The 115,343-nt window shown below is 33.1% G+C and carries 78 protein-coding genes and 2 pseudogenes (2 of these 80 running past the window's edge); 32 read left to right on the top strand and 48 right to left on the bottom strand.

From position 1 onward, the window contains the following. From ACXAHM_RS00890 to ACXAHM_RS00860, 7 genes are all read right to left on the bottom strand, one after another. On the bottom strand, positions 1–1,560 hold the 5' portion of the coding sequence (locus tag ACXAHM_RS00890) for a type IV pili methyl-accepting chemotaxis transducer N-terminal domain-containing protein (RefSeq protein WP_474958500.1). Its footprint begins 102 nt before the window's first position; only the first 1,560 of its 1,662 coding nucleotides appear in the window; its start codon is at positions 1,558–1,560; its stop codon lies beyond the left edge, outside the window. Between the two features lie 125 nt (positions 1,561–1,685). Beyond that, a complete protein-coding gene (locus ACXAHM_RS00885) occupies positions 1,686–2,504 on the bottom strand; it encodes an ABC transporter ATP-binding protein (protein WP_474958499.1) in 819 nt (272 codons plus the stop codon). Positions 2,505–2,549: 45 nt separating this feature from the next. Beyond that, complete coding sequence (locus ACXAHM_RS00880) at positions 2,550–3,434, bottom strand: ABC transporter ATP-binding protein (protein ID WP_474958498.1); 885 nt, start codon at positions 3,432–3,434, stop codon at positions 2,550–2,552. Positions 3,435–3,442: 8 nt separating this feature from the next. Continuing rightward, positions 3,443–4,525: an ABC transporter permease gene (locus ACXAHM_RS00875; protein ID WP_474958497.1), complete on the bottom strand. Its 1,083-nt coding sequence runs from the start codon at positions 4,523–4,525 to the stop codon at positions 3,443–3,445. Positions 4,526–4,663: 138 nt separating this feature from the next. Beyond that, positions 4,664–6,064, bottom strand: coding sequence for a CmpA/NrtA family ABC transporter substrate-binding protein (locus ACXAHM_RS00870; protein ID WP_474958496.1), 1,401 nt, complete (start codon positions 6,062–6,064; stop codon positions 4,664–4,666). A gap of 20 nt (positions 6,065–6,084) precedes the next feature. Further along, positions 6,085–7,380: an alginate export family protein gene (locus tag ACXAHM_RS00865; RefSeq protein ID WP_474958495.1), complete on the bottom strand. Its 1,296-nt coding sequence runs from the start codon at positions 7,378–7,380 to the stop codon at positions 6,085–6,087. 324 nt (positions 7,381–7,704) lie between these two features. Further along, a complete protein-coding gene (locus tag ACXAHM_RS00860) occupies positions 7,705–8,067 on the bottom strand; it encodes a hypothetical protein (protein ID WP_474958494.1) in 363 nt (120 codons plus the stop codon). 542 nt (positions 8,068–8,609) lie between these two features. On the opposite strand from ACXAHM_RS00860, the gene ACXAHM_RS00855 reads away from it, so the two are divergent. From ACXAHM_RS00855 to ACXAHM_RS00845, 3 genes are all read left to right on the top strand, one after another. Then, positions 8,610–10,205, top strand: coding sequence for a BCCT family transporter (locus tag ACXAHM_RS00855; RefSeq protein WP_474958493.1), 1,596 nt, complete (start codon positions 8,610–8,612; stop codon positions 10,203–10,205). A gap of 9 nt (positions 10,206–10,214) precedes the next feature. Beyond that, the gene (locus ACXAHM_RS00850; protein WP_474958492.1) at positions 10,215–11,408 is read left to right on the top strand and encodes a hypothetical protein; all 1,194 of its coding nucleotides are present in this window, start codon (positions 10,215–10,217) and stop codon (positions 11,406–11,408) included. Positions 11,409–11,604: 196 nt separating this feature from the next. After that, positions 11,605–12,891 (top strand): hypothetical protein, encoded by a 1,287-nt coding sequence (locus tag ACXAHM_RS00845; protein WP_474958491.1) that lies wholly within the window; start codon positions 11,605–11,607, stop codon positions 12,889–12,891. Positions 12,892–12,924: 33 nt separating this feature from the next. Here ACXAHM_RS00845 and ACXAHM_RS00840 read toward each other — a convergent pair whose 3' ends face one another. The 3 genes from ACXAHM_RS00840 to ACXAHM_RS00830 are packed head-to-tail and all read right to left on the bottom strand — an operon-like array spanning position 12,925 to position 16,525. Then, positions 12,925–13,764: a VanW family protein gene (locus ACXAHM_RS00840; protein ID WP_474958490.1), complete on the bottom strand. Its 840-nt coding sequence runs from the start codon at positions 13,762–13,764 to the stop codon at positions 12,925–12,927. After that, positions 13,761–15,140 carry a hypothetical protein gene (locus ACXAHM_RS00835; RefSeq protein ID WP_474958489.1) on the bottom strand — a complete coding sequence of 460 codons (1,380 nt, stop codon included), beginning with the start codon at positions 15,138–15,140 and terminating at the stop codon, positions 13,761–13,763. Before ACXAHM_RS00835 ends, ACXAHM_RS00840 begins: the two co-directional genes overlap by 4 nt. A gap of 2 nt (positions 15,141–15,142) precedes the next feature. Beyond that, a complete protein-coding gene (locus tag ACXAHM_RS00830) occupies positions 15,143–16,525 on the bottom strand; it encodes an NADase-type glycan-binding domain-containing protein (RefSeq protein WP_474958488.1) in 1,383 nt (460 codons plus the stop codon). 164 nt (positions 16,526–16,689) lie between these two features. On the opposite strand from ACXAHM_RS00830, the gene ACXAHM_RS00825 reads away from it, so the two are divergent. Further along, complete coding sequence (locus tag ACXAHM_RS00825; RefSeq protein WP_474958487.1) at positions 16,690–17,328, top strand: START domain-containing protein; 639 nt, start codon at positions 16,690–16,692, stop codon at positions 17,326–17,328. Between the two features lie 43 nt (positions 17,329–17,371). Here the strand turns inward: ACXAHM_RS00825 and ACXAHM_RS00820 are convergent, their stop codons facing one another. The 3 genes from ACXAHM_RS00820 to ACXAHM_RS00810 form a co-directional block, all read right to left on the bottom strand. Beyond that, positions 17,372–19,216 carry an OmpL47-type beta-barrel domain-containing protein gene (locus ACXAHM_RS00820; protein WP_474958486.1) on the bottom strand — a complete coding sequence of 615 codons (1,845 nt, stop codon included), beginning with the start codon at positions 19,214–19,216 and terminating at the stop codon, positions 17,372–17,374. Positions 19,217–19,561: 345 nt separating this feature from the next. After that, on the bottom strand, positions 19,562–20,770 hold the full coding sequence (locus ACXAHM_RS00815) for an NAD(P)-dependent oxidoreductase (protein WP_474958485.1): 1,209 nt from the start codon (positions 20,768–20,770) through the stop codon (positions 19,562–19,564). 211 nt (positions 20,771–20,981) lie between these two features. Then, positions 20,982–21,557 (bottom strand): TerD family protein, encoded by a 576-nt coding sequence (locus ACXAHM_RS00810; protein ID WP_474958484.1) that lies wholly within the window; start codon positions 21,555–21,557, stop codon positions 20,982–20,984. A gap of 143 nt (positions 21,558–21,700) precedes the next feature. Here ACXAHM_RS00810 and ACXAHM_RS00805 point away from each other — a divergent pair, with 143 nt between their 5' ends. From ACXAHM_RS00805 to ACXAHM_RS00780, 6 genes and pseudogenes are all read left to right on the top strand, one after another. Beyond that, positions 21,701–22,825 carry an NAD(P)/FAD-dependent oxidoreductase gene (locus tag ACXAHM_RS00805; protein WP_474958483.1) on the top strand — a complete coding sequence of 375 codons (1,125 nt, stop codon included), beginning with the start codon at positions 21,701–21,703 and terminating at the stop codon, positions 22,823–22,825. 117 nt (positions 22,826–22,942) lie between these two features. After that, the gene (locus tag ACXAHM_RS00800; RefSeq protein ID WP_474958482.1) at positions 22,943–23,569 is read left to right on the top strand and encodes a c-type cytochrome; all 627 of its coding nucleotides are present in this window, start codon (positions 22,943–22,945) and stop codon (positions 23,567–23,569) included. A gap of 243 nt (positions 23,570–23,812) precedes the next feature. After that, positions 23,813–24,283, top strand: coding sequence for a ribosome maturation factor RimP (locus ACXAHM_RS00795; RefSeq protein ID WP_474958481.1), 471 nt, complete (start codon positions 23,813–23,815; stop codon positions 24,281–24,283). A 39-nt stretch (positions 24,284–24,322) separates the two neighbouring features. Further along, positions 24,323–25,567, top strand: a pseudogene (nusA, locus tag ACXAHM_RS00790) (transcription termination factor NusA); the annotation flags it as partial. 675 nt (positions 25,568–26,242) lie between these two features. Beyond that, complete coding sequence (gene infB / locus ACXAHM_RS00785; protein WP_474958480.1) at positions 26,243–29,515, top strand: translation initiation factor IF-2; 3,273 nt, start codon at positions 26,243–26,245, stop codon at positions 29,513–29,515. 152 nt (positions 29,516–29,667) lie between these two features. After that, positions 29,668–30,087, top strand: coding sequence for a hypothetical protein (locus tag ACXAHM_RS00780; protein WP_474958479.1), 420 nt, complete (start codon positions 29,668–29,670; stop codon positions 30,085–30,087). Positions 30,088–30,199: 112 nt separating this feature from the next. On the opposite strand, the gene ACXAHM_RS00775 is transcribed toward ACXAHM_RS00780, so the two are convergent. The 10 genes from ACXAHM_RS00775 to ACXAHM_RS00730 form a co-directional block, all read right to left on the bottom strand. Then, positions 30,200–32,029 carry a family 16 glycosylhydrolase gene (locus tag ACXAHM_RS00775; RefSeq protein ID WP_474958478.1) on the bottom strand — a complete coding sequence of 610 codons (1,830 nt, stop codon included), beginning with the start codon at positions 32,027–32,029 and terminating at the stop codon, positions 30,200–30,202. Beyond that, entirely contained in the window at positions 32,026–32,883 is an 858-nt protein-coding gene (locus ACXAHM_RS00770; RefSeq protein ID WP_474958477.1) for a glycoside hydrolase family 16 protein, read from the bottom strand. The genes ACXAHM_RS00775 and ACXAHM_RS00770 overlap by 4 nt, the downstream gene beginning before the upstream one ends. Positions 32,884–33,025: 142 nt before the next feature. Further along, complete coding sequence (locus tag ACXAHM_RS00765) at positions 33,026–35,416, bottom strand: glycoside hydrolase family 3 N-terminal domain-containing protein (protein WP_474958476.1); 2,391 nt, start codon at positions 35,414–35,416, stop codon at positions 33,026–33,028. Positions 35,417–35,515: 99 nt separating this feature from the next. Further along, on the bottom strand, positions 35,516–36,973 hold the full coding sequence (locus ACXAHM_RS00760) for a PKD domain-containing protein (protein WP_474958475.1): 1,458 nt from the start codon (positions 36,971–36,973) through the stop codon (positions 35,516–35,518). 17 nt (positions 36,974–36,990) lie between these two features. Continuing rightward, positions 36,991–38,628, bottom strand: a complete 1,638-nt coding sequence (locus tag ACXAHM_RS00755) for a RagB/SusD family nutrient uptake outer membrane protein (protein WP_474958474.1) — start codon at positions 38,626–38,628, stop codon at positions 36,991–36,993. Positions 38,629–38,641: 13 nt separating this feature from the next. Then, positions 38,642–41,740: a SusC/RagA family TonB-linked outer membrane protein gene (locus ACXAHM_RS00750; RefSeq protein ID WP_474958473.1), complete on the bottom strand. Its 3,099-nt coding sequence runs from the start codon at positions 41,738–41,740 to the stop codon at positions 38,642–38,644. Positions 41,741–42,257: 517 nt separating this feature from the next. Beyond that, entirely contained in the window at positions 42,258–44,141 is a 1,884-nt protein-coding gene (locus tag ACXAHM_RS00745) for a 7TM diverse intracellular signaling domain-containing protein (protein WP_474958472.1), read from the bottom strand. Between the two features lie 179 nt (positions 44,142–44,320). Next, the gene (locus tag ACXAHM_RS00740) at positions 44,321–44,647 is read right to left on the bottom strand and encodes a HesB/IscA family protein (protein WP_474958706.1); all 327 of its coding nucleotides are present in this window, start codon (positions 44,645–44,647) and stop codon (positions 44,321–44,323) included. An 87-nt stretch (positions 44,648–44,734) separates the two neighbouring features. Beyond that, positions 44,735–46,774, bottom strand: coding sequence for a M3 family metallopeptidase (locus ACXAHM_RS00735; protein ID WP_474958471.1), 2,040 nt, complete (start codon positions 46,772–46,774; stop codon positions 44,735–44,737). Positions 46,775–46,873: 99 nt separating this feature from the next. Further along, positions 46,874–47,446: a YqgE/AlgH family protein gene (locus tag ACXAHM_RS00730; protein WP_474958470.1), complete on the bottom strand. Its 573-nt coding sequence runs from the start codon at positions 47,444–47,446 to the stop codon at positions 46,874–46,876. Positions 47,447–47,742: 296 nt separating this feature from the next. Between ACXAHM_RS00730 and ACXAHM_RS00725 the strand changes: the two genes are divergently transcribed. The 4 genes from ACXAHM_RS00725 to ACXAHM_RS00710 all read left to right on the top strand — a co-directional run bounded on the left by ACXAHM_RS00725 (position 47,743) and on the right by ACXAHM_RS00710 (position 52,871). Next, positions 47,743–49,980 carry an ATP-dependent helicase gene (locus ACXAHM_RS00725; RefSeq protein WP_474958705.1) on the top strand — a complete coding sequence of 746 codons (2,238 nt, stop codon included), beginning with the start codon at positions 47,743–47,745 and terminating at the stop codon, positions 49,978–49,980. Between the two features lie 101 nt (positions 49,981–50,081). Beyond that, entirely contained in the window at positions 50,082–51,191 is a 1,110-nt protein-coding gene (locus tag ACXAHM_RS00720) for a hypothetical protein (RefSeq protein ID WP_474958469.1), read from the top strand. Further along, positions 51,181–52,167 (top strand): YpdA family putative bacillithiol disulfide reductase, encoded by a 987-nt coding sequence (locus ACXAHM_RS00715; RefSeq protein ID WP_474958468.1) that lies wholly within the window; start codon positions 51,181–51,183, stop codon positions 52,165–52,167. The genes ACXAHM_RS00720 and ACXAHM_RS00715 overlap by 11 nt, the downstream gene beginning before the upstream one ends. Further along, the gene (locus ACXAHM_RS00710) at positions 52,164–52,871 is read left to right on the top strand and encodes an SDR family NAD(P)-dependent oxidoreductase (RefSeq protein WP_474958467.1); all 708 of its coding nucleotides are present in this window, start codon (positions 52,164–52,166) and stop codon (positions 52,869–52,871) included. The genes ACXAHM_RS00715 and ACXAHM_RS00710 overlap by 4 nt, the downstream gene beginning before the upstream one ends. A 69-nt stretch (positions 52,872–52,940) precedes the next feature. On the opposite strand, the pseudogene ACXAHM_RS00705 reads toward ACXAHM_RS00710, so the two are convergent. Next, a pseudogene (locus ACXAHM_RS00705) lies at positions 52,941–53,017 on the bottom strand. Between the two features lie 583 nt (positions 53,018–53,600). On the opposite strand from ACXAHM_RS00705, the gene ACXAHM_RS00700 reads away from it, so the two are divergent. From ACXAHM_RS00700 to ACXAHM_RS00675, 6 genes are all read left to right on the top strand, one after another. Continuing rightward, on the top strand, positions 53,601–55,244 hold the full coding sequence (locus ACXAHM_RS00700) for a sensor histidine kinase (RefSeq protein ID WP_474958466.1): 1,644 nt from the start codon (positions 53,601–53,603) through the stop codon (positions 55,242–55,244). Continuing rightward, positions 55,231–55,938 carry a response regulator transcription factor gene (locus tag ACXAHM_RS00695; RefSeq protein ID WP_474958465.1) on the top strand — a complete coding sequence of 236 codons (708 nt, stop codon included), beginning with the start codon at positions 55,231–55,233 and terminating at the stop codon, positions 55,936–55,938. The genes ACXAHM_RS00700 and ACXAHM_RS00695 overlap by 14 nt, the downstream gene beginning before the upstream one ends. Before the next feature lie 235 nt (positions 55,939–56,173). Further along, entirely contained in the window at positions 56,174–57,112 is a 939-nt protein-coding gene (locus tag ACXAHM_RS00690; RefSeq protein ID WP_474958464.1) for a bifunctional methionine sulfoxide reductase B/A protein, read from the top strand. 107 nt (positions 57,113–57,219) lie between these two features. Further along, positions 57,220–57,789, top strand: coding sequence for a glutamine amidotransferase-related protein (locus tag ACXAHM_RS00685; RefSeq protein WP_474958463.1), 570 nt, complete (start codon positions 57,220–57,222; stop codon positions 57,787–57,789). A 157-nt stretch (positions 57,790–57,946) separates the two neighbouring features. After that, entirely contained in the window at positions 57,947–60,091 is a 2,145-nt protein-coding gene (locus tag ACXAHM_RS00680; RefSeq protein WP_474958462.1) for a SpoIIE family protein phosphatase, read from the top strand. 157 nt (positions 60,092–60,248) lie between these two features. Then, the gene (locus tag ACXAHM_RS00675) at positions 60,249–60,803 is read left to right on the top strand and encodes a hypothetical protein (protein WP_474958461.1); all 555 of its coding nucleotides are present in this window, start codon (positions 60,249–60,251) and stop codon (positions 60,801–60,803) included. A gap of 62 nt (positions 60,804–60,865) precedes the next feature. Here ACXAHM_RS00675 and trhA read toward each other — a convergent pair whose 3' ends face one another. The 5 genes from trhA to ACXAHM_RS00650 all read right to left on the bottom strand — a co-directional run bounded on the left by trhA (position 60,866) and on the right by ACXAHM_RS00650 (position 69,091). Beyond that, positions 60,866–61,483: a PAQR family membrane homeostasis protein TrhA gene (gene trhA, locus ACXAHM_RS00670; protein WP_474958460.1), complete on the bottom strand. Its 618-nt coding sequence runs from the start codon at positions 61,481–61,483 to the stop codon at positions 60,866–60,868. Between the two features lie 150 nt (positions 61,484–61,633). Beyond that, a complete protein-coding gene (locus ACXAHM_RS00665; RefSeq protein ID WP_474958459.1) occupies positions 61,634–65,086 on the bottom strand; it encodes a CHAT domain-containing protein in 3,453 nt (1,150 codons plus the stop codon). A gap of 175 nt (positions 65,087–65,261) precedes the next feature. Beyond that, entirely contained in the window at positions 65,262–66,572 is a 1,311-nt protein-coding gene (gene nqrF, locus ACXAHM_RS00660) for an NADH:ubiquinone reductase (Na(+)-transporting) subunit F (RefSeq protein WP_474958458.1), read from the bottom strand. Between the two features lie 269 nt (positions 66,573–66,841). Next, positions 66,842–68,158 (bottom strand): ABC transporter permease, encoded by a 1,317-nt coding sequence (locus ACXAHM_RS00655; RefSeq protein ID WP_474958457.1) that lies wholly within the window; start codon positions 68,156–68,158, stop codon positions 66,842–66,844. A gap of 3 nt (positions 68,159–68,161) precedes the next feature. Next, a complete protein-coding gene (locus ACXAHM_RS00650) occupies positions 68,162–69,091 on the bottom strand; it encodes an ABC transporter ATP-binding protein (protein ID WP_474958456.1) in 930 nt (309 codons plus the stop codon). 243 nt (positions 69,092–69,334) lie between these two features. Here ACXAHM_RS00650 and ACXAHM_RS00645 point away from each other — a divergent pair, with 243 nt between their 5' ends. Both ACXAHM_RS00645 and ACXAHM_RS00640 read left to right on the top strand, forming a co-directional pair. Next, positions 69,335–69,541 (top strand): hypothetical protein, encoded by a 207-nt coding sequence (locus ACXAHM_RS00645; RefSeq protein ID WP_474958455.1) that lies wholly within the window; start codon positions 69,335–69,337, stop codon positions 69,539–69,541. 130 nt (positions 69,542–69,671) lie between these two features. Next, positions 69,672–70,265: a YtfJ family protein gene (locus ACXAHM_RS00640; RefSeq protein ID WP_474958454.1), complete on the top strand. Its 594-nt coding sequence runs from the start codon at positions 69,672–69,674 to the stop codon at positions 70,263–70,265. Between the two features lie 63 nt (positions 70,266–70,328). On the opposite strand, the gene ACXAHM_RS00635 is transcribed toward ACXAHM_RS00640, so the two are convergent. The 3 genes from ACXAHM_RS00635 to ACXAHM_RS00625 form a co-directional block, all read right to left on the bottom strand. Further along, entirely contained in the window at positions 70,329–71,516 is a 1,188-nt protein-coding gene (locus tag ACXAHM_RS00635; protein WP_474958453.1) for an RluA family pseudouridine synthase, read from the bottom strand. A 308-nt stretch (positions 71,517–71,824) separates the two neighbouring features. Further along, on the bottom strand, positions 71,825–72,586 hold the full coding sequence (locus ACXAHM_RS00630; protein ID WP_474958452.1) for a tetratricopeptide repeat protein: 762 nt from the start codon (positions 72,584–72,586) through the stop codon (positions 71,825–71,827). 82 nt (positions 72,587–72,668) lie between these two features. Beyond that, positions 72,669–73,541: a prephenate dehydrogenase/arogenate dehydrogenase family protein gene (locus ACXAHM_RS00625; protein WP_474958451.1), complete on the bottom strand. Its 873-nt coding sequence runs from the start codon at positions 73,539–73,541 to the stop codon at positions 72,669–72,671. A 145-nt stretch (positions 73,542–73,686) separates the two neighbouring features. On the opposite strand from ACXAHM_RS00625, the gene ACXAHM_RS00620 reads away from it, so the two are divergent. Then, on the top strand, positions 73,687–74,985 hold the full coding sequence (locus ACXAHM_RS00620) for a hypothetical protein (RefSeq protein ID WP_474958450.1): 1,299 nt from the start codon (positions 73,687–73,689) through the stop codon (positions 74,983–74,985). Positions 74,986–75,038: 53 nt separating this feature from the next. Continuing rightward, complete coding sequence (locus ACXAHM_RS00615; protein ID WP_474958449.1) at positions 75,039–77,078, top strand: M13 family metallopeptidase; 2,040 nt, start codon at positions 75,039–75,041, stop codon at positions 77,076–77,078. A 55-nt stretch (positions 77,079–77,133) separates the two neighbouring features. Here ACXAHM_RS00615 and ACXAHM_RS00610 read toward each other — a convergent pair whose 3' ends face one another. Beyond that, the gene (locus ACXAHM_RS00610; RefSeq protein WP_474958448.1) at positions 77,134–77,619 is read right to left on the bottom strand and encodes a regulatory protein RecX; all 486 of its coding nucleotides are present in this window, start codon (positions 77,617–77,619) and stop codon (positions 77,134–77,136) included. Beyond that, complete coding sequence (gene ppk1 / locus ACXAHM_RS00605) at positions 77,619–79,739, bottom strand: polyphosphate kinase 1 (protein WP_474958447.1); 2,121 nt, start codon at positions 79,737–79,739, stop codon at positions 77,619–77,621. The genes ACXAHM_RS00610 and ppk1 overlap by 1 nt, the downstream gene beginning before the upstream one ends. A 156-nt stretch (positions 79,740–79,895) precedes the next feature. Here ppk1 and ACXAHM_RS00600 point away from each other — a divergent pair, with 156 nt between their 5' ends. The 3 genes from ACXAHM_RS00600 to ACXAHM_RS00590 all read left to right on the top strand — a co-directional run bounded on the left by ACXAHM_RS00600 (position 79,896) and on the right by ACXAHM_RS00590 (position 82,886). Then, positions 79,896–81,380: a caspase family protein gene (locus tag ACXAHM_RS00600; protein ID WP_474958446.1), complete on the top strand. Its 1,485-nt coding sequence runs from the start codon at positions 79,896–79,898 to the stop codon at positions 81,378–81,380. Positions 81,381–81,658: 278 nt separating this feature from the next. Then, positions 81,659–81,829 (top strand): hypothetical protein, encoded by a 171-nt coding sequence (locus ACXAHM_RS00595; protein ID WP_474958445.1) that lies wholly within the window; start codon positions 81,659–81,661, stop codon positions 81,827–81,829. 55 nt (positions 81,830–81,884) lie between these two features. After that, positions 81,885–82,886 (top strand): M43 family zinc metalloprotease, encoded by a 1,002-nt coding sequence (locus ACXAHM_RS00590; RefSeq protein ID WP_474958444.1) that lies wholly within the window; start codon positions 81,885–81,887, stop codon positions 82,884–82,886. Positions 82,887–82,942: 56 nt separating this feature from the next. On the opposite strand, the gene ACXAHM_RS00585 is transcribed toward ACXAHM_RS00590, so the two are convergent. The 4 genes from ACXAHM_RS00585 to ACXAHM_RS00570 all read right to left on the bottom strand — a co-directional run bounded on the left by ACXAHM_RS00585 (position 82,943) and on the right by ACXAHM_RS00570 (position 87,366). Then, the gene (locus tag ACXAHM_RS00585; RefSeq protein ID WP_474958443.1) at positions 82,943–84,508 is read right to left on the bottom strand and encodes a M20/M25/M40 family metallo-hydrolase; all 1,566 of its coding nucleotides are present in this window, start codon (positions 84,506–84,508) and stop codon (positions 82,943–82,945) included. 75 nt (positions 84,509–84,583) lie between these two features. After that, positions 84,584–85,393 (bottom strand): glutamate racemase, encoded by an 810-nt coding sequence (murI, locus tag ACXAHM_RS00580; RefSeq protein WP_474958442.1) that lies wholly within the window; start codon positions 85,391–85,393, stop codon positions 84,584–84,586. Beyond that, positions 85,365–86,267, bottom strand: coding sequence for a hypothetical protein (locus tag ACXAHM_RS00575; protein ID WP_474958441.1), 903 nt, complete (start codon positions 86,265–86,267; stop codon positions 85,365–85,367). The genes murI and ACXAHM_RS00575 overlap by 29 nt, the downstream gene beginning before the upstream one ends. 1 nt (position 86,268) lies before the next feature. Further along, on the bottom strand, positions 86,269–87,366 hold the full coding sequence (locus ACXAHM_RS00570) for a DUF1573 domain-containing protein (protein WP_474958440.1): 1,098 nt from the start codon (positions 87,364–87,366) through the stop codon (positions 86,269–86,271). Between the two features lie 269 nt (positions 87,367–87,635). On the opposite strand from ACXAHM_RS00570, the gene ACXAHM_RS00565 reads away from it, so the two are divergent. Together ACXAHM_RS00565 and ACXAHM_RS00560 are read left to right on the top strand one after the other, a co-directional pair. Then, positions 87,636–88,199, top strand: a complete 564-nt coding sequence (locus ACXAHM_RS00565) for a SiaB family protein kinase (protein WP_474958439.1) — start codon at positions 87,636–87,638, stop codon at positions 88,197–88,199. Positions 88,200–88,205: 6 nt separating this feature from the next. Continuing rightward, positions 88,206–88,583, top strand: coding sequence for a DUF1987 domain-containing protein (locus tag ACXAHM_RS00560; RefSeq protein WP_474958438.1), 378 nt, complete (start codon positions 88,206–88,208; stop codon positions 88,581–88,583). 152 nt (positions 88,584–88,735) lie between these two features. On the opposite strand, the gene ACXAHM_RS00555 is transcribed toward ACXAHM_RS00560, so the two are convergent. The 10 genes from ACXAHM_RS00555 to ACXAHM_RS00510 all read right to left on the bottom strand — a co-directional run bounded on the left by ACXAHM_RS00555 (position 88,736) and on the right by ACXAHM_RS00510 (position 113,276). Beyond that, positions 88,736–94,948: a hypothetical protein gene (locus ACXAHM_RS00555; protein ID WP_474958437.1), complete on the bottom strand. Its 6,213-nt coding sequence runs from the start codon at positions 94,946–94,948 to the stop codon at positions 88,736–88,738. 364 nt (positions 94,949–95,312) lie between these two features. Further along, complete coding sequence (locus ACXAHM_RS00550) at positions 95,313–97,178, bottom strand: sulfatase family protein (RefSeq protein ID WP_474958436.1); 1,866 nt, start codon at positions 97,176–97,178, stop codon at positions 95,313–95,315. A gap of 7 nt (positions 97,179–97,185) precedes the next feature. After that, on the bottom strand, positions 97,186–98,769 hold the full coding sequence (locus ACXAHM_RS00545; RefSeq protein ID WP_474958435.1) for a RagB/SusD family nutrient uptake outer membrane protein: 1,584 nt from the start codon (positions 98,767–98,769) through the stop codon (positions 97,186–97,188). Between the two features lie 18 nt (positions 98,770–98,787). After that, on the bottom strand, positions 98,788–102,027 hold the full coding sequence (locus tag ACXAHM_RS00540; protein ID WP_474958434.1) for a SusC/RagA family TonB-linked outer membrane protein: 3,240 nt from the start codon (positions 102,025–102,027) through the stop codon (positions 98,788–98,790). A gap of 10 nt (positions 102,028–102,037) precedes the next feature. Continuing rightward, complete coding sequence (locus tag ACXAHM_RS00535; RefSeq protein ID WP_474958433.1) at positions 102,038–104,434, bottom strand: T9SS type A sorting domain-containing protein; 2,397 nt, start codon at positions 104,432–104,434, stop codon at positions 102,038–102,040. A gap of 30 nt (positions 104,435–104,464) precedes the next feature. Then, the gene (locus tag ACXAHM_RS00530; RefSeq protein ID WP_474958432.1) at positions 104,465–105,694 is read right to left on the bottom strand and encodes a hypothetical protein; all 1,230 of its coding nucleotides are present in this window, start codon (positions 105,692–105,694) and stop codon (positions 104,465–104,467) included. A gap of 294 nt (positions 105,695–105,988) precedes the next feature. Then, positions 105,989–109,831 (bottom strand): ATP-binding protein, encoded by a 3,843-nt coding sequence (locus ACXAHM_RS00525; protein ID WP_474958431.1) that lies wholly within the window; start codon positions 109,829–109,831, stop codon positions 105,989–105,991. Positions 109,832–110,175: 344 nt separating this feature from the next. After that, positions 110,176–111,792, bottom strand: coding sequence for a sulfatase family protein (locus ACXAHM_RS00520; RefSeq protein ID WP_474958430.1), 1,617 nt, complete (start codon positions 111,790–111,792; stop codon positions 110,176–110,178). A 22-nt stretch (positions 111,793–111,814) separates the two neighbouring features. Further along, entirely contained in the window at positions 111,815–112,483 is a 669-nt protein-coding gene (locus ACXAHM_RS00515) for a carbohydrate binding domain-containing protein (RefSeq protein WP_474958429.1), read from the bottom strand. 115 nt (positions 112,484–112,598) lie between these two features. Further along, positions 112,599–113,276, bottom strand: a complete 678-nt coding sequence (locus tag ACXAHM_RS00510) for a hypothetical protein (protein WP_474958428.1) — start codon at positions 113,274–113,276, stop codon at positions 112,599–112,601. Positions 113,277–113,491: 215 nt separating this feature from the next. Here ACXAHM_RS00510 and ACXAHM_RS00505 point away from each other — a divergent pair, with 215 nt between their 5' ends. The 3 genes in view from ACXAHM_RS00505 to ACXAHM_RS00495 are tightly spaced (at most 3 nt apart) and all read left to right on the top strand, a layout consistent with a single transcriptional unit that may run on beyond the window. Next, entirely contained in the window at positions 113,492–113,986 is a 495-nt protein-coding gene (locus ACXAHM_RS00505; RefSeq protein WP_474958427.1) for a hypothetical protein, read from the top strand. A 3-nt stretch (positions 113,987–113,989) separates the two neighbouring features. Further along, positions 113,990–114,550 (top strand): YceI family protein, encoded by a 561-nt coding sequence (locus tag ACXAHM_RS00500; RefSeq protein ID WP_474958426.1) that lies wholly within the window; start codon positions 113,990–113,992, stop codon positions 114,548–114,550. Then, positions 114,547–115,343: the 5' portion of a DUF5777 family beta-barrel protein gene (locus ACXAHM_RS00495; RefSeq protein ID WP_474958425.1), read on the top strand. It continues 76 nt past the right edge of the window; 797 of the gene's 873 nt are visible here — the first part of the coding sequence; the start codon lies at positions 114,547–114,549; the stop codon falls past the right edge of the window. The genes ACXAHM_RS00500 and ACXAHM_RS00495 overlap by 4 nt, the downstream gene beginning before the upstream one ends.

Here is a 115,343-nt window from a genome sequence, read left to right as displayed (position 1 = left end):
ATAATTAATCGTTCGATTTAAGGCCTCAATTAAACGATTTTGCATAAACTTAGTATTATTTTGCCCTCCAAACTGATCTTGGAAACCATCTGAAGTCATATAAATTCGGTCTCCACCTTGGTAATGAATTTCTTCTAGTTCAAATGTCTTTCGTACATTCTTTACACTATAACCAATCGTTGATTTTGAGCCTTGAACCTTGGTAATTTTATTTTCTTTCCCAACGAAATAAAGAGGTCTCTTTGCTCCTGAAAACTCTATGGTTCTTTGATCTTCATTAATCACCACTAGACCTAGATCCATTCCATCATATACTTTATCTACATTTTTCAAATTCATCAAAGCATACAACTCCATATCTAGTAAATTCAATATATCATTAGGTGATTTGATTTGTTGATTTACAATAATATCATTCAATAATAAATTACCAATAATCGTCATAAATGCTGCGGATACTCCATGTCCTGTACAATCAGCAACTACCAAAAAACGTACTTCTTCATGTTGATAAAACCAGTAAAAATCACCTGAAATAATATCTTTTGGCTTATTGAGAATAAAGCCATCTTTAAAGTGATCCAACATATTTTGACGGTAACCTAAGATAGAATGTTGAAGCTTCGTGGCATAAGTTATATTGTCTTTAATTTTTTGATTAGCTGTTGTCAATAATGTGTTTTGACATTGTAGTTCATTACTTTGTTGAAGAATCTCCTCATTGGCCTCTTGAATTTCTCTCGTTCTTTCATTAATTTTTAGTTCAAGATCTTTATTAATGTTCAGTTGAAGTTGATGATTTTTTTCTAGCTGAGTGTACAACTCTTTTTCAATTAAATCTTTTTTCTCTTCCGTAACCATCAAGTGATCTTTTGCTTCTCTTAATGCTAAACCTCTATTGATTGTTTCTTTTAAATACTTATCCACAGCATTGACTGCAGGTCTAAAGATGAAAAGTGCTTCTAGAAATATTGATAATAATGTGATTCCTAAAAGGATCATTTCTATCAATTTCACTTGTTGAATTCTTGCTGTTGACTCATGATCATATTGGAAGGTTATTGTATTCATTTGTTTCAAAAATGGGCCTTCATTCGCCAAAATTTGAGATACATAATGATGAATCGTCAGTGCATCTGTTTTATCTAAAATATGTTCCGTCGCATTTTGCATTTCATCAAAATTGTGTTGAATTTCTTCAAACATCTTTTGAATAGTTGCACTGTTTTCTCCTTCCAATTGCATCGTTTCTGAACGATCTCTTAAACCAAAATGAGAAGTTGACCATAGGTTCACAATGGTCTCAAACTCTGCTTTTACTTTTTGAAATTCTGCGTCATTAGGAGTTCTTTCTAGTTGGAGTGCAAGTTTACTGATCTTTTGACTCAACATTCTTTGTCGTCCAGAAATATTGATCACTCTTGCATCTTTTTCTTGTTTGTTCAATACAGTCCTGATGACGATTTGACTTGCAATACTTAAGATCGCAATAATCGAAAGGGCAATGATATACGAATACGTAAATCTCCTTTTCGGATTTTTCAGTAGATAGTTATTCATAGTGTAATTTTGTTAGTTACTCAATTTTTAATTTTGTTCAGTAATTAATCTGCTTGAGTCGTTTGTTTGTTAGGTAAAAAATAAAGCGTGTTTTACTTCTTAGAAGATAAACACACTTTGTTTGATTAATGATTTAAAAAGTCCATAAGATAACCTCTGTAATGATAATAATCTGGATGTTCTAATATATCCACTCTATTTCTTGGTCGTTCAAATGGAATTCTCAGTTCATCTCCAATTTTAGCAAAAGGACCACTAGTCATCATGATTACTCTGTCTGCTAAGAAGATAGACTCATCAACATCATGTGTGACCATTATGGCTGTAATTTGTTCTTTTTGCCAAACTTCAAGAAGGACATCTTGTAACTCTCCTCTTGTCAATGAATCCAACATTCCGAAAGGTTCATCCAGTAATAAAACTTTTGGTTTCAATGCAAAACCACGAGCAATACCTACTCTTTGTTGCATTCCTTGAGAAAGCTCAGACGCTCTTTTATTAAAATCATTTCCAAGACCTACCTTATCCAAGTAATACTTACAGATGTCTTGTTTTTGTTTTTTTGTAGCATGAGGAAATACCTGCTTTACGCCAATCATTACATTTTGTAAAGCGGTCATCCATGGAAATAAACTTGGAGATTGGAAAACTACAGCCCTGTCTGGCCCTGCCCCTCTTACTTCATCTCCATCGACATAAACGGCACCTTTACTGATATCATTCAACCCCGCAATCATGGTCAACAAAGTGGATTTTCCACAACCTGAATGTCCAATGACTGAGATAAACTCCCCTTTTTTTACGGTTAATTGTAAATCTGAAAGTACAGTATAATCACCTTTGGGTGTAGGGTAAATTTTCGCTATATCTTTACACACCAACATATCAGGTCGGTGATCTTCTATGATTTCAGGTTTTACGATTTCTTTTGCAATAACACTCATCTTCTTAATAATTTAGATTGTACATTAATTTGAGAAGTTTGTGGTTTAGAAGTACTCCAATTTTTCTTTCTTTCTTCTGATCCCCCATTTCACACGTCCTGGCATTACTGGTTTCAAATCAGGTAATTCATAAGAAGTACTTTGTTGATTGGATCTAGATGCTCCTACTTCAATAAGGTATTCTAAGATCTCGTTTCTTAATTGTTTATAGACTTCCTCTTTATTGATTTCTGCAATCACTCTAGGTCTTGCTAATTCTACTTTGAAATTAGGTCCTAAAGTTGCTTTTGGTCCAGGATTCAATGGAATAATACGATCTGCCATAACAATTCCTTCATCAACATCATTGGTGATTAAAAGGCACGTTTTACGGTCTTCTCCCCAAATATTGACGATTTCCTCTTGCAATGTTCCTCTTGTCAAAGCATCCAAAGCACTCAAAGGTTCATCCATTAATAACATCTTTGGATTCATAGCCAATGCTCTTGCTACAGATACTCTCTGACGCATACCACCTGATAATTCTGCAGGAAGTTTGTCAATCGCATGAGATAAATGAACCATTCCTACATATTTTTCTATCATCTCCTTTTTTTCTTTTGAAGACATAGAAGGATATACTTCATCGATGGCTAATTTGATATTTTGAGCGACCGTTAACCATGGAAGTAAAGAGTAATTTTGAAAAACTACCCCCCTATCTGGACCAGGTCCTGTAATTGGTTTTCCTTGCAATAAAACCTCTCCTTCATCTGGAAATTCCAATCCATTGATAAGGTTGATCAATGTTGTTTTCCCACTTCCTGTAAACCCTACAATCGCTACAAATTCACCTTCTTCTATCGATAAATTAATATTTGAGAGTACCTCTACTTTATCTTTTCCAGTTCCGTAAGACTTACTTACATTTTTTAATTCTAAATAGGCCATACGCTGAATTATTTATTAAATGACATCATTTTTTGAACGAACATCATGATTCTATCCAAACCAAAACCAATCATACCAATGACGAACATGGCTACTATAATTTTAGCATTAGAATCATTCGCACCGTTTTGGAATTCTTCCCAAACAAATGAGCCTAATCCAGGAGATTGAGCCAACAATTCAATCGCAATCAATACCATCCATGCTACTGAAAGTGTAATTCTTAATCCAGTAAAAATCATGGGTAATGATGAAGGCAATACTACTTTGAAAATGTTTTGGCCAATGCTTAATTTTAATACTTTAGCCACATTGACAAAGTCTTTATCTACTGAGGAAACCCCCATACTTGTGTTGACTAAAGTAGCCCACATCGAACACAATCCTACACTGATAAATGAGATCATAAACGACTTATCCATGTCAGAATCAGACATTAAAGTTTTTACGATCATAAATACTAATAACAACCAAACTACTGGAGATACAGGTTTAAAAATTTGAATTAACCAGTTAAATGAAGTCCTTAAAGTTGTACTTAAACCAATCACAATACCAATTGGAATAGCGATAAATGCAGCCAATAAAAATCCAGCAAATACCGTCTTTAAACTTGTCGCAATTTGATCTACAAATGAAGGGCGCCCAGTATAAGTAATGGGTTCTTGTCCTTTAGCAATTCTTTTTTCGTTGGTTTTAGCTACCTTCAATTCAAAAGCATCTTTCTTATCTGAAATAATTTGATGATCCGCTAATAATGAAAGATAAGCTTCCCAAACTTTTGTTGGTGAAGGTAATGTATTGGGTTGACAACTAATATCTCCTGAAAAAATACAATTTTGGATTTCTAAAGCAGCTGCCTCACCTTGTTCAGTTCTTGCTTTCTCAATTCTTGCAGTAGCCTCTTTGTTGTATAAGTAGCTAGCACTCAAATGCCAGAGACCTATAAATAAGAAAATAGAGACAATCGGATAGATATATGATTTTAATAAAACTTGTGTATTTTTCTTAATTTCTTCTCCTTTAATAACACTTATCCATGGTGCTAAAAAAGCTTGTATTCCTGTTAATTGTAATATTCTCTCTTTCATGATAGTATTTTTAAGTTCCTAGAATGAATTTGTTAGTTTAGAGCAATAATATATTGATAGATAGATGAGGGTGAAGCAGCATATACTTGATAGGAATATACACTGCAACACTCCTGTACAATCTAACTTGAAGAATGATTACATTGCTTCGTCTTTATTACCTATTTGGAAACTATTGATGTAACCAATTGGGTCTTTACCATCATATAATTTTCCATCGATAAAATCTTTTGTTGGTGCTTTATACCCATCCGTTTCAGGAATATCAGCTTTCGTCAAATGTCCTTCTTCTACTAATAGATTCGCTGCTTTTAACCAGATATCAGGTCTATAGATATCTTTGATAGTTTCGTCGTACCATCCTTGTGCTTTTGCAGTTGGAATCTGTCCCCATCTTCTCATTTGCGTTAAGAACCACACACCATCTGAGTAAAAAGGATATGTTGCATTATGACGGAAGAACACATTGAAATCAGGCATCGAACGCTTGTCTCCTTTTTCAAATTCGAAAGTACCTGTCATTGAATTGGCAATTACTACTGAATCAGCTCCTACATACTCAGGCATAGAAAGAATACCTACAGCTTTAGCTCTGTTTCCTGGCTCATCCAACCACTTACCAGCTCTGATTAATGCTTTTGTAACAGCTACTGAAGTATTAGGGTATTTCTGAGTAAACTCTTTTGTCATTACAAATACTTTCTCAGGATTGTTTTTCCAGATATCATAGTTTGTAGTCACTGGAACACCAATTCCTTTGAATACTGCTTGCTGATTCCATGGTTCACCTACACAGTAACCGTAAATCGTACCCGCTTCAAGAGTAGCTGGCATCTGTGGTGGTGGTGTAACAGATAATAAAACATCTGCATCCACTTGACCTTGAATATTCTCTTTTGTGTACATTCCTGGATTCACACCAGCTGCAGCTAACCAATAACGAATCTCATAGTTATGCGTTGAAACTGGGAATACCATACCCATTTTAAATGCTTTACCATCATTTTTGTACTCATTAATGACTGGTACCAAAGCATCAGCTTTAATTGGATGAACTGGCTTACCATCTTCTCCTACAGGAACATTTGGTTTCATTTTAGACCACACATCATTAGAAACTGTGATACCATTACCATTTAAGTCCATAGAAAAAGAAGTAACAAGATCAGCTTGACGACCAAAACCTGCACCAGCAGCAATTGGTTGTCCTGCTAACATATGAGAACCATCTAATTCTCCATCAATTACTCTATCCAATACGTTTTTCCAGTTGGATTGAGCTTCAATAGTTACGAATAACCCTTCATCTTCAAAGTAACCTAATTCTTTAGCGATTGCTAACGGAGCCATATCTGTTAATTTGATAAAACCGAAAGTCAATTGAGGCTTTTCTATTTCTAACTGATTTGTTGATGATTCAGCCTCTACAGTGACTGTACTTTGTGTTTCAGAAGAAGTCTTTGAACCACTACAATTGAATAATAAGCTTGAGAAAGATATTGCTACTAAAGCTTTACTTACTACTTTTAATGTTTTCATAATTCTTATATTAAAATAGATTATTTAGAAGATTTTGCTGTGAATAGTGTAGGCTTGATTGTTAGCATTACAAATGCCCAATTGTTAATTAAATCAGCATTTCCACCTTTTATAACTTCCATAGATTCTGTCGCAAACATTTGAGAGTATCCTACGACTAATGATGCCTCTTTTCCTAAAGGTCTTGCATAGATCAAATCGATTTCTGTACCTAAGTTTCCTGATTCTTTTTCAAAACCAGTCTCAGCTGAACCGCTATAAATATCTACTGCAGACATGAATTGGTGTAATTGTGTTTTGAAAGTACCTTTTCCTAATTTGAAAGCAGTGTTAATGTAGATATCTTGTAAGCCAACATTATTACCCATTTTATCGTTATGAGGATTACCTACGTAGAAGTAGTCCATAAAACCGTTGAATTTGTGGTTAGTACCATATGCAGGAGTAAAGTTTTGCATTTCTCCAGACTCAGGATCTCCACCAGAAAGTACTTGATAACCGATAGTGATTGGTGTCACTTTAGTTTTTAAAGTTAAATTCAAGTCTAACATATATGCGTTAACATCAGCCATTCCAAAAGTACCTGTTTGGTAATACCCTTCACCTGCAACTGTTAATGCTCCAAATGATTTACTACCTACTAAACCAATTGTTTGTCTTTGTGATACACTATCTGAAGTTGCACCATATTGGTAACCATCATTAAAGATCAATGCTGACATTTTACCCGTTTCCCATGTTTTATTAGCCCATAAATATTGGAATGATTTATAGCTATTTACTCCTGTATAATCGTTTCCAACTAACATACCTGGCTCAAAACCGGCTTGATTAAAGGCAAAACCTGCATGTAACTTTAATTTACTTTCCTTATCATCATAGATAAATAAAGCAGCATCATGTCTTCTACCTTGTTGTGCCCATTCAAGACCACCTAAGAATCTTTGGTTGTCATATGAAATGATTTGACGACCCACTTTCAAACCAATCTTATCAGTAAAATTATACTGTGCCCATGCCTCTGAAATATTTGTTAGAGCATTGGGATCCGTTTTATAAATTTGGTTTGTTGAACCCCATACACGAACATCTTGTAATGACAACCTCATGATGATTTTATCTGATTTATAATCAAAATTTAATCGAGATCTTTGCTCTGTGAAAAATGCTGGTTCTTGTGAATCTGTTCTTAACTTCTTGAATCCATTTCTAAGTTCAGAACGAGGTCTAATCTCAGCGGAAACTTTAAAATCTTGTGCCGTTGCTTGAAGTCCTACACATAATAGTAATGCAATGATGTAAATTAACTTTTTCATTAGCTTTTAGTTTGATGAAATGATTGAAGCAATTAAATAAATAAGTAATTATACTTATTTTTAATGCAAACATAGAGCTGTTCGAAAAAATTATAAAGGGTATTTTTCAGTTTAAAAAATGTTTTTTAATCATACTAAAAACTGCAATTTAACAGATTAATCAATTACAAGTACTGATTATCAACACTTTACACCAATAAGTATTTATACTTATTAAAAAATTAAATTTACGTAGTTTTTAAATTATTGAGAAAGAAAATACGTAGAAACAAAAAAAAACTGCTCCAATATTGGAACAGTTTTAAATACTTAATCTATAATTTTCTATAACGTTGGTCGAAATTTTTCCATGGATAAACGAGCATCTTTCTGTGCTTGTAATACCCATCTTTTGAATAGTTCCATTTTTCTATTCAAATCTTCTGGCCTATCGCCTACTTTAGCTCTATAAACCACTAATTCATTATAGTTTACATCCTCTATTTGAAAATCTTCTCGAAAACGATAATTACTTAATAGTTCTCTGATGATTTTCCCTGTTCTCTCTCTACTTTCATTCGCATCATCGCTTAATACTTTAAATGCAAATGTAGCGGCATGGGCAAGACCTTCTTTAACCTTTAAACTCCACTTAAAGTCAAGTTCAAAAGGTATTGTATCCAATAACCTTGTATTGAATTGATTCATTATATGGTTGTTTTGTATGTGTCTGTGATATAGTAATGTAAAAATATATCATCCAAAATTATATCCCTAATTTTTTACACGTATTTTTTACACTTTTGGTTATTTTTTTTGAAAATAAAACATTTTAGTACCATAAAATCCTTTTTGAGTTCAATTTTTAATAAAACATATGATAGAGCTTAGTAGTTATCTTCCCTTTTATATTAGCAGTTCAATAAATCTGAATTTTCAATGTAAACGTTGTTCTTATCCTTATTTAAAGCCTATTTCATTGGTGATTCTAATCAAGTTTTGGACTATTTAACGATAATTTTTAAAAGCATTCGAAATGTATTAACTTCAATTGCAGAAAACGTTACATTTTGATACGGTTGATTTTCCTCCCCGGAAAAATGACTTTGGTTTTTGTAGTAGATATCTACTATGGTTCTCCTAAAAGCTTAACCTTATATATCTAATTCTGTTTAGTGAGTGGTATCAAAATTTGAGAGGCTTATTTTATGAATTAATGCCTCTTAGCATTAAAAAATTATTGACCTTTTATGAGTCGCGAAAGAAGTGATCAAAAAACCTTCCTAGGCATTCAAGCGAATGCTACTGTATCTCTTGTGTCCATTTTTGTCATTGCTACTCTAGTTATAAGTACTTTAGTAGTTGGAAAACCGATGGAGGAATGGTTTAAAAACACTCAAACTACAATTGCCAACAATGTCGGTTGGTTATTTATCCTATTAGTCAATTGTCTATTGTTCTTTGCTATATTTTTAGGGTTTAGTAAATATGGAAAAATTCGAATTGGTGGTAAAAAAGCTGAACCTGAATTTTCTCAAGCTGCTTGGTTCTCCATGTTATTTAGTGCAGGGATGGGAATCGGCCTTTTGTTTTGGTCTGTAGCAGAACCTGTTTTTCATTTTAATAATAACCCTTTCCTAGAAATCAATAAAGACCCTGCTCAAGCTGCAGAGTCTGCGATGGGCATTACTTTCCTACATTGGGGTGTACATGCTTGGGCATTGTATGCTGTTGTTGGGTTAGCCTTAGCATTTTTTACTTTTAATTTAGGATTACCTTTAACCATACGTTCCATTTTCCATCCATTATTTGGGGATAAAATTTATGGTTTATTAGGTGATATTATTGATATCATCGCTGTTATTGCCACATTATTTGGATTGGCTACCTCATTAGGTTTTGGAGTACAACAAGTCAATGCAGGGTTGACGTATTTATTTGATATACCTACTAATGTCACAACAGAATTAATATTAATAGCCATCATAACGGGTTTTGCCACCTTATCATTAGTATTGGGATTGGACAAAGGTATCCGAATGTTGAGTGAATGGAATATGCGATTAGCAGTTAGTTTAATGCTATTGGTATTACTCATAGGACCTACTATTTTCTTATTAAAGTCATTTGTTCAAAATTTAGGATATTACTTTTATGAATTCTTTGAATTAAGTTATTGGACCAATACCTACAAAGGCGTTGGAGAAGCGAATAATTGGCAAAATTCATGGACAGTATTCTATTGGGCATGGTGGATTTCATGGTCTCCATTTGTAGGTATCTTTATTGCAAGAATTTCTAAAGGAAGAACGATTAAAGAATTTATTTTAGGCGTATTAATTGTTCCTTCATTATTGACATTCTTATGGTTATCCATTTTCGGAGGAAGTGCCCTATACCAAGAGTTAACGGGAAATCATGCAATTACAAATGCAGTAAATAAAAATGTAGCCACAGCGATTTATTATTTATTAGAGCAATTCCCTTTTACCACATTCTCTTCTATTTTAACAATCCTATTGGTCACTAGTTTCTTTGTGACTTCATCTGATTCAGGATCGTTTGTAGTAGATACCTTGACTTCAGGAGGAAGACATGATGCGCCTACTTTCCAAAAGATTTTCTGGGCGACTATGGAAGGATTGATTGCAGGTGTTTTACTTTTAGGTGGGGGTCTTACTGCTTTACAAACCGCATCAATTCTCACGGGTTTACCATTTGCTATATTAATAATAGTCATGTGCTTTAGTTTTTATAAAGCACTTCGGGATTATCATCAACTCAATTACCCGAAAAGAAGTAGGATGAAATCTAGAACACAACCTCACGACGATTCAAAGGAATAATAAAATATTATGACCCATTATAAAAACTATCTATTACTCATTACTATCCTATTATCACCATTATTTATCTATGCACAGGAAGGTGAAGAAGACGCTCCTGAAGTAGAAAAACCCGAACTCCACTTTGGTGGTGCCTTACGATTTAATTACAATTATTCTAATTGGAAAGAAGGACACAAAAAAAGAGGTGGTGATTTTGGCTATGATATGTTCTCATTAAGACCTACAGCATCTTATAAAGGTGTAGGTCTTAATGTTGACTTGAGAATGTATTCTGATGCTTTTGGTGGAATAATGCTTAAACAAGGTTGGTTTGAATACAATTTTTCTGATAAGAATCAGCTACAACTAGGGCTTACACAATTACCTTTTGGTATTACTCCCTATAACTCACACAACTGGTTCTTTAGTATTAATTTTTATGTAGGGCTAGAAGATGATCATGACATGGGTATTAAATATATTCATGATGATGACAAATGGTATTATAGTGTAGCTTTTTTTAAAAATGCTGAAGAGTTAAGTTTCGGAAGTAATAGTGATGCTTCCAATAGTCGTTATGCTTATGATGTAGCTTCAATGGATATCGATGGAGATGGAGGTCTTGACGTTAGAAATAAGGAAGTCAACCAATTGAATGGTCAAGTTATTCGAAAATTAGGTAGTGATAATTCAATACATGAAATAGGTGTTTCGGGTATGTTTGGTGGCCTCTACAACTTAGATACAGAGAGTACAGGAAGCCATTATGCTGTAGCAGCACATTATCAATGGACTTATAATAAATGGAATCTAAAAGCTCAATTTTCTCATTACAAATATGATCCTAAAGCACCGGAAGGAGAAACAACTGATGTTGTAGCAATGACTGCTTTTGGAGCACCTTACCTAGTGGCTGCTCAAGCCAGTACGTATACATTAGGATTAAGTTATACTGAAAATGTAGAATGGGGACCGGTTTCTTCTCTTCAATTTTATAATGACTTTGGATTTATGGATAAAACAAAAGAAAGTTTTGAAGATTCATATCAAAATGTCACAGGATGTTTAGTAACTGCAGGTCTTCTGTATACATACTTTGATGTCGCTTTAGGAAAAGATCAACCTTGGCTTGGTCCTAATTACAATACCGCTTTAGCTGAAGGAACAATTGATGCTGATTGGCATATGCGTTTCAATATTAACTTCGGATTTTATTTTTAAATACACCTAATAAATATATAATAAGCCATGTTAGACATAAAAGTCATAGCATGGCTTTTTTAACGGTTTTTTCAAACTAAATATCCAATTTGAAACAGCCTGAAAATATTCTTAAATACTCTTAAAAAATGCACCCTATTGTCATTATTAGACGTTTATTTATATGTAAACATTATTAAATTAAGCAACTATTGGTATGACAACAATATTTTATATTATCGTATTTCTATGTTTAGTGTATGGTACTATATCCCTATTTCCTAACCTCCAGAAGAATTATAGCTTCTTAAATCCTAAAGTTGGATTTGCATCTATAGGCACAGCTATCTTTTTATTTATTATGTCCAATGCAATCATGTGGGCTGAACCTGGGTATCAGTATTTTGTAACTTATCCAAATGGAAAAAAAGCTGCAATTATGAGTGAAGGTTATCATTTCACTTGGTTTGGCAAAGTTCAAGCATGGAGTAAATACATTGATATCACAACTGAAGATGTAGATGACGATGATAACTCTTCAATGAAACCTATTCCGATACGTTTTATTGATCAAGTTACAGCCTTAGGGTACCCTTCAGTTCGTGTACAAATGCCTACTACAGAAGAGGCTTTTATTGATGTAGCTGTAAAGTTCAGATCGCAAGAAAATCTGGTCGCGATGACATTGATCCCTACGATTAGAGAGCAATTAGTCAACACCGCATATATGTATGCAGCACAAGATTACATCTCTGGTGACGCACAATCTTTCCGTCAAACTTTTGAAGAGCAACTAAAAGATGGTTCTTATGAAGTAAGAAAAATAGAGATTGCGGATACTTTATTTGATCAATCAATTCAACAAGCGAAAAGGGAAATTAAAGAAATCCGTAAAAAGTACCTTGTGGAAAGAGTGGAAGATGAAGCAGGAAGATTTAGACGTATTCCTAATGAAATTTCAGAAAATAATATCTTGATTTCACAGGTTGTACTACCTTCCATCGACATGGAATCATCATTCAAAAAACGTCTGGAATCTCAAAGAGATGAATCAGCAAAGCGTCAATTGGAAATCCAAAGAATTGAAACTGCCAAAGCTGCTCAATCCAGAATTGTTGCCGAAGGTGAAAGAGACAAGGCTGAAGAAAGGGTAAAAAGAGAAAAAGAACAAGTTTCTAGTTTGATTGCGATTGAAACACAATTAAAGCAAGAGGAAACAAACAAAGAGTTGGCAAAAATAAAATTTGAAACGGCTCAATTAGAGGCGAAACGTGAAAAAGTAATTGCCGAAACTAAAGCGTATGCTAACAAACAGTTGGTTGCTTCTGGTTTAACTCCAGAACAAAAATCACTTTGGGAATACCGTAAGGATTCAGTGAAATGGGCAAACATCAGTAAGATCAAACTTCCTGAGCAATATTTCTCTGGTCAAAGCAATGGCAAAGGTGGCGATTTATTATCGACTATTATCGCTGGACAAATTGCTTCTTCTAAAGTGAAATAACTTTTACCTAAAGATGTGTAAGTGGCTCCCAAGTTAGAGGTTCAAATCAACCTCTCTTGGGGGCTTTTTGGCTTCTAAGAAAGGCTCATACATCATGATTGCATGGTTTTCAACAAGAAGTTCTTCTGAAATGAGTTTTCCCTCCTTTGAGGACTTCACCTTAAACAATTGATTGTGGCGAGTATATCCTCCCCAATTTTGTCTTTTGATTTGATGACTTTGTTCTTCAATGATTACCTTCCCATTCATTGGTTGTGTTGCCGTTAGGGTTCCATTTAAATATTTATCATCTAACCATAAATGAATTCTAAACGTTTGTTCAGTTGTATTTTTGATTTGTAAATCAATATGATTGTACGATAAAGTTGCTCCAGAACCAAAAGGTACACTTCTATTGACATCAGGGAAAACATCAAACCCATGTCTGTATCTTTCAGTAATTGTTAAGTCGGAATGAGCACACATCCAAAATAATAGATTACCCAACTGACATAATCCTCCACCAGTATCTTTAGCAACTGTACCTTGTCGAAGTACCAAACCATCAATATACCCTTTTCGTTTTGAGGGTCTACCTACTAATTTCCAAAATGAAAAAGTTTCTCCTGGTGCTATCGTAATACCATTGAGTTGACCAACTGCCAATCTTAAATTTGTTCTTTTGTTTTCCTGCAAATACATTTCTACCCCTGCCAATGGGCGTAAAATAATCGATTTATGCTCTTTTATGACAAATGGCAACTTCTCCTCTATTCTCTTTTTGGAAAATGTATTTCGATATACAAACCACTGCCATTTTCTTTTTAGGATATAAAATTCTTTCCCTAAAAACTGACGAAGTTTATTTCTTTTTATAGGTTCTGGTATATTCATCTAATTAAATATGGGTTTCTCCAGTTATCAAAATAATTCAATTCTTTCATCAGCTGAGGTTTAATATTCAGCCAATCTTTTTCTTTTACTAACACATACTCTGAAGTAACTTTTTGGATAATAAATTCTTCCATAATAGATAGGAAACCTACTCTATTATTTACTCCTATGTATACCAATCGAAATGTATCCTCAGTAACCTCTCCTTCCTCAATTCCCCATGGTAAAACATCAATCCCTACTTGATAAGAAATGTATTCTGCTAAAGACTTGTGAGAAATCAATAATTCAGCATCAACTAAATGTTGTTTATTTTGAATTGCGTTAGCGATATACGCATATTTCAAATAAGGAGGATCATGTAATTTTGGAGAATAAGTTGAGTACGAAAAAGCACCTAAAACTAAAGCAAAAAACACTAAAAATGACGCTTTCAACTTCTTGATTTCTAATAACAATAAAGGGCTTGTAATACCAAAAACTAGCCAAAATCGAAAAGAAAATTCCATCACTCCCCACTTTAAAAAAGGTAAGGATAAAATACTTAACGTAATTAATAAACTGTACTGTGACGCTTTTAATATTTGAGGTTTATATATTCCATAAATCAAAAATAGAATAAAGAGTAAGCTCGCCCCTATTCCATAAAAAATCCAAGAAGTATTGATTACTTCTTTATGTGATTCATAAAAAGAAATAAACGGTAGTTGAATGGTTTCTGAAAATTGAGAAGGTAATAAATATTTTACTAAAAAATAAGAAATAAATGGAAGTACAAATAAGCTTACACTTAATAAATATGTTGCTCTTTTAGATATTAAGGTATAAAATAAAAAAGATGTTCCGTAAATAATTGCTAATCCAAAAATTAGTTTATGTGCTAATCCACAGATTACAAAACTAATGATTCCTGTTAGTATATTTTTCTTCTCTAAGGCTATGATCAATAACAATAAAGCATTTAACCCTATTAAATTCTTTGTAAACTGAGCCGTAAAATAAATCAATTGTGGATTAACCATCACCAAAGCAGCAATTCCTAGACTAACACAAGTATTCTTTGTTTTTATTTTTGCTAACGTAAATACTAAACTGATAAAAGATGAATAGGCCACTAAAGATACAAGTTTATAGGCCAATACATAATCATCAACGAAATATTGAAATGCAATCAATAAAGGGTAGATAATATTAATACGTGGAGAATGAAGTTCTCCGATTTCAAACCAACTTTTGATCTGAAGCATATAAAAATAACTATCCCAACCAGGGGCATATCTACTTTGAAAAAGGATGTGAATTGCTATAAAAACACTAATTGCTATCAACAATGTCAATAGCAATAGTGTATCATTTTTCTTTAAAAAAGTGATCATTTTTAAAATTCAATTTCTCCAACTAACTTCTGTCCCTTCAGTCCTACTGGAGTGATCGTTACATAATCTTGGAAAATCTTCAAAGTATAATTGGTCACTTCTCCTTTATATAAATCTGAATAATCTAAAGGTTGATATTTTCTACCAAAAACACGAATAATAATTTTACCATCTTCCACTTTCTTTAATTCCCAACTACCATCTGCAATGATTTGAGTGGTACTTTCTTCCCAATAAGGATCCTCATTTTCATCTACTTCTTCTACTTGTTCTTCAATATACTCTGATTCAACATCATACAGCACAAAAGTATTATTTGCCCTCAAAGTAAATGAAATTGATTGATAGACCGTCTTTTCTATATTACCTTCCCTACTTTTGTCTGTATGATCATCACTCAACATTTTATTCAGTATTTTTTTAAAATAAGGAGCATTTACTGCTAGGTTTTTTTCTACTTTCTTTTGTTCAAAACCTGTATAAATAGAATAGGAAACCCCTTTTGTTAAAAATAGTATTTCACTAATCACTAAATCTTGGTACTTCTTACCAGCAAAACCTGAAACAATTTCTAATTCAAAGGTTTTTCCTTTGATAGTGCCCTCTAAATCTATCAATTGCGGATCATACAACTGTTCAAGAGTATACGTTTTCATTGCTTCACCCTTTATACCAAATTTAAAAGCTTTCAATGAGCCATTTGCTGAAAAATGCTCTTTTGATCTTTGATACCCATTCCAAATTTTCAATTGGTCAATAGTGATTTCCTCTTCAAGAGAAAAAGTGATTTTTTGCCCTATTCCTAAACCATTTACAGCTTCAGACCATGCCATATCTTTATGTCCATCTACTAAATTATTGGGTGAGTAAGCAACCTCGGGCTTTAGTGAAGAACTTGCAGAAACACTCCCTTTTGTGAAAATAGGGGCAACAACCGTATATTTTTCTTCATCAGCATTCATAAATTCAATCTCTGAAATCAGATAATAGTCTCCCCAATTTCCACCATTGATTTGAATAAATAAGTTAGTAATTTCCCTATCAATCACATCAAAGACAGGACTTCCATCACAAAACATAGAATATCTTTCGGTAACCTCACCATCTTTATCGTATAAATTGATTTCATATAGATAAGTAGGTTGATCGAAAGTAATCATTATCCCCTCATTTGTTGTGGAACCATCGGGAGTTCTCCAATACGTTGTTGTATCACCATCAAAACAATTAAGAATTGAATATTGATCTTGGGGAATATTTGTTGATGTAGCGTATACATTTTGTATCACCACTTGTTCGTTTGTTATTTTTTTAGTCGCATTTGCCGAGTTTATTGATAATATCAAAATAATAAATGCGATGAAATAAGAGTAGTTTGCTTGCATTAGTTTTAAGTATTTAATGTAATGCTAAATATAACATTTTATTCGATAACCCATCAACTCAACTCTGAATTGTAAATTCTCAAGATTAAATAGATTTCCACGTAAAATATTGAATTTATCAAGTTTAAAATGGGTTAAAATGGTGAACCTTATCTTCTTTCATCATGAGTACATCTACCATTTCTTCAAACTGGTTCACTTTGGGACAATATCCCCTAGAACCTAAAACGCTTACAGATATAATCCTTGAAAAAAAAGAACCTTCTGATGGTGGTCTTACAATTTATAAAGGAACTACTATTATGCCCATTTCACTATCACGTATCGCCTTTACTTTAGAAGATATTGAAACTAGAAAAAAATGGGTAGCTAGACTATCTGAACATTCTTTGATTGAGAAAAGTCGTGATGGAATGGAATACACCACCTATGAACATTACGATATGCTATGGCCAGTAAGTGATCGTGATTACGTAGTACATCAACAATGGAAAATACTTGATGATAGCCCAATGCCTGCCATTTCACTTGAGTGCCATTCTATTGAAAACGGTATTTTCCCCATTCAAACAGATAGAGTAAGAGGAGATTTACAACACTTACAATACACCTTAGAATTTGCTGGACAAAACAAAACCAATATCAGTGTTGAAATTCAGGTTGATCCCAAAGGCAATCTCCCTTCTTTTTTTGCAAATATCATTCAAAAAAATTGGCCCATCAACACCTTAAAAGCCATATATAAAGAAGCTAAAAAAACAGGGGCAGAACATCAGATGATTAAAAGTCTTTTAAAGATATAAACTAAAAACCTCTACAGAAATAATCTGTAGAGGTTTTCTTATTTTAATGTTGACCTACATAAAACTCAATCGTTTTTTTCGTCTTGTTACCTAAATTATCATAAGCAACTACTTTAATTTTATAATGTTGGTCTTTCTTTAAATGTTCTTTTTCTGAAATATCAAGGTTTGATCCACTTGAATACAATTGCATCTCACCACCGTTAATTGAATATTGAATTTCTTTCGTACCTACATGTGTATCGGTTGCACCTAAATAAACTTTCGTAAAAGCTGGGTATACATCAAATTCTCCGTGTTTACCAATTGGTTCAATACTCATATTGGCATGTACTTCTGGACCTTCATTATCAACAAAGAATTTTACTTCATTTTCTGATTCTTCATTGTTTACATTATCAATAGCTCGGAAAATTAAAGTTTGATCACCATCCTCACGTACTGTAAAGGCACCACTATATGTTTTATCACTTTCACCGTTCACAGCAAAGAAAGTATCTTTTACTTTAGAGTGTGAATCCAATGAAGTCAATTTAATCTGCGTTTTCGAAGTAATAAATAATGTATCTCTATGTTCAAATTGCTCACCAATAAACTCATAAGCTGACGATGGTGGTACATTATCCATAAATAAAACCTCTGTACCTTCTACTGTTTTCACTGTAGTCATATTATTTACATTATCTGAAGCTTTATAACTAATATGGTGTTCACCCAATTCATTCTTTAAAGAAAATGCTGAACCAGTATAAGGAGAATAATTCGCTCCACCATTTGGACTATATAACACTTGCTTTACACCTGCTTTATTATCACTTGATGCAATTTCAAAAGTAGTTCTTGGAGAAATATAACGGATATGATCATTTACATATTGATCACCAATAATTGTATGCGAAATCTCTGGAGCAATTTTATCAACATAAAACGTAAGTGTTTTTTCTACCTCTTCATTATCCACCATATCAAAAGCTTTATAATGAATCTCATGTTCACCATCCTTTAAATCTTTCACTGAAATAGGTTGGTAAGTATACTCTTGGAATGCACTATTATCATAACTAAATTCAATATGATCAACACCTGACATTTCATCTTCACTTTGTAATCTTACAGTTGCATTAGGAGAAACAATATTTTCATTATAAACAAGACCTTTCCAATTCGCCATTGAATTAGGAGACGTTAAATCAATTTTAAATGTAGAAGTACGTACTTCTTCAGGGTTACCTACATTATCCGCAGAATAGTAGTATACAATATGTTGACCTTCCTCAGCAAGACTTACTGAATAATTATATTCGTGGAAATTTTCACCATCTAAAGAGTAATAGATATTTTTCACACCAGAATAGGTATCATTAGCCACTAAGTGCATCATTAAATTTTTACCATAAAAAGCTTCTACGCCATTATCATGTAGACGTGTGCCATCAAATGAAATCTTTGATACAGGTGCTTTACTATCAGCAATCACCTCATATTTCACTTCTCTTTTAGGTAAAATATATTCTTTCGTTTCTGGGTCTACTGCCCATTTTGATCTAATATAGTTGGGTCCTTCAGTATCAAGGTATAATGCTTCATTAGGATTAACTTCCTCCGATTCATTTAATGAATATCTTTCCGCACTAGCATCTTGTGATGTCGAAAAACTTAAAAATAAGGGTAATGATTTATTTACATATGTACCTGAATTATCAACATAAACGCTTTTTTCATGATCTAAACGCTGAGGGGCATTATTAATTGCCATTAATTCGGGAGTAGTAGTTTCTTCTTCTATTGTTAAATCTGAACTCGTATTAATTGTAGTAGGTGTTTGAGCTAAGACTGGAATTGCAAATAAGCTGTATAATAAGCCGGGTAATAGTATTCTTTGTATCATCTTTCTAAAAATTAGGTTTCTGTAATGTTGGTTAATAATACATAATATTAAGATAAAAGGTTACACTAAACCATTGATTTACAACATACTACTTTACATTCTATTTTATTAACAATCCTACAAATTAAGTCAGAATCAAAGTTTTACCTATCAAAAAGTGCAATTGGAAGGCTATTTATTACATCGAAAAAAAATTAAAGTTTTTTCACATTTGAGAATTCAATTCAATAGTTCATCTCTTATTTCTTACTTAACTTCACTAAAAACCAACAAAAAAGAGTCTATTCCTTCTCCAAATTGAAAGAATAGACTCTTTATATCTATATGATTGGCTATTATGCTTTATTATTCTTTACCATCCACATAGTTTTGTAAGTAGCTAAACTTCTCTGTCAGTTTCTTATTATGTGTAATTGTTGCTCCTTCTACGATTCCTTTTGGTGTCACAAAAAGATCTTCCAATACATTATCAATCATTTGACGACCAAATGCTTCAGAAGCATCTCTTGGTAATTCGTTGGGTAAATTATCCACCGCCATGACTGTTATATTATTGTCACTAGAAAATGCAGCTTCGTCATTACCTGTCTCAGGATTATAATCATATATAGGATCAGCAATAGTAGAAGGACGTTTTGTACTTGGGATTGAACCTTCAATATCACAAGTTACGTCTGCAATAACTTCAATTTTGAAGTTCTCCTTCTTTGCATCTTCTTTTGTAAATAAAACTGGAGCAGCTGGATGCCAGAATGCACCTGCAACTAATAGGTTTGAAACGGGTAAGAAATCAGCAAAGGTAGAATTATAATCTGCTGGATGTTCAAAGAAGTCTTTGATTTCAAATGGACTACCATCTTTTTTCTCATGATAATCTTTTGATCTCAACTGAACGAAAACAGGTGAATCAAATGACTCATTTAGGTAATCTTCTTTACTTACTTTTTTGATCCCTGCTGCTAATAACGTTTCTACAGCTCCATTAGAAACTCTACCGCTACCAGTTAGAACAATTTTGAAATCACTTGGAAGTTTCACCTTTTTACACTCAATCCACAATTCATTTAGATCATGACATAAGTGTGCTGGTTTTAAATCATATGCTTTATGACGCTTACCGTAAGCTAATAAACCATTATAAGCTCCAACCAAACCTGCAAATCTACCGAATGCAATAACTCTCGCTCCATCCTCTTTTACCAATACTTCATAATCAACGATATCAATATTTTTTTCAAGAATTGCTCTTAAAAGTTCTCTATTATAAGGTTGTTTTTTAATGGTATGAGAAAAGAAGAAGTATTTTTTATTTGGAATCAATTCAGGAATTGGAACTTCTTTAATTCCTAAAAGAATATCACAATCATCTACATTATCTACAACAGCAATGCCTGCTTCCTGATATTCTTCATCAGTATAACAACGGATTGGACTTTTTTGAACATAAATCTCAACTTCTGGATATTTTTCTAAAACTTCCTCACATTGAGCAGGAGTTAAAGCTACTCTTTTATCTTCAGGTACTTTTCCTTCTTTGATGATTCCAACTTTCATAATGTGTTCTAAATAAATGTTTTAATTTATGGTTGTATGAATAATAATCAGTCTCTGTTGAAAGCTAATTCTATTAGTTATTCTTTCTAATTAAGACCATTTTGAGGTTATCAACGCGAAGATGAGAAAATTTAATGATGAAGAAAAGAATAAAGAAAATGAATGAAAAAAATAGCGAGATTAATGCAATGTTTTAATGTTCGTTAAGATCCTAAATCTCAGGAATATATTTATCAACATATCCTTGTAAGCCTATTTTAGTACCAAATTCTGTTGGTGTAAACTTCCATCCTTCATCTTCACGAATTAATCGAGCAAATTCAACTTCTGTATCATCTCCAAAATCAGCATCTAAATCATAATGAAGAATTTCATTGTTTGTTTCTAAATTCACTACACGGATGTAGGCTTCTTCTAAATTACCGAAGTTATGTCTCCTATTTTTCGCTTCATAAATACTTACAACAAAAATCAATTCTTTAACCACAGGTGAAATATATGGTAAGTTTAAAAGGATTTCTTCATCATCTCCCACACTATCACCAATTCTATTATCACCTCTATGCTTTACCATTCCATCAGGTGATTCTAGGTTATTATAAAAAACAAAATATTCGTCACTTGGCAACTTCCCGTCTTCACCTAACATAAAAACAGAAGCATCTAAGTCCAACTGACCACCCTTTCTTACTTCCCAACCTAAGCCAATTTTAATTTTATTGAGCTTCTGATCTGCAAGTTCTTTAAGCTTAACTCCTTTTCCCTTTTTTACAATATTAGTTGCCATATCTTTTTCCTGTTATTTCACAGTAAACTTTCCTATTTTGCAATTAACAATACATCAGAAAACAAATCATATTGTTTTCGATACATCACTATTACTTTTTTAGGTTACAAAAAGATAGCCAATTCAAATAAACACAACAACACATGATTAGCTTTTGGGAAAAAGAAAGCTTTACTAAATATGATTTCATTGTTATAGGCAGTGGAATTGTAGGGCTAACAACAGCAATAGAATACAAAGAAGCCTATCCAAATCAACGTGTATTAGTCATTGAAAAAGGAACTCTTCCTACTGGAGCTAGTACAAAAAATGCTGGTTTTGCTTGTTTTGGAAGTTTAACGGAAATCTGCGATGATCTTCAAACTTCAACAGAAGATGAGGTTTTATCTGTGGTAGAAAAGCGTTACAGAGGTCTTCTAAAACTAAGGAAAAGATTAGGTGATAAAAATTTCGAATTTGAGCAATTAGGAGGATATGAATTGATCACTGATTCTCAAAAAGAGTATTTAGAAAGAACTGAAGAAATCAATAAATTACTCTCTCCTATTTTCAATGCAGAAGTATTTTCATTACAAGATGAAAAGGTTAATGCTTTCGGCTTTTCTAAACAGCATGTCCAACATTTATTATATAATCAATTTGAAGGGCAAATCCATACAGGAAAAATGATGCAAGGTCTTCTTACAGTAGCGAGAAGTTTAAATATTGAATTTGTAACAGGAACCGAGGTTGTCAATTTTATAGATGATGAAACACAAGTCATTGTCAATTGTAAAAATTTAAGTGATAAAATAGATTTTTACGCAGACAGAATTAGTATTTGTGTCAATGGTTTTGCACATAAATTATTACCTCAATTAGAAGTAAAGCCTGGTAGAGGTCAAGTGATTATTACAAATGAGCTTGAAAAAGTCCCTTTCCAAGGAACATTTCATATGGATAGAGGTTACTACTATTTTAGAAATACAGGGAATAGAATCTTGATTGGTGGTGGAAGAAACTTAGATTATTATGGAGAAACCACAACAGATATTCGGACTACTCCTAAAATTACAGATCATTTAAAACATTTACTGAAAGAAGTAATCCTTCCAAATACACCACATCACATAGACATGAAATGGGCAGGTATTATGGCTTTTGGAGAACAAAAATCTCCTATCGTTAAATTACTCTCAGATAGAATAGCCATCGGTGTTCGTATGGGAGGCATGGGTGTAGCTATTGGCTCAGAAGTGGGCATTGAGTTAAAAACAATCCTTGATTAGTCTTTGTTTAATGATAAAGATCACCAAAAAGGAATACATTATTCAAAAATAAGGTGCATATTGCGGTGATTTTTAAAAGAAAGATATTCTAAACTTCAAAGAAATTTTAATAATATCATGAGTTTACTACTAGTTCATAGAATTCTAGTTTCCTTATTCCTCTTAATTTACCTAGTAAAAGCTATTGTAATGTTTTTGGGTAAAGAGAAATTTGAAAAATTTGCGAAAGTAATCAAAGTACCAGAAATGATTGTCTCGTTTCTATTCTTAGCAACGGGTATTTATTTACTGACAGTAATTCCTGTATATACAAATGCACTTACTATTAAATTTGTTTTAGTTGCCGCTTCTATTCCATTAGCAGTTATCGCAACTAAAAAATTCAACAAAATCTTAATGATTCTTTCTGTTGTATGTTTAGTAATGGCCTATGGTATGGCTGAAATGCAAAGAGCTGCCGCTAAAAAGCAATTAACAGGTCAAACTGAATCTGTTGAAACTACTTCTGATGTCTCTTTAACAGGTAAGGAACTTTTCACTAAGAAATGTTCACAATGTCACGGTACTAATGGTGATGCTCAAAGAAGTAATTCTCCGAAATTATCAGAAAGTACGCTAGATGAAGCAGGAATCCACAATATTGTAAGAAATGGTAAAGGAATAATGTTCTCTTTTAATGAAAAAGATCTTTCAGATGAAGAGTTGAAAGCCGTTTCAACGTATGTTTTGTCATTAAGAAAGTAAATTTCTATTGTAAACTTAATTGGGATTAAGTATCTTTGTGACAACATCACGAAAAAGCATCTAGAAGGGAGCGAATTTAGCTCCCTTTTTTGTTTGCTTTTTTTTAGATGACCTCTAGAATTTTATTTATATTAGGCTGGATTTTAAGGCATTAGTATTAAAAAAATTCTATGAAAAAGTAAAAGATGAAGAATATCATTTTTAACTATTCTAAATTTTTAAAATTTTATACAGTAAAGTTGTATGGATTTAAGTGCACAAATTAAAGGAATCGTAGAATCTCACTTAGAAGATGATTCTTTATATGTAGTGAAGGTAGAAGTAAAACCTGGTCGTCGCATGAAGGTTATGATTATCCTTGATGGTGACAATGGTGTTACAATTGAAGCAGTAACAAAAATATCTAGAAGTGTTGGTCATGAAATAGATGAAAAAGATCTAATCAAAGATGAATACAACTTTGAGGTAACTTCTGCAGGTGTAGGTGAACCTTTAGAAATGCACAGACAATACAACAAGAATGTAGGCAGAAAAATCACCGTAACAAGAAGTAATGAAACCAAATTTACTGGTACATTAAAAGAAGTTACAGAAGAAGAGGTCATTATTGATGCTGAAATCAAAGAAAAAGGAAAAAAGAAAGTTGAAATTAAAGAAATGAAAATTCCTTTCAGCGACATCAAAAGTACTGTAGTAGAAGTATCATTTAAATAGTTTTCAACCTAAATCGAATAAAATTAAACAGTTGCAGATATGAATAGCATGGAACTCATCGAATCGTTTAAGGAATTTGCCAAAATGAAAGGCATTGACCGTCCTACTATGATCAAAATCTTAGAGGATGTTTTCAAAACAATGATTCGTAAGCAATATGGTGATGACGCTACATTTGATGTAATTATCAACGTAGATGCAGGTGATTTGGAAATTTGGCGCTACCGTCAAATTGTTGCTGATGACGCAGAAGAATTTGATCCACAAACTCAAATTCACTTAACTGATGCGAAAAAAATCGAGGAAGACTTCGAAGAAGATGAAGAAGTAGCAGAAGCTGTAGAAATCGACTTCTTTGGTAGAAGAATGGTACAGACTGCTCGTCAAACATTAATTCAAAAAGTAAAAGACCTTGAGAAGAAGGTTCTTTTTGATCAATATAAAGAGCGTGTTGGTGAACTTATCATGGGTGAGGTTTACCAAACATTAGGTAGAGAATTAATCATCATTGACCAAGATAACAATGAGCTTTCTTTACCAAGAAATGAAATGATCTCTAAAGATCGTTATAGAAAAGGTGATCATATTCGTGCAGTAATCGATCGCGTAGAAATGAACAACAACAACCCTAAAATTGTTCTTTCACGTACTTCTCCATTGTTCTTACGTTTATTATTCGAACAAGAAGTACCAGAAATTTTTGACGGTTTAATCGCTATCAAAAATATCGTTCGTGAGCCAGGTGAAAGAGCAAAAGTTTCTGTTGAATCATTTGATGAGCGTGTTGACCCTGTAGGTGCTTGTGTAGGTATGAGAGGATCACGTATCCATTCTATCGTACGTGAATTACAAAATGAAAACATTGATGTAATTAACTACACTGACAACTTAGACTTAATGATCAGACGTTCATTAAGCCCTGCACATATCAATACTGTAAAAGTAAACGAAGATGAAAAACGTGTAGAAGTAGTTCTACCAAAAGATCAAGTTTCTTTAGCAATTGGTAAAGGTGGCCAAAATATCAAATTAGCATCTATGCTAGTAGGATATGAAATCGATGTATTCAGAGAGCTACAAGAGCATGAGGTTGAAGATTTCGATATTGATTTGATGGAATTCAATGATGTATTTGATGATTGGATGCTAATGGAATTGAAAAACATTGGTTTAGATACAGCAAAAGCAGTATTAGATCATGAAGTAGAGGAATTAGTAAGAAGAACTGACCTTGAAGAGGAAATGATTCTTGCTATCATGCATACATTAAGAAAAGAATTCGAAGAAGATCAAGCTCCTCAAGGTGGTGATCAAAATGATGATGACGACTTTGAAGTTGACTATAGCGACGATGTTCTAGAAGAAGATATTGCAGAGGTTACAAATACTGCAGCTCAACATAAAGCGGAAGACAGCGGAAGCCCTTCTTTAGATGAATTCAAAAACGATATCGAAGAGTGGATTATCGATGAATTCAAGAAAGTTGGTCTTATCACAAAAGACGACGTTTTATCTATTTCTAAAGATCAAGTAATTGAAAAAACTGATCTTGAAGAAGAGACTGTTGACGAAGTAATTGCAGCAATCTCTAAATAACTAATCCTTATTTTAGGATAGTAGGAGAGTACTACAAAAAGAGGAGTTTACGACATTGTATTCTCCTCTTTATAGTTTTATTGACTAACCTCTCTACAAATAATTGTAAACATTCCTTCATTTTTGTACATAAAATGACGGAATAACAATAATAAGTGCAAAAAGGTGGTGATCATCTGCAATTAAATTTAAGATTTAAAAAACAAACTTATATCTTTGCACTTTAGGAGTATTCATGTGTTTCGGTTTGTCATGAAACAACTCCTTTGTTTTAAACAATTAGTTTATAAAAATTTAAAGGCGAAAGCTTTGAAGTTAATTGCTGTGAAGCAATAATTACAAAAGTATTACGAACAGGATTATATGGCAGATCAAAAGATGATCAGAATCGGCCAAGCGGCCAAGAAATTAAACGTTGGACACTCAACGATAATCGACCAATTGAAGAAGAAGAATATCAAGATTGATTCTCCTTCTCCTAATGGTAAGATTACTGTAGAGCAGTTTGAAATGCTTAAAAAAATGAATGCAAAATCAATGCAGGAAAAAGAAGAAGCATCTCAAATCTCTATTTCGTCTCAAGTAGGCAATACAGTTATTGAGTCTAAGAAAAAGAAAGGACCAAAGAAAGAAGAGAAAGAAGACGATCATCTGATTATCAAAAATTCTGCTGCCGAGAGAAATACTGACAGTAAAGAAGATAAAAACGTTCAGTCTAAAGCTGAACCAGAAACATATAGCGGTCGTCCAGGTCTGAAAGTCGTTGGGAAAATTGATCTTAATGACAATAAAAAGAAGGAAGACCAACCAAAGAAACAAAAAGACACACCTAAGCCTGAGGCTAAAAAGCCTGAAGCTCCTAAAAAGGAAGCTCCTAAGGCAGAGGTAAAAGAAAAAGCTGCAGCACCTTCTAAAGTTGAAAAACCAGCAAACGAGAAGAAGGAGCCAAAGAAAGAGGTGAAAAAGACTGCTCAGAATGAGCCAAAAACTACCTCAGCAGAACCAACAAAAGCTCAAGAGAAAAAACCTGAGCAATCATCTCAAGAAGTGAAGAAGAAAGAAAACAAATCTTCGCAGCCTCAAAATGTTGAGAAAGCGAATAAACCTGCTACCCCTAGCAGTGAACAAAAACCATCCACGGATAGTGCACCTGAAGGTGGTGCTGTTGATTCAACTATCAATGCTAAGGCTGATGAATTAAAAGGTCTTACGGTTGTGGGTAAAGTAGATCTTTCGTCATTTGAAAATAGACGTAAGAAAAAACCAAAACCAGTTGCCTCTTCTGACGATAAAGGTGGTCAGAAAAAACGTAAGAGAAAACGCGTTCCTGTAGGAAACTCTGAAAATCCACAAGGCAGACAAGGTGGCCAAGGTGGTAACAGAGGCCAAGGCGGTAACAGAAACCAAGGCGGTCAAGGTGGTAACAGAAACCAAGGTGGCCAAGGCGGTAACAAAAACCAAGGCGGTCAAGGTGGTAACAGAAACCAAGGTGGACAAGGCGGTAACAGAAACCAAGGCGGTCAAGGTGGTAACAGAAACCAAGGTGGCCAAGGCGGTAACAGAAACCAAGGCGGTCAAGGTGGTAACAGAAACCAAGGCGGACAAGGCCAAGGTAATAAGCCAGGAGAAAAAACATTCCGTAATGCTGATGCTACTCCACAAAGAGGTCAAAGCGGCAAAGGAAACAATAAGAAGAAAAAAGGTAAAGTATCAGAGAAGGATATCCAATCTGGAATGAAGAAAGCTAACCAACAGCTTAATCAATCTGGATTCAAATCTACTCGTGGTAAACATAAACAAGCCAAAAAGAATAAGCGTGAGGCGGAAAACGAAGCACGTTTACAAAGAGAGGCTGCAGAATCGCATATCATTACAGTTACAGAGTTCATTTCTACAAGTGAGCTAGCAACTATGATGGATATCCCAGTAAGTGATATCATCATGACATGTATGAATAATGGTATGTTCATCTCAATCAACCAACGTCTTGATAAAGAGACAATCGAGTTGATTACTACAGAATATAACTTCGAAGCTAAATTTACTTCAGCTGAAGAGGAAGTTGATGCTCCTCTTGAGAAAGAAGATAAGCCAGAAGATTTAGTAGAAAGAGCTCCTATCGTTACAATCATGGGTCACGTTGACCACGGTAAAACGTCATTACTTGACTATATCCGTGATGCTAACGTAGCTGATGGTGAAGCAGGTGGTATTACACAGCATATCGGTGCATACGATGTAACTACAAAAACAGGTAAGAAAATCGCTTTCTTAGATACACCTGGTCACGAAGCCTTTACTGCCATGCGTGCTCGTGGTGCTAAAGTGACTGACGTTGCAATTATCGTAGTTGCTGCCGATGATCAAGTGATGCCTCAAACAAAAGAAGCAATCAACCATGCATTATCAGCTGAAGTACCAATCGTAATCGCGATTAACAAGGTAGATAAGCCAAATGCGAACGTAGATAATATTAAAACTCAACTTTCAGCATTGAATATCCTTGTTGAAGATTGGGGTGGTAAATACCAAGCATTCGAAATCTCTGCCAAGTTTGGTCAAGGTATCGAAGAACTATTAGAAGGTGTACTTCTTGAAGCGGAAGTATTAGAATTAAAAGCTAATCCTAATAAGAACGCAGTAGGTACTGTAGTAGAAGCATCACTTGACAAAGGTCGTGGTTACTTAGCTACTGTATTAGTTCAAGCTGGTACTATGAAAGTTGGTGATGTAATGCTAGCTGGTGGTTACTATGGTAAAGTGAAAGCAATGCTTGATCATAGAGGACACAGAGTAAAAGAAGCAGGTCCATCAACGCCAGTTCAGGTATTAGGTCTTTCAGGAGCGCCTCAAGCAGGTGATAAACTGAATGTTCTTGATACAGAACGTGAAGCAAGAGAGATTGCGAACAAGCGTGAACAGTTATCACGTGAGCAAAGTTTAAGAGCTTCTCAACGTCCTAACTTAGACCTATTCAAGCGTCTTGCTCAAGGTGAGTTACAACAATTGAACTTGATCATCAAAGGTGACGTGGATGGTTCAGTGGAAGCATTATCAGATTCATTACTGAAACTTTCTAACGATGAGGTAGAAGTAAGAATTATTCATAAAGGTGTAGGCGCCCTTACTGAGTCAGATATCTTATTAGCAGCTGCAGATAAGGAGAACCCTACCATGATTATTGGTTTCCAAGTTCGTCCTACTCCAAATGCAAGAAAGCTTGCTGAAAACGAAGGTATTGATATTCGTCATTACTCAGTAATCTATAACGCTATTGACGATGTTAAAGCGGCTATGGAAGGTCTTCTTGAGCCAGAAATGGAAGAGAAAATCGTGGGTAACGTTGAGGTACGTGAAGTATTCAAAATCTCTAAAGTGGGTACAGTTGCCGGTTGTTACGTTACAGATGGTTACATCAAGCGTAACTCTAAAATCCGCTTAATCCGTGATGGCGTTGTTATCTACGGTGGTACTGACGGTGGTGAAATTGGAGCACTTAAGCGTTTCAAAGACGATGTAAACGAAGTGAAATTCGGTTACGAATGTGGTTTGAGTATTACAAACTACAACGATATCAAAGAAGGTGACGTTGTTGAAGCATTCGAAATCACTGAAACAAAACGTAAATTGAAATAATAGTTTAAGCAATTAAACTTTACAATATACCAAAGGGTTAGAAGTCAAATTCTAACCCTTTTTTTATTTCTTAATCCTACTTCAAAACCTTATGGGTGAACAATTGTTTGTCATTATATAAAAGATTAAAAACCATATAACAACTATATATCATGGCAAAGCCAAATCGAGAACTTATCCTAAAACTCAGGGAAGCTGCATCCAATATAGCTTCTGGAGCAGATTACAATTGGGGACATGTAGGTAAATGTAATTGTGGTCACCTAGTACAAGCGATTACTCCATTGAATTCGAGTCAAATTTACAAAACGGCACAAATTCAAAAATTGGACGAATGGTCTGAATTTGCCAATGATTATTGTCCTGCTAGTGGTTTACCAGTTGATACCATGATAGATACTTTAATCGCTGCAGGTTTAGAAATAGATGACATATCAGAATTAGAACATCTATCCAATAGAAAAATATTAAAAGAACTTCCTGGCGGTTTTAGATACCTTGAAAAAGGTAATAAAGAACATGCAGTTATCTATATGAACACATGGGCAACCCTCATGGAAAATGAAATATAGTAAAACCCATTTATAAATTGTCTAAATCAATATTAGAGTTTAATTTTTGATCAAACAAAAAACACTCACGTTTTGCGTGAGTGTTTTTTTAGTTTAGCTTACAAAGCTGAATTTAGATCTTAACTAAACGTAAAGTATGATTTTTACGGTTAGAATAAGCTCTTACGATATAAGTCCCTTTATATAAATTTGGAAGAATAACTTCATTATTCGTTAACTCAATAATTGAATATAATTTTCTTCCTTGTAGGTCGAAAATTTCAACTTTATGGAATATATCTCCGAATAATTTCAATGTTTGCCCTTCAGAAATTGGATTTGGATATAGATAAATAGGTGTTGATAAGAAACGATCAACAGAAAGCGGTATATCATCTATACATCCACAATTTTGATCATTTGTCAATTGTTCTTCTACAATTTCTTCTTTTGAAAAGGATATTGTACCTATTTGAAAACCTCCTCTTTTAGGAGTAGAAAATATTCCATAATTTACATACATTCTTACTCCTGCTACTTCTGACAACTCAATCTTAGAATTATCAAATTGATGAGATATCGTCCAAACGTTACAATCATCTTTTAATTCTGTGTAATTTCTCTCTAGAAAATCTCCTGATAAAACATTTCCATTTATATCAATCAGATCAAAGCGGAGCATTTCAGGTGCTAATGAATTACCAAACTTTAAATTTACAGTAAAAGAATTATGTGAAGATAAGTCATAGATATTATCAAAATAATAATTTACTCTAGGATTCGATGAAGGATCTTCTACATCAAAATTTACACAGGCTAATGAGTCATCCGAAGATAGATCAATCTGAAAAATATTATTTTCATCAACTTCCCAATTAATCTGACTTTCAGAATTTAATGCATTAAAATAAATTTGATCTTGTGATGGTATACCTTCATTAATACTAAAGTCAAAAGTAGATGAATAAACTGCACACTGACCTGTAATCGAAGCTTTTATACTTGAAGTGTTAATTTCATCTCCAAATTGAACTGTAATTTCATTTGTATCTTCACCATTAATAATTTCAGCACCTTCAGGTATTGTCCAAGATACTTCACCAATTGCACCTTTTGCTGTAAATTTTGCAGTACCTAACTTTTGAACTACACTTGGTCCTGAAATAGTAATTTCAGGAGTTACATTTTGATATACGCGTACATAATCAATTTCCATGCTCGTAGGTAACTTAGTGTCATCAGTAGGGCCTCCTACTCCTCCCCAATTACCTCCCATTGCAATATTTAGCAATAAATGGAATCGTTTATCAAAAGGCCATTCTTTGTAAGATCCTTGCTTACCAAAAACAAAGTATTCTGTTTCATCAAGTGAGACTCTAATTTTATCTTCAGTCCATTCCAATTTATAGGTATGAAAGACATTTGATACGTCCGCATCCGTAATACTTTTCCCTACTTGTGTGCCAATAGAGTGATTGAAGGCTTCTGTATGAACGGTAGCATGGACAACATTTTGGTCATATCCAACATGTTCCATGATGTCTATCTCTCCTGAAGCAGGCCAACCTCCATATTCCCAATCTGTAGGTAACATCCATATGGCAGGCCAAGTACCTTGTCCAGTAGGCAGTTTTGCTCTCACTTCAATTTTACCATATAACCAATCCCCTTTATTTTTAGAAACTACTCTCGCTGAAGTATATTGTTTACCGCCAAAGTTTTCTTTTCTAGCTGTAATTTTCAATTTCCCTCCTGACACTTGAGCGTTTTCTAAACGGTCTGTATAATATTGATCTTCATTATTTCCCCAACCATTACCACCAATATCATATCCCCATTTATCAGGGTTTGGAGCTCCATTATAATCAAATTCATCAGACCAAACTAACTCGTAGCATTCTTCTTGAGCCCATGATGAAATAGAAAAGATAAGAAAGATGAAAAAAAGTAAGTAGTGTTTCATAGCTCATTCAGTTTATTTTGTTTTTGATAAACTCGTACATAATCAATATATAAAGTTTGGGGCCATATTTCAGTATCAATTCCTTTTTCTCCTCCCCACATTCCTCCTACTGCAAGGTTTAATAAAAGATGAAATTTTTGATCAAAAGGCCACTCTTTATAAGTTTTGTGTTCATTTTTAAACCTAAAATATTCTACTCCATCAACAGAAACTGCATAGTATTCAGGAGTCCATTCCAACATATAATCATGAAACTTCTCTTCTGCATCTATAACTTTTATGTTTTCTGTTTTATTTGTTTTAATAGAATGATTATAGGCTTTTGTATGTGCAGAGCCATAGATCAATGATTTTTCATAACCTACATGCTCCATAATATCTATTTCTCCTGAAGAAGGCCATCCTCCGTACTTCCAATCTGTTGGTAGCATCCAAATTGCAGGCCATGTTCCTCTTCCAGAAGGTAGTTTTGCATTAATAACAAATTTACCATACAACCAATCACCTTTATTTTTTGAGATTATCCTCGCTGAAGTATATTCAAATTCTTCTTTCGATAGAGTATCAAAATAATCTTCTTTGATGGCTGTAATCTGAAGACTACCATTTTTCACAAATGCATTTTTGGGTAATTTCGAAGTATAAGCCTGTGCTTCATCGTTTCCCCATTTCCATTTGTTTCCTTCAATATCATAACTCCATTTGGTAGAATCTGGCAATCCTACATAATTGAATTCATCTTGCCAAACAAGTTCATAGTTATCTGACTCTTCACTAATTACTTGATTATGAACAGTAGTAGTAGAACAAGCATTGAAGATAAATAGAGCGTAAATAATTAATAACCTTTTCAATTTCAAAAAATAAAAGTGATAAAAATTAGACTAAAAAAGTCTATATGAACTCAAAAATTCAATAGACTTTATTTGAAGAGAAGTATTAATTTTATGAATAAAAGGAAGCCTATTCTCAGTATAGACTTCCCTTGTTTATTTCCTAGTTCTCGTAATAATTCTTTTCAAATTCAACAGTTTTACTGACATTCAAAGTAGTTGATTGATCACCAATCATAATTCTGAATTCACCTTTTTCAACTGTCCATTTTAAATTTTCTCCAACAAAAGCAAGGTCTTTACCATTTAATCTAAATTGAACTACTTTAGATTCTCCTGGCTTAAGATTGACTTTCTCAAATCTTCTTAATCTCTTATTGTCAGGAGTAATTGAAGCATAGATATCTTTAGTAAATAACTGTACTACTTCTTTTCCTTCAACTTTACCAGTATTTTTAATATTTACAGATACAGTAAAGTCACTATAAGCAGAGATTTCATTAGATGAAACTTTTAATTCAGAGTATTCAAAATCTGTATAACTTAAACCAAATCCAAACGGATATTGGAATGGTAATGATGAATTATAATCATACATTCCTTCCATTTTCTCTGAAGCCTCAGATGGCTTATGATCATATGTTCCTAATGCATTTGGATACATTGGATATGAGTAAGGTAGTTTACCACTAGGGTTAATATCACCTGCTAAGATATCCGCTAATGCATCACCTCCAAAGTTACCTGGCAAGAATGTCTGAACAACTGCTTGCATGTCTCCTTCAAATTGAGAGATCAAACGAGGTCTTCCTTCATTTAAAATCAATACGACAGGCTTACCTGTTTTTGCTAATGCTTCAGCCAATTTTCTTTGATTTTGAGAAATATATAGATCGTGTAAATTTCCAGGAGTTTCTGTATACGTATTTTCTCCTAAACAAAGTAACACTACATCTACATTTTCTGAAGCTTTTACAGCTGCATCAATATCAATATGTTGTTCTTCAAAGTATTGACCATCATTTTTGTATTCTACTCCTGAAGCAAATGACACATTTTCTTTACCGAATTTATTCTGAACTGCTTCTAAGATTGTATTGTAGTCTTGAGCAAATTCTTCAACTTTTTCACCCTGCCATGAATACGTCCATCCTCCATTTAAGGTACGCATTGAATTTGCATTTGGTCCAGTCACTAAAATTTTTGAGCCTTGTTTTAAAGGTAAAATTTCATTGCTGTTTTTTAATAAAGTGATAGACTCAGAAGCAGCATTATAAGCCATTTTTTCATGCTCTTCACTACCAAAGTTAGGGTAAGCTCCTTTTTCAGGGTAAGGAGTTTCAAATAACCCCAATTCCATTTTTACTTTTAGAATTCTTCTTACTGCATCATTGATTCTTGACATCGGCACTTCACCCTCGTTGACAAGTTCAACTAACATTTCAGAAAAATTAAAATTGTAAGGAACCATTGACATATCGATGCCTGCATTAATAGATTTTTTTACTGCTTCCTTATGCGTTGCTGCTACTTTATCACGATTGTGTAAGTTTTCAATATCAGCCCAATCTGTTACTACAAGACCTTCAAAACCCAATTCTTCTTTTAATAATTGTGTCAAAAGTTTATAACTTGAATGAACTGGAACACCATTAATAATACCAGAGTTGATCATAATAGTGTGTGCTCCTGCATCTATTGCTGCTTTATATGATGGTAAATAATGCTCACGTAATTCTATTTCTGGTAAGTAAGAAGGAGTTCTATCTTTTCCAGATCTTTCACTTCCATAACCTAAAAAGTGTTTGATACATGCTGCAACTTTAGTTTTATCTGAAAGATCATTATTTACACCTTCATAACCGTCAATTGCTGCAATACCCATTTGAGAAGTTAAGTAAACATCCTCACCATAAGTTTCCCAAATTCTTGGCCAGGCTGGATTACGTCCCATATCCAACACTGGAGAAAAATCCCATGGAATAGAACTTGCTCTTGTTTCATAAGCTGTAACAGCTGCACCTTGTCTATTTAATTCTGGATTCCAAGTAGCAGCCATTCCTATTTGTTGAGGAAAAAAGGTTGCTCCTGCAGTATAAGTTGTGCCATGTATTGCATCTACACCATACAATACTGGGACACCAATTTCTTTCATTGCTACTTTTTGGATCTGAGAAATCATCTCATTCCATTTTTCTGTGGTTCTAGCTTTATTGTTAGCAGTATTTAGAATAGATCCTACCTTGTATTTTACAATGGCTTCTTTTAGCTTTTTTTTATCTACTTTAACAGGCTCATAAGAAGAAAATTTATCATTCCCCTCTGTAATTAAATCTAAAGTAACTTGAGTCATTTGACCCACTTTTTCTTCTAAAGAAAGTTGCTCAAGTATTTTCTCTACTTTTTCTTCTATTGAAAGAGCACTATGAACAATCATTTCGATTTCCTTACCCTTATTTTCATTTACAGGATTATTTAAGTCTGGAGCATTAAAACCGTATAATACAGAACATAATGCAAGACTTGCTACACCTTTCACCCAATTATTTTTCATTGTTTGTTCAATTAAAGTTAGTATAACTAATGAGATATTTTAATTAATGAAGGGGACCAATAAAGGCCCCCATCAAATCTATTCATCTCAGTAAAGATATTATAATAATTTAAAATCAGAAATATAGAAAGTACCACCTTGAACATGACCTTCACCACCAATTTGGATAATTACTTTATCAAAATCAGTTCTATCACTAAAGCCTGAGAAATCAAATGTCATTTCAATCCACTGTCCCATTTCATCTTCAGAAATTGTGTAAGATGACTCAGCTCTAGTTTGCCAAGCGTTACCACCTTGGAGTGTATCTTCCAATCTTAATGCTACAGTTGGAGTCATTGCTACTTCTCCTAACCAACTTGGAGTTTGATCAGCAGATGATGGTATCGTAAAATCATTTGATTTCAAGCAATATATTTTCATTGAAAATTTATTTCTCTCTGTTAGATCAATACGATATGGTAATTCAGTTTGATAATTTTGGAACCATCCAGCATCTTCTCCTTCTGTTGTCCTTACATATTTACCTACTGTTGGGGCATCATTTCCAGCTGGATCAAAGTTTTCAACACCTACTGTAAAATCTAATGCTCCATCCACAATAAAAGTAGTATTTGTATTCCCAGCGAAATCATCATACAAATCATTCATTGCTAATTCTTTACCAACTGGTTCTTCGATTGGTCTTTCAAAACCCTCACGAATAAAACGATAATACCATGCGTTTCCGTCACCTCCAATGGTTCTTAAATGCAACTCATCTTCAGATAAATGTGTAATTTGATACTCACTACCACCAGTATGCCATGCAGGGAAACCATCACCACTAAAAGATAAGAATTTACCTTCTTCATTATCAGTAATAGCCCAACCCCAGCTTGATTGATCGGCAAAATCAATACTATATGTATGATCATCATCTGCTTGAACTAAGCTACCTCCTCTAGAAGTAAACCAATCAGCCATATAATCTTTAGCATAAGTATCCCCATTATTTGTCAATGTAAAATCAAAACCATTTAGGTTAAAATTCAATACATCATCATATGCACCTAAACCATCTTTTTGCATTGGCTCAGCTTCCCACCAAATTGGAGCATCACCATCTGCAGGTCCAATTCCCATGTGACCTTTGATTGTTTTATCAAAAACCCAGTTCTTACCTTCTAAGCTTGATCCTCCTCCAGTTAGGAAATTGTAATCTTCTCTATCAAGTAAAGAAAAATCAGTTTGTTCAATTGTTACTGTTTGTGTTTTTGACGCTTGACCACTTTGAGTAATTACAGTTAAAGTTACTTCATAGTCACCTTTAACTGCATATTCTGCTGTTACAACATCTCCTTTACCTGTTGCTCCTGTTCCAAATGACCAGAATGCAATAGAACCTTCTGTAGTATTTGTAAACTGAACGACATTTGGATTATCAGCTGTTGGAGCAAAAGTAAAAGATAAATCATCTGCTGTTGGTGCTGGACCTAACTCTGGTTCATCTGTTCCACAACTAGCCATTCCTAACAATAGGATAAAGCTTAAAAATGAATATATATATTGTTTCATTGTATTAGTTCTTTTTATTAGTATCCAACATTTTGGTTTAATAATGGATGTAAATCAACTTCCACCTGAGGAATTGGCAAGAAACCTCTTTTCTCTGTATCAAATGTTACATTAAATGTTTCTGCTGTACCAATGTCACCTGTCATGTTATTACCATTTTCATCAACATACATTGCATCTGTATCTGTTGGAGCAGTTAAAACATAACCTGATACTTCAAGTTCAGATGCTGCTTCACTCAAACCTCTTCTTAGTACATCAAAGTAACGATGACCTTCCATTGCTAATTCAACTCTTCTTTCGTGTTGAACATCATCAAGAGTGATTGCTGATTTAGAACCTAAACCTGCTCTGTTTCTTACTTGATTTAAATAACCAGCAGCTTTCGCTCCATCCGTATCTAAATTTAATTCAGCAGCCATTAATAAAACATCTGCTAAACGGATATAGTGATAATTTTGAGCCCAGTTTAATTCCACATTCACAGTTGCCTTATTCCAAGTGTGAGTAGTATACTTGTTTGTATGCATACCTGTAAAATGATAGTTAGCTTGGTATGTATTACCTGTTTCATCAATCAGGTCTTTAGCATACATGATAGTTGCTGCTTTTCTTTCATCTCCTGCTTCAAATTCTTGCTCTAATTCTCTTGTTGGTGCCATAAAACCCCATCCTTGAGAAAGAGTACCTCCATTGTGACCACGAGGTCCTGACATTTGGCAAAGAATTGAACCATATGACCAATCTCCCCAATCTCCCGAACCAGTATTAGCAAAAGGAACTTCAAAGATTACCTCAGGATTATAGTTACCACTGTTATTAAATAAATCAGCATAATTACCAGCTAAAGTTGCTCCTGAATTAAGAATAATATCATCTGCCATTTGAGTAACATCAGCCTTAGTGATAGCATTTCCTTCAATCACAGGTAATTCTGATTTACCATAATAACCAGTGTAGAATAAGAATACTTTGATTAATTCAGCTTCAGCAGCATATTTATTTAATCTTCCTTCTTCACTATCAGGTAATGTTTCTGCCATCAAACCAATTGCTTCAAACATGTCTGATGCTATTTGAGCATAAAGTTGGTCAGGATTAGATTGAACAACCTCTTTCCAAGCATCACCAGCTAAAGGTGCTGTATAAACAGGAATATTCTCAAAAAGACGAGCTAACTCAAAATAATAGTGGCCTCTTAAGAATAAAGCCTCACCTTTATAATTTGCTTTTATTTCATCCTCAACACTTGTAAATTCAATGTTATCATAGTTAGCTAAAAGAGTATTTGCTCTTTGAATACCTCCGTAACATTTATCCCAAGCTGCTTTTGCTGCAGCATTATTAGACTGAGTTGAAAATTTACTCATCTCTTGATAGTAAATCATATCTTGTCCAGATGGGTCTCCACCTGTTCTCGCATCATCACCCATTGCCATATCAAACATACGGATACCATTTGGCGTACCTGCATAGTCTGAACGTAACTTTTCATAAATACCTACTAAAGCTTGTTTTGCTTCTTTTGAAGTGCTAAAGAAAGTATCTGATGTTTGAGCATTTGTTGGTTCAACATCTAAAAAGTTTGAACATGAAGTCATTGACAAAGCTCCTAGCGTCAATCCTCCTGCTATTAATATATTTTTTAATTTCATTTTAATATCTCGCTTAGAATGTAACATTTAATCCCATTAAGTAACTTCTTGCAGAAGGGTAAGAACCAAAGTCATAACCCGTCCAAATGCCACCATGACCAACTTCTGGATCCATACCAGAGTAATCAGTAAATGTCAATAAATTATTACCTGCTACATAAACTCTTAGTTTGCTCATACCCGCTTTTTGAGAAATCTTTTTAGGTAGAGTGTAACCAATTTGAACGTTTCTTAATCTTAAGTAAGATGCATCTTCAATATGAACCATATCATTTAATTTAGAATAGTTATGGTTTGCATCATCATAAGTAAAACGTGGGAATGAATTTGTAGTACCTTCTCCTGTCCATCTGTTTAACCATCTTGTAGGATAGTTTTGAGATTGTCTTAAATCACTCATACGAAGAGTACCGTTCACCATTTCAGCACCTGATTGACCTTGCCAGAACATTGAGAAATCAAATCCTTTATAATCCATTCTTACATTTAAACCATAAAGTAAGTTAGCTACAGGTGAACCAATATCTGTTCTATCATCATTGTTGATAACACCATCACCATTTAAGTCAACGTAACGAATATCACCTGGCTGAGCATTTGGTTGGATTGGAGAACCTTCAACTGCATGAGCTTCAATTTCAGCTTGGTTTTGGAAAATACCATCAGTTTTAAACCCATAGAAGAATGGCATTGGTCTACCTTCTTCAATCAATAATTGACCATCTGTTTGGAATAAAGCAGGACCATAGAATCTACCATCTCCATTTGCCACTTCCACCATTTGGTTATCGTTATAAGATACATTACCAGTGATATCAAAATGTAAATCACCATCACGCTTTGAATACGTTAATGCAACTTCAATACCTTGGTTACGTACAGTACCTAAGTTGTAATTAGGACCAGCAACACCTGTAAACCCTGGAACAGGTAGAGTACCTAATAGATCTTGTCTTTCTCTAGAATATACATCAACAGTTGCAGAGATTTTATCATCTAATAAACCTAAATCAACACCAATATTGATTTCTGACGCTGCTTCCCATCTTAAATCTGGGTTAGTCATTCTCGTAATACCAAAACCAGGAGTCATTACTTGCTCACCACCAAGAGGGTAAGAAGGAGTACCACCGAATAATTCTAAGTAACCAAAAGCACCAATACTTTCATTACCCACTTTACCCCATGATGCTCTTAATTTTAAGTAATTAATAAGATCACTTGATTTTAAGAACTCTTCTCCTGATACTAACCAACCTGCTTGTAAAGAAGGGAAGAAACCAAATTGATTATTTTCACCAAAGTTTGTTGAACCATCATATCTAGCAATTGCAGATAGCATGTATTTCTCTTTGTAGTTATAATTAATTTTACCGAAGAATGACAATAGTTTATTAGGGTCATATAATCTACCTGAACCTTTTTGAGTTTCATCATCTGCGCCAATATTTACATAAGCATAATCCCATCCACTAATCTGTACATCATTTCTTGAAGCAGAAACATCTGTAACTGTTGATGACAACATAGTTGTACCTATTAATGCATCAAAATGATGATCTCCGATTTTCTTTTCATATGATAAAACATTCTCCCATTGATATGCTAAATAGTTACCTGCATATTGATTCACACCTGAAATAGGAGTTTGTGTAATATTGTTATAGTATGCTTGAGGATTATACCCTCTACCGTTCCAACCTCCAATATCAAATCCAAAGTCGGTTCTTAATTTTAAACCTTTAACAGCAACAGGAGTTACTTCCGCGTAAACATTACCTTGAAATTTGTTACTTGAGCTTTCTCCATAAGTATTTTGAATTCTTGCCATTGGGTTAACAATTTCTCTTAGTCCCTGGTCTGAAATACCATAGTAAGAACCATTTTCACCTGTAATTGGATTGTATTGTGACGGATCAAAAACAGGTCTTACTTCATAAGTGTCATACTCTTCATTTTTATCATAAGCATATACAGAAGTTAAAGGATCATGTAACAATGCGTTTTGTAACACACTTCCAAATTGATTTTGCTCATTAATTCCTGATTTCTCCTCTCTAGAATATGTAATATTCATTCCTACAGCTAAGTTTTTAGAAACTTCTATTCTATTATTTAAACGAAGTGTGTAACGATCAAAGTTTGACTTTTCAGGAGCTACAATACCATCTTGTCCAAAGTAACCAAATGAAGCTAAGAATGTTGATTTTTCAGTACCACCAGAAATCTGTATGTTATGACTTTGAATTGGTGCACTTTGGAATAATTCATTCTGCCAATTTGTATCCACCATGTTTTCATCCATCACTGCTTGAGAAAATTTAGGAGAACCTCCACCATTCATCGATCCTTCATTATGGAACATCATATATTGTTGAGCATTCATTAATGGAGTTTCTCTCCATGCTTCTTGTACACCATAATATCCATCATATGAAACTGAAGTTCTGCCTTCTTTACCTTTCTTAGTAGTAATTAAAACAACACCATTTGCACCTCTTGAACCATAAATAGCTGATGATGCCGCATCTTTTAATACCTCCATTGATTCAATATCTGAAGGGTTAAGGAAATTGATATCTCCCATTTGAACTCCATCAACTACATACAAAGGACTATTATTACCATTTGACCCAACACCTCTCACTCTTACTTCAATACCTGAACCAGGTTGACCTGAGACTGCACTTACTGCAACACCTGCGGTTTTTCCTTGTAAGGCTTGAGCTGCGTTCTGAATTGGAGTTTGTGTAATATCATCTGACTTAACTGATGCAATAGCACCTGTTATTACAGATTTCTTTTGTGCTTGATAACCTACTACAACTACTTCCTCTAATTGCTCAACATCTTCATTTAATTCGATGTTAATTGTAGTTCTAGTTCCAATAGTTACCGTTTGTTCTGAATAACCAATAAAAGAGAAAATAATCTCTGTAGCTCCTTCTGGTACAGATAATTTGAAGTTTCCGTTAAAGTCAGTAATTGTTCCTGTTGAAGTACCTTTTACTTTAACATTTACCCCTGGTAAGTATAATCCATCTGAAGAGGAAGTAACTTGACCTGAAAGGACTCTATCTTGCGCTTGAGAAGTGTATGCATGCAACATCATACACACGCACACAAGTAGCGAAAGGACGTTTTTTGTTTGTAAAAAATTTTTCATTCCATTAAGGTTTGCGATAGAATATTGAAGAGTTTGCCTTTTGAATAGTGATCAGACTCTTATTAAATAGTGAACAGTAGTAACTAATAAGCGCTTTGTTGTTTTCTGTCAATTCAAACATAATAGATTAGGAAGTACATCTCCAAACCTCTTTTTTTCTGTTTATCACTTAATTATAATTTAAATAAAATATCACAAAAAGCTAAAAATCAACATACTAAATATTAAGTGTACTAGATACATATCAAATTGATATCATTTAAAAAAAAGTGATTTTAACATTTTAATAAAGAAAAAATAGAGTTAAAAATAAAAAAATCATCAGTTGATATTAACTTTATTCTAACTAAACAAATGTTATTTAGTTAATAATTTTTCACATATATGTGCAAAGAATATAATTGAAATAAAAAAAACGATAGTGGATGACTATCGTTTTTAAAAGGTGAGAATTTCTAATTTCTTAATTTAAAATCAATTCTTCCCAACCTTTTTGATTCAGTACCTCTTTAGATCCTAATAGATTTGATTTAATTTCCATTGCATCCTTTATTTTCTTAGAGAATTTCCAGCACGTATTCTGCCTCATCTCTAAAATTTCAGAAAGTTTCGTTGAGGAAATATCTCCATCTTTAGCAAATACTATAAACACCATGTAAAACGCTTTTTGAATAGGAAAATGTAACCTATGAAATAAAGTTCCGGCAGTGACTGATTCGTTGTAGTTACATTTTTTACATCTTCTACTATTTACACCTGCTCCTTTTGCATAGTTTGTATTTCCACATTTCTTACATTCGAAACCATTCTTCCATTTGATTTCTTCTAAATATTGATAGCAGCTTTCATCAGAAGGGAACATTTTTTCAAACTCAGCAAAAGTTACTTCTTGCATTAGAACTCTAGCACTTTCAAGCTGTTCAACATCAACATGCAATTGCTCATTTTCGACTTTCAGCTTGACATTCATTTCCTGAATTTGTTGTCTATGACTATTCAGTTCTTGATTTACCCATTGCAATTCTTCATTTTTAGTAGCAATAATTTCTTTTTGTTTTTCAATTTCTTCCGTTCTTTCTTTTACTTTTTGCTCAATTTCTCTTTCTCTATTTTTTAAATCTTGGATCAAACGGTTTTGTGCTTTTTCTTTTTCTTCTTTTAATAGCTTAAAACGTTCGAATTGACCTAAGGTGATGAATAACCCCGTCAACAAAAGCCCAACATTATAAGAGTACACTACAATTACTGCATGTGATAAATAAATACCATATGCTCTTAACACTTGTAATACTAAACCGATGAGAATTACAGTATATCCAATAAAGAAATAGGTTACTTTTACCTCTGCCCTTTTAATTTCTAAAAGCATATAGCCAAATAAGATTAAGAAAGGAATCAGGAAGGTAGGTAACTCCCAAAGGCTATCATTGAATGATTTAAAGACAACGAAGTAAAAGGTATTTAATAATGTGATTCCCCAAATTGTCACAAACGTTTTAAATGATTTATTTTTAATCTTTAAAATACTTGTACTTAATGCAACTATTGACAACATACTTAAAGTTGACGCATAACGCATTAAAACATAATTCAATTCTGGGTGATTATTAAACAAAAATTGAGAAGCTAAATTATCTTCAGAAAGATCAACTAAGATACTTGTCAGTAAAAATAATGTCAGCAATAAGATATTTTTCTCCTTTAATGTGATGATCAATAATGCAGTTGCTAGTATTAGACAGACCAAAATACCATAATTAACCCCTAACATTACATACTCCGTTAAGGAATACTCAAACAAACGGTGAGACTTACTTAACTTATAAAAAAGTACATTATTAAATTGACTCTGATATTTTAAATAGATAGTAATGACTTCATTGTTGTAATCTTCAAGACCGTCTAATGGAAAAATGATATTCTTATGTTTAAATTTCCTTTTAGAATAGATTTGATCATAACCACCAGACTCAGCATAGTAAATCGGTTTATCTCCGACTTTTACATAAGCATTCACACTACCTACATGACTATCTGGAATTTCTAAAAACCAACGTTCTTCACCTAATGGCTTACCATCAATTTGAATCTTTACCCAATAACTTTTAATCCCATCTTTAAACAATAATAGATCTTCCTTAGTTGTTTGAAACTTATACTTACCTGAAGAAAGTAGATCATTGATTTCAATAGTGTTATCGGCATCTTCAATTATTTCAATTTTTGAAGATGGAATAATGATCTCATCTTTAAAGTAAGGAATTCTAACAATGTTGGATGTTTGACTATAACTGAACAGTGAAATATATAAGAATGTAAATAAGAATGTTAATTGTAGTTTCATCATAAAAAATATTTCATGGGTTGACTAATAGAGAAGCAAAAATATTTGTTCATTATTATGTCTGTACATTTTATCAAATGTATGATTATTTTTACATTTTTTAAAAGAAATCAAAGATATAGATATAAAAAAACAGCCTAGAAGGTAATTCTAGGCTGCTTCGAAATAGATTAAATTATCAATTAAATAGAGAAGCTCTCTCCGCATCCGCAAGTTCTACTTGCATTTGGATTCACAAATTGAAATCCTCTACCATTTAATCCATCTGAAAAATCTAATGTCGTTCCAGCTAAATACAATAAGCTTTTCTTATCCACATAGATTTTTACTCCTTTATCTTCAAAGATATCATCTGTATCTTTTACTTCAGCGTCAAATGACAAGTCATACATTAATCCAGAACATCCGCCACCTTTCACAGAAACACGTACATTCTGATCATCACCACGACCTTCTTGTTCTCTTAATTCAATGATACGCTTTGCAGCTGCATCTGTAACTTCTATCATCATAACAATATATAATTATATAAGGACAAGCCTTTTATTTGTTCAAACAATTTTTGTAATATGAACAAAGGTACTACATATTTTTGACTAGTTCAACAATCCCGCTCTTCTTAATAAAGCATCTACTTTAGGTTCTTCACCTCTAAAACGCTTATAAAGCTCCATAGGGTCCTCTATTCCGCCTCTTGACAGGATATTTTCTTTAAAACTATTAGCAGTTGTTTTGTCAAAAATCCCTTTTTCTTTAAAGAATTCAAATGCATCAGCATCAAGGACTTCTGCCCATTTATAAGAATAATACCCTGCCGCATACCCTCCTTGGAAGATATGAGAAAAGGCTACACTCATATTTACTCCGTCCACTTTTGGCAATGCATCAATCGAAGTTGGAGCCATTGCTTCTTTTTCAAAAGCACTCACATTATTGACTACTCCATCATTCAGTTGATGATAGGACATATCCAATAATCCAAAACTTACTTGTCTTAGTGTCTGATACCCTTCTAAGAAAGTTGAAGAAGCCTTAATTTTATCAATCATCTCTTGTGGAATTTTTTCCCCTGTTTCATAATGACTTGCAAAAAGATCTAAAGCTTCTTTTTCATAACACCAATTCTCCAAAACTTGAGACGGTAATTCTACAAAATCCCAGTATACCGATGTACCCGTCAAACTACCATATTTTCCTTCAGCCAACATTCCATGTAATGCATGACCAAATTCATGGAATAAAGTCGTTACTTCATTGAATGTCAGTAACGAAGGTTTTGTTTCTGTAGGTTTTGTAAAATTACATACGATAGAAACATGCGGACGGTTTTCTTTACCTTCATAAATGGTTTGTCCTCTAAAAGAAGTCATCCAAGCACCGCCTCTTTTCCCTGCTCTTGGGAAGAAGTCTGCATAGAAAACAGCGATATGCCTACCATTTCCATCTTTTACTTCATAAGTCATGACATCTTCATGGTATTTATCGATATCATTTCTTTCTTCAAAATGTAGGTCATAAAGTTTTGAAGAGACTTCAAATACCCCATTTAATACATTTTCTAATTTGAAATAAGGTTTTAATGCTTCGTCATCGATAGCATATCTCTCTTTTTTCAATTTTTCAGACCAAAAACTCCAATCCCAACGTTGTATTTCTTCTGCACCATTTGCTTTTGCATACGCAATAACATCTTCTACTTCTTTGTTGGCTGCAGGGTGTGCTTTCTCTTCTAAATCTGTAAGAAAGTCGACAACTGCTTTTGGTGAGGGAGCCATTCTCTTTTCTAAAACGAAATCAGCATAATTAGCAAAGCCTAATAATTTAGCCTTTTCATTTCTGTTTTTCACGATTTCTTTAACGATCTCTTGATTGTCATTTTCACCACCATCAAAACATCTTGCACCAAATGCTCTAAATAATTCTTCTCTCAAAGTTCTATTTTCAGCATATGTCATAAAAGGTATATAGCTTGGATATTGTAATGAGAATAACCATCCTCCTTCTTTTCCAGCCTCTTTAGCAGACATTGCAGCGCCTTCTTTCACTGCATCAGGCAATCCTGCCAACTCTTCTTCCTTCTCAATGTACATTTCAAAAGCATTTGTTGCTGCTAAAACGTGCTCACCAAACGTCAAGGACAACTTAGAAAGCTTAAGGTCTACTTCTCTTAACTTTTCTTTGTCCTCATTGTTTAGTTCTGCACCATTTAATGAGAAGTCCTTATATGTTTTTTCTAGTAAACGTGTATCTTCAACATCTAAACCAAGACTATCTTTTTGGTGATATACCTCTTTTACCTTTTCAAATAATTTTTCATTTAATAAAATATCATTGTAGAGGTTACTCAATTTTGGAGAAACTTCCTGTGCAATCTTTTGAATTTCATCATTTGTTTCCGCAGAATTTAAGTTAAAAAAGATACTGCTAATTTGACCTAAACGATCAGAACAATGCTCTAAAGCCACTACTGCATTTTCGAATGTAGGTGCTTCAGGATTATTTTCTATTTTCTTGATATTTTCTTGAGCCTCTTCAATAGCGGCATCAAAAGCAGGTATAAAATGTTCTTCTTTGATTTCGGAAAAAGGGGCAGTTCCAAATGGGCCTTTAAAATCTTCTAAAAGTGGATTACTCATCGTTTATTATTATTCTAGTTAATTATTTAATCAAAAAGATAGCCTTTAACTGTTAAAAGCTAAAGGCTATACTAATATCGTAGGATCTGAAATAAAAATCTAATTCAGACGAATATTCTTTGCTGCATTGGCGAATACTTTGTACTTCCCTCCCATTTCTTTGAGTGTATTCTGCCAAATTGAATCCACGGGTTCATCTAAAATGTTATTTATGCGAGCATTTGTTACTACCCATGAATCTTCTTTTAGTTCTCCTCTAAGCTGTTGGTTTTCCCAACCAGCATATCCCATAAAGAAACGGCAATTACTTTGATTTAATACACCTTTCGCATTGAGGGCTTGAATTTCTTCATAATCTCCTCCCCAATATAAACCATCTTTTAGAGGTACAGCATTTTTTATGTCTTTAAACTTATGTATGTAATGCAATGTATCTTGCTCTACAGGACCACCAACATAGATAGGACTATCAATTGCCAATTTTGATTCCACCTCTTCAATTGTCACCATTGAAGGCTTGTTCAAAATTAAGCCAAATGAACCTTTTGTTTCGTCGTGCTCGCAGATTAGGATAACTGCACGCTCGAAGTTATGATCTTTCATATAGGGTTCTGAAAGTAGCAAATCACCATTTTCGATAGGACGTTGTCCAAAATTGATAGTAAAATCCATAGTAATAGGGTCTAATTCAAAGTCATCTTTTTATATTTCTTTAGAAAGTAAAAGGGTTTCGAAGACTAGCTTCGTTACTTCAATTTCAAAATATCATCTAGAAAAGCAAAATGTATTTACAATAAATTAGAATAATAACATCAATTTCATTTAAAAACACCAAAATTGCATTCACTTATAGAAACTATTATCAATTGAGAATTGTTTGCGTAACTTTTTAACTTTTTTCGCTAAAATGTATAAAAATGTAACAAAGTGGTTGTAAATTGGCGATTCTAAAAGCACAAAAGAAAAGCATGGATTATTTAGAAGGATTAAACCCACCACAGCGAGAAGCTGTAGTAAACATGGAAGGCCCAATGATGATTATCGCCGGTGCCGGATCAGGTAAAACGAGAGTATTGACCTATAAGATTGCACACCTTATTGCCAATGGTGTAGAACCCTTCCAAATCTTATCCTTGACTTTTACAAATAAAGCTTCAAGAGAAATGCGTGAGCGTATTGTCGAAGCTGTTGGTGACGAAGCAAAAAACTTATGGATGGGTACGTTCCACTCTGTTTTTGCTAAAATCCTTCGTTTTGAAGCCGATAAATTAGGCTATCAATCCAATTTTACAATTTATGATTCTGAAGATGCTAAGTCAGTGATTAAAAGTATCGTAAAGGATTTCAGGTTGGATGATAAACTTTACAAGCCCAATGTTGTTTTAAGTAGAATTTCTGCGGCTAAAAATGATCTTATTTCTTGGAGAGCTTACGAAGGAAATAATGATAGAAGATTAGAAGATGAAGCAACAGGACGTCCAAAAATCTTTGAAATTTATAAAGAATATGCGATTCGTTGTTTCAGAGCTAACGCAATGGACTTTGATGATCTCTTATTTAATACCAATGTGCTTTTCCATCAACACCTAGATGTTTTAAATAAATACCAACATAAGTTTAAGTATGTATTGATTGATGAGTTTCAAGACACAAACATCTCTCAATATTATATTACTAGAAAATTAGCGGCAAAAAATAGAAATATTTGCGTAGTAGGTGACGATGCACAATCTATATATGCTTTCCGTGGTGCTAATATTCAGAACATTTTGAATTTTGAGAAGGATTATCCTGAATTAAAAGTTATCAAATTAGAGCAGAATTACCGTTCTACTCAGACTATTGTAGAAGCGGCAAATTCTGTAATTAAGCACAACCAAAATCAGTTAGAAAAAAATACTTTTACTCAAAATGCAATTGGAGAACGTATAGAAGTAATTCGTTCTGCGACTGACTTGGATGAAGCGAAAGCTGTTGCACAAAGTATACAAACGGCAATGATGCGTGATCATATTCCTGCTCAAGATATTGCCATTTTATATAGAACCAACTCTCAATCCAGAGCTTTGGAGGAAGCATTAGTCAAACTTTCCATCAAAGCACAGATTTTCGGGGGACTCTCTTTCTACCAAAGAAAAGAAATCAAGGATATGGTTGCTTATTTAAAGTTTGTTACCAATCCAAAAGATGAAGAAGCTTTCAAAAGGATTATTAATTATCCGAAAAGAGGAATCGGACCAACCACAGTCAATAACCTTTTTGTAAAAGCTGCTGAACAAAAACTCGGTATATGGGATGTTGTAGCCAATGTACGTCGTTTCTTTGGTGGTCGTGTAGCAACGCAAGTGGAGAATTTTGCGAACATGATCAAGGTTTTCCAAATCCAGATGGAATCTAAAAATGCATTTGAAGTTGCCTCATTTATTGCAAAAGGGTCTGGTATTCTTCGTGAACTGTATGAAGATAAGTCCATTGAAGGAAAAAATAGATATGACAACCTTCAAGAATTACTGAATGGTATCCAAGGTTTTACGGATGACCCTGAAAAAGAGGATAAAAGCCTTACAAATTATCTTGAAGAAATCTCTTTGATCACTTCAGCAGAAAAAGAAGACATGTCTGATGCGATTACTTTAATGACCATTCACATGTCGAAAGGACTTGAGTTTGATTATGTCTACTTGGTAGGTATGGAAGAAAACCTCTTCCCTTCTCAAATGATGCTTGAAACGAGGGCAGATCTTGAAGAGGAAAGAAGATTATTTTATGTAGCCATTACAAGAGCCAAGATCAAGTTGTTTATGACTTATGCCTTGCAACGTTATCGTTTTGGTAAATCTATTATGTGTGACCCTAGCCGATTTATTGATGAAATTGCACCTCAGTATATCAGCATGAAACGTAGTAGTATAAATGACAATTTGGGACCAGGAAATACACCAGGTTTCTCTAATTATAGATCATTACGTCAGGCACCTTCTAATTTTACTAAAAAAGTGGTAAAGCCTAAAGATGATAGGCCATTTGTTCCTTCTAAATCTGATGAGATTAAACAAGGATTAACTGTTCGTCATATGAAATTTGGAGATGGGCACGTTGAAAAAGTAACAGATGAAGGATTAGATAGAAGAGCCGTTATCAATTTTGAAGAAGTAGGAAAGAAAACTTTAATTCTCACTTTTGCCAAATTAATGGTTTTAGAATAACCTCATTTGTTAGTGATTCTCTAAAAGCATAATTATCTTTAAGTCTTCTATGGTTAATCTGTGGAAGACTTTTATTTTGATTAATCTACTATCAAACATATATGAGATTCACTTTCATTTTATTATTCCTAAATATTTTAATTATACCCTTATCTATTTCAGCTCAGGATATAAAAGCACCATCCTATTTTTTGGAATTTATGGAGGAAAATCCAGATAAATTTCATCTCACTTATCATGATACAGGAGGAAAATTAATCAAATGGAATGATGATGAACTCTCTAATGTAAATGGGTTGGTTTATTGGTTATTTGCTCTTGAATATGTAAGACAAATAGATAATAAGAACTTTTCGCCTACCGAAAGAGTACCTTTGGAAAAAATTGATCAGTTTTCTATTAACAGTAATAAAATGACCGTTTGGTCTGACTATTTAAAAAAAACTCGGAAACTACTTTATGAGAAAGTAAGAATGAGAGAAATTGTTAGTGGACTCATTTATTTTGGAGCTGATGCTAATGGTGATTATTTGATGTCTCGATTAGGAATAGACTCTGTAAAAAATGCCGTAAATACATTTCAGATGTACAATACAACAGGGTTATTTCCCATTTCAACAGCTTCAATTTATATTCATAACCCCTATCATGAAAACCACAATTTATTTGTCGAAAATATTAAAAAGGAAAAGGCAAATGAATTCCGTAAAGATGTCTATACTCTATATGATACTTTATCAAAGGATATTTTTGGAGATTTAAAAGAAACATTTCATTTCCATCCTAGTCGTCATAAAGAATACGCTGCTCTATTGAGTGATAAGATGCCTCTAGGTCTAGTTTCTGATTACAATCTTTTAATGCAGAAGATAAACGAACGCACTTTTTTTAAGGGCGGTATGGAAAAAGAATGGGAAAGAGCAATAGAGGCACCATTAATGGATAACGATATCATGAAAGAACATTATCAACATTGTGGTCGTTTTTATTATTCGACTGTCAATACGTTGGTCATTTCAATGTATGGTACGTTTAAAAATGGTAAAAAAGCACATCTAACAGCAACTTTTGAAAACTTGACAGAAACAGAACATATTGATTTAGCCTTATCGATCAATGATTTTGGATTTTCAATGTTCGAAAACAAAGAGTATCTCAAACAAGTTCAGGATAAAGTCAATCTCCTAAGAATGAAAAAACATGAAAAATAAAATATACGACTCACTGATTGTTGGAGGAGGTCCTATTGGTATGGCTTGTGGTATTGCCGCTGAAAAAGCAGGTTTATCACATATAATACTAGAAAAAGGATGTTTGGTCAATTCACTTTATAACTATCCTGTGAATATGACTTTTTTTTCTACTTCAGAAAAATTAGAAATTGGAGATACACCATTCGTTTCTCATAATCACAGACCTGTTCGTCGAGAAGCTTTAGAGTATTATAGACGAGTACAAACGCTATGGAACTTGAATGTACATCTTTTTGAGGAAGTCATTGAAATTTCTAAAGAAGAAGGTGAAGTCTTAGTTTATAAAGTAAAAAGTTTAAAAGGGGAATATCATGCCTATAGTATTACTATTGCAACAGGTTTTTATGACATTCCAAATCTTATGAATGTGCCGGGAGAAGAGCTTCCAAAAGTAAAACATTATTATGATGATCCACATCTTTATGCTTTTACAAAAGTAGCCGTAATCGGAGGTGCTAATTCAGCAATTGATGCTGCATTGGAGACCTATCGAAAGGGTGCTCAAGTCACTTTAATAATTCGAGAAGAAGAAATTAATAATCGAGTAAAATATTGGGTGAAGCCTGATATCGAAAATCGAATCAAAGAAGGTAGTATAAAATGCTATTTTGAAAGTGAAGTAAATGAGATTAAAGAAAAATCAATTATCATTTACCATAAAGGAGATGAGGTTGAAATCCCTAATGATTTTGTCCTTGCAATGACAGGATACCAACCCAATTTTGACTTTCTGACAAAAGTTGGAATCACTTTAGCAGAAGATGAACTAAAAACACCTACTTACAATCCTGAAACACATGAAACAAATATGGAAAATATATTTCTTGCAGGAGTAGTTTGTGGTGGAATGAAAACAAATACATGGTTTATCGAAAATTCAAGAGAACACGCAGATATCATATATAACACACTTAAACAAAAATTAAATAAATGAACGTATTAATTACGGGTACAAGTAAAGGATTAGGAAAAGGGTTTGCTGAATATTTTTTAAACCAAGGAGATAAAGTAATTGGTTTTAGTAGATCTTCTGACCCTATTTTACTTAGTAATACTAATTTTCAACATAATTCGATAGATCTTAAGGATCTTGACCAAATTAAAAATGCTGTAAAGCAAGCCATAAATGGAATTCAAGAATTAGATTTAGTGATTCTTAATGCAGGAATCATTGGTGAGATCAAAACTATGATGGATTCTACTATCACTTCGATGAAAGAAGTTATGGATATCAATTTATGGGCAAATAAAGTGGTAATGGATACTTTATTTGAAGCAGGGATAAAAGTGAAGCAAATTGTAGCCATCTCTTCTGGAGCATCTGTCAACGGAAATAAAGGATGGTCAGGCTACTCTATTTCTAAAGCTGCATTAAATATGATGATAAAACTTTACGCTTCTGAGCACGAAGAAACACACTTTAATGCTTTAGCTCCTGGACTTATTGATTCTGAAATGCAAGACTACTTATGTGGACAGGTTGATAAAAATGAATTTCCAAGCGTTGAAAGATTGCAATCCGCAAGAGGAACTGAAGTCATGCCAAATGGTACAGATGCAGCCAAGAAAATAATTACATTTCTTCCTACTTTAATGGAAACTCCATCGGGAAGTTATCAAGATATTAGAAAACTATAGACATAAAAAAAAGGCCCGTAAAACAAGCCTTCTTTTTCGCTATTTCTCATTGCTACTTTCTACTATGAGAACGAAACATGGGAATCGAACCCACTTCCTTTGTTTTGATTTCTCAAACACTGCTCTGACCACTGAGCTAGTTTCGTTGATAAAAAGAGTTTCGTAGCTGTTTCCCTCTTTTGTCTTATACAATAATACAAACTTGAATTACGATTATAAAGTCTTTTTCTAAACTGAATTCCTAACAAATTTAAACAAAGGGGATTATTTGCTTCAAAACTCTATTTTTCAGCAGATTAATAGGTTTTGATACACTTGTAAAAATACCTTAATTATTTTCCAATAATCTTAATTTCACTTAATCGTTAGTGGATTCACTTTTTTGAGTAATTATTTTTTATAACATACAAAAAAAGTAACACATGCTATAATATGTAATTCAAATAAACATACTGACTCTTCATTCATTTTTTTATTTCTACAATTTCTAAAGTGCTAATCTGTTTAAAATCATATATAAAATAAGATTTGTTAAATATTAAATAAAGTGTGAAACATTACTTTTATTTGTAAAAGCGATGTTACTTTTAACATTTTGATTTAATAATATAAAGTCTATAACAATTCAGTCATAAGTAAACCAGGAGATTAAAATACAGTTGAATGAGAATGTATTTTGAGTGAGGAAAGTTTGTGAAAAAGACCGTTTGTTTTTGAAGATTACGCATTATGACAAAGAGACGTCTAATTACCATTATTACCCTAATGTGCATTGCGATGTTTGGGTTAGCTTCTCTCCAATATTATTGGATTACAGAAGCTATCCAAGAGCGTAAAAGCCACTTTGAACAAGAAATTGGAGAGCTACTAACAAATGTTGTAAAAAGGTTAGAACAACAAGAAATACTACAAGTTACTAAGCGTTATCTTGATGATATCTCAGTAACCAATAGTGATATCAATGTACGTTATGATTCTGTAAAACAACAAGCTTATTGGACTAGTAAACAGAATATTAGAATAAGCCAGACCATTAGTTCTGATAATCTTGCAAAACAAGGTATTGCTTATAAAGTACAGGAGAAAGCTGAAATTAAAAAATCAGGAACTGCTACTAAAACAATGATATCTGATATTGAAGGCGTTAAGTATGGCTTCAATGACTCCACCAATAACAATCAAATCATTAGTAATATGACCAATGATTCCACTGCACGGAAACGATTGGATATTGCAATGGATTATATCATGAAAAAAACTGACTTAGTTAATCAGGTGGTCAGTGAGATGATATTGGCAGAAAATACTATGCTTCAAGATCGTGTGAATTTCGAGATGCTCGATTCTTTATTGAATCAAGAAATCAACCATAAAGGAATTAAAACGGTCTATGATTTTGCAGTGCTTCAAAGAGAAGGTGACAGAGAAACTGTAATTATGAGTAGTAATGTGGAACGTAATGCTGATATCATTAAAAGTGCCTATCATATTACTCTTTTCCCTAAGGATGTATTTGACAATTCGAATACACTTTACTTAGAGTTTCCACAGGAAAGAAAGTTTTTGATTAGTAAAATGAGGTTTGTCCTTTTTTCATCTTTAGGATTTATTTTGTTAACACTTCTTACTTTCATCTTCGCAGCACGAACAATTATTGAGCAGAAACGTATTTCAGAAATAACGAATGATTTCATTAGTAATATGACACATGAGTTAAAAACACCTATTTCAACAGTTGCATTGGCAACTGAGGCACTCATGGATCCTGATGTACAGAAGATGTCTAGTATTACCAATAGGTATCTCGGTGTTATTAAAGATGAAAATCAACGTTTAAGCAGACAGGTGGAAAGAGTACTTCAAATCGCCAGAATCGAAAGAGGTGATTTGAAACTTAGAAACGTGGATGTTGACATGAATAAAATAATGAAGGTTGCTTATGAGAACACGCTCATAAAGATCGAAGACCGTGGAGGTAAACTTTCTTTCAATTGGGCAGCCGGATTGGTAAATGTTAAGGGCGATGAGTTACATTTATCTAATATTATTTTTAACTTGTTAGATAATGCTAATAAGTACTCCCCTGAGGCGCCAATAATAGACCTTTCAGCGATTCAAAAGAAGAATATGCTCGAGATTCGCATTAAAGATCAAGGTCAAGGAATACCGAAGGAACATATTAGTAAAATTTTTGATAAATTTTACAGAGTACCAACAGGAAATGTACACAATGTAAAAGGCTTTGGTTTAGGCTTAAGTTATGTCAAAAATATTGTCGAAGCTCACAAAGGAACTATTCGTTGTAAAAGTGAGTTAGGCAAAGGAAGTGAATTTATTATACAACTACCAATATCTGAAAATGGACAAGATTAAAATTTTACTTGCAGAGGATGATCCAAATTTAGGAATGTTACTTACTGAGTATTTAGAAGTTAAAAACTTTGACGTTACTCGTACTCAAGATGGAGAAGAAGCATTAAGAGCATACCAAGATGGTGATCACGACTTATGTATCTTCGACGTTATGATGCCTAAAATGGATGGCTATACTCTTGCGGAAAGAATTCGTAAGTCTGATGTAGATATTCCAATCTTCTTCCTTACTGCAAAGTCAATGAAAGAAGATACACTTAGAGGTTTTGAAGTAGGAGCTGATGATTACATCACAAAGCCTTTCTCTATGGAAGAGCTTTTAGCACGTATTACTTCTATCTTAAGAAGAACTAAGAGCAAAACGGATTCAAAAGAAAAACAAACAATTTTCGAAGTTGGTAAGTTTACTTTTGATTTCAATGCACAAATGTTAAAGTCAAACATTGATGGCTCAGAGCAAAGACTTACTTCAAAAGAGTCTGCTTTATTACGCCTTCTTGCTATCCATAAAAATGAAATTATGGACAGATCTTTAGCATTAAAGAAAATTTGGTTAGATGACAACTACTTCAACTCAAGAAGTATGGACGTATATATCACTAAATTAAGAAAATTCTTAAAACCGGATGACAACTTACGTATCGTAAATGTTCACGGTCAAGGATTCAAATTAGTGGAATTAGGTGCTGAATAATTAGAACCAAAAAATATTGAAAGCCTCTCAACTATTGGGAGGCTTTTTTTGTGTATTATTGTTAGAAAATACCTATTTAGAGAAGACTTTTTACGAAGGGTCTTCTCTTTTTTGTCAAAAAAGTGTTAAATCGCCACTAATTCAAAACAAATGTGAACTATACCACATTTCATGTAGGAAGATCTCCTTAAAATTGTGATATCAAATCATGATACAAACCTAAAATTATTACATTATGAAAAGGATATTCAGCTTATTAACATTAATAATTACTTTAAACACAATTACTTTTGGTCAAGACATGGACAATAACAATACATTTAATCCACTTACTGACTTTGAAAAATACATTATTGTCGATAAAGGAACAGAACGTCCAGGCACAGGTATTTACAATGCACACTTTGAAGAAGGAACATATACATGTAAAAGATGTGATGCACCATTATATAAATCGGATGATAAGTTTGATTCTCATTGTGGATGGCCAAGTTTTGATGACGAAATAGAAGGAGCTGTAAAAAGAGAAACTGATGCTGACGGAAGAAGAACTGAGATTTTATGTGCCAATTGTGACGCACACTTAGGTCATGTTTTCGTTGGTGAGAGATTAACAGATAAGAATACAAGACATTGTGTAAACTCTGCTTCATTAAACTTTACATCAGCTGATGAGGAACCAAAAGTTGCAGAACAAAGTGTAGCTATTTTTGCAGGTGGATGTTTTTGGGGTGTTGAATATTACTTTGCGAAGTTACCAGGAGTATTAAGTACATCTGTTGGATATACTGGAGGAAGTAAAGATAATCCTTCATACAAAGAAGTATGTTATACAGACACAGGACATGCTGAAGCTTTAGAAGTGACATTTGACCCTAATAAAGTATCTTATGAGACATTAGCTCGTTTATTCTTTGAAATTCATGATCCTACGCAAATGAACCGTCAAGGTCCAGACATAGGAACTCAATATAGATCTGAAGTCTTCTATACTTCAAATTACCAAAAAGAAATTGCCAAAAAGTTAATTAAAGAACTTGAGGATAAAGGATACGATGTTGCTACAAAAGTAACTCCTGCTTCAACATTTTGGGATGCAGAAGAGTACCATCAAATGTATTACTTTAAAAAGAAAGCAAAACCTTATTGTCATATCAAAACAGAAAGATTCTAACCAAGAAATAACCCATTATAAAACAGAATCTACAGATAGGTCCATGGAAACTTTTTATTCCATGGGCTTTTCTTTATATTCATACACATCAAAATATAAGATTGCCTGTGAGTAAGCAACATTTAATCATCAACTGCGGAAGTAAGAAGACAAAGTATATTGGTCAAATTTTAGAAGACAATAACTTTAAGAATCAAATTGTAAAACTTGAAGAATTAACAGAAGATGATTTAAGAAAGGCGGATAAAATACTGATAAGTGGTGCCCCTATATTATTAACAGAAGTTGATCCTAATCCTTACTTGGAAAAATTCTCTATTTTAAAAGAATTGGATACTCCTGTTTTTGGAATTTGTTTTGGACACCAAATTCTTGGTATGTTAGAGGGAGGAGAAATTAAAAGGACAGAGGAAGCTCGATCACTTGAAGCAATTGAACATATAGTGGAAGAATCTCCATTGTTTGAAAGAATTCCTCAAAACAGTTCATTTGAAGAAGATCATTGTGAAAGTGTTACGGTCAGTAATCAATTTACATTATTAGCTAAGTCTGCTTCTTGCTTTAATGAAGCGATGAAACATAATAGATTGAAATGGTGGGGAGTACAATTTCACCCAGAAGTTTCTGAAGATTATGGTACTATTCTAATATTAAATTGGTTAAATCTTTGCTCATAGTCTATCGGGAATTCATTGAAATACGTTACAACATATAAAGTTAGCAGTGCAAACTATTCAAAAATTCATATTGACTGGGTTTATTCTACCCCTTATTCTATGTTTCTGTGCTTTTAATACACGGACAGAACCAACTTCCATAGAGCAAAGTTTGAAAATGAAAGATAGTGCCGAAAAAGTGGAAGCGCTTACTGCTTTGGCGTTATTGGAGGTTGAAAAAAATCCTACATCTCAAAAGAAGCCTTTTAAATTAGTTAATCAGGCGATACGTACTGCCAATAAAATTTCTGATAAGAAAGCACTAGCTCTCGCTTACAATACAAAAGCGATCGTTTTCAGAGAGTTCTCAACCTATAGTCAAGCTTTATCCTATCATGAAAAAGCATTAGATATTGCTCAAAAAAATTTCCCAAAAGGAGAAAATATTGAGCTGCTTATGGACCTTGGTGCTACTTATAGAGCCAGTCTTGATTTTGACAATGCTAAAAAATCTTTTAAAGAAGCTAACAAAATTGCCATAGAAAATAATTTACATGCATATGAAGCAATTTCAAACCTTAATTTAGGTTTTCTCTATACCTCTTTTGAAATCGAAGAAGCTGGTCTTGTTTACTTTGAGAAAGCAATGAAAATTTCAGAGGAATATAAAATTGCAGATACATATATATTATCGGTTATTGGAAAAGGCATAAATCTTAGTTTAGGTAATTCTCCTGATTTAACTAAGACAAAGAAATACTTTGTTCAAGCAGTTACAAGCAGTAAAAAGAAAAATAAAAAATATCTTGAAGGTATTTCTCGAATTTATCTAGGTAGAACTTATTTGAGGCTTAATAAGATCAGTTATGCTTATAGACAATTTAATGATGCTAAAAAGCTATTAGAGAAATATCGATTTAACCAGAATCTACCAAAAGAATATAGTAGCCTAGATGATGTTCTTAAATTTAGAAATTTCTATGCACAGGCAATGTCGTATCAGAATAGCTTGAAATATTATAGAGGTGAAATTTCTCAAAGTCAATATAATTCTGCTGTTAAAGAGGAACTAGAATTATTTGGCAACCCTGATCAGGAAGAACTAGAGCAATTAAGAACAGCACTTACTGAGTTGAAAAACCACTATTCTTTCTTAGACAGTATTGATCAATTGGATGAAGAAGAGGCTGTTTTCTTATTGAAAAACTACTTGGATACACAAAGTGAAAAAGTAGATAATCTAGAAATTGAAACCTCCTATTTCAAGAATCTTTTAATGGAGACTGAAAAAGCAGCTAAGCAAAAGATTCAGATTTTAGAACAGAAAAATCAGCTTCAAAAAGCATTAATTTCAAAACAATATTGGACAGCTGCATCATTAGTTCTTTTGGTTGTCTTTATTGCTCTCATCGGTGGGTTACAATACAAAAATGCCCTTCAGAAAAAGAAAGCGAATATTGAACTAGAGGCCAGAAATGAAAAAATATCTGAACAAAACATCCAAATTTCTTCGACTGCAAATCAATTAGAAAATGCTTTAAGTATATTACAAGTACAGAGTAAAAAAACAGAAGAAAGCATTCATGCTGGATGGAGAATTCAAAATGCAATGCTCCCTACTGAACAAAGATTTTCAGCGTTATTTAGTGATCATTTTATTTTATACCAACCAAGAGATATTGTTTCTGGTGATTTTTACTGGATTGGTGAAAATGATGGCAAAACAATCATTGCAGCATTAGATTGTACTGGGCATGGAATTCCTGGTGCTTTTATGTCGATGATGGGAAATACATTAATGAATCAAGTTGTCAATATTGAAGGGTATACTTCTCCTTCTAAAATTCTATCAAAAATTGACAGTTATATTGCAGAGGCTTTAAATCAAGACATTAACGAAGGCTCAAGAGAAGGAATGGATGTAGCTATTTGTTGCATTTCAGAAGATAAAACAGAACTCAAGTTTGCAGGAGCTAAAAACCCACTACTTGTTGTAAAAGAAAATGGCCAACATGAATTCTACAAAGGTACAAATAGACATGTCGGTGGCAATAAAGTAAAAAACAAACACAAAACGTATGATGAATACAGTATTACTATTGATCAAAACGATACGTTCTACATATATTCAGATGGAATTCAAGATCAATTTGGAGGAGAACATTTCAAAAAATATATGAGAAAGCAACTGATTGCAGATTTAGTTTCTTGGAATAAAGACCCTTTACATGTACAAAAAGAGCTGATGATCAATAAGTTCAATTCTTGGAAAAATGGAGGTAAACAAATCGATGATGTTTTATTAATCGGTTTTAAATGCTAATCCATTCAAAATACATTGTCTTAAAAAGTCACTTTATGAGAAGTGGCTTTTTTTGTTTTAGTAACTATCTAATATATTGATTGTACAATATCAGTAAGTTGAATGAATTATTTTCATGTTCTATTTTTTTACTTTTTATTGTAAAAAACAAAACAAGATGAGAAACCAATTATTGCTACTTTTTACTTTATTATTTATCTGTATCAGCAGCTTCGCACAAGATAATAGAATAAAGCTCTTCAAAGAGTTATATACAGATATGTCTATGGTAGAAGTAGATAATTACCTCATCAATGTATTGAAATCAAAAAAGGAAAAAAACGGTGATTACCCTATCACTTTTTTAAATGAAAACGCTTACTTAAAACCTGTTTTTGAAGATGGGAAATTAAAGAAAATTCAGATCCTTTTTGAAAATGATGATATTGAAAATATCCAACGTAATTTAAAACATATTGAGGCTGCTTTTCAGAACCTTAAAGAATGGAAAGAATACAAAACCAATCAATATGTATGGCTTTTTCAAAAAAAATTACCGCAGGAAATGAATCAGATGAATTATCTGTCGGTATATTCCTTAGGGATTTTTCATGATGAAGTTGGTTCCAGCTGGCACAGTATCATTTATATTTCTCCAAAAACTGTTGATGATGATAAAATCAACAATGCCGATGTAGAAAAGAAAGAAGACAAAATATCTTCTGACCTATAAAATTTTATAACCTATCGATTCATTACTACAAATCAGAGGCGGTATTACCTACCGTCTCTTTTTTATACATAAAGATAAACAGACAAAAACATCAAAATACTACCTCCTAAGACAAATAAATGCCAAATCGCATGATTGTATTTTAAAGTCTCCCAAACATAAAATAGTACGCCTAAAGTATAAGTAATTCCACCGGCAACTAAAACCCAAAAACCAGTTCCTAATTCATCTTGTAATGCACCAAACTTAAATACACCAATCCATCCCATAGCTACATATAATGATACTGAGATCCATTCATATTTAATCTTGAAAAACAGTTTATATATCATACCCATCAAGGCTAAAACCCAAACGATTATGGCTATGATTATTCCACCATTATCTTCAAGTAATAGTAATGCAAACGGCGTATAAGTTCCTGCTATCAAAAGGTAAATACCACTATGATCTAGTTTTCTTAAAAAGGCTTTAACGGTTTGAATGGCCACTAAATGATACAATGTGGATGATAAATAGAGTATCAACATACTCATACCAAAAATTGTATAAACGAAATACTCTAAGGTACTTTCTGACTTATACATCAATAATCCATATCCTATGATACTAAGTACAACGCCTAATCCATGGGTTATTGTATTCCAAATTTCTTCTCTATCACGTGTAAGTAAATACATAGCTATTATTTATTGAATGAATATTCACTTTACTAATAGACAGATGAAATAGATGAATTGTGTATTAAAATATGTTAAATTTAAAATTATAGAATAAAAAAACTCTTTCCCTAAATTAGAGAAAGAGTTCAATATCTATTGAGAGAAGGATTAATGTACCAAAACAAACGCTCCCCAATAATAAGGTTTACGATATTCTTCCATTAATTTTAATTGTGCATTTCTAAATGCAATATTGATATCTTTTGTTTCGAACCATTGGTTATAAAATTCATTCATCAATTTTTGAGTTGCTAAGTCATCTACACTCCACAAACTCATGATAATTGATTCTACACCAGCGATACTAAAAGCGTACTGTAATCCAGAGATACCATCACCATCTGAAATATCCGACACACCTGTTTGACAAGCAGATAATATTAATAATGACGTATTTGAAAGATCCAACCCTTTAACTTCATAAGCTGTAAGAATCCCATCATTTCCTGATTCATAAATTTCTCTTAAAGATTTTTCTTTATTGGTATATATTTCACTAAAAAATAGGCCTGATTTCAGTAATGGATTATCCAAAATAGGATTGATTAGTTCATCTATATAAATACCATGAGTAGCAATATGCATGATAGCAGGACTTGTCGAGAACTCTTTGATATTTTTTTCTGTCGCATGACTCTTATAGTACGACTTTACATTCCATCCTTTTGTAGTAAAAAGAGAAGAAGTATTTTCAAGTTCTGTTTTTGTTCCAGGTAAATCTTCTAAGTAAAAAGTGTATTTCGCTTTTTCTTCAATATTTTCTTCTGCTTCTCTTGATGAATAATTATTTAATACTCCTTCAAAAGTTGGATTTCCAATCAAACAGATATCGTTATTGTTGAAGTTTTGCATTTTCTGATCATGAGAAATATCGATTGTACTAATTACTAATTCAATATCCTGTTCTTCAATCAGATACTTGTTTTCTTTTTCGTTAAATAAAACGTTGAGGTTAATAGCATTGTAAATTCCGTCATTACTTAGGTAGATTTTATCTACTTTTTTATCTGCCATCAACTTATCAATACCTTCTTGAATTGGCTCCCAATAAAAGTCATAGGACTGAACCTTAGGTTTATCATTGTTTTTATAAATCAATGAACGTTGATTGGGTTTTGTTTCTTTATTGTATATTTTAAATAAATCTCCTTCCATTAAACTAGCATTTCCAATAGGAATAAATTGAGGGGCTTTACAATCTGAAGAAACAGCTAAGGCTACATAGAAAGACTCATTCGGATTAATATGCTTAAGTTTTACAATCTCTACCGCTACTTCATTTTCCTTGATATTCTTTTGTACCTCTTTCCATGATAAATACTCCGATACTTTAAGGGAATCATTTTCGTCTTTTGAGACAAAACTTAATGATTTTTCGAGATTATTGATTCGATCTGTCAACATATAAGTATCAATATCTAGATCGTACCTATCCTTGATTGAAAAGAAGTTTGCTGTAGCTAACCTAGATTTTTGTTGATCTAAATTACCTACATAGTTAGGGAATTTCATGTTGTTTCTATATTCCCCAAGGTTTTGCATGTTCTTTTTACGAGAGATTGCTTCTTTCAAAAAATATTTTCGATAATTTACTTGAAGGTCATAACATTTTTCAATCATAGCTGCGTTTCTATGTCCTTCTTTTTTAGTCATTAAGCTAAAGAAATACTCAAAAACGCTTGATGTATGATGAATAAAATTAATTTTCTCATCCTCGCTCGTAAAATTTAACTGTGTATCATATTGATGAATTCTTAAATCTACTCCCCTTAAAATAAGCTCAATTGCTCCAGGCCAATCTTCTTTTAATGCTTTAACGTAAGCAATCCTACCAAGAATCTCCGCTTTGTATACAGAGTTATCAGAATATTTACCTTTTAGAATTCTATATTCTGCCAATGCATTATCATATTCTTTTTTCTGAATATAAATTTTCGCTTTTTCATCAATAATCGTAATTCTTTGATATTGTATTTCATCAATCTCATATTTGTCAGCGATTACTGTAGCTAGATCTAAAAATGATAAACCGGCATTATATTCTTCTTTGATAAAAGCTAACTTCCCTTTTAAAATATTCGATTTAATAAACAAAGGGTGTTGAGCATTGATATTATGCATTAAAAAATCTTCTATTTCAATAATTTGATGCATCATATCTTCAATGTCTACAGATACATCACTTGAAATGATCGTATTTAATAAAGTAAGTTGAAGGTTATAATACACTTCACTCCTGCCCATTCCTCTCTTTTCTAAAAAACGAATCTCTCTTTCACAGATATCTTTTCCATTTTGAGTTCTTCCTAATGTATTAAAAAGCTCAGTCAGCGTTACGATAGCTTCACTATAATACTTGGTAAAAAACACCTTTTCTTGCCTCACTATGGAAACAAGTTCCATAAGTTTTAACTCTGTATTGATATAATCTCCCTCTTGGAAGTACAATTCTCCTTGAATTCTTAGATAATTAAAATAAAGATTTCTATTTGTCAGTGTTTCTTTTTTGATGAGACTTAATTGTTGATTAGTCTTCTTCGTATAGCCTTTCTGAAGGTAAATATCAGCAATATCTAAATATAGTCTAGATTGTATATTGGCATTATCCTTCAATTTTGAAACATCTTTATTTACAATTTGAAAGTTCTCCAAAGCTTCATCCATAAAACCTCTTTCAGACAAAATCTCTCCTAAATTAAGGCGAGTCATTAATGTTGAGAGATGCGTATTTCCTAAATGTTCTATTCTATACGCTAATGCTTTTTCATAATACTCTTGAGCTTTTTTATATTCATTACTAATAAAATAATGTTGAGCCAATGTCTCTAGAAAAGCAGCATAAAAAGGACTATTAGTATCTCCCCTACTTGCTAGATTTTGTTCAATGCTTTCCAATAATGGATAAGATTTTTCAGCCTTATACCATTTAATATATAATTTTGCATATTGAAGATTAAGCCAATCAGCACTAACTGTATTCCCTGTTTTGCTTTTAATAAACGAATTTTGATGATCTTCAATAAATTGTAGCGATGCTTTAAAATAGTCCTCACTCTTTCTAAATTCTCCTAATTCTCTATTTAAAATTGCTCGATTGATATTACAAAGATTATAATCAGGATAATCTTTTGTGAGTGTTTTAAAATATATCATTTCGGCCTCATTTAACAGAGGGAAATTAGCAAATGAGTCTCCTATACTGATCTTACAGAAGATTAGATAATTTAGCGCTATGGCATAATCAGGGTATAACCATCCTGATGAAGCATTCATTATTTCGATTGCTCTTCCTAAATGAATAATTGCTTGTTTATATTCAAAAATCGAAATTTCTAACTCAGAAGTAACCATAAGAGGAATTACTACTTCAATTGCTTCTTGACCGAACTTACTTTCTGTTTCTTTTAGCCATGTCGAAGCTAGTTGCTTCGCTTCTTTGATTTTACCTTGGTTTTGTAAGCTTTTAATTTCATCTGGTGTTCCGTTTGTAGTAGAAAATGCGTAATTGGTGATGATAAAAAGACTGAAAAAAAGGAAAATTATATGTTTAATTTTTTCCATACAATGATCAGTTATTAGGTTATATAAATAGTCTTAATCGACAAGTAGAATAGTATTTTTAGTATGCAAGCATACCATATAATTACAAAGTTAATAAAATTTAATAGTCTTACAGCATAAAACAAAAAAAAGGCTGTCCTTTCGAACAGCCTTCTTTCTATATTTCAAGTATTGATTAACCACCGAAGTCGTCAAATAATACATTTTCTTTCGGTACACCGAAGTCTTCAGTCATCTTAATTACCGCTGCGTTCATCATAGGAGGTCCACAGAAGTAGAATTCGATTTCCTCTGGCTCTTCATGTTTCGATAAGTAGTTGTCAATTAAAGCTTGGTGCACAAATCCAGTGAAACCATCACCTTCTCTGTCATCCATGTCTTTCTTGTTCACCCAGTTATCTTCTGGAAGAGGTTCAGACAATACTTTATAGAAACGGAAGTTAGGGAATTCAGCTTCAATTTTCGCGAAATCTTCTTCATAGAATAATTCACGACGAGAACGACCACCATACCAGAACTGTACCTTACGGTTAGTTTTTAAAGTATGGAATAAATGGAATAAATGCGAACGCATTGGCGCCATACCTGCACCACCACCTACGTAGATCATTTCAGCATCAGTCTCTTTGATGAAGAATTCACCATAAGGACCTGAAATTGTTACTTTATCACCTGGCTTACGTGAGAATACGTAAGAAGAACAGATACCTGGGTTCACGTCCATCCAACCGTTTTTCGCTCTATCCCAAGGTGGAGTCGCGATACGTATGTTAAGCATGACGATGTTACCTTCTGCAGGGTGGTTAGCCATTGAGTAAGCTCTGAAGATCTCCTCATCGTTAACCATTTTAAGGCTCCAAAGACCGAAGTTATCCCAATCAGGTTGGAATTCATCTGCTTTTTTACCCATACGAGGGTGAGCCGTAATGTCCATATCTTTGAAGTCCACTGTTACTTCAGGAACGTCAATTTGGATATATCCACCAGCCTCAAAGTTCAATGTTTCACCTTCAGGAAGCTTCACTACGAATTCTTTAATAAAAGTCGCCACGTTGTAGTTAGATACAACCTCGCACTCCCATTTTTTAATTCCGAAGATTTCTTCTGGTATTTGAACTTCCATGTCTTGTTTTACTTTAACTTGACATGCAAGGCGGACATTTTCATGTTGTTCGGCACGGCTTAAGTGACCTACTTCGGTAGGGAGTACATCTCCACCACCGTCTGTAACGCGACATTTACACATCGCACACGTACCACCACCACCACAAGCAGAAGGCAAAAAGATTTTTTGCGCTGAAAGTGTCGTTAAAAGTGTTGAACCCGCAGCAACAACTACTGGGTTTGACTCATCACCGTTTAAAACGATTTTTACGTCACCACTTTGAACTAACTTCTTCTGTGCGAATAGGAGTACGAAAACCAAAAACAGGATTAGGGCTGTAAAGGCCACAATCGCTGCAGGTACTACTACTGATAGTTCCATAAATAAAAATTTGGAAAGATAAGTTTTAAAATTTCCTTAATCGGCTACAAATATAAAAGCCTTATTGTCGAATTAAAAGGAAAAAAGGCTATAAATATTCTAAATAAATGATATTAAATACTCAATAATTATATCCATTATCAGAAGATTCATAAAGACTTTGATTTTCAATGACTTTGATCCTCAAATAAGGTCTATTAAGATTTCTATCACTGCCTATTCTATCAACAAAATGTTATCAAGGAAGGTTTTCAAAAAACAATTTTCATCTAATTGTTTCTAAACATCCATTTAAAAAGCTCAGCATATGTAGGTTTTTTACCGTAGGTTAATAGACCAATTCTATAAATTCTACTTGCAACCCATAATGATCCAACAAATCCTGCAAACAATGTCAACATCGATAAAATGACTTCAAGGCCAAATCCAATAAATGGCATTCTAATCATCATCACTACGGGTGATGTTAACGGAATGATTGATAGCCAAACAGCCATACTTCCCTGTGGGTCAGAAACTATACCTCCAGATAAAGATATTGCCAAAATTAAAGGCATTGTTACCGGCAACATAAACTGCTGTGAATCTGTTTCGTTATCGACACTAGCTCCAATTGCGGCAAACAAAGAGGCATACATTAAATAAGCAAAAATAAAATAATAGACAAATACCCCAATAATGGCAAAGAAATCGATATTTACTAATGAATAAAATACTTTCGTCATATCATCCATTTCTACATTTGCAGGTATTTCTCCTCCATTTACTTGAGCCATTCTTGCTTGTTCTAATTGATCGTAAGGGATTTCGACAAATGTTGATAAAACAGTCACGGCAACAATACCAAGTACTAACCATAATAAAAGTTGAGTAAGACCGACTAATCCTACACCAATAATTTTCCCTAACATCAATTGGAAAGGCTTCACAGAAGAAACTATTACCTCTACTACTCTACTTGTTTTTTCTTCAAGTACTCCCTTCATTACCATTGTAGAATACATAAAAACAAAGAAATAGATCACTAAACCTCCTACTATTCCAATCACACTTGATATACCTACATTACTATCTGATTCAGATCCATCGCCTGTCAAATTTACTGTTCGAATCAATACAGGATTATCCAATGCTTTAATTTCTTTTTCTGTAACTCCTAGTTCAGGCAATCTAAGTTCTCTGACTTTCGTTAAAATACGATCTTCTAACTCTCCTACAGCTTTTGCTCCTAAACCTTTCGTTTCAAAAAGTACAACACCTTGTGTATTTTTTATTGAAAAATCTTCTGGTATATATAAAAAACCATCTATTTCACCATTACTCAATTGCTCTTTTCCGACATCAAGCCCTCCAAAAATTTTCACGAATTTGAATGATGGAGTACTTTCATCAAAGTCATCATTAAAAATACCTGATTGATCTACTACAGCTATTTCTTTTTGATCACCATCCGAAATACTTGCCCAAATAATGATACCATAGAATCCAATGATTAATAAAGGTCCAAGGATAGACATTATTACAAATGACCTCTTTTTTACTCTTGTAAAATATTCTCTCTTTAAGATTAATAAGACTTTGTTCATAGTTTAATTTGATTCCAATGTGCTCTTGATGTTACCGTTTTGAACTGCTTCGATGAAAATGTCGTGCATAGAAGGTATCTTTTCTTGCATTCCAATGATCGTACTTTGTTCTGCTGCTTCTTTCAAAAGAGCATTTGGGGAAGCATCTATTAATCGAATTGTTTGTTTGTAACCGTATAATTCTTTCTCAGACGATTGAATCAATTCATGAGGTGTATTCTTTATGACTACTTCCTCTTCCGTCAATAATTCAAATTGATGATTTCGATATGCATTTTTAATATCAAACTGAGTTCCTTCTATGACTTTTTGGGATTGATTGATTAAAGCAATGCTATCACATAACTCTTCAACTGACTCCATCCTATGAGTAGAAAGTATGATTGTAGCCCCTAAGTCTCTAAGTCTGAAAATCTCATCTCGTATTAAGCGAGCATTCACAGGGTCAAAACCAGAAAAAGGTTCGTCTAATATTAGTAGTTTGGGTTCATGAATTACTGTAGTAATAAACTGAACTTTTTGTTGCATTCCTTTCGAGAGATCTTCCACTTTACTTCTATACCAAGGTTGAAGTTCTAATCGGTCTAGCCAAAATTTAGTTTTTGCTTTTGCCTCCTTGTAAGACATTCCTTTCAATTGGGCTAAATAAACAATTTGTTCAGCCACCTTCATTTTTTTATATAAACCTCTTTCCTCAGGAAGGTATCCCATTTTTAATACATCTGACGATTCTAATGGTTTTCCGTTAAATAAGATTTCTCCTTCATCCAAAGAGATGATTTGAGTAATAGAGCGAATCAAAGAAGTCTTCCCTGCACCGTTAGGTCCTAATAAACCATAGATACATTTTTCGGGTACATTAAGAGAAACATTGTCTAATGCAGTATGATTTGCATATTTTTTGGTAACACCTTTGATTTCTAATATGTTCAAAATCTGAAGTTCTGTTAATTAAAGAAGAATTAATAGTACACAAAATAAAACATATTTAAGTAAATGCCCTATTTTTCTTTAAAGATCATTAATTACATACATCAACTTCCTCATTTAGAGTAATTTGCGTAAATTGTGAATAACTTATAAATAAAGATGAGAAGTTATTTCTCCTCTCTCGACTATCACCGCCTTCATTATGATGGCAAGACTACAATTTATTAAAACCTAATTTTAACTGTTATGATAAGATCGTTTAAATCACGCTACAATTTTAAGCGTACAGAAGCTAAGCCAAAAGTAAATCGTGAACTAGAAGGCTTTGATATCAAAATCAACAGTGCCGGTGAGATTGAAAGTTCTTATACTGTAGATCAATTGAATGAGTTTTTAAACCGAAACGTGTTTGACAAAAAATTAAAAAACACTCCACATAAGGATGCTGTTTAATTAAGAATATATAGCGAATTAAGTCCTTTATTTCCGTAAAGGGCTTTTTTTATGACTACTAATAATTGTAAATAATTTCAACCCGTCATTTGTATCGTCGTTACTATAGTTACAAAAAATAATTTAACTCATGAAAAAGACATTACAACTCGCTATCACTTTTGCATTCGCTTTCTTTACTGCTATTACATTAAATGCACAAAATTCAAGCACTCTGAAAAGAGGTGATAAAATAGATAAAGTTAATATTAGAGATTTACATAATGAACCAGCGGTGACACCATCGATTGGGGAAAAGGTGACTTTAATATTTTACATTGATCCAGATAAACCTTCAATGAACGAAACATTTATTGAAGAATTAAAAACATGGAAATTTCCTGAGGAGGAGTATTTTGCATACGGTATTGTAAACCTTGCAGATTCTCCCTATCCAAATAGTATCATCCGTTTTATGACACGTCAAGTACGTAAACGTTCAAAACAAGAAGCTGATGCCTTGATTCTTACAGACCCTAAACGTATGATTCAAGATGCTTGGAATACAGGAGATTGTAATAATGCCTTTTCTGTATTATTAGTTGATGCAGATGGAACTGTTTTATTCTGGAAAGCAGATGAAATGACTCCTGAAGAAATTGACTTTGTGATTGATGAGATTAAAGGAAAAGTTTCTACATCTCATAAATACACTGAAGAGGAAATGAAACAATTTGACTTATAAAATCCATACATACATTTCTCATAGAAAAGCCCCACGAAAGTGAGGCTTTTTCTTTTTTATCTTTTATCCAAATCGTAAGAAATCTTCCCAACGACGGATTAATTGTTTCATGTCTTGAGGAATCTCTGAATTGAATTGCATCCATTTTCCAGTCACAGGATGTTCAAAACCTAGAGATTTTGCATGTAATGCTTGACGAGGGCAAATCTTAAAGTTGTTTTCTACAAAGGTTTTATATTTCCCTGTACTCACTCCTTTTAAGATCTTATCACCACCGTACATTGCATCTGAGAATAATGGATGACCGAGATGTTTCATATGAACACGAATTTGATGTGTTCTTCCTGTCTCTAATTTACATTCCACTAAACTAACATAACGAAGATCTTTCAATACTTTGTAATGAGTAATTGCATGTTTTCCATACGAAGCATCATCTGGAAGAACAGTATAAACTCTTCTATCTTGTGAAGACCTTCCAATCATTGAACGAATTGTTCCTTCTTTTTCTTCATCAGGAAAAACACCCCAACAAATTAAGTTATAAGTTCTTTCAATGGTGTGATCGTAAAATTGCTTTGATAGATGTGTCAAAGCATGTTCCGTTTTAGCAATAACTAAAAGTCCAGAAGTATCTTTATCTATCCTATGTACCAAGCCTGGCTTATCTGACCCATTAAAAGAAGTTGGTAGATCTTTAAAATGGTAAGTTAAGGCATTTACTAAAGTACCTGAAGTATTGTTAAAACCTGGATGAACAACCATACCTGGCTTTTTATTGACAATCAATAAATCTTCATCCTCATATACAATATCTAATGGAATATTCTGAGGTTCTAACTCTTGAGATCTAGGTTTTGGCATAAACACCATTACTACATCCCCTGCCATTACTTTATAGTTTGGTTTTACTGGTAAACCATTAACTAGAAAATGGCCATCTTTTAATCCGTTTTGGATTCTGTTACGAGAAAGATTGGGTATACGATCCACTAAGAACTTATCGATTCTTAAAGCAGTCTGTTTAGGATCTACTTCAATACGTAATTCATCGAATTCATTTAGTGATTGTAAATCTTTTTCGGTGAGATCAAAATCTTCTGGTTTGTAATAAAAATCTTCAGAATCGTCACTTTTGGCATTGATAACAATAGGAGATTCAGTAGCTGAGTTATCACTATCCTTTTCCAGATTAGAAAGTGATTCTGTCGAATTTGTCACTTCTTCCTGAGAGGTTTTCTTTTTCGACATTTCTTCATTATTTAGATGATTAACTTCTCTTTTTTCCACGTAATTGCTTGTCCCGCTCATCTTTTTTGATAATCAAGTTTTCGTCTAAAGGTTAAATTGGTTTAAGTATAAGAGTCTATTGATTCATAATTAAAGTACAAAGTAGTATATGAATCGCAGATAAATATGTCTCATAACACATTACTCTAGCCTAATTAAAGGAATACAAACCAATTATGAAAGTACCTTTAAGGGTTTCATAAAAAAGGAACTGCAATTCTTTTATGAATTCAATTAATTCCTTTAAAATGAAACTATTAGTGGTATTTTTAATCTTGTTTTTGATTTGGAAGCTTAAAGCCGTTTTTGATAAAACCTACAAACTCACTGAACATTTCTTTATTTGTAAAAACACTCTTTACAATTCCCCAGAATCCGCCAAGTGATTTTTCTTGTTCTAATTGAGCTTGAGATAATGCCGCTTTTTCTTGAATCAACTGACGTTGTTCTTCTTCCTGTTGTGCTTTTTCAGCTTTCCATTCATCCAATAAATCAGAAATTTCAGTTTTTTCAGGATCAATCCCTTCGTAACCTACTAATTCATTGGACTTCTTATAATGCTCTTGTGCTTTTTCCCAAGCACCAGATTGTTCTTGAATTAAGCCTAGATTATTATGTGCAATTGCATCCTCAGGATCAAGTTCAATTGCTTTCTCATAATCAGCGATAGCACCTTTAGAATCTTTCATATGTGCTTTCACAAAAGCACGACTAGAGTATCTAAATGGATTTTCTGGTTCAAATTGAACTGCTTTATCGAAATCAAGAAGTGCTCTTTTACTATTCCCTTGCATATGGAGTACAATCCCTCTATGTGCAAAAAAGTCTGCATTTAGTGGTTGTAAGTTGATTGCTTTATTGATATCTCCTAATGCACCGTCAAACGCTTTCATTTTGTAGCGCGCAACAGACCTATGATAATAAGCACCGACATTTTTGTCGTTTTCTTTTAAAACAGCATTAAAGTAAGCCACTGCTTCAGTATACTCACCGTTTTTAATCAATTCTAAACCTTGACTATATTCTTCCATATTTCTTTTATGAAGTGAGATCACTTCAAAGTTTTTTATCCTTTCCCTTCTATAAGTAAAACAACGAAAAACGTGTATATGTTTACATTTCTAATTTTTCACTCAATTTTTGCATGAGGTGACTAGACACCTCAATGTCTCCTTTATTCTGAGAGAAAAAGTCTTGCATTTCCGTAATGTAATCAATGAATGAATCTCTATCTCTAGTTTGAATGATATCAAATAGACGGTTCATTTCATCTCTGAAAATACGAACTACCTCATACACATATTCGTTTCTCATTTGAATATCTGCATAGAGTAGTGGATTTTGCATGACATATCGAGTATAAAATACGATAAAAATTCTGTAAGGAGGAGAAGCAACACTCTTAATATCTTCAAAGTCTTCATTATATCTTGCCATTGTTTTGGCAGATACAAAGACGTTAAAGTGATTCAAGCCTTGAACCAATCCCATTTGTTTGTCATGCTTTATATATTCTACATCTTTTACAACACCATTATGTGCCGTGAAAAATGTTTTGAAAGCTTCCTCTAAATCTTCTGCTCCATCCACATGATTGAACAATACTACATTTCCATCAAAGCTTTTGATAGAAGGTCCAAACATAGGGTGAATTGAAAGATATCTTGGTAATACTTCACTGTAAACTTGGCGTAGAGATTGGTATTTTTCTACTACAAATTTTTTCACAGAACATAAGTCCACCAAATATTTATCATCCAAACATGGAAAAACTTCTTCCATGACATTAGACATTGCTGAAATAGGTACTGCAAGAATTACAATATCTGCCCAATCCGCCAATTGTCTATTGGATTCAAATTCACTTTCTTTTCCTCGAGAGGAGAACCTTGTTTCGATTCCTTGAGCTCTAAAAAATTTCACAACCCAGCTACCCAAACCTTGGTTACCACCGACAACTCCTATTTTTTGCTTGTTCAGTTCCACAATTATCTCACTCAGATTTTATATATTCGTTAAAATTACTCCATATTTGAAGATTCAAACGAGATTCTTTTTGCATTCGTCATGCAAAAGTACGTATTTCATTTTTTATTTGGGAGTAGAAGCAACGTGAAGTGGCGAAATGACGATGACTTTTGATTATTTTATGCCTGTAGACTGTACAGGAGAGACATTAGATGAGTATTTAAGTGAGGCTTGGTTTAGAGATGGACCAATGATGTCACGCTATGAGATGATTTATTTTAGAAATCATGTCTATTCTATCGTACCCATTCGTGTCGAATTAGAAAATTTTAAGTTTTCGAAAAGCCAACGAAAACTCATTAGAAAAAATAGTCAGTATACTATTAAAATTCAGCCTCTGAAAATTACGGAGGAAAAGGAAAAAATGTATGCTGAACATAAAGGGCGTTTCCAATCTCCTAATTCTCCATCTACTTTAAAAAATTATTTTCTTGAAGAAGGGAATGATGAATCTCCATTTGAAACGTGGGAACTTCAAATTCTAGATGGTAAAAAAATCGCTGCTATTTCCTTTATGGATTTAGGGAAAGATTCTATTTGTAGTATACTCGCTTTATTTTCACCTGAGTATAGTAAACAATCTTTAGGAATGACAACGATGTTATTAGAGATTGAATATGCTCAAAAAAATAAAAAGAAATATTACTATCCTGGATATGTCTTGGATGAAGATTCTGTTTTTGATTATAAAAAGAGATTAAATAACCTTTTCTATTTTAGTTGGGTAGACTTTGAATGGTATCCTTGGGAAGAATTTGAACCAAAAGAATCTGTTAATGCTGTATTGAGAGAGAAATTGGGTTTAGTTCAACAAATTGCTTCTGATGAGAATAATTCAAAATTAGATTTAGTACAGAACGAAGCTTTCTTCTACAACATTTGGCATAATACCTTTGATGTTTCAGGTATTGTTCCTTCTCCATTATACCTTGAATGGGAATCACAATGGTTCCATCAGATATCAATCAATGTTGATTTTACAGAAGACCTTTACACACCGATTTATGTCATAAGTCATCAACAAGAACGACTTGGTGAATCAGCGGAAGCAGAGGAAATCAATACTATTCTTCATAAATATCAAATGAAGATTAGAAACTCTGCGATCGTACAACAACAAAACCTCTTTTTATTAGAAGAATATTTAATTCAAGAGGGAATAGAGACTGATATTACAAAGATGTTTTCGAATGGCAATAAGCTAGATGCATTTATTGAATTAGCCATTGAAGGAAAACATTTGACCATTTATATTTCTTATTCAATCAGTCAAAGAGTCTTTATCATGCAGGCTTCTAATGACTTAAGAGATATTACTGTCGATTCTTTTGCTTCTGCTAGAGATTGTGCAATTGCAATTAGTGAGTGGTATTACAGAAAAACATTAAGCCTAGTATTATAAGATTTCAGCCCTAATTTTCATTAAAATTCAATAAGGCATTGTAATTTAGTAGTATGAACAAATTTTATACTGTACTACTAAGCTTCATCATGTTCTTCTTTTACAGTTGTAATTTAGAAAGTGAAGCCCCTTTTCATAAATCAAACTTCTTCAATCTTAGTGATTTTGATACACTAATTTCCCCAAAAGATAACTTCTATAAGTATGTAAATGGTAATTGGCTTAAAAATACTACAATCCCAAATGATCAAGGAGTATGGGGTAACTACGCACTTATTCGAGAAAAAAATGATACACAAATCAAGCATTTACTCGCTTTGACTTCTGAGAATGGTGATTATGCTGAGGGAAGTGGAATTCAAAAAGCAATTCAATTTTATAATGAGGGTATGGATTCTTCAAAAATTGAAAAATTAGATGCTGATCCTGTTCGTCCTATTTTAAGAGACATTATCGATATAGAAAACTACTTTGACCTACAAAAAATAATTACAAAGCTACATCGATTCGGTATTCATCCCTTTTTTAAACCTACCCTATTTCCTGATTCTTATCGAGATAATCAACAAAGTCTTTTCTTAGAACTTTCAGGAATGAGCTTTCATAATACAGATTTTTACGCACTACAAGATTCTAATGCAATTTCAATGAGAGCGGATTATGTTGAGCATATTCAAAAAATGTTTGAATTATTAGGGTATTCAAGTGAACAAGCTGACGAAATAGCAAATTCGGCATATGCTGTTGAAGAAGATATTGCTGAACAATACAATGTATCTGTCCGAAATCATACGAATGAAAATTATTACAACGTAAAAACATTAAAAGAGCTCACAGAAATTTGTCAGACTTTTATTTGGGATCAATACAATAAAGAAATTGGAATACAGACCGATACAGTCATCATTACGAATACTACTTATTTTTCAAGTATTGATGCTATTGTATTAAAAAATGGAATTCCTAAAATCAAAAATTATCTTCTATGGAGAGTTTTACATCATGCGGCTCCTTATTTATCACATAAGTTTATGACAGAAGACTTTCGCTATTTTGGTCATAAACGAGATGGATTACTGACACAACCACCAAGATGGAAAACCGTTTTAAAGTCTACGAATAAAGCTGTTGGATTTGCTATCGGAGAATTATATGTCAAAAATATTTTCAAGGACGAAGCCAAACTCAAAGTAGAAGGAATGGTAAAAAATATACTTTCTTCCGCTGAATCACATATTGAAAATGTAGAATGGATGGCAGATGACACTAAAAAAAGTGCACTCAAAAAATTAAATGCAATTACTATTAAAGTAGGCTACCCCAAACAATTTCCTACCTATCACACTTTAACGTTAGGAAATTCTTACTATGAAAATGTCATCTTAGCAAATCAATGGTTATTTGAACAAAAAATAAAAGACTTCAACTCGAATACACAATCTAAAGATTGGATCATTCCTCCTCAAACGGTCAATGCATATTATCACACCCTTTACAATGAGTTAGTCATTACAGCTGGAATTTCACAACCGCCCTTTTTTCATTATCAAGCAGATGACGCTGTAAATTATGGGGCTATAGGAGCAATTATCGCTCATGAATTAACACATGGTTTTGATAATATTGGAAGACAATATAATGCTTATGGTCAGATTCAGAATTGGTGGACAAGAGCTGATATTATTACGTTTAATGAACATACCAAAAAGCTCGTTTCACAATTTGATCAATATGAACCATTACCGGGAGTATTTATTAATGGAAGTCTTACTTTAAATGAAAATATTGCCGATCAGAGTGGCTTAGCGATTGCTTATCATGCTTTAGGGCAATCAAATGGGCTTTCGGTTAGTACAGAAAAAATAAATGGTTTCTCTCAAGAACAACGTTTCTTTATTTCTTGGGCAACGCTATGGCGTTCTAAAACACGTCCTGAAGTAATGCGACAAAAGTTAATGACTGAAACACATTCTCCAGGAGAATATCGCGTCAATGGACCGCTTTCCAACTTCACTCCTTTTTATGATGCATTTAATGTGCACGAAGGTGATCAAATGTGGAGAAAAATAGACGATCGTGTAAAAATATGGTAGGTTGGAGTGAAGAATGAAGAGATAAAAATGAAGAATGTTTATCGTTCTTAACTCTTCACTCCTCATTCTTCACTTGATAGATTGCATCATCTACTGCATTATAACAGACTTCTGTTTCAAAACCTTTCCCCGCTAAATGCTGTAGTGTTTTCCCTTTTGTCGTGTATTCATCTTCTCCTTTTTCAAAAAGGCGTATTACTTTTTGTTTGGCTATTTTTAATGCTACTTCGTAATATTCCTCTGCTTTTATTTCCCCAAGAGCTTTCTTTCCTATAGATGTGGCGACTCCTTTTTGTTGAAGCGCCATCATAATTTTCCGCTTGCCCCATTTATTACTTCTAAATTTTCCACGAACAAAAGAAGAAGCATACCTTTCTTCATCCCAAAACTTATTGTCTTTTAACCAAGCTAAAACTTCAGGGATATCTTCTTCGGGGTATTCCCATTTTTTTAGACGATTAATTATTTCTTGTTGACTTCGGTCTTGATAGGAACAGTATGCTGCTACTTTAGGTAAAATCTGTTGATATGTATATTCCATTAAAACAGCTTTGCTTTATTGACTGTTTTTTGTGTCACATTATAAAATTCTTTAAAGACATTGAAAGAACGTTCTCCTTCCTTCTTTGTCTGTTTTGAATAGGATCCATCCTCATTCATTACAAAACTATTGACATTATCTCTCAAGTTATATTCAAGGATATTGATTGCTTCTTTTTTACAAAGTGGGTCAACAATTTCGAATTGAGATTCAATTCTACGGTCAAATGATCTTGTCATTGCGTCAGCACTACCACCGTATACAACTGGGTCTCCATTATTATGGAAATAAAATAACCTTGTATGTTCAAGGAAGTCACCCACAATAGAGCGTACAGTGATATTTTCTGACAATCCTTTTCTACCTGGACGAATACAGCAAATACCTCTAATGATCAGATGAATTGTCACACCCGCTTGCGAAGCTAAGTATAAAGCATCCATCATTTTATCATCTTGGAAAGAATTTACTTTGATTACAATTCCAGAAGGCAAACCGTCTTTTGCATTTTTAGCCTCTTTTTCAATTAATGAAATAAAGCCTTTACGCATCTGACGTGGTGCCGTTAATAACTTATTGTATTTCTTAGGCTGAGAGTGCCCTGTAATGGCATTAAAGAACTCAGAAACATCTTCACCATATGCTTCATTGGATGTCAATAGACCAATATCCGTATATAGTTTTGCTGTAGATTCATTATAGTTACCACTACCAAGGTGTGCATAACGTCTCACTTCATCTCCTTCTGCTCTAACCACCAACATTAACTTGGTATGTGTTTTCACAGCTGACATTCCATAAATAACAAAACAACCTGCTTCTTGTAATTTCTTTGCTTCTTGTAAGTTATTTTCCTCATCAAAACGGGCTTTCACTTCAAAAAGCACAGACACTTGCTTACCACTTTCTACTGCTGCTAATAAAGCCTTTGTCACTCTAGAATCTTTTGCCAGACGGTAAATAGTCATCTTTATCGCCAAAACTTTAGGGTCCATCGCCGCTGCCTCGATCAACTCTAGCATGGTCTCAGGACTATTGTAAGGGTGATGTAAAAAGATATCTTGTTTCTTTAATCTATCAAAAATATTATCTGCATCTCCCTTTTTAATGCTTTGCATCGCTACAGGAGTTGTAAAAGAAGGAGAAGAAGGTTGCAGATAAGTAAATGCTTTATGCCCGACAATTTGCCAATATCTTGTATGATCCAATAATACTGGAGATTCAAAAATATTGTCTTCATCAATATCAAAACGCTCCATTAAGACTTCTCTTAACATAGGGTTTGGATCTTTAGTAATTTCCATACGTACTACCCTACCCGTTTTACGAGTTCTTAATTTTGCAGTTAGTTCATTTAAGAAATCTGTATCAAGATCATCGCTTTCGTCTAACGTAAAATCTCCGTTTCTTGTAATTCTAAAAAGATCAACCGATTCAATTTCAACATTTCTAAATAATCTAGAAATATGGGATTTAATGATATCTTCGATTGGAATAAAAACCCAATAATCTTTTCTTTCAATTTGATAGAATTTTGGAAGGTTTTTAGGAATTTGAACAAATGAAATCTTTCTTCTATTTCCCGTTTCCTCTCTTTTATCAGTCGTTACAACACCAAATATTTTTAGTAGATTTTGTAGAACAGGAAAAGCATGGTAAGTATCATAGACCATTGGAGTCAACATAGGGAAAACTCTCTTTTTGAAAAACTCATCTACCTGTTCTTTTTCATTTTCATTTAATTCATCAACCTCTAAAATTTTGAAACCATTATTTTCAAATTCAGGTTGTAATTCATTCAACAACAATTCGTATTGTTGATTGGTGAAATGATGAATATCTTGAAAAAGCTTTTGTTTGAATTGGTCTTCTCTTAGTCCTGAATAATCCGTTCTCCTTTTACCAAAATCAATATAATTATAAAGTGACCCCACACGAATCATGAAGAATTCGTCCAAGTTAGATGCCGTAATGGCCAAGAACTTTAATCTTTCAAAGACTGTTCTTGTTGACATTTGTGCCTGAAATAAAACTCTATAATTAAATTGAAGCCAGCTAAGATCTCTACTAATATAATTACTACTATTTATAAGAGCGTTTATCTTTTCTTGATTTATCATAAAAGGAGGTGTAACGAATGTTTTGGATTTATCTTTTATCTATCAAAATTACTATATATTAATGTCAATAGCATTAACATTTTGTAAGTTTATTGTAAATTAATACATTAACTTCAAATTATAAATTGAATCGTAATAACTAAACTAAATAAATCCATGAAATCTATACTACTCCTTTTACTATTCTGTGTTCCATTTTATACGTTCGCACAGAAATCAATCATGGTACTTCCTTATACAGATGCAGATGAATCATTATGTGATAATTATGGAGTTTATAACAATAAGCAAGCGATAAAAGCCATTGAAGATCTATACAAATTAAGAGGTTTTGAAGTGATGGATACAAGATCTCCAATGAAAGAGATTCTTGCTCAAAATCAGTGTAGTCTTTCTAATGATGAATTAAAAGGAATGCTTTTAGGCGGATGGCAAAAAAGTTACGTTGAGGTTTCTTATTCATTGCATAAAACATCGAAAGGAAATTATATGGATTTGTTTCTCTTTTTAAAACAAGCTGAGACAAATGAAGTATTAGTTGCCCTCAAAAAGACCTCAAAAAAGCTTTATTTATCCGACATTAATAAGTTTACTTCAATGTTATTTACTTCTTGTTTTGATGAATTTCAAGCATTATGCTACAATGCCTATAAAACGAAGCAAAACATTTCTATCACTAATCTAAGAATACCTTCTATTGCTCCTGGACAAAAATCAAAAAAGAATTTTGCTACACGTTCACCAAAACCTCAGAAAGAAGACGTAAAACCTTCAAAACAACCTAAAGGATTAAAAAATGAAGAAGTTGCTGTAGTAGAGAAAGTTCTACCATTGAGTGATGTTGATATCAAAATCCCCAATTTTGGGAAAGTAAACATTGATGCTGTTGCAGTAATCATTGGAAATAAAAGTTATAGAAATCAAGATGTTCCTGAAGTAGATTTTGCAATCAATGATGCCAAATTTATGAAAGAATACCTCATCAAAGGTATGGGATTTAAAGAAGGAAATATCATCTATTTAGAGGATGCTACTCAAGCTGATTTTAATGCTACATTTGGAATAAAAGGAAATCACAAAGGGAAGTTATATAATTATGTAAAACCTAATGTTTCTGATGTTTTTGTCTTTTACTCTGGACATGGTGCTCCAAATCCAGAAAATAATAAAGGGTATTTTGTTCCTGTAGATACAGATCCTTCCTTGATTCAATTTAATGGGTATGCGTTAGATACTTTTTATGAGAATCTTGGTCTATTACCTTATAGAAAATTAAGTATCGTTATTGACGCTTGTTTTAGTGGCAGTTCTGATGGTGGTATGTTATTACAATCTATTTCACCTGTTTTCATCAAAACTGAAAATAGAGTATTAAGAGATCCGAATGCTATTGTACTTACCTCTGCTAGTTCAGAGCAAGTTTCTTCTTGGTACACTGAAAAATATCACTCCTTATTTACCTATTTCTACTTAAAAGGATTGCAAGGTGATGCCGATTTAAATGCAGATAGAAAAGTAGATTTAAAAGAAATGAGAAATTATATCATGGAAAATGTTCCTTATATGGCAAGACGTCTTAATAATAGAGAACAAACTCCAGAACTTACCGGTGATGATCAAACTGTTTTAATTGAATTTTAATTTCAATTCACCTAATTAACAAAGTTATCAACAGTACTTTTTCCTTTAAAAGTGAATAAGTACTGTTTTTTTTGTCTCAAAACACTAGTTAATAACATTAAACACACTTATCCACACCTCATGTTAATAATATTGAATAATATCATTATGTTTTTTAGTTTCATTTCAATAAATGTTGATAACTAGCCACTTTTATTCACTAATAGAAGTTAATAACATCATACACCGTAAGAAATTTCACGTAATGAAGGAGGAACTTTAAACCTAATTTCTCAATCATGAAAAAAATCAGAATTACAACATTAGTTATTTTTTCTCTTTTTATGACGCTTAGTTCTTGTGATCAAATACTTACAAAAAAGCAGCAAAAAGAGGTAAAAAAAACAACTAAGAAAGTAAAAAAAGAAGTTAACGATGCAGTAGACGACGTCGAAGAATCTTTAGACTAAAGCTCATCTTTCTTTTCATCTGACACATTTTTTCATTCTATCTAACATCTATTTCATGAAACGTATTAGTGCATTATTCTTTACGATATCGCTTTTTGGTTGTACAAAAGAGAATATTGAAAAAGAATATATCTATCACAAAGAAGTCATTACGAAAACAACAAATGTTATTGACTCAACAAGTAATGGTTATTATTTCGAAGTCCCAATTCTTTTCCATTATGTACATTCTTCTTCATCATTACCAACTAAAAAAGAAGTAGAAGAAATCCTAATTTCATTGAATAATAATTTCAATGGATTACCTCTAAAAAAGAATCAAATTGTTTCTGAATTTCAAGACAAAATTGGAAACCCTTTAATCAAATTTGTTTTAGCTAAAGAACAAACTACAAATGGTTTTCTTGTCGAAACAAATGCTGATCCTTCCATTTATTTTAAGCGTACAAATCAAGATATTATACGCATTGTAGATAGTATTAAGCAGCAACATGGAAATACAAGTGGGAAAAAATTTCTCAATGTTTTTATCGTTGATTTTAAGGATAATACGGATGGATTGGTATTGACAGATCAACGCTATAAAGACGGAAATGGCGTTGTACAACTTCCACCTTATCCAAATCTTGAATTAGAAGGACAACAATTTGATAATGATGATATGATTAATGGTATTTTAATTGATCAATCTTCTTTTAATCCTGAAGAAAAATCGATTGAAGTAATCACACATGAGATTGGTCATTGGTTAGGATTGAAACATACATTTGGTATGGGAATGCCTTTTGAAACTGCATATAAAGATGAACTTCAACCTTACTTTGAAACTCATTTTAAAGAAGGTTCCTACAACTATGCAATTTTTAATGATAATATTGACGATACTCCATGGACTCCATTTCAGACGGATGATATCCATTTTGTTTTTCAAGGTAAAAAAATCAATACGCAAAACTTTATGAATTATACTGAGCATACAGAAAGATTGATGTTTACTCAAGATCAAGTCAAAGTCATGCAAAGTACCCTTATCCAACGCTTGTTTAGTTTTGAATAACATAAAAAAGCCTTTCAATTCGTAGTTGATAGGCTTTTTTGTGTTTTCTAATTTTCTTACTGAGCCAAATCCCAAATATTCAAATAACTTAGTTTGGTGATTTCAGTTGCTTTATCCATCATAATTTTATCGGAATGATCCGATACTTGATGATAATCTTCATGCCCTCCAGTATGATACCAGAAATAAGGTATTTTATCCTTATCAAAGTTTACATTATCAGAACCTCCCGCTTCTCCTTGTTTGGTTTTTCCGTCAAACATTTCAAGGTTAATATTGTAATCGTTGATATTTTTTGCATTTAATTCCCAAGTTGAAGGATTTTCGGCAGTATATATAAAACTTACTTGATTGTCTTTGCTATGCCAATCACCTCTTCTCCCAATCATATCAAAATTGAGATACATGCTTATTTTATCTTTTTGATCAAATGTCATCAAGAAATTCTTAGAACCATGTAAACCTTTTTCTTCTCCTGTCCAAGATGCAAAAATGATTGTTTTTTTAGGTGCTACTCCTGTTGCTTTTACGGCTTTTGCTATGCCCAATAAAGCAGCAACGCCAGAAGCATTATCATCCGCGCCATTCCAGATATATCCTTCTCTTTTTCCGAGATGATCATAATGTGCACCGATCATGACTAAACTATCTGTGGATGTACCTTGCACTTTAGCCAATACATTTCTTAGTCTTTTTCGTTCAACAAGACTATTTGACTTAAAAGATGCTTCAGTTGCTAAAAGTTTAACTTTGTATACTTTGGAAGAGTTAATACTATTCTGATAAGCTTTAATTTCATCTCTAGAAACCAAAGATGCCATAATGTATTGTCCCCCCATAAACATTGGAGGGATTTTACTTATTTCTGTTACAGGGCTGTATAACCTTGTATCATAAAATGAAGATAATGGTCTATCTCCTTCATAATATCTCCTGTTATCTCTAAAAGGTAGATTGCTTGCAGATTTTGGCAAGACACTATCTTCGTCAAGTTCAATAATTGCCAGTGCACCATATTTGATTGCTAGTTTTTCTTTTAATTTATGTATCTGTTTAGTAGGTATTTTATTTAATGAATCGCCTATTTTTCCTGTATTAGGTACACCTTTCAGTCTTACCCAAACTTTGCCTTCTAATTCTTTTTTTGCAAAATCATTGTAGTTTAATGAATCTACTTCTAATCCATATCCTACAAATATTAATTCTCCTTTTCCATGGATAGAATTTGGTGCAGCTTTTACTTCAAAATCTGTGTGATTCGCAAAAGTAAAAACTTGACCTTTTTGATTGGTAATTGCTAAATGTTGCTTTTCTGCTGCTTTGTACTCCAATACATCAAATGATTGGAAATACGTTGGCTTTCCATCAACAACATCACCTGCAGGTTCCAATCCCATAAACTCGAACATGCTTGCAATGTACTCTCCTGCCCTGTAGGCTCCAGGTTTACCCGCTTCACGACCTTCCATCCAATCAGAGGAAAGATAGGTTAAAGTCGACCTAATAGTTCCCTCATCAATGGCTTCTAAACCTTTGTCTTTGGGGGATTGTGCTTTAGAGATAGTGAATATATGTACAAATAGTAGCGTTAATAAAATTTGGTAAGTTGATAATTTTTTCATTCTGATTGATATTTATTCTTCTAATGTCGCACATTTAACAGGAAGATAAAATCAAAAGAAGTTAATAAAATGGAATTATAGGTTTACCATATGATATACCGAATTTTGAATTGGATGAACCAAAGATTCAACTCCTGATTGCAATGTGTTAGGGGAGTTATTTGAACTATAAAAAAAGTATGTAGGATGTGGACCTCTTCCTAAATCATTATGCATTACTCTTTTTATTTGTTTAACTACAGCAGGAGATGGATCAATTAAATTTACTTTTTCGCCAACTATTTTTTGTATATCATCTTTTAAAAAAGGATAATGTGTACAACCTAATACAATCTGATCTACATTTTCATCCATCATCGGTTGTACTAAAGGGGTTAACACTTCAATTGCTTTTTCTGTATGATATAAGCCATCCTCTACTAATTCTACCATACCATAACCTGGCTGAACTAATACTCTCACTCCTTTGGTATACCTTTCCTTGGTTTGTTGAAATAATTCACCTGAAAAAGTACCTTCTGTTGCTAAAACACCAATACTTTTCGTTTTAGACGCTGAAGCAGCTGGTTTAATGGCTGGTTCCATCCCTACGAATGGAATCGTATAATGTTCTCTAAGATATTGTATTACTGCAGCTGTAGCCGTATTACAAGCGACAACGATAACTGTTGCTCCTTTTTCTATTAAGAAATCAGTAATTTTAATTGCTCTTTGAATAAGGATTTCTTTTGTTTTATTTCCGTAAGGAATAAACTCCTGGTCGGCAAAATAAAGCAAAGATTGATGAGGCATTTCTTTTTGAAATGTTTTCCATACGGACAACCCACCTAAACCTGAATCAAAAAAAGCAATCATATTATCTTCTTTTTCTTGGATCGTTTGCATCAAAGAAATGCCATGATACTAATACATCCTGTATCTTTCTTGTATCTAGTTCGGCAACTTCTTTTGTATCGGGGAAATAAGCAAACACTTTATTTTCAAAAGGATAAACGCCAACTTCTGTATCATAAACAGACATCAAATCTTTCATTTTCACAACACAGAAAGGTTTATATCTAGAGACTGTATCTTTCACAAAGGATTCTCTAAATTCATAATTGAAACCTTTTGTTTGCGGTAAAGAAGTGATAAACTGATATACTGCAGCTGAGTCTAATGCCTGTATTCCTTTTACTGCATAAAAAGGATCTGCAAAAGTGATATCCACATTATTCTCAGGGTTCCTATCGTAATTAATTTCAAGCTTTTGTAGTGTTTTCCACGAAGTCTTGAAAATCGTTTTATCTCTCCATATTGATGGATCAGGAGAAAAAATCTGTTCGATATTTACAAATTGACCTGGAATTTCTATAGCAAATGTTTCTCCATTGATTTCACCAAATGAAGCAGCATCACTTTCTGATTTTATTTTTGCATTAATTACAGGTGTATTTGAAATGTAAATAACGATATCTTTTCCGTCACTGAGTGACTTATCTTTAGTATCTACAATAGTTGTTTGTTGTAATGCCTGAAAAAGATAACCCAATTTTTGAGGTTCAATATCAATACTGTCATTTAGCACCCATCGTCCATCTTCCAATTTACGAATACTCATCTCATCAATATCAAATTGAGTGATATCTCCGAAATTTTCGATAGCGAAAAAGTTGGTTCTCTTGGTGTCAGTAGAACTTGAAAAGTCCATAAAGGAAAAACCTATTGCTGCTACCAACAAAAGGTTTACTCCTATTAATATTTTAATTTTGTTTGTCATATTAGTTGCCTTCCTGTGATTTCACATCTGCTTTTATCCAGAGTGTATTTTCAGGATGTTTTGGATCGTTTGTAATGATTGTGATTGATTTTTTTACTTCTCTATTGTAGTTACCTGCTGTAAATGTAACATCTAATGTCGTTTTTTCACCAGGTTTCAAAGTAGTCTTGTTTGGTTTAGTTGCTGTACAACCACAACTAGCCTTTACTTTACGAAGAATTAAATCAGCATCTCCATCATTAGAGATTGTAAAAGAAATAGACTTTTTATCTAAAGCCTTCATTTGTCCAAGATCTTTTGTTTGTTCATCAAAAGAAACAGTTGGTTGTTGTTTATTTGTATTTTCTACAGAAAAATCTTCTTTCACATGAGCACTCACATTGATTCTCTTTTTAGGCGAATCAATATCAGAAGTTGGTAATTGGAAGTATTCAAATAAATATCCATAATCTTTCTTCTTAGAAGCATCATAACTCATATAAATTGTAGTCGTGTCTTTGATACCAATCGTATTACTATTTCCCCACACCTTGATATACTCAGGAACTTTTACTTCATCAAACTTTAATTTAATTGGAGCAATTCCTTGATTATAAACTATTGTTGATACCGTATCCATTTTAGTATTTAAAATATTCCCTACTAATAGGTGCGTTGTTTTAAATCTAAGATTACCAATTTCCATAGGGTACCAATCTTTTGGACCTTTTGGTCTAGGAATAACATTACCCTTTATCGTTAAAATAAGTACAGAGGGATTTCCATTAGTTCTTACAGAGATTGTTTTTGTAAAAGGACCAGGTCTGTTTTTAGTAGAATAACTCACTTTAATGTATCCACTTCCATTTGGCGCCACTGGATCAGTAGACCAATTCGGAGTAGTACATCCACAGCTTGCTCTTACGCTCGTTAACTCCAATGCTTTATTTCCTCCATTGGTAAAATTAAAAACTGTGATGACTTCACCTTTTTCTTCCTTTACATCACCAAAATCATGTACAAGGCTATCAAAAACTATTTTTGATTGTGCGTTTGCATTAAAACCGAATAGAGTTACTAGAAAAATCGAAAAGCAAATTTGTAGATATATATTTTTCATCGCTATGACTATAAAAAATTCAATGTTTAACTATAAATGCAAAAATAAAGATAAGTTTGATATACTGATAATCTTTTTTTGCCGTTATTATTATAACCTTTTGAAAGAATGTAATAATAATCGTATTGGTTCTTAAATATTTATAAAAAAAATAGTATTATTGAAATTAGATACTATTAAACTTTCGCAAGATCGAATAATATTTACCTGAGATTATAAATTTTTTCGGGATTTTTTTAACGAAACAAACGCATTAGACAAAGATATCTATGGGTTACATGGAACATTTTAGCGTAAAGACTTTCAAGCAGCAACTGGCGATGAAAAAAATATCGCTTGCTTTCCAGGGAATTTTCTCTCAGGATGTACTTGCGCTTATCGGTAAAAGTTTACGCAATACACCCGAAAGCAGAATTATTGCTAAACGCCTTTTTGCTATTGTCATTGAGATGGCTCAAAATATTCACCACTATTCAGCAGAAAAACAGTTCTCAGAGAAGGATGGAAGAGATATTGGCGTGGGAATTGTAGCTATTGCTGAAGATGATCAACATTATATTATTACTTCGGGTAACTGTATCATCAAATCTGAAGTTCCCCCTTTGATTGAAAGGGCTAATTATATCAATGGTTTATCACCTGAAAAGCTGAAAGAATTCTACAGAGAGCAAAGAAAAGCACCTCAAAGAGTTGGTAAGCCTGGTGCAAACCTTGGTTTCATAGATATGGTACGTAAGTCAGGTAACCCGATTGAAATTAATATTAAAGAATACGACGATACTAGATCATTTTTTATATTATCAGTTAGAGTTAACAAGGAACTACAAAATTAAAATAGCATGGAAAACTTCCATATAGACGGATCAACTTATATTCCTCGTATTGATTTTAATGCTGAAACAGGAGTTTTAGAGATTGAAGGAGAATCATACCACGAATATACTACAGAGTTTTTTGGTCCTATTTTTAGCTGGCTAGAAGACTACTTAGAAGAGTCTGGAAAAGAAATTACAATGAACTTCAAAATGTCTTACTTCAATACTTCTTCATCTAGAAGATTTTTGGAGATTCTGACACTTTTAGAAGAATATCAGAATAATAAAGAAGGTAAAGTTGTTGTCAACTGGTACTACGAAGAAAACGACGTTGACATGTTGGAAAGTGGAGAAGAATACGCGGATGATGTTGAACTATCATTCAATTTACTTCCTTATTAGTAAGATACACACATTACAAAAGCTAGGTGAAAAGATTTATGTCTTTTCACCTTTTTTTATGCTCTTACATTTTACAATAATTTTTTATGCTAAATAAAAAGGTGAATGACATTGCTATCATTCACCTTTATACTTTTCAATCTATTTTATCCTTAGAAGATCACTTTCTTCACAATCTTCCCTTCCGTTGTTGTTACAGCTATAATATATACCTGTCCTTTATTGAATCTATATGATACAAATTCTTCAGGTTTCGTTAGTGTTTGCTGTTTCAATACAACGCCCATAACAGTATATATATTCAATTGATTATCACCCCTATAATCTAACCCTGTAATTTCAACTCCATCTATTTTTACGATTATATTTCCTGATGTAAATGCATCATCATTGGAAGTTACAAGTCCTTCTTTTGTAAGAATTAAATCAAATCGATGACGCTCTTGTGTTACATCACTTATAAAAGTGAAAATATCATCTGTACTAATTTCTTTAATCTGATTTGTAGATCTATCTTTCACAAAAAGTTGATAGCCAAGTGGAATATTTATATCAAATGATAAAGTATATTCTTCTTTTTCAACCACATCGATAAATAAAGGAATCGTAGAAGTATTTTCTAATGCTTCAAACAATTGAATTGCCATATTATCAGCATTCATTCTTGTATAAATCTGAGAATTACTCTGACCGTCCTGTTTGTAAGCATCATAGCCCCAATCAAAACCAACAGAACCTATGGTACTAAATCCTAGTAATGTTTCATTTGTATTTCCATTGGCACTTGTCATTGTTACTTTTACCTTAGAGATAGATTCATCTATATTTTGATTTGCTTCAAAAGAACGAATATTTTCAATTCTCATATCTGTGGTTAATTGGATAGCTTCTCCTTTTGTCTGAGCAAAGAATCCTTCACCCATTTTGATATAACCATTCCAATCTTTCATTCCATTACCAACAGCTCCAAGTTTAGATACTGTTTGTAATTCATTTCCACTTTCTGGATTTTCTTCCATCAGATAAATTGCTCCTAGGTTTTCCTCATTGTAGAACATTAGATCTTCATATGAAATATTGGCGGTGTAAGGGTTTGATAAAGCATTGATTCCAGATGAATTTACCTCTTCATTGAATTTTTCAGGAGTATTGACTATAATATTTGAATGGATTGTTTTTCCTTCATCAATAATAGCATTTTCACTTATATTTTTATACCCCTCTCCTATATTTAGAGTCGCATTTTCTTTTTGAAAGAATGCATTCACTAAACCGTACTTTTCTATTGAATCAGCGTCAAATACATACAACTGATTTGAATCAATAGCTTTTGTACCTTGAACTAGTAAACCTCCAAAAACATTTGAATTATGAACTTTTTGTTGTCCTTTATTTTCTCCTTTAATAATTAAAGTACCATCCGATTGAACATTAATAGTTCCTTCTTCAGAAATTACATCTCCCGATACAACTAAAGTATAATTATTAGATACTTCGATTGTTGCTCCATCTTGAAGTTGAACTGAACCTAACGTAATATTTGATTCATTTACTTTTAGCTCAGATACTGCATTTTTTGGAATATATACTTGTTCATCATTGACGGGGACATATCCATCATTCCAATTTCCAGCAATGTTTGCATCACTACTCAATGCCCCTCTCCAAACTAAATTTCTATATTCATAAGGACCTAAATCAGGATGGATTCTATTGTATCCAGTAACATCTTTTTCAATCATCCAATCTCCTCCTGCAGCATCCACGCCAAGGCTACCACCATCTAGTGTAAAAGTTGGAACTGTATTGTTATGCATCATTAATTCATCTGATAATAATACATCTTTTGCATGCTTATTTGTCACTGTATTTTCAACCAATTGAGAATTGCCTACCATTTGATTTACTTTACCAAAGACATTGAACATCACATTTTGTGTTGCACTATTCGCAAAGTTGAGATCTACATCAGCATCTTCACCATTTAGTGAAACAATTGAATTATAGATATTAAATATTGGCTTTGCGACAGCAGTACCTGAGAATGAAATACCTTTTCTTCCACCTACGGCATCATTTTTTGCAATCACAACATGATTCAATAATACTTCAATGTTTGTTCCTGTAGAATCTTGGTTTTTAGCTCCTTTGATAAACATTGCTCCTGTTTCATTCGCATAGTTTCCTGTAAATGTCGAACTATGAATTTCAAGAGAAGTCATAAAGTTATTGCCATATCCATTGTTCCCGTCAATAATCAATCCTCCACCAGTAGTAATTGCTGTATTATTTTGGATTAATGATTCGTTGATCATTACTTCTGAATCTTGCCCTGTAGCGTTTCTCGCTAAGATCTGAATACCACCACCACTTAAAGTTGAAGTGTTATCTCTGATCCAAGTTCTGTATAAGTGAATATTACCACCACCTAAGCTTAAAGCACCACCATTCTTACCCGCTTTGTTTTGTTCAATAATTACATTTTCCAAAGAGAATAAACCATATGCTCCTTCAACTTTAATCGCTCCACCATTATCATTTACAGCATGTCCGTTTCGAATTATAAGGTCTTTCAATAGTATATTACCATTATTACTTGTTACAGTAACTACTCTATTTGTTGCCTCTTCAAGTGACTTCGCTGCTTGAATTATCGTTTCTCCGTTTCCTTTTAGGGTGATTCCTTTATTGATAAGAAGCGTCTCGGTATGTACTCCAACAATGTAAATTTCATCCCCTTCAGTAGCAGCACTAATCGCATCAGAAATCGTACGGTATTCTTTTCCATTTAATTCTACTAAATTACCTTCAATTATCTCAAATTCCCCTGCTTCAAATACACCAGCATCAGCTTTTCCTTGTCTTTCTTGTCCTACTGCATCAAAGTTAACTGTACTTGTTAAAGCAAAATCAATAGCATCACTTTGCTCACCAATGATTAGAACTTTTACAGCTCCTCCTTCCTCTGATAATTCTTCCGCTAATTGTAAATTATAGCTACTATTATCAATGTTCATTACATTTGAAATATTCTCTGTTGGTAAATTAACTACTTTTCCTAAGAATGAATTACTTACCATCGCTTTAGTATCTACAAAACTAATATCTGTCTGTGCATCAGTACCATTAGCTGAGATTATAGAATTTGATAAAGTAAAGTTTACCGCTTGACTACCCTGCCCTTTAAATAATAATCCTTTTGAGCTTCCTGATGAATTATTATGAGCAATTGTAGAATGATCAACAGAAAGCGTCACATTATTCTTTGTTAGATCAGTTGTTAAATCATTTCCTCTTGCATAAATAGCACCTGCATTACCATCACTTATATTTCCAAATATTGTTACATTTTCAAGTTCAACTTCTAAAGCAAAATCTGAAGCATATCTACCATCGATACCAATTCCAGCACCTGATTTAGCGGTTGTATTGTTATTGATTGTAGAAGAAATCATTACAACTTTCGAATCGGCTCCATTAGAGTTACTTGGTGCAGCGAATAATCCACCACCAAATTGTTCACCTGTACTTGTTGTAGTATTTCCTTCAATTGTCGAGAATTGTATGGTCATATTAGCTCCAATAGCTGCTACTCCACCACCATGTTTTACAGATTCATTTTCTCTAATAATCATATGATCTAAAAGAACTTCTCCTATAATATTATTGGCTAAGATACCACCTCCTTGTTGTTCTGTTTTACCTTTTTGAACTGTAAAGTTTTTAAGAGTTACATTAATATCTCCACCTGAAACTTTGATCACACTTCCTGCCGCTATATCATCATCTTTAGTACCTGAAAGAATATCTTGAGTAGCATCGTCACCTTGTAATGTCAGTGATTTATTAATTTCAATATTTTCTTTGTGAGTACCGTTTATGGTAATTACATCTTCAGCAGTTGCTTCATCAATAGCTTCTTGAATAGAGTAATATTGTGTATTGGTTGTAGTGTTGAAGACCGTATTAACTTCATCAAAAGGTTCTTTTTCCCCTTCAAAAGCTCCAGCATCAGCGATTCCTTTTCTTTCACCACCAACTGCATCTAACGCTACAGTACTTCCTTCTGCAAAATCTAATGCAGCACTTCTTTGTCCAATTGTTACCACTTGAACTACTCCACCTTGATCAGACAATTCATTTGCTAATTCTAGATCATAATTGTGATCATCCATATTTAATGCATTGTTCAATCCATCTTCAGGTAAAGCAGCTACTTTTCCTAAGAAAGTGTTTGTTACTGTGGCATTTGTTCCTGTGAAATCAATGTCATTTCCAGCATCAATATAATTACCAGAAATAATACTGTTTGAAAGATTGAGATTGACTAATTTATCTCCTTGTGCTCTAAATAATAAACCTTTTGCGGCTCCACCTGAAGTATTGTAGGCAATAGTTGAATGATCTATGGATAAAGTAATATTACTAGTTAATTCATCTGGCATTAAGTTATTACCTCTTGCGTAAATAACTCCGCCGTTGACAGCTCCTTCATTGTTTACTAAAGTAAGATTTTCCAGTTCTACTTCTAATGCGTAATTATTTTGGTAACGACCATCAATTCCGATTGCTCCTCCACTTCTAGCGGCTAAGTTATTGTTAAAAGTAGATGATGTAACAACAACTTTAGAATTAGTCATTACTGAATTACTTGGAGAAGCAAATAATCCACCACCAAATTGTTCACCTGTACTTGTTGTTTGGTTGTTCTCAAAAGTAGTAAACTGAATTGTCATATTAGCTCCAATAGCTGCTACTCCACCACCATGTTTTACAGATTCATTTTCTTTAATGATCATATGATCTAAAAGAATATCTCCTGTAACATTATTGGCTAAGATACCACCTCCTTGTTGTTCTGTTTTACCTTTTTGAACTGTAAAGTTTTTAAGAATTACATTGATATCTCCACCTGAAACTTTGATCACACTTCCTGCCGCTATATCATCATCTTTAGTACCTGAAAGAATATCTTGAGTAGCATCGTCACCTTGTAGTGTCAGTGATTTATTAATTTCAATATTTTCTTTGTGAGCACCGTTTATAGTAATTACATCTTCAGCAGTTGCTTCATCAATAGCTTCTTGAATAGTGTAATATTGTGTTTCTGTAGTTGAATTAAATACTGTATTTACAGGATCAAATGGTTCGGGTATAAACTCAAATGCTCCTGCGTCAGGTTTATCATCTCTTTCTTGACCACTTGCGTCTACAGTAAGTAGTAAAGTGTTATCTGCATTGTAATCTTTTGCAATACTTAATGCTGTAATGGAATAGTTTCTAATGAAAGCTCCATCAATAAGTTCCAGATTTTCAGATAATTCTAAATTACCCTCATTTGCTCCAGTTGTAACATTTACTTCATTTGCCACATAGGTAGCATTCTTATTTGTCGTTAAACCAATAATGGTATTGACCAAATTCTGCGTATTGGTAGCTCCAAAATTAATATCATGTCCAGCTCCATCTGCATTTAATGCAATTATAGAATTGTAGATATTTAAAATCCCCATTGGGATAGAACTATTTCCTCTAAAGAAATATACTCCATGTCTTGATCCCACAGTTGCAGTATTGTGAACCATCGTTACATGATTCATCAAAACACTTACTGCAGCAGTGTTCACATCATCTGTTGATCCAAAAGATTTGACGTACAATCCACCACCTTCTGATGCTGAATTATTGGATAGTATTGAATTTTCAATTACAAAATCAACGGTATGTCCTACACCATTTGGATCATAACTAATACCACCACCATTTTTTGTAGCAATGTTGTTATCTATAAGTGTTTTTGAAATAGAAATTGTAACCCCACCTAAGCCTGAGTTTCTACCAATCACAAATAGACCTCCACCTAAACCATTCGTTAAAGTTGAAGAAGTTTCGTTGTTATCAATTTCACAATTTTCTAATGTTAGGCTAGTTCCTCCAACAGAAATACCTCCACCATTTTTAGCAGAGTTTGAAGTCACCCTTACATTTTTCAAAGTCAAATGTTCAGTATCAAAAGCTAGAATACCACCACCTGTACTTGTAGTACCTGCATTTCCATTTTGAATGGTTAAATTTTGAATGGTTACGGTAGCTCCAGTAACGTTTAATATCCTAAAGGTATTTGTACCATTAAGAATATCTTCTGTTCGATTTGAACCTAAAAGAGTAATGCTTTTATTAACAGCAATAGTTTGCGTCAGATCATGCTGTCCTCGAATAGAAATCACATCTCCATCTACCGCAGCAGAAATAGCGGTTTTAATGTCTGCGTAACTTTGTTCACCGATCTTCACTTCTGGAGTCACTTGACCAAAAAGAAGAAGGTTACAGAGTATAAAAAATAAAGTAGTAAAAATTCGTTTCATTTCTAAAATGCTAGTTTGTGTTATCTGTGAATTTTACACTATAAATGTAGTAGCCTAGCTTTTCAATGAGGTCGGTAATTTGGTCAGATAGTTTAAAATACTGACCATTAGATATAATACATTAAATATCAATCAATTAACTTCATTAAAGTTAGGTTTTATAATAAAATATTAGCCTAAAAAATAAGTTTAGCCGGTTTAATAAGTACTTACTACAAATTTAAAAAGTGGAGAATAGAAAGTCCACTAATCATTTTACATTAACAAAAAAAACACTCAACACTTTCATATGAAGTGTTGAGTGTTATCGTCGGTTTATATTTCAATTTTTACTTATAGATCAAATAAGTCTCGAATTGTGGATTTATTTTGACAGTTTATGTTTGATAACAACACCATCAGAAATTGGTAAATTGAAAGTATGTTCTGCAATCCAAACTGGTATCTCTTCACCGTAATGAGGAGTTTTTCTTGTTAAATTGAAGTTCGCCATTACCCAATAAGTACCTTTTTCTTTTGCTTCAAATGCTTCTGATTTAAGGTTTGATGCTACTAATTGTGCATTATGAAAATCTCCTGACTTGTTGTGGAAAACCATATATTCATCAATCAAATCTGATTTTTTCCAAGTAAGCGTATTTCCTTTTTTCGTTACTTTAATCGGAGAATATTTATCAAATCTCCAATCTGCTAACGTTTCAAATTTCATTTCTGCTAATACATCAAAGTAACTATCCTCCAACGCTAAATTTACTCTTTCGTTTGGATCTTGATCTACATTGTATAACTGATCAATGATTCCGTGAGTATAAATATATTTATAAGCTCCTTTTCTCATCATTCTCGATGGAAGGTCTTTTTGCTTAGGAAAAGCTTTATAATCACCTGCTCTATATTCTGCAAATACAGCTCTGCTTTCAATTGTTTTACCTGATTTAGCTGTTTCTACTAATGATACACCTTGTACTTCTTCTTCAACGTCTGCACCAATCATATCCGCTAATGTTGGCATCACATCAACTAAACTCATCATCGATTCATTTCTTGTTCCTTGTGGTAATGATTTTGGATAAGAAATAATAAAAGGCACTTTGATTGATGCTTCATACATATTGTGTTTACCTCTTAAGCCATGTTCCCACATATGCTCACCATGATCAGTTGTGTAGACAATAATTGTATTATCGGCTAACCCATTTTCTTCTAATGAAGTGATGATTCTACCAATCATATCATCCATTTCAGAGATACAAGCAGCATAGGCTGCCATTACTCTTTTGGCTGCTTCAGGATTATTTTTTGGTAAACCATGATGCACCCAATTTTGAATCCATGGGAATTTACCTTTTCCATACCAATCATTAGCTGTTTCTGGTAATTCAAATTGTTCAGGATCATAAAGATCATAGTACTCTTGAAGTGTAGTTAAAGGCAAGTGAGGTTTTTCAAAGCCAACATGCAAGAAAAAACTTTCACCATCTTTACCTCTTTCATCCAAGAATTCAACTGCTTTTTTTGCCACCACCATATCGAAGTTATTTTCGTGATTTTCAACTAAAGAAGTTCTTAAGTTAGGATTGATATCTTGGCTACCACCTCTACCGTCTTTGTTTTTATATTCAAATACTTGACGATATCTGTGATAAGCATCTTTCCCTACTTCATCTTCATAATGACCACCAGGGAAATTTGTGTAGTAACGTGTATTAATCACATCCCAACCCATATTATTTCCTTGAGGATAATTTGGATCTACATTTTTTTGTAATTCTCCATGCACGTGCATTTTACCTGGAGAAGCTGTGATATATCCTTCTTTTTTAAAAGCTTCAGCAATCGTTTCAATATCTTCATGATATCCCGTTGAACGCAATAAACCAGAACCTTTTCTGACTTCCTTACCGTTTTTGTTCATTACAGGAGCTTTGTGATAAATGGCACCATTGGCATAGGGATACATCCCCGTCACAATTGCCGCTCTTGTCGGAGCACAAACAGGTGCTGGAGCATAAGCATTTTCAAAAGTAACTCCTCTATCTGCTAATGCATCAATGTTAGGTGTCTTGATAATTTCATGACCATAAGCTCCCGAAAAAGCTTGTTTGTGTTGATCTGAAATTAAAAAAAGGATATTAGGTTTCTTTTGATTTTTCTTCTTTTTCTGGGCATAAGATGTTGTTCCTATACATAAGCACAACCCCAAGATTAGATATAATGTATTCTTTTTCATTGCTTTATTAGTCGATATTTTCGTTTGCTGCTACTTCTGATTCTGGTATTGGCCATAAGTAATCTTCAGGGCCTCGTATTCCTTGTACTAAGCCTTGATCTCGTGGGTCAAAAGCAGCTTTCACCAATTCTTCTAGTTTACCCATTCTAGTAATATCAAAAAACCTTTGCCCTTCACAGAATAATTCAACACCTCTTTCTCTCATTAAAAAGTCTCTGAATTCATTCATTGACATACCAGCCCCCACAAAGTAATCTTCCATTCCTACTCTTTCTCTCAAAAGGTTGATATCCATTTCTGCCATAGAAGGATTCATGTTCATTTCTGCTAAGGCTTCAGCACGAATTAAATGTACATCAGCTACTCTTAACACATGCCAGTTTTGTTGTGAAGTTTGGTCTGAAGTTGCTTCTCTATCAATATATTTTGATGTATATACATTGTAAATTGTTGCTTCACGTTCTCCTGTTTCAATATCATATCTGAAATAAGCCGTTTTATTTGGATTCAATTCATACCTTTTACTATTAGATGTATATTCATGAATGATTGAATGCAAATATCTAGGATCAGTTGCGTCGATATTACTATTGATAAATGAAGACTTCATATCATTTGTTCCTCCCCAAGAGCCAGATGCTAAACCTGAACCTTGTGGTGTAAATAAGTTCGTAATTGAGGTTCCTTGTCCCGGAACTGGAGCACTTTGGATTTCAAATAACATCTCTTTATTATTTCCATTAGTAGAATGGAAAATGAATTCATATTCTGTTGTATTTGATACCAATCCATAAAAAGGTCTTTGCAAAGTTTTGTCAGCATAAACATAAGCTGAATCATAATATTGGGAATAATTACTTCCTAATGTTAGATACACTTTTAAACCTTCATTGCCTAATTGAGCATTTCTTGCTGCAGAAGCCATATGAATATATACTTTTGCTAACATTCCTTCGGCTGCAGCATTTGTTACTCTACCGCTCTCATTAACATAAGAATCCACTGTTTCTCCATATCCCCAACAGTGCTCTGCTGCATATTTAAAGTCATCCGTGATGACATCATAGATTTTCTTTACATTAGAAACTGGCAATCCTACTTCATCTTCACCTGGTTTAGCAGGCGTAGTTCTTAATGGAACTTCTCCAAAAGATCTTACTAAATTAAAGTAATGTACACCTCTTAAAAACCTTGCTTCACCTACAATTCTATTTCTTAGAGCTTCATTCATTTCAATATTTGGAACATTGTAAATTACATTGTTAGCATCTTTAATTGAAATATAAATTGCATTCCAACAATTTGTCAAAGTGGAATGGGTTGAAGTCAAAATACCGTTATAATAATCTGTATGCTTATAACTACTTGTTCCTTGATCAGAAGCGGCAAACATATTTGAGATATACATTTGCTTGTAATAACCATTACTTTGTTTCATGGATGCATATGCTCCATTTATTGCTGCGATAGCATCTTTTTCAGTTTGGTAAAAATCCTCCGTTTCGATTTGAACTTTAGGATCTTCCACAAGTAGGCTACATGATGAAAATAAACCTACTAAAACGAGTAACGAAAGAACTGATTTTTTCATTTTATAATTCATCTCTTATTAATAATTGAATTTAAGTCCTAACATGTAAGTTCTAACACCAGGGTATGAACCGAAATCAATTCCTCTTTTTTGAGGATTCTGACTGTATGTTGTCACCTCTGGGTCATATCCAGGATAATTAGTGATCGTAAATAAGTTGTGTCCCGAAGCATATAACTTCATAGAACGTTTACTCTTTTTGAATCGGAATGTGTAACCGATATTTACATTTTTCAGACGAATATAAGACCCATCATAAATGTTACGATCTGAAATAATTGCTCTTTGACCGGTATCAGTCATCGGTGCAGGGTGTTCTGCATTTGCTGTATTTCCTGAACTAGGATTATAAGTCACTTCTCCTGTTTGATAGTTATAATCTAATGGAGCTTTCCAAGCGTTATTATAGGCATCTTCCAACACGTTTGTTGTCTTACTCATATTTGTTAATGGCCAAGATTCTACCCAAAGAATATCTCCACCTTTTTGTCCTGTAATAAGAAAACTTATATCCCAATTCTTATAAGAGAATGAGCTATTAATTGAGAATACAAAATCAGGATTAGGATCTCCAATTTTCACATAATCTTCAAATGTAATTTGCTGATTTGGTAATGGATTTCCATCTTCATCATAATCCACATGATGATTAACATATTTGATTTCACCAGGTGCTGCACCTACAATACCACTTGCATTGGCTTCATCCCAATCTGTATAGACGCCGTCTGTTTCTGCTCCCCAGAATATTCCTAAAGGTTGTCCTTCCATAAAGATATTGGGTTGCACTTGATCCGGCCCTACTCTTGGTCCTAATTGATAATCAATGTTATTATTCAATGACACCAACATGTTTTGGTTCTTTGCAAATGTTCCCATTACATTCCATCTGATATCTTTTCTTTTGATAATATCATACCCTAAAGCGACTTCAATACCTTTATTTTCTACAACACCAAAGTTGTCATATTTATACACATATCCATTAGATACAGGTAAATTCACTTGCTGTAATAAATCGTAACTTTTCTTGTAGTATACATCTGCATTTAAAGTCAAACGGTCTCTAAACATTCCCATATCTACACCGACATTAAATTGGTCTGTTGTTTCCCAACCTAATGCTTCATTTTCTAAATTTGTTTCAATATAACCCACCGCAACAGTACCATCGTAATTATATCTTACTGGTTCCATTAATGCTAAAGATTGGAAAGCAGGAATTGCATCACTCCCTACTTTACCATAAGAAGCTCTTAATTTTAAACTACTGATTTCATCAGATGTATCTAGGAAACTTTCATTTGAAACATTCCATGCTAATGCTGCTGAAGGGAAAAATCTAGCTTTATTGGCTGCAGAAAATTTTGAAGAAGCATCCACTCTACCATTAATATCGATATAGTATTTACTCTTATAGTTGTATGCTGCTCTAAATAAACCCGATACTAAATTATCAGTTAGATAGTTTGTGACAGGTGTAAGAATATCTGTTGCATTTTCAAAAGTATAATATCCCGTTGCATCTGATGGGAATCCATATGCAACTTGAAATTCTGATTGAACTGTTTTAGCTTCCACTGTACTTAAACCAACTAAATCTACATGGTGGTCACCCCAAGTATTTTGATATCTTAAGTTTACTTCTCCATACATTTTTGTATTCAATAATGAAGATCTTGAAGCTTCCCCATTTCTTCTTCTACCTCTTGAGGTTGATGAAGGAAAGAATGAATTTCTCATACTATTTTGAAGATTTACAGCTCCTTTTGCAGAAGCACTTAAATGGTCTGTAAAATCAGTTGAAAGAGTAAATGCTTGATTGAATGTATAAGCTTCTTTATCATCCTGCACCATAGTTGCCATAGTATACGGATTTGAAAGAATATAACCTTCGTTCAAAGGAGCATAAATATCCTCAGATTGACCATCAGCTAACAATGAATATATGGGTTGAAAAGTCAACGTATTCGTCACTACACCTTTTTCAGAAAACATCTCACCATTACCTGCGGAAGTGGCTCTACCTGTTCCGTATGAACCATTCGTTCTTGAATTGAATGTGACTTTACCATCAAACATTTGACGGTTTACATTCATATTTAATGTGGCTCTTGTGTAATCAGAGTTAACAATTACCCCTTCATTATCTGTCAATCCAAAGCTAATTGACATATTTCCTTTTTTGGTTCCTCCACGATACGCAAGGTTATAACTTTGAGTAATCGCTTGGTCATATGTCATATCTTGCCAATCAGTATTTTGACCTGTAGTTTCAGGGAAAGGCATTTTGTTGGGTAATTCTCCAATCTCTGGAAAGTTATCTTCTGTCAATTCTTGAGAGCCATCGAACACCATTCCATTTCTACTAGGATTAGTAATTACTTTATAGAAATTGTTTAATACTCTTTGATTCATGTATTGTTCGTAAGTCGGACCGTCCAATACATCTATCTTATTATTTACTTCTGATACACCAAACTCTACTGTTGCTGTTAAACGGTCATATGATTTATTTCCTTTCGCTTCTTTTGTGGTAATTACAATTACACCGTTAGCTCCTCTTGCACCATAAATTGCTGTTGCCGAAGCATCTTTTAAAACAGAAATGGTTTTGATATCATTGGGATTTAAGAAATTCAAGGCTGACTGTGATTCACCACTTCCAGAGTTTCCTTGTGCATCCATTAATGGATCAATTGGAATTCCATCCACAACATATAGTGGTTGTGTGCCACCTTGCATTGAGTTTGTACCTCTAATTGAAATTCCAACACCTCCCCCAGGTTGACCATTACCAGAAACGACTACACCTGCTACACGACCTGCCAACATATTTTCCACACTTACTGATCGTGTTTGCTCTAAAGTTTCACTATCAACGGTTCCAACAGAACCAACAACATCACTTTTTTTAATATCAAAATACCCTGAACTAACCACTACTTCATCCAATTGTTCAACATTATATTTCAAATTAACATTGATTTCAGTACGGTTCTTTACAGCTATTTCTTGTGTTTCCATACCAATAAAAGAAAAGATTAGAATATCAGTCTCTTTCACTTTTATCATATAATTACCTTCCATATCGGTAATCATTCCTTTGGCTTCATTACCATTGGATTTAATAATGACACTTACACCAGGCAAGGGCATTCTGTCTTCATCTGCAAAGACGACACCTTTCACCATTCTCTCTTGTGCGAATAGTGATAGTGGAAAAATTAATATAAAGAGTAAAACTATATTTCTCATATTCATTTCATTAGTTCTTTAACAAAGGGATAGAAGTACTTTCACTTTTTGTGAAGATTTGAAGAATGTAGTGGCCTGTATTCAAGTGGGTAACATCTAAAGTTTGATCCATACTTAATGCTGTTTCCAAAATTAATTGGCCTGTTAGTGTGTAAACTTTCACCGTTTGAATTAAATCATTTGCTTCAAGGGTGATTGTTCCTTGTGTTGGATTTGGATAAACCAAAACATCCAAAGTAATTTCATCGATCGCTGTAGGTTGTTCATTTGCTCTAAAAACAGACCTTAAATAAGCGGCAGCCGTACCATAAGATTGATCCGGCTCAACAATCCATTTTCCATCCATAGCTGCATATAATGTATCCAAAGAGTATTGTACTCCTTTTTCTAATTCCATATTTTGTTCACCACTACAGTAGTAGTTCCATAAATAAACTTGCTGTATACCTGTGTAAGTGGATAATCCACAGATGTCAGAGTAAAACTCAACAAGATCTTCTCTTTCGTATTGTTTTGGGATATATGGCTCATTTTCATTCATTCCAAACTCACCCAATTGAACAGGAATACCTTTTTCTAATTCGAAATTATTTGTCGTATAATATTCTGCAATACGAATTCCATTTAATAATCCATACGGGAAAATATCCATCTCTTGCAACCATCTACCATCATAAGCTGACCATGAAGAAATATCCAATCTAGTTTGTGGAATAACATCGGCTAAAACTCCAGGAATACCTTCTTCAATAATTGTCGTTTGCTCTCCGTTATTTCTATAAAAAAGTTTATTGAACTCAATAGAAAACAAAACTTCTGCTTTTGAATCAGGAAATTCATTCCTAGCTTTTTCAACTCCTCTCATACGGGCTCTGAACATACGCCCCATACCATTCACTCTCCAATCGATATCTACTGGAATTTCATTTTGGTCTTTTTCCCAAGAAACATCACCTTGACCACCTCTAAGCATCCAATCACCTTCCCAATTTTGCAATAGAAAGCGTTTGTCTAAATCACCATAAGTTTCAAGAAGGTATTTTGTGAGATCATAAAAATATTTTTCTTCAGATAAATAAATAGAATGATTACGATCTGGCCCTTCTTTGTAGTAGTTTCCTGTATTTGGGTTAGCCCACATAGCATGGGTTTTGATAAATGGACTTGAAAAAACAGAATCCATTAAGTGATACTTTGCAATATCTACCATATTGGTAAAGTTGGGCCAATTATGATTGAATGGATAATGACCTTCCATTTTCTTCCATCCTGCAGAAAGAGATGTTTTGAAAGCAGTTGAACCAAAATCTTCATATGCATCCAATCCTTCAATCAAATAGGGCTTATCTGTAAAGTTGTACCAACCTGCAATATGAGAAGCTCCAATAACATCTTTCAACTCATAAGCTAAAGGATTATTTTCTGGCTTTAAGGGAGTTATAGCCGTTCTCATTTCCTGAACTGACTCCAAATTTGTAGAATAATGAGCTCTTATTTCTCCATAATTATTTAAAGTAAAATTAGCATCAGTCGCCAACTCTTCAATAGCTATTGCATTTTTTCCTAAACGGAATAAACCTTCTCTTCCTACTCTTAAAGTAAGACCACCTTTTAATGTTTTGATGGTTTGATTTTCACCATTAATGCTTTGTGTAAAAATACTGCCACCATCTTTAATATTTAATTTAGAAGGAGATGTAGTACTCTTCGTATACAAGTTAATATTATTAGTAATTACTACGCCTTCTACTTCAATATCAAAAGCAGAAAGATTGTTATTTGTATTAACATCATTTCCTGAAAAAGCTATCGTCTGATTGACTTTCAAAAAAGTATTATGTCCTATGCCAAGTACAAATTGAGATGTACTTTCTATGGTTAAATCCTCATCTACAATCATATTGTAATGAGAAATTTCAACTTTAGGAGTTTCACTTTCAGCTACAAAAGTCAATGATTTAGGATGAAAATAACCTTTCCCTGAAATAGTTGTAGCATCATTTACATGTACTTTAATATGTGTATTATTAGGGAATAAAAAACTTTCTGAAGATTCATCACTTTTCCCTCTTCCTTGTGCTAAAGTTCCATCAATATGAAGACTACCATTAATACCAAACCATTGTTCAGTATTCGATGAATGTCCAATAAATAAATTACCTTCTTGCTCAATGTTAAGGTCACGACAAATGATAATCTCTTCACCGTTAGTGTCCATCTGTAAATAAACAGTATTGTCACCAAGGTTAACATTATCTTCTGATGAAGGTACTGTTTGAGTACTCCAAATCAATGGATCAAACCAATTACCTCCGGCAATACATTCCACAGTATTCTGACTCCACCCTATTTGGACCTGGAGAAAGAATAGTAAGTATAGTATCGCTATGTTTTTCAATCGTTTCATTTCAATGTTAGTATAGAAATAGCATAATAATTAGTTGTTCAATTCCATGTTTTGTAACACTTCAATTGCTTTGGTATTAAACTCTTTTTGAGTAGGGTAAGCATTGTTAGCAGAATTGAATTCTTTTAGGTAATCATTCATGATCGTATAATAATCGCTATGAATGAAGTAAACTGGTTTCTTTTCTCCATTATCAGAAATCAAAGACATATCTTTAGACTTTCCGTCTTTTTCGAATTCATTGTTATACATTTCCCAGTGTAAACAGAAAGGTACATTCATTTTCAATGAAGCCAACATGACATCTTTAGTTCGTTTAGCCTGCTTTTGCACATCGCCTTTCACAACTTTGAAACCGTATTCTCCTACCCAAACTCTTCTTGTAAAAGGAAGTCCTTTTTTAGGTTTTAATTTTGATTCAATATAATCTAATACTGGAGCCATATCATTGTAGACACCTTCAGTACTTGGTGATTTTTTGCTGATTTCATATGTAGAGTAAGACACAAAATCAACATTTACATTTGGAAGAACAGACTCTGTAAGACATTTCTGTCCTTGCATTCCTTTTAATGCTAAATTCACTTCTATGTAGTGGTATAGCTCAACATTTTTATGTTTAATATTTTTCTTCGCATCATCGATTGCCTGTTGACGGATTTGAAACCACTTCGTCATTCCATTGATTTTTGTTTCACTTGGAACCAACTTCTTTTTACCTTCACCATGTAATAGCCAATCACCTTCCCAGTTACCGATTAATAATGTTTTTCCTGATTTATTATATCTCTTTAGAAGGAAAGCAGCATAATCATACATTTCATTGTATAATATTCTTTCTTCCTCTTTTGTGATTCCATCGTTCCATTTTGCTTTTGTCAAGGAGTGCACCCACATGAATACATATTTAAAATCCATGTCCATCACTTTCAAAAAGTCAGGCTTTGTTTTTACTAAATCCAAAGTCGTCTTGATTGTTGGATCTTTAAATTGATCAGGATAAATATTGTAATACCTTTTACTTACTGAGATCTTAAGAATATTAGATCCTAGTCCTCTAACCTGCTTTGCTTGTTCTACCAAGTAAGAATCATTAGTAAATTTGTATTTTCCTCCTATAGCATGAGTACCTAAGACAAAATTGTAATCTTCCAAAGATTGAGGAGCTGGAATTTCAACATCAACTTTCTTTTGAGCGAAAGCTGAGAAGTTGATCATTAACAACAATAGTACTGCGATATATTTTTTCGTTTGTTTCATTTCATTCAAGTAAAAAAGTCAAACCTTAGAATTGCTTCTTGTCTTGGTTCAAATGTCAAAATAACCTTTAAAAAAGAGGTTGATTATTTATCCAAGAGGGTTCAATGTGGTAGCGAACAGCCTTTATAAGCTCGTTAGAAGGTTTTTTCGGTAGAGATTAATTGAAATTATTTTATCATTTTCTATTTCAGTTAAAAAAATTAAGAGGTTTAACGATGTGTATATTGGAGTAACTAAAAATGAAAAGGATGTAATTCCAAGTTTTAAATTTGAAATTACATCTCATATGTCCTACTAAAAAACGACATCCTCTCGAACTGATTCTATAAATTCTTTAGGTGTTTTTCCCATATGTTTTTTGAAGGTTGTACTAAAGTATTTTGGATCATTAAATCCAGATTCATACGCTACATCAGCTACCCTTAAATCACTTCTTGTTTTGAACAATTCAACTGCGTGATTTATTCTAATTTTTGTAATCAAATCGGAAGGTGACATCCCCGAATGTTTCTTTAATTTTCTGAAAAGATTCGATCTACTGTAACCCATGTTTTCGCAAAGCGTAACAATATTGAATTCCTTATTCGTTACATTGGCTTTGATTTCTTCCACCACTTTAGACAAGAAATCTTGTTCAACTGAAACAGGTTCTTCTACCTTTTCTTTGTCCGCTTCGTTGATCAACTTCTTCATGAGATGTCTAGATTTTATTAGATTCCCTATCGTAATTTTCAACATTTCCATTCTAAATGGTTTCTCCACGTAAGCATCTGCACCTAATTCCAACCCTTCAATTTTATCTTCTACTCTTCCTAATGCCGTCAACATGATAACAGGAATATGGCTTGTTTTGTAATTATGCTTAATGATATGACAAAGTTCCTTACCACTCATCAATGGCATCATCACATCCGTTAGAATTAAATCAGGTCGTTTTTCTAAAGCCAACACAAGTGCTTCTTTTCCATTTGGAGCCTCAATAATTTTGTAATCCTTCGACAGTTCTGTGACTAATGTATGTCTGATGTCATCATTATCTTCTACGATAAGAATTGTTTTTTCTTCCGTTAAATTTAATTGTGGTAAATGATCATCTTCCTCCACTTTGATTTTTAAGATTTCCTCTTCTGAGAAGTGAGCTTTACCAGCATTCAACTCAATCGTAAACTTTGTTCCTAGGTCCGTTTTACTTTCAAAATAAAGAAAACCTTGATGCAACTCTACAATCTTTTTCGAAAGTAAAAGACCAATACCACTTCCTGAAACACTACCTGCTTCTGCATTATTGGCTCTGACAAAACGGGTAAATATTTTCTTTTGTTGACTTTCTGGAATTCCAATACCGTTATCGATGAAATTAATCAATACTTTACCATTTTCTTCTGATAAATTAATTTTGACTACACCACCTTTGTTCGAATATTTAATCGCATTTGAAATCAAATTATTAAATACACGAATCATTTTTTCTTTATCAAACCAAACTGAAATCGGCGTAATTGACGTTGTAAATATCAGTTCTTTATTGTCGATCATTGGCTTGAAATCCAATAAGATTTCATCAATCAATGATTTGATTTCAATTTCTTGGACTTTTAAATTCAATTGATTTCGTTCCGCTTTTTGGAAATCAAGCAATTGCGTTACGTATTCATTCAAATGCTGTGTATTTCTACGGATTAAGCTAATGGCATTATCATGATTTTCTCCTTTTAAGATCTGATCTGAAGACAGTTGAATCAATGATACTGGCGTTCTAATATCATGAGCGACATCGATAAAGAACTTAATTTTTTCGTCTGAGAATTTTTCACTTTGTCTTGCCTTTTGGAATTGATAGAATACATAAAAACCACCTGTTACAATTACAAAGTAAAGTATGAAAGCATAGATTGTTAACCAAAACGGCTCATGAATATGAATATCCAATACATAGGCATTATTGGTCATCATACCGTCAGAGTTGATCACATCCAATACCAATGTATATTTTCCAGATGGAATTTTGGTGTACGTGATTTGTTGACCATCCTCTAATAACAAGGGTTGATCGTCATACCCTTGTAATTGGTATCTGATTTTATTCTTATTCTTACCATATAAATCCAGTGCATTGAAAGCAAATGAAAGTGTATTTTGATCGTAAGCAAGGTCAATTTCATTCTTAAAATTCAAATTGATATTTGCTTCTTCAGGGAGTACTTGACCATTCACCTCAAAGTTCTCAATAAATACTTTCGTTGCTTGATGATTCTTTTTAATGTTCTTCGGATTAAATGTCACCACTCCTTCAGGTCCTCCAAAAGCGTAAGTACCATCTTTGAATTTTGTACTTGCTCCAAATCCAAAACCAGACATTTTGACTCCATCTTTCTCATCAAACCTTCTTAAGAATTTATCTTTTTTGAAGTATTTAAAAAGACCTTTGTTAGAACTGAGCCATAAGTCGCCATTTTCATCCTGATCAATCCCATATACAATTCCTACTTGAGAATTATTTTCAACCAATTCTGCTTTCTTAGTTTTGGCATTATAACAAATAAGTCCCATTCTTCCCCCAATCCAAATGATTTTCTCATTTGTAGGTTTGATATCATGTGTATCTTGTATGATGCTAAAAATGTTATCGACTTTATTTCCATCTGGTAATGCTACATCTATTTTATTTACCTTACTATTTGTTTTTTTGATTTCAAATAATCCATCCCATCCGGCAACCAATACCGCATTTTCTGACCAAGGAATAACAGATTTTATATATCCTAAACGAAAACTAGATATAAATTTATCGTCCTTGAAATAAGATAATGGAGCGTTATTACCACCAATCCAAACTTCATTGTCTTCTTCAAAAACAGACACCGAAAAGACATGTAAATTCTCTTTAATTGGAGAAACAAAAGCCTTTTTTGCTTTTAAAGTTTTAGGGTTAATTAAAAAACTACCTTCTCCATAAGTACCTGCTATTATTTGACCTTTGTAAGGTGTTAGCGTAAGGATAGGCGTATTTTTAAGGAGATTAGTTTTCTTCCAGTTTCCTTTTGTATCTAAAATATCAATACCCGTTTCAGTACCAAACCAAATATTATCATTTTGATCTTGATGAATAGAACGTACAAAATTATCCGAAAGACTATTTTTCTTATTCAGAATATGTTGATAGTTATGAAAAGGATTGGATTCAGTATAAAATAAATCAATACCTCTTTCTTTTAATCCAAGCCAATAGACATTATTATCATCTACATAAATATCCGTCAAATCATTTTGAGTGATTGAAGAAGCTTCATCAGGATTATGTTTATAATGCCCTTTTAGATTAAAATGCTGATCAACAATTAATAAACCATTACCATCTACACCTAATAAAGCATTGTTATTTTTATCAAAAGTGATCGTTCTGATTGTATTTCCTTGAGGATAACCTTTAATCTTAATTGGATATACCTTACCATAATCATAGATAAATAAATCTGCATTATTGGCTGCTATCCAAAAACGTCCTTTTGAATCAAGGGCTACATTGAAAACATCTATGTTTTGGGTCAAAGATTCTTTGACAAAATATTTATTGTCTTTTCCTTTTGCCAATTCAAATAATCCTGAAGCACCTGAAACATAAGTTTTATCCTTCGTTTGGATGATTTTCCTTACGATTGACAGTTGACCACCACCTATTCTTTTTGAGAGTGTTTTTGTTTTGAGGTTTAATACTAATGCACCATTTTTTAAACCTAATAATAGTTCTTCATCATTAAGTACACCTGCAGAAATAAACCTTCTTTTAGGGTAATTCGCTATCGTCACAAATTTATCATGTTCAAAATCATATTCAGCGATTTCTCCAGCTCTTGAAACTACAATCAAACGATTTTTATACTTTATAATTTTGGCGATGTAAGCATTTCCTTTATTATTTTCTAAAGTATATTGTTTGAATTTCTGACCAGAAAAACGAAAAATTCCAGAACGAGTACCAACCCAAAGATAACCTGAAGTATCTTTTTCCATTGTCGTTACTGACCCATTGATTATACCTTTTTCATTATTCAAATGTCGTATTTCTACTGCTTGTAAGGTTAGTGAAAAAGTAAGTATTAATATTATTGTTTGTAATAAAGTAGTTATACCTTTCATACTTTTTATTGAAAATTGTTGTCAAGGTTTTCTACCTGACCTAGGTAAAAAAAATTAATACTCAAAAAGTAGTTAATATATTGACCACAAATTAAAAAAATCATTTCATTTACGCACATTTTGACATACTATTAACACTCTACAATTGCCCGCACAATGAAAAAAGTCAAAAACATCATGTCATGTGGTATGCATTCAATATGTAGCATTTAGACCTAGATTCAAACGATTGACCAATGATCAAACCTTTTTGAACCTAGAATTGAGACAATTTTGAACTAAACAAAAAGCCTCAGTAACATTTCGTCACCAAGGCTTTCTGTTCAAAATATATGGATGTTAGTCTAGAATCCTTTTTTATACTTTCTCTTAATTCTAGCATCTGTTTTATTCATCATCTCATCAAGATTATCTTCTTTATATTCTTTTTGAAGATCTAAAAGTTGATTTTTCAATGCTAAAGTTACCTCTTCCATTTCTGGTTGACCATATACGTTTTGCAACTCATTAGGATCTTCTTTTAGGTCAAATAACTCCCAATGATCTTGTACAATTCCTTTTGCTTTTTCAGGATTGTAATAGAAATGAATTAATTTATAACGATCAGTTCTTATGCCATAATGTGGTTGAACGTGATGCCACCATGGGAATTCATAGTAATGATAATACATTGCATCTCTCCATGGACTTTCTTCATCTCCTTCTGTAATTGCTTTGAATGATTTCCCTTGAATATCCTCCGGAATTTCTACACCCGCATAATCTAATAATGTCGGTGCGAAATCAACATTCATCGCAATTTTCTCTGATTCTGTATTCGGTGCGATATGATTTGGATAACGAATAACGAAAGGCATACGTAATGACTCTTCATACATAAAACGCTTATCGAACCAACCATGTTCACCTAAATAAAAACCTTGATCAGAAGTATAAACTACAATTGTATTTTCTGCTAATCCAGATTCATCTAAATAGTTTAATAGCTCACCAATATAATGATCAACACCTTTAACACAACCTAAATAATCTTGCATGTACTTTTGGTACTTCCACTCTTTTAGTGCTTGACCTTTTAGTTCAGGATCTGGAGACCAAATCACATCATTGTTATTACCTGCATCATACCATTGTTTCAATTGCTTTTTTGTAAGACCTTCTTGACGAGGGTGAACTTTTAAATCAGCTCTATTTAAGTTTCTTTCGATACTTTGCCATTGATCAGCAGCAGCCAAACGACCGTCATAATTGTCATTGAATGTCTCCGGTTCAGGAATTTTCACATCTTTAAATGTATCTGCAAATTCAGGGTCAGGCTCCCATGGTCTATGTGGTGCTTTGAACTGATACATCAACATAAATGGCTTGTCTTCTGACCTTTTGTTTGTCAACCATGCTTTTGCATCTTCCCAAACTTGACGTGTAGAGTGGTATCTAGTTTCTGTCACTGTATCTTTTCCATTTTCTAAGAAAACAGTATTAAAATAAGTACCTTGACCACCATGATTCAACATTACTTTAGAATAATCAAATCCCGTTGGAGCAGAACCTAAATGCCATTTACCTACCACAGCAGTTTCATATCCTGCATTTTGTAATAGCTTAGGAAAAGTTTGTTGAGTACCATCAAAATCTCCGCCTTTTTCATTTTTGTAGAAGCCATTGATATGGCTAAACTTACCTGTTAAGATGGCTGCTCTTGAAGGGCCACAGATTGCATTTGTACAAAAAGTGTTTCTCATGATCATCCCTTCTTTTGCCAAGCGATCAATGTTAGGCGTAAGATCTGGGAAAGTTTCTGCTAATTGTCCTCCATAAGCACTGATCGCCTGAGTAGCGTGATCATCACTCATGATAAAGATAATATTAGGTCTTTTTACTTCGTCTTTATCTTGTGTAAGCTTTGAACAGCTTCCCAAAAAGCCAAGACAAGCTAACCACAATAGTATATTTTTTTTCATGTCTCTTAAAAAATTGATAGTCTTACTTCGATACTTTTTTCATGACGTATTCTATTCCTAGATCATCGATGTAAAAAGTAGTATTTGGTGTTTTCCCCAATAATAAAGAAGGAGTAATGTATACAAAACCTTCTTTAAGATCTTTCTTAGAAACAACTACTTGTTTTTTGATCTGTTTCCATTCTGTTGTTACTTTAAAATCTTGAACAGCAGGCTTAGGATTCTTTAATGCAAAGTTTTTACCTTGAGCATCTAATTTTCTATCTTGCTCTTTTGCATCTTTTGAGGTAAATACTTGAATCTTTACTGTTGCATTTGGTTTAGATGCTTTGATCCAATAAGAGATCTGATATTTACCTGGGCTTTTAATTTTAATAGGATCATTTTTGATCATCCCTTTGTAAAGCACTTTTGCTTCAGCATTTGTTGACACTTTTAAAGAATGACTTCCTGAATGAGCTTGCTTATCTGTAATACTCATCTTTTCTTTAGCAAAAGAGTTCGCATATAAGATATACCATCCTTCAACTCCTTTTTTTCCTTTTCCAGGCATTGCTTTTCTTTGTTTCAATGTAGTTTCTCCTTGTTCGAAGTCTACATTAACACCTCCTTGAATAGGCTTGTAAATTAGGTCTTGGCCAAATAATAAGTTACCTAAACTGATAAATACGATTGTAATTATATATTTCATTTCAAAGTTTGATTAGTTCGATAATTATAGTCCAAAGGTATTGTATTCCTCCTTTTTAAAGGTTGAATTATGTTGCATAATGGTTGAGAATCTAGCAATCGTGCTTATTAGCAGCCTAACGATTGATTTGATCTGGTTCTAAGATATTATATCCTTCCAACACATTCTCTGTAAATGCTTCTTCTAAATTGGTATTTGACCAATCTACCACCGTTAGTAAATTTAACTTATAAAGATGTTTATACATTTCATCGGAAAATACTTGTTGTTCAACATAAGAACAATGTTGGCGATTTTCTCTCATTTTATCCTTAATCGTGGGATTATTTTTTCCATATTCCATAATTAAAAGAGAATTTTTATATCTCATATCTCTCATTGCATACAAAAGTCTTTCTCTTTGGATATCTCCCAAATCCGTGATAAAACTAATTTTTTTCAATCGAAAAATGGTCAAATGAAAACAGCGAATATTTAAGAAATCTTCAGCTGACAAAAGATTTTGCAAAACTTTATTCGTTTTTTGATCCACTTCTTTCTTTAACCTTAATTTTTCATTTGCCGTTAATGAAGTAACATTATGTATGCTGTCTTTTTCAAGAAACCTTTTTTTGTAAAGCGTGAATATTTCTTGTTTTGTTTCATCATCTAATCTTATAAAAGAAGAATACTGCTCAATCCACCCATTTATCTGTTCATTTTTTGCTTCTGGCAAATAGCTTTTCTTTTGAGCCAATACCTTTATATTCATTAAACATAAAATCAAAAGCAATTTCATTATCATTTCTTTCATAGCTTCTATATTAAATAGTGTCAATAGTAGTTAGACTGTTCCTTTCAAATGTATTCTTGAAAGCTATAAATTGAAATATCATTTCTTTAGTTAAACAGCTTATTCACCTATTCGGTCAGAAATTAAACCTATTGATATCCAAAACATTAAGACCATTTCAAAACAAAGCTCACATTATGAGGTTAATAACTTGTAATCAAATATCAATCTACGTTATGAAGACTATCTACAAAATTGCATTTCTACTTTTGATCGGCTTTTCATCTTGTGAAAGTGAATCGGCTGACCCTAATCCAACAAATACGAATACACCAACGAATCCAACCAATGGTGTGGAGGATGATCAAGTCACATTTACAAAAAATAATAATGCAAATCCAAATGATGTTAGCAATCAAGATCGAATTACTGACAATGTTTGGATAACAAGAGGAAATGATGGAGGACAAATTTTTAATATTAAAGTCAACTCATCTTATAACAAAAATAATAGCCCTGTAGGTACAGCATGGGCGATTGGTGATAAAGAGAATAGAGAAAATTTGACTTTTGGAAACTTCAGAAGCATTGTAAAACCGAAAGAGGCTGTAGGTCGTAATTTGGTTGTTCATTTAATTGAAGATGATATCTATTTGAATATCCGTTTCACTTCTTGGTCAAGTGATAGAACAGGTGGATTCGCTTATGTTCGTGATGCTGTTCCAGAATAGATTATGAAAACTTCAAAATATCTATTGACAAGTCTATATATGTTTGTCTCTTTTCTTATTCTAACGCAAAAGGGACAAGCACAGGACTATATTTTGGACAAAGAAGGCGAAATTATCTTTTTTTCCGATGCTCCAATTGAAGAAATAACAGCGACAAGTCATAAAGCTATGGGCATCATAGATACAGTTAAAAATCAAGTGGCTGTATCCATTTTGATGACAAGTTTTGAGTTTAAAAATCAACTCATGGAAGAACATTTCAATGAAAACTATGTTGAATCTGAAAAATACCCTAAAGCTACTTTCAAGGGAACACTCTCCGAAAAAATAGATTATAGTACAAACGGAAAATATGAATTATCGGTTACAGGCGACCTTTATATCCATGGAAAAACAAAGCAAACTACCTCTTCAATTATCATTGAAATCAATGACACTCAAATCAAAGCAAATACAAAATTCATGGTTGCTCTCAAGGATTTTAAAATAAAAATACCAAGTATCATGTTTAATAAAATTGCGGAAGAAGTAGAGGTTACCTCCAATTTCACATTCAAAAAATGAAAACATACTATCTCTTCACCATCTTTTTATTCTTCAGTACAATTTGTACTGCACAGGATGACCTTTTGAATATTCTTGAAGAACAAGAAGATCAAACTGAAAATCCCTATGTATATGCTACTTTTAAAGGTACGAGGCTGATCAATGGACATACTGTAGAAACTCGAGGTAAAAAAGAATTAGAGTTTTTGATCTCTCACCGTTTTGGTGAAATTAGTTCTGGAGCCTATGAATTATGGGGCCTTGATCAATCCAATATTCGTCTTGGATTAAACTATGGTTTAACTGACCGATTTACCATTGGTATCGGCAGAAGTTCATATGAGAAAACGTATGATGGTTATTTAAAATATCAACTTCTAAAGCAAAAAAATAAAGGCTTAGGAATGCCTTTGTCACTAACTATTTTTGCTTCCACTGCTATTGTTACATTAGACAATCCTATTTTCGAAACATTTAATAATCGATTGTCCTACACTACACAACTTCTAATTGCTCGAAAATTCAGCGAAGGAATTTCCCTACAATTAATGCCAACATTGATTCATTTCAATCTTACCAATCCTATTCAAACGGATCAAGATGTCATCGCTTTAGGTATTGGAGGACGTTTCAAACTGAGTAATAGAGTCTCTCTTAATCTAGAATATTATCCACGTTTGAATGCAACAGATGATATATTTTATAATTCTTTAGCGATTGGTTTTGATATAGAGACAGGAGGTCATGTATTCCAATTACATGTTACGAATAGTAGACCAATGATTGAAAAAGGTTTTATTGCTGAAACTAC

The sequence above is a fragment of the Flammeovirga sp. AWQ4_249 genome, assembly GCF_056161045.1.
The sequence above is the reverse complement of the archived record's forward strand: the minus strand, read 5'-3'. Positions and strand labels throughout refer to the sequence as shown.

Bases quoted from the DNA above. Each gene is read 5' to 3' on its own strand.
- ACXAHM_RS00885 (WP_474958499.1), bottom strand. From the start codon at position 2,504: ATGAGTGTTATTGCAAAAGAAATCGTAAAACCTGAAATCATAGAAGAT.
- ACXAHM_RS00880 (WP_474958498.1), bottom strand. From the start codon at position 3,434: ATGGCCTATTTAGAATTAAAAAATGTAAGTAAGTCTTACGGAACTGGA.
- ACXAHM_RS00875 (WP_474958497.1), bottom strand. From the start codon at position 4,525: ATGAAAGAGAGAATATTACAATTAACAGGAATACAAGCTTTTTTAGCA.
- ACXAHM_RS00870 (WP_474958496.1), bottom strand. From the start codon at position 6,064: ATGAAAACATTAAAAGTAGTAAGTAAAGCTTTAGTAGCAATATCTTTC.
- ACXAHM_RS00865 (WP_474958495.1), bottom strand. From the start codon at position 7,380: ATGAAAAAGTTAATTTACATCATTGCATTACTATTATGTGTAGGACTT.
- ACXAHM_RS00860 (WP_474958494.1), bottom strand. From the start codon at position 8,067: ATGAATCAATTCAATACAAGGTTATTGGATACAATACCTTTTGAACTT.
- ACXAHM_RS00855 (WP_474958493.1), top strand. From the start codon at position 8,610: ATGAGTCGCGAAAGAAGTGATCAAAAAACCTTCCTAGGCATTCAAGCG.
- ACXAHM_RS00850 (WP_474958492.1), top strand. From the start codon at position 10,215: ATGACCCATTATAAAAACTATCTATTACTCATTACTATCCTATTATCA.
- ACXAHM_RS00845 (WP_474958491.1), top strand. From the start codon at position 11,605: ATGACAACAATATTTTATATTATCGTATTTCTATGTTTAGTGTATGGT.
- ACXAHM_RS00840 (WP_474958490.1), bottom strand. From the start codon at position 13,764: ATGAATATACCAGAACCTATAAAAAGAAATAAACTTCGTCAGTTTTTA.
- ACXAHM_RS00835 (WP_474958489.1), bottom strand. From the start codon at position 15,140: ATGATCACTTTTTTAAAGAAAAATGATACACTATTGCTATTGACATTG.
- ACXAHM_RS00830 (WP_474958488.1), bottom strand. From the start codon at position 16,525: ATGCAAGCAAACTACTCTTATTTCATCGCATTTATTATTTTGATATTA.
- ACXAHM_RS00825 (WP_474958487.1), top strand. From the start codon at position 16,690: ATGAGTACATCTACCATTTCTTCAAACTGGTTCACTTTGGGACAATAT.
- ACXAHM_RS00820 (WP_474958486.1), bottom strand. From the start codon at position 19,216: ATGATACAAAGAATACTATTACCCGGCTTATTATACAGCTTATTTGCA.
- ACXAHM_RS00815 (WP_474958485.1), bottom strand. From the start codon at position 20,770: ATGAAAGTTGGAATCATCAAAGAAGGAAAAGTACCTGAAGATAAAAGA.
- ACXAHM_RS00810 (WP_474958484.1), bottom strand. From the start codon at position 21,557: ATGGCAACTAATATTGTAAAAAAGGGAAAAGGAGTTAAGCTTAAAGAA.
- ACXAHM_RS00805 (WP_474958483.1), top strand. From the start codon at position 21,701: ATGATTAGCTTTTGGGAAAAAGAAAGCTTTACTAAATATGATTTCATT.
- ACXAHM_RS00800 (WP_474958482.1), top strand. From the start codon at position 22,943: ATGAGTTTACTACTAGTTCATAGAATTCTAGTTTCCTTATTCCTCTTA.
- ACXAHM_RS00795 (WP_474958481.1), top strand. From the start codon at position 23,813: ATGGATTTAAGTGCACAAATTAAAGGAATCGTAGAATCTCACTTAGAA.
- infB (WP_474958480.1), top strand. From the start codon at position 26,243: ATGGCAGATCAAAAGATGATCAGAATCGGCCAAGCGGCCAAGAAATTA.
- ACXAHM_RS00780 (WP_474958479.1), top strand. From the start codon at position 29,668: ATGGCAAAGCCAAATCGAGAACTTATCCTAAAACTCAGGGAAGCTGCA.
- ACXAHM_RS00775 (WP_474958478.1), bottom strand. From the start codon at position 32,029: ATGAAACACTACTTACTTTTTTTCATCTTTCTTATCTTTTCTATTTCA.
- ACXAHM_RS00765 (WP_474958476.1), bottom strand. From the start codon at position 35,416: ATGAAAAATAATTGGGTGAAAGGTGTAGCAAGTCTTGCATTATGTTCT.
- ACXAHM_RS00760 (WP_474958475.1), bottom strand. From the start codon at position 36,973: ATGAAACAATATATATATTCATTTTTAAGCTTTATCCTATTGTTAGGA.
- ACXAHM_RS00755 (WP_474958474.1), bottom strand. From the start codon at position 38,628: ATGAAATTAAAAAATATATTAATAGCAGGAGGATTGACGCTAGGAGCT.
- ACXAHM_RS00750 (WP_474958473.1), bottom strand. From the start codon at position 41,740: ATGATGTTGCATGCATACACTTCTCAAGCGCAAGATAGAGTCCTTTCA.
- ACXAHM_RS00745 (WP_474958472.1), bottom strand. From the start codon at position 44,141: ATGATGAAACTACAATTAACATTCTTATTTACATTCTTATATATTTCA.
- ACXAHM_RS00740 (WP_474958706.1), bottom strand. From the start codon at position 44,647: ATGATAGAAGTTACAGATGCAGCTGCAAAGCGTATCATTGAATTAAGA.
- ACXAHM_RS00735 (WP_474958471.1), bottom strand. From the start codon at position 46,774: ATGAGTAATCCACTTTTAGAAGATTTTAAAGGCCCATTTGGAACTGCC.
- ACXAHM_RS00730 (WP_474958470.1), bottom strand. From the start codon at position 47,446: ATGGATTTTACTATCAATTTTGGACAACGTCCTATCGAAAATGGTGAT.
- ACXAHM_RS00725 (WP_474958705.1), top strand. From the start codon at position 47,743: ATGGATTATTTAGAAGGATTAAACCCACCACAGCGAGAAGCTGTAGTA.
- ACXAHM_RS00720 (WP_474958469.1), top strand. From the start codon at position 50,082: ATGAGATTCACTTTCATTTTATTATTCCTAAATATTTTAATTATACCC.
- ACXAHM_RS00715 (WP_474958468.1), top strand. From the start codon at position 51,181: ATGAAAAATAAAATATACGACTCACTGATTGTTGGAGGAGGTCCTATT.
- ACXAHM_RS00710 (WP_474958467.1), top strand. From the start codon at position 52,164: ATGAACGTATTAATTACGGGTACAAGTAAAGGATTAGGAAAAGGGTTT.
- ACXAHM_RS00700 (WP_474958466.1), top strand. From the start codon at position 53,601: ATGACAAAGAGACGTCTAATTACCATTATTACCCTAATGTGCATTGCG.
- ACXAHM_RS00695 (WP_474958465.1), top strand. From the start codon at position 55,231: ATGGACAAGATTAAAATTTTACTTGCAGAGGATGATCCAAATTTAGGA.
- ACXAHM_RS00690 (WP_474958464.1), top strand. From the start codon at position 56,174: ATGAAAAGGATATTCAGCTTATTAACATTAATAATTACTTTAAACACA.
- ACXAHM_RS00680 (WP_474958462.1), top strand. From the start codon at position 57,947: ATGAAAGATAGTGCCGAAAAAGTGGAAGCGCTTACTGCTTTGGCGTTA.
- ACXAHM_RS00675 (WP_474958461.1), top strand. From the start codon at position 60,249: ATGAGAAACCAATTATTGCTACTTTTTACTTTATTATTTATCTGTATC.
- trhA (WP_474958460.1), bottom strand. From the start codon at position 61,483: ATGTATTTACTTACACGTGATAGAGAAGAAATTTGGAATACAATAACC.
- ACXAHM_RS00665 (WP_474958459.1), bottom strand. From the start codon at position 65,086: ATGGAAAAAATTAAACATATAATTTTCCTTTTTTTCAGTCTTTTTATC.
- nqrF (WP_474958458.1), bottom strand. From the start codon at position 66,572: ATGGAACTATCAGTAGTAGTACCTGCAGCGATTGTGGCCTTTACAGCC.
- ACXAHM_RS00655 (WP_474958457.1), bottom strand. From the start codon at position 68,158: ATGAACAAAGTCTTATTAATCTTAAAGAGAGAATATTTTACAAGAGTA.
- ACXAHM_RS00645 (WP_474958455.1), top strand. From the start codon at position 69,335: ATGATAAGATCGTTTAAATCACGCTACAATTTTAAGCGTACAGAAGCT.
- ACXAHM_RS00640 (WP_474958454.1), top strand. From the start codon at position 69,672: ATGAAAAAGACATTACAACTCGCTATCACTTTTGCATTCGCTTTCTTT.
- ACXAHM_RS00635 (WP_474958453.1), bottom strand. From the start codon at position 71,516: ATGTCGAAAAAGAAAACCTCTCAGGAAGAAGTGACAAATTCGACAGAA.
- ACXAHM_RS00630 (WP_474958452.1), bottom strand. From the start codon at position 72,586: ATGGAAGAATATAGTCAAGGTTTAGAATTGATTAAAAACGGTGAGTAT.
- ACXAHM_RS00620 (WP_474958450.1), top strand. From the start codon at position 73,687: ATGACTTTTGATTATTTTATGCCTGTAGACTGTACAGGAGAGACATTA.
- ACXAHM_RS00615 (WP_474958449.1), top strand. From the start codon at position 75,039: ATGAACAAATTTTATACTGTACTACTAAGCTTCATCATGTTCTTCTTT.
- ACXAHM_RS00610 (WP_474958448.1), bottom strand. From the start codon at position 77,619: ATGGAATATACATATCAACAGATTTTACCTAAAGTAGCAGCATACTGT.
- ppk1 (WP_474958447.1), bottom strand. From the start codon at position 79,739: ATGATAAATCAAGAAAAGATAAACGCTCTTATAAATAGTAGTAATTAT.
- ACXAHM_RS00600 (WP_474958446.1), top strand. From the start codon at position 79,896: ATGAAATCTATACTACTCCTTTTACTATTCTGTGTTCCATTTTATACG.
- ACXAHM_RS00595 (WP_474958445.1), top strand. From the start codon at position 81,659: ATGAAAAAAATCAGAATTACAACATTAGTTATTTTTTCTCTTTTTATG.
- ACXAHM_RS00590 (WP_474958444.1), top strand. From the start codon at position 81,885: ATGAAACGTATTAGTGCATTATTCTTTACGATATCGCTTTTTGGTTGT.
- ACXAHM_RS00585 (WP_474958443.1), bottom strand. From the start codon at position 84,508: ATGAAAAAATTATCAACTTACCAAATTTTATTAACGCTACTATTTGTA.
- murI (WP_474958442.1), bottom strand. From the start codon at position 85,393: ATGCAAACGATCCAAGAAAAAGAAGATAATATGATTGCTTTTTTTGAT.
- ACXAHM_RS00575 (WP_474958441.1), bottom strand. From the start codon at position 86,267: ATGACAAACAAAATTAAAATATTAATAGGAGTAAACCTTTTGTTGGTA.
- ACXAHM_RS00570 (WP_474958440.1), bottom strand. From the start codon at position 87,366: ATGAAAAATATATATCTACAAATTTGCTTTTCGATTTTTCTAGTAACT.
- ACXAHM_RS00565 (WP_474958439.1), top strand. From the start codon at position 87,636: ATGGGTTACATGGAACATTTTAGCGTAAAGACTTTCAAGCAGCAACTG.
- ACXAHM_RS00560 (WP_474958438.1), top strand. From the start codon at position 88,206: ATGGAAAACTTCCATATAGACGGATCAACTTATATTCCTCGTATTGAT.
- ACXAHM_RS00555 (WP_474958437.1), bottom strand. From the start codon at position 94,948: ATGAAACGAATTTTTACTACTTTATTTTTTATACTCTGTAACCTTCTT.
- ACXAHM_RS00550 (WP_474958436.1), bottom strand. From the start codon at position 97,178: ATGAAAAAGAATACATTATATCTAATCTTGGGGTTGTGCTTATGTATA.
- ACXAHM_RS00545 (WP_474958435.1), bottom strand. From the start codon at position 98,769: ATGAAAAAATCAGTTCTTTCGTTACTCGTTTTAGTAGGTTTATTTTCA.
- ACXAHM_RS00540 (WP_474958434.1), bottom strand. From the start codon at position 102,027: ATGAGAAATATAGTTTTACTCTTTATATTAATTTTTCCACTATCACTA.
- ACXAHM_RS00535 (WP_474958433.1), bottom strand. From the start codon at position 104,434: ATGAAACGATTGAAAAACATAGCGATACTATACTTACTATTCTTTCTC.
- ACXAHM_RS00530 (WP_474958432.1), bottom strand. From the start codon at position 105,694: ATGAAACAAACGAAAAAATATATCGCAGTACTATTGTTGTTAATGATC.
- ACXAHM_RS00525 (WP_474958431.1), bottom strand. From the start codon at position 109,831: ATGAAAGGTATAACTACTTTATTACAAACAATAATATTAATACTTACT.
- ACXAHM_RS00520 (WP_474958430.1), bottom strand. From the start codon at position 111,792: ATGAAAAAAAATATACTATTGTGGTTAGCTTGTCTTGGCTTTTTGGGA.
- ACXAHM_RS00515 (WP_474958429.1), bottom strand. From the start codon at position 112,483: ATGAAATATATAATTACAATCGTATTTATCAGTTTAGGTAACTTATTA.
- ACXAHM_RS00510 (WP_474958428.1), bottom strand. From the start codon at position 113,276: ATGAAAGAAATGATAATGAAATTGCTTTTGATTTTATGTTTAATGAAT.
- ACXAHM_RS00505 (WP_474958427.1), top strand. From the start codon at position 113,492: ATGAAGACTATCTACAAAATTGCATTTCTACTTTTGATCGGCTTTTCA.
- ACXAHM_RS00500 (WP_474958426.1), top strand. From the start codon at position 113,990: ATGAAAACTTCAAAATATCTATTGACAAGTCTATATATGTTTGTCTCT.